This window comes from Daejeonella sp. (assembly GCF_017495225.1).
Lineage (GTDB): Bacteria > Bacteroidota > Bacteroidia > Sphingobacteriales > Sphingobacteriaceae > Daejeonella.
Map to the genome: position 1 here is coordinate 57,672 of NZ_JAFEIG010000005.1, position 98,384 is coordinate 156,055.

91 protein-coding genes and 1 tRNA gene (1 of these 92 only partly in view) are annotated in these 98,384 nt (G+C 36.1%); 67 read left to right on the forward strand and 25 right to left on the reverse strand.

Annotated elements, in window-relative coordinates; all coding sequences use genetic code 11:
• The 6 genes from obgE to QZ136_RS02295 all read left to right on the forward strand — a co-directional run.
• A protein-coding gene (gene obgE / locus QZ136_RS02270) for a GTPase ObgE (protein WP_291399875.1) crosses the window boundary here: on the forward strand, window positions 1-801 show its 3' portion. The gene continues 216 nt to the left of window position 1, outside the view; the window shows 801 of its 1,017 coding nt (coding positions 217-1,017); its start codon lies off the left edge, out of view; its stop codon occupies window positions 799-801.
• Between the two features lie 96 nt (window positions 802-897).
• Window positions 898-1,146 (forward strand): DUF6364 family protein, encoded by a 249-nt coding sequence (locus tag QZ136_RS02275; RefSeq protein WP_291399877.1) that lies wholly within the window; start codon window positions 898-900, stop codon window positions 1,144-1,146.
• 3 nt (window positions 1,147-1,149) lie between these two features.
• Window positions 1,150-1,581 carry a PIN domain-containing protein gene (locus tag QZ136_RS02280; RefSeq protein WP_291399879.1) on the forward strand — a complete coding sequence of 144 codons (432 nt, stop codon included), beginning with the start codon at window positions 1,150-1,152 and terminating at the stop codon, window positions 1,579-1,581.
• 82 nt (window positions 1,582-1,663) lie between these two features.
• Complete coding sequence (gene gap / locus QZ136_RS02285; protein WP_291399881.1) at window positions 1,664-2,662, forward strand: type I glyceraldehyde-3-phosphate dehydrogenase; 999 nt, start codon at window positions 1,664-1,666, stop codon at window positions 2,660-2,662.
• 9 nt (window positions 2,663-2,671) lie between these two features.
• Entirely contained in the window at window positions 2,672-3,103 is a 432-nt protein-coding gene (locus tag QZ136_RS02290) for a GNAT family N-acetyltransferase (protein WP_291399883.1), read from the forward strand.
• 32 nt (window positions 3,104-3,135) lie between these two features.
• A complete protein-coding gene (locus tag QZ136_RS02295; protein WP_291399885.1) occupies window positions 3,136-4,326 on the forward strand; it encodes a phosphoglycerate kinase in 1,191 nt (396 codons plus the stop codon).
• A gap of 71 nt (window positions 4,327-4,397) precedes the next feature.
• Here QZ136_RS02295 and QZ136_RS02300 read toward each other — a convergent pair whose 3' ends face one another.
• Together QZ136_RS02300 and QZ136_RS02305 are read right to left on the reverse strand one after the other, a co-directional pair.
• A complete protein-coding gene (locus QZ136_RS02300) occupies window positions 4,398-5,012 on the reverse strand; it encodes a hypothetical protein (RefSeq protein ID WP_291399887.1) in 615 nt (204 codons plus the stop codon).
• 317 nt (window positions 5,013-5,329) lie between these two features.
• Window positions 5,330-6,472: a glycoside hydrolase family 18 protein gene (locus QZ136_RS02305; protein WP_291399889.1), complete on the reverse strand. Its 1,143-nt coding sequence runs from the start codon at window positions 6,470-6,472 to the stop codon at window positions 5,330-5,332.
• Window positions 6,473-6,593: 121 nt separating this feature from the next.
• Here QZ136_RS02305 and QZ136_RS02310 point away from each other — a divergent pair, with 121 nt between their 5' ends.
• The 3 genes from QZ136_RS02310 (at window position 6,594) to QZ136_RS02320 (ending at window position 8,552) form a co-directional block, all read left to right on the forward strand.
• Complete coding sequence (locus tag QZ136_RS02310; protein ID WP_291399891.1) at window positions 6,594-7,181, forward strand: OmpA family protein; 588 nt, start codon at window positions 6,594-6,596, stop codon at window positions 7,179-7,181.
• Between the two features lie 137 nt (window positions 7,182-7,318).
• Window positions 7,319-7,951: an RNA polymerase sigma factor gene (locus tag QZ136_RS02315; protein ID WP_291399893.1), complete on the forward strand. Its 633-nt coding sequence runs from the start codon at window positions 7,319-7,321 to the stop codon at window positions 7,949-7,951.
• Between the two features lie 79 nt (window positions 7,952-8,030).
• Window positions 8,031-8,552, forward strand: coding sequence for a hypothetical protein (locus QZ136_RS02320; RefSeq protein WP_291399894.1), 522 nt, complete (start codon window positions 8,031-8,033; stop codon window positions 8,550-8,552).
• Here QZ136_RS02320 and QZ136_RS02325 read toward each other — a convergent pair.
• A complete protein-coding gene (locus QZ136_RS02325) occupies window positions 8,549-10,816 on the reverse strand; it encodes a cation:proton antiporter (RefSeq protein WP_291399896.1) in 2,268 nt (755 codons plus the stop codon). The two genes, QZ136_RS02320 and QZ136_RS02325, sit on opposite strands and share 4 nt — an antisense overlap.
• 157 nt (window positions 10,817-10,973) lie before the next feature.
• Between QZ136_RS02325 and QZ136_RS02330 the strand changes: the two genes are divergently transcribed.
• Window positions 10,974-11,231, forward strand: coding sequence for a hypothetical protein (locus QZ136_RS02330; RefSeq protein ID WP_291399899.1), 258 nt, complete (start codon window positions 10,974-10,976; stop codon window positions 11,229-11,231).
• 181 nt (window positions 11,232-11,412) lie between these two features.
• Window positions 11,413-12,369, forward strand: a complete 957-nt coding sequence (locus QZ136_RS02335; RefSeq protein ID WP_291399900.1) for an acetyl-CoA carboxylase carboxyltransferase subunit alpha — start codon at window positions 11,413-11,415, stop codon at window positions 12,367-12,369.
• A 68-nt stretch (window positions 12,370-12,437) separates the two neighbouring features.
• Here the strand turns inward: QZ136_RS02335 and QZ136_RS02340 are convergent, their stop codons facing one another.
• The 3 genes from QZ136_RS02340 to QZ136_RS02350 form a co-directional block, all read right to left on the reverse strand.
• Window positions 12,438-13,457, reverse strand: a complete 1,020-nt coding sequence (locus QZ136_RS02340; RefSeq protein WP_291399902.1) for a ThuA domain-containing protein — start codon at window positions 13,455-13,457, stop codon at window positions 12,438-12,440.
• 53 nt (window positions 13,458-13,510) lie between these two features.
• Window positions 13,511-16,717, reverse strand: a complete 3,207-nt coding sequence (locus tag QZ136_RS02345) for a PVC-type heme-binding CxxCH protein (RefSeq protein WP_291399904.1) — start codon at window positions 16,715-16,717, stop codon at window positions 13,511-13,513.
• 143 nt (window positions 16,718-16,860) lie between these two features.
• Window positions 16,861-20,016, reverse strand: a complete 3,156-nt coding sequence (locus QZ136_RS02350; protein ID WP_291399906.1) for a DUF2723 domain-containing protein — start codon at window positions 20,014-20,016, stop codon at window positions 16,861-16,863.
• Window positions 20,017-20,218: 202 nt separating this feature from the next.
• Between QZ136_RS02350 and QZ136_RS02355 the strand changes: the two genes are divergently transcribed.
• The 7 genes from QZ136_RS02355 (at window position 20,219) to QZ136_RS02385 (ending at window position 25,546) form a co-directional block, all read left to right on the forward strand.
• Window positions 20,219-20,289: transfer RNA gene (locus QZ136_RS02355), tRNA-Gln, on the forward strand.
• Window positions 20,290-20,391: 102 nt separating this feature from the next.
• Window positions 20,392-21,336 carry a ribose-phosphate pyrophosphokinase gene (locus QZ136_RS02360; protein ID WP_291399909.1) on the forward strand — a complete coding sequence of 315 codons (945 nt, stop codon included), beginning with the start codon at window positions 20,392-20,394 and terminating at the stop codon, window positions 21,334-21,336.
• Between the two features lie 63 nt (window positions 21,337-21,399).
• Window positions 21,400-21,975 (forward strand): 50S ribosomal protein L25/general stress protein Ctc, encoded by a 576-nt coding sequence (locus QZ136_RS02365; RefSeq protein WP_291399910.1) that lies wholly within the window; start codon window positions 21,400-21,402, stop codon window positions 21,973-21,975.
• Between the two features lie 103 nt (window positions 21,976-22,078).
• Window positions 22,079-22,639, forward strand: a complete 561-nt coding sequence (gene pth, locus QZ136_RS02370; RefSeq protein WP_291399912.1) for an aminoacyl-tRNA hydrolase — start codon at window positions 22,079-22,081, stop codon at window positions 22,637-22,639.
• A gap of 31 nt (window positions 22,640-22,670) precedes the next feature.
• Window positions 22,671-23,018, forward strand: a complete 348-nt coding sequence (locus tag QZ136_RS02375) for a Spx/MgsR family RNA polymerase-binding regulatory protein (RefSeq protein WP_291399914.1) — start codon at window positions 22,671-22,673, stop codon at window positions 23,016-23,018.
• 45 nt (window positions 23,019-23,063) lie between these two features.
• Window positions 23,064-25,043: a M1 family metallopeptidase gene (locus QZ136_RS02380; protein WP_291399916.1), complete on the forward strand. Its 1,980-nt coding sequence runs from the start codon at window positions 23,064-23,066 to the stop codon at window positions 25,041-25,043.
• A gap of 131 nt (window positions 25,044-25,174) precedes the next feature.
• Window positions 25,175-25,546, forward strand: a complete 372-nt coding sequence (locus QZ136_RS02385) for a hypothetical protein (protein ID WP_291399919.1) — start codon at window positions 25,175-25,177, stop codon at window positions 25,544-25,546.
• 122 nt (window positions 25,547-25,668) lie between these two features.
• Here the strand turns inward: QZ136_RS02385 and QZ136_RS02390 are convergent, their stop codons facing one another.
• Window positions 25,669-28,119, reverse strand: coding sequence for a helix-turn-helix domain-containing protein (locus QZ136_RS02390; protein WP_291399920.1), 2,451 nt, complete (start codon window positions 28,117-28,119; stop codon window positions 25,669-25,671).
• 123 nt (window positions 28,120-28,242) lie between these two features.
• The gene (locus tag QZ136_RS02395; RefSeq protein ID WP_291399923.1) at window positions 28,243-29,025 is read right to left on the reverse strand and encodes a hypothetical protein; all 783 of its coding nucleotides are present in this window, start codon (window positions 29,023-29,025) and stop codon (window positions 28,243-28,245) included.
• Window positions 29,026-29,418: 393 nt separating this feature from the next.
• On the opposite strand from QZ136_RS02395, the gene rpsL reads away from it, so the two are divergent.
• From rpsL to dnaK, 37 genes are all read left to right on the forward strand, one after another.
• On the forward strand, window positions 29,419-29,829 hold the full coding sequence (gene rpsL / locus QZ136_RS02400; protein ID WP_291399924.1) for a 30S ribosomal protein S12: 411 nt from the start codon (window positions 29,419-29,421) through the stop codon (window positions 29,827-29,829).
• A gap of 19 nt (window positions 29,830-29,848) precedes the next feature.
• Complete coding sequence (rpsG, locus tag QZ136_RS02405) at window positions 29,849-30,316, forward strand: 30S ribosomal protein S7 (RefSeq protein ID WP_291399926.1); 468 nt, start codon at window positions 29,849-29,851, stop codon at window positions 30,314-30,316.
• Between the two features lie 15 nt (window positions 30,317-30,331).
• Entirely contained in the window at window positions 30,332-32,437 is a 2,106-nt protein-coding gene (gene fusA, locus QZ136_RS02410; RefSeq protein WP_291399933.1) for an elongation factor G, read from the forward strand.
• Between the two features lie 121 nt (window positions 32,438-32,558).
• Window positions 32,559-32,864, forward strand: coding sequence for a 30S ribosomal protein S10 (gene rpsJ / locus QZ136_RS02415; protein WP_090706153.1), 306 nt, complete (start codon window positions 32,559-32,561; stop codon window positions 32,862-32,864).
• 269 nt (window positions 32,865-33,133) lie between these two features.
• Window positions 33,134-34,429 carry a gliding motility-associated C-terminal domain-containing protein gene (locus QZ136_RS02420; protein WP_291399939.1) on the forward strand — a complete coding sequence of 432 codons (1,296 nt, stop codon included), beginning with the start codon at window positions 33,134-33,136 and terminating at the stop codon, window positions 34,427-34,429.
• A gap of 3 nt (window positions 34,430-34,432) precedes the next feature.
• Window positions 34,433-35,362 carry a type IX secretion system membrane protein PorP/SprF gene (locus tag QZ136_RS02425; protein ID WP_291399940.1) on the forward strand — a complete coding sequence of 310 codons (930 nt, stop codon included), beginning with the start codon at window positions 34,433-34,435 and terminating at the stop codon, window positions 35,360-35,362.
• An 87-nt stretch (window positions 35,363-35,449) separates the two neighbouring features.
• Entirely contained in the window at window positions 35,450-42,466 is a 7,017-nt protein-coding gene (locus tag QZ136_RS02430; protein WP_291399942.1) for a hypothetical protein, read from the forward strand.
• Window positions 42,467-42,725: 259 nt separating this feature from the next.
• Window positions 42,726-43,343 carry a 50S ribosomal protein L3 gene (gene rplC / locus QZ136_RS02435; protein WP_291399944.1) on the forward strand — a complete coding sequence of 206 codons (618 nt, stop codon included), beginning with the start codon at window positions 42,726-42,728 and terminating at the stop codon, window positions 43,341-43,343.
• A gap of 4 nt (window positions 43,344-43,347) precedes the next feature.
• On the forward strand, window positions 43,348-43,977 hold the full coding sequence (gene rplD, locus QZ136_RS02440) for a 50S ribosomal protein L4 (RefSeq protein ID WP_291399946.1): 630 nt from the start codon (window positions 43,348-43,350) through the stop codon (window positions 43,975-43,977).
• 1 nt (window position 43,978) lies between these two features.
• Window positions 43,979-44,269, forward strand: coding sequence for a 50S ribosomal protein L23 (rplW, locus tag QZ136_RS02445; protein WP_090706520.1), 291 nt, complete (start codon window positions 43,979-43,981; stop codon window positions 44,267-44,269).
• Between the two features lie 7 nt (window positions 44,270-44,276).
• The gene (rplB, locus tag QZ136_RS02450; RefSeq protein WP_291399950.1) at window positions 44,277-45,101 is read left to right on the forward strand and encodes a 50S ribosomal protein L2; all 825 of its coding nucleotides are present in this window, start codon (window positions 44,277-44,279) and stop codon (window positions 45,099-45,101) included.
• Complete coding sequence (gene rpsS / locus QZ136_RS02455; RefSeq protein ID WP_291399956.1) at window positions 45,101-45,367, forward strand: 30S ribosomal protein S19; 267 nt, start codon at window positions 45,101-45,103, stop codon at window positions 45,365-45,367. The genes rplB and rpsS overlap by 1 nt, the downstream gene beginning before the upstream one ends.
• A gap of 3 nt (window positions 45,368-45,370) precedes the next feature.
• Window positions 45,371-45,733: a 50S ribosomal protein L22 gene (gene rplV, locus QZ136_RS02460; protein WP_291399958.1), complete on the forward strand. Its 363-nt coding sequence runs from the start codon at window positions 45,371-45,373 to the stop codon at window positions 45,731-45,733.
• A 6-nt stretch (window positions 45,734-45,739) separates the two neighbouring features.
• Window positions 45,740-46,606 (forward strand): 30S ribosomal protein S3, encoded by an 867-nt coding sequence (gene rpsC / locus QZ136_RS02465; protein ID WP_291399960.1) that lies wholly within the window; start codon window positions 45,740-45,742, stop codon window positions 46,604-46,606.
• A gap of 103 nt (window positions 46,607-46,709) precedes the next feature.
• Window positions 46,710-47,132, forward strand: coding sequence for a 50S ribosomal protein L16 (gene rplP / locus QZ136_RS02470; RefSeq protein ID WP_291399962.1), 423 nt, complete (start codon window positions 46,710-46,712; stop codon window positions 47,130-47,132).
• A 105-nt stretch (window positions 47,133-47,237) separates the two neighbouring features.
• Window positions 47,238-47,465 carry a 50S ribosomal protein L29 gene (rpmC, locus tag QZ136_RS02475; protein WP_291399964.1) on the forward strand — a complete coding sequence of 76 codons (228 nt, stop codon included), beginning with the start codon at window positions 47,238-47,240 and terminating at the stop codon, window positions 47,463-47,465.
• A gap of 13 nt (window positions 47,466-47,478) precedes the next feature.
• A complete protein-coding gene (rpsQ, locus tag QZ136_RS02480) occupies window positions 47,479-47,736 on the forward strand; it encodes a 30S ribosomal protein S17 (RefSeq protein ID WP_291399966.1) in 258 nt (85 codons plus the stop codon).
• 1 nt (window position 47,737) lies between these two features.
• Window positions 47,738-48,106 (forward strand): 50S ribosomal protein L14, encoded by a 369-nt coding sequence (gene rplN, locus QZ136_RS02485; protein WP_291399968.1) that lies wholly within the window; start codon window positions 47,738-47,740, stop codon window positions 48,104-48,106.
• A 1-nt stretch (window position 48,107) separates the two neighbouring features.
• The gene (gene rplX, locus QZ136_RS02490; protein ID WP_363244679.1) at window positions 48,108-48,449 is read left to right on the forward strand and encodes a 50S ribosomal protein L24; all 342 of its coding nucleotides are present in this window, start codon (window positions 48,108-48,110) and stop codon (window positions 48,447-48,449) included.
• Window positions 48,449-49,015 (forward strand): 50S ribosomal protein L5, encoded by a 567-nt coding sequence (rplE, locus tag QZ136_RS02495; protein WP_291399970.1) that lies wholly within the window; start codon window positions 48,449-48,451, stop codon window positions 49,013-49,015. The genes rplX and rplE overlap by 1 nt, the downstream gene beginning before the upstream one ends.
• Window positions 49,015-49,284, forward strand: coding sequence for a 30S ribosomal protein S14 (rpsN, locus tag QZ136_RS02500; RefSeq protein ID WP_090706504.1), 270 nt, complete (start codon window positions 49,015-49,017; stop codon window positions 49,282-49,284). Before rplE ends, rpsN begins: the two co-directional genes overlap by 1 nt.
• Window positions 49,285-49,464: 180 nt before the next feature.
• Window positions 49,465-49,866 carry a 30S ribosomal protein S8 gene (rpsH, locus tag QZ136_RS02505; RefSeq protein ID WP_363244696.1) on the forward strand — a complete coding sequence of 134 codons (402 nt, stop codon included), beginning with the start codon at window positions 49,465-49,467 and terminating at the stop codon, window positions 49,864-49,866.
• 17 nt (window positions 49,867-49,883) lie between these two features.
• Window positions 49,884-50,441: a 50S ribosomal protein L6 gene (gene rplF, locus QZ136_RS02510; RefSeq protein ID WP_291399976.1), complete on the forward strand. Its 558-nt coding sequence runs from the start codon at window positions 49,884-49,886 to the stop codon at window positions 50,439-50,441.
• Between the two features lie 5 nt (window positions 50,442-50,446).
• Window positions 50,447-50,800 carry a 50S ribosomal protein L18 gene (rplR, locus tag QZ136_RS02515; protein ID WP_291399978.1) on the forward strand — a complete coding sequence of 118 codons (354 nt, stop codon included), beginning with the start codon at window positions 50,447-50,449 and terminating at the stop codon, window positions 50,798-50,800.
• Window positions 50,801-50,860: 60 nt separating this feature from the next.
• Window positions 50,861-51,379, forward strand: a complete 519-nt coding sequence (gene rpsE, locus QZ136_RS02520) for a 30S ribosomal protein S5 (protein WP_291399980.1) — start codon at window positions 50,861-50,863, stop codon at window positions 51,377-51,379.
• Window positions 51,380-51,384: 5 nt separating this feature from the next.
• A complete protein-coding gene (rpmD, locus tag QZ136_RS02525; protein WP_163402601.1) occupies window positions 51,385-51,564 on the forward strand; it encodes a 50S ribosomal protein L30 in 180 nt (59 codons plus the stop codon).
• 2 nt (window positions 51,565-51,566) lie between these two features.
• Window positions 51,567-52,013: a 50S ribosomal protein L15 gene (gene rplO, locus QZ136_RS02530; protein ID WP_291399983.1), complete on the forward strand. Its 447-nt coding sequence runs from the start codon at window positions 51,567-51,569 to the stop codon at window positions 52,011-52,013.
• A gap of 6 nt (window positions 52,014-52,019) precedes the next feature.
• Window positions 52,020-53,348, forward strand: a complete 1,329-nt coding sequence (gene secY / locus QZ136_RS02535) for a preprotein translocase subunit SecY (RefSeq protein ID WP_291399985.1) — start codon at window positions 52,020-52,022, stop codon at window positions 53,346-53,348.
• Between the two features lie 5 nt (window positions 53,349-53,353).
• A complete protein-coding gene (gene map, locus QZ136_RS02540) occupies window positions 53,354-54,139 on the forward strand; it encodes a type I methionyl aminopeptidase (protein WP_291399987.1) in 786 nt (261 codons plus the stop codon).
• 143 nt (window positions 54,140-54,282) lie between these two features.
• On the forward strand, window positions 54,283-54,501 hold the full coding sequence (gene infA / locus QZ136_RS02545; RefSeq protein WP_026897900.1) for a translation initiation factor IF-1: 219 nt from the start codon (window positions 54,283-54,285) through the stop codon (window positions 54,499-54,501).
• Window positions 54,502-54,508: 7 nt separating this feature from the next.
• Complete coding sequence (rpmJ, locus tag QZ136_RS02550) at window positions 54,509-54,625, forward strand: 50S ribosomal protein L36 (protein WP_079702220.1); 117 nt, start codon at window positions 54,509-54,511, stop codon at window positions 54,623-54,625.
• A gap of 74 nt (window positions 54,626-54,699) precedes the next feature.
• A complete protein-coding gene (gene rpsM, locus QZ136_RS02555; protein ID WP_291399996.1) occupies window positions 54,700-55,077 on the forward strand; it encodes a 30S ribosomal protein S13 in 378 nt (125 codons plus the stop codon).
• Window positions 55,078-55,258: 181 nt separating this feature from the next.
• Window positions 55,259-55,648, forward strand: coding sequence for a 30S ribosomal protein S11 (rpsK, locus tag QZ136_RS02560; RefSeq protein WP_291399998.1), 390 nt, complete (start codon window positions 55,259-55,261; stop codon window positions 55,646-55,648).
• 78 nt (window positions 55,649-55,726) lie between these two features.
• Window positions 55,727-56,335, forward strand: coding sequence for a 30S ribosomal protein S4 (gene rpsD / locus QZ136_RS02565; RefSeq protein WP_291400001.1), 609 nt, complete (start codon window positions 55,727-55,729; stop codon window positions 56,333-56,335).
• A 159-nt stretch (window positions 56,336-56,494) separates the two neighbouring features.
• On the forward strand, window positions 56,495-57,487 hold the full coding sequence (locus QZ136_RS02570) for a DNA-directed RNA polymerase subunit alpha (protein ID WP_291400003.1): 993 nt from the start codon (window positions 56,495-56,497) through the stop codon (window positions 57,485-57,487).
• Between the two features lie 71 nt (window positions 57,488-57,558).
• Complete coding sequence (rplQ, locus tag QZ136_RS02575; protein WP_291400005.1) at window positions 57,559-58,170, forward strand: 50S ribosomal protein L17; 612 nt, start codon at window positions 57,559-57,561, stop codon at window positions 58,168-58,170.
• A 307-nt stretch (window positions 58,171-58,477) separates the two neighbouring features.
• Window positions 58,478-60,388 (forward strand): molecular chaperone DnaK, encoded by a 1,911-nt coding sequence (gene dnaK / locus QZ136_RS02580; RefSeq protein ID WP_291400007.1) that lies wholly within the window; start codon window positions 58,478-58,480, stop codon window positions 60,386-60,388.
• Between the two features lie 156 nt (window positions 60,389-60,544).
• Here dnaK and QZ136_RS02585 read toward each other — a convergent pair whose 3' ends face one another.
• The 5 genes from QZ136_RS02585 to QZ136_RS02605 all read right to left on the reverse strand — a co-directional run bounded on the left by QZ136_RS02585 (window position 60,545) and on the right by QZ136_RS02605 (window position 67,369).
• The gene (locus tag QZ136_RS02585; protein WP_291400009.1) at window positions 60,545-61,456 is read right to left on the reverse strand and encodes a sugar phosphate nucleotidyltransferase; all 912 of its coding nucleotides are present in this window, start codon (window positions 61,454-61,456) and stop codon (window positions 60,545-60,547) included.
• A gap of 263 nt (window positions 61,457-61,719) precedes the next feature.
• Window positions 61,720-64,152: a prolyl oligopeptidase family serine peptidase gene (locus tag QZ136_RS02590; RefSeq protein ID WP_291400011.1), complete on the reverse strand. Its 2,433-nt coding sequence runs from the start codon at window positions 64,150-64,152 to the stop codon at window positions 61,720-61,722.
• 139 nt (window positions 64,153-64,291) lie between these two features.
• Window positions 64,292-65,398, reverse strand: a complete 1,107-nt coding sequence (locus QZ136_RS02595; protein WP_291400013.1) for a M42 family metallopeptidase — start codon at window positions 65,396-65,398, stop codon at window positions 64,292-64,294.
• Between the two features lie 4 nt (window positions 65,399-65,402).
• Window positions 65,403-65,819, reverse strand: coding sequence for a GNAT family N-acetyltransferase (locus tag QZ136_RS02600; RefSeq protein ID WP_291400014.1), 417 nt, complete (start codon window positions 65,817-65,819; stop codon window positions 65,403-65,405).
• Window positions 65,820-65,827: 8 nt separating this feature from the next.
• The gene (locus QZ136_RS02605) at window positions 65,828-67,369 is read right to left on the reverse strand and encodes an acyl-CoA carboxylase subunit beta (protein ID WP_291400016.1); all 1,542 of its coding nucleotides are present in this window, start codon (window positions 67,367-67,369) and stop codon (window positions 65,828-65,830) included.
• Between the two features lie 196 nt (window positions 67,370-67,565).
• Between QZ136_RS02605 and QZ136_RS02610 the strand changes: the two genes are divergently transcribed.
• The 4 genes from QZ136_RS02610 to can all read left to right on the forward strand — a co-directional run bounded on the left by QZ136_RS02610 (window position 67,566) and on the right by can (window position 71,702).
• Window positions 67,566-68,759, forward strand: coding sequence for a porin (locus QZ136_RS02610; protein WP_291400018.1), 1,194 nt, complete (start codon window positions 67,566-67,568; stop codon window positions 68,757-68,759).
• A 126-nt stretch (window positions 68,760-68,885) separates the two neighbouring features.
• Entirely contained in the window at window positions 68,886-69,221 is a 336-nt protein-coding gene (locus QZ136_RS02615; protein WP_291400020.1) for a hypothetical protein, read from the forward strand.
• Between the two features lie 161 nt (window positions 69,222-69,382).
• The gene (locus QZ136_RS02620; RefSeq protein WP_291400022.1) at window positions 69,383-70,990 is read left to right on the forward strand and encodes a SulP family inorganic anion transporter; all 1,608 of its coding nucleotides are present in this window, start codon (window positions 69,383-69,385) and stop codon (window positions 70,988-70,990) included.
• A 40-nt stretch (window positions 70,991-71,030) separates the two neighbouring features.
• Window positions 71,031-71,702 carry a carbonate dehydratase gene (can, locus tag QZ136_RS02625; RefSeq protein WP_291400069.1) on the forward strand — a complete coding sequence of 224 codons (672 nt, stop codon included), beginning with the start codon at window positions 71,031-71,033 and terminating at the stop codon, window positions 71,700-71,702.
• Window positions 71,703-72,258: 556 nt separating this feature from the next.
• On the opposite strand, the gene pruA is transcribed toward can, so the two are convergent.
• Together pruA and QZ136_RS02635 are read right to left on the reverse strand one after the other, a co-directional pair.
• A complete protein-coding gene (pruA, locus tag QZ136_RS02630; protein WP_291400024.1) occupies window positions 72,259-73,893 on the reverse strand; it encodes an L-glutamate gamma-semialdehyde dehydrogenase in 1,635 nt (544 codons plus the stop codon).
• A gap of 164 nt (window positions 73,894-74,057) precedes the next feature.
• Complete coding sequence (locus QZ136_RS02635; RefSeq protein WP_291400025.1) at window positions 74,058-74,975, reverse strand: serine hydrolase; 918 nt, start codon at window positions 74,973-74,975, stop codon at window positions 74,058-74,060.
• A gap of 78 nt (window positions 74,976-75,053) precedes the next feature.
• On the opposite strand from QZ136_RS02635, the gene lpxK reads away from it, so the two are divergent.
• The 3 genes from lpxK to QZ136_RS02650 are packed head-to-tail and all read left to right on the forward strand — an operon-like array spanning window position 75,054 to window position 78,908.
• Window positions 75,054-76,127 carry a tetraacyldisaccharide 4'-kinase gene (lpxK, locus tag QZ136_RS02640; protein WP_291400028.1) on the forward strand — a complete coding sequence of 358 codons (1,074 nt, stop codon included), beginning with the start codon at window positions 75,054-75,056 and terminating at the stop codon, window positions 76,125-76,127.
• On the forward strand, window positions 76,090-76,908 hold the full coding sequence (locus tag QZ136_RS02645) for a purine-nucleoside phosphorylase (protein ID WP_291400029.1): 819 nt from the start codon (window positions 76,090-76,092) through the stop codon (window positions 76,906-76,908). Before lpxK ends, QZ136_RS02645 begins: the two co-directional genes overlap by 38 nt.
• The gene (locus QZ136_RS02650; RefSeq protein ID WP_291400032.1) at window positions 76,905-78,908 is read left to right on the forward strand and encodes a putative porin; all 2,004 of its coding nucleotides are present in this window, start codon (window positions 76,905-76,907) and stop codon (window positions 78,906-78,908) included. The genes QZ136_RS02645 and QZ136_RS02650 overlap by 4 nt, the downstream gene beginning before the upstream one ends.
• Before the next feature lie 199 nt (window positions 78,909-79,107).
• Here the strand turns inward: QZ136_RS02650 and QZ136_RS02655 are convergent, their stop codons facing one another.
• Window positions 79,108-80,295 (reverse strand): asparagine synthetase B, encoded by a 1,188-nt coding sequence (locus QZ136_RS02655; RefSeq protein WP_291400071.1) that lies wholly within the window; start codon window positions 80,293-80,295, stop codon window positions 79,108-79,110.
• A gap of 187 nt (window positions 80,296-80,482) precedes the next feature.
• Between QZ136_RS02655 and QZ136_RS02660 the strand changes: the two genes are divergently transcribed.
• Window positions 80,483-80,920, forward strand: a complete 438-nt coding sequence (locus QZ136_RS02660) for a peptidylprolyl isomerase (RefSeq protein ID WP_291400034.1) — start codon at window positions 80,483-80,485, stop codon at window positions 80,918-80,920.
• An 87-nt stretch (window positions 80,921-81,007) separates the two neighbouring features.
• Window positions 81,008-81,526: a DUF5606 domain-containing protein gene (locus QZ136_RS02665; protein ID WP_291400036.1), complete on the forward strand. Its 519-nt coding sequence runs from the start codon at window positions 81,008-81,010 to the stop codon at window positions 81,524-81,526.
• 190 nt (window positions 81,527-81,716) lie between these two features.
• Here the strand turns inward: QZ136_RS02665 and rlmH are convergent, their stop codons facing one another.
• From rlmH to QZ136_RS02710, 9 genes are all read right to left on the reverse strand, one after another.
• On the reverse strand, window positions 81,717-82,190 hold the full coding sequence (gene rlmH, locus QZ136_RS02670) for a 23S rRNA (pseudouridine(1915)-N(3))-methyltransferase RlmH (protein WP_291400038.1): 474 nt from the start codon (window positions 82,188-82,190) through the stop codon (window positions 81,717-81,719).
• Window positions 82,190-85,771: a PKD domain-containing protein gene (locus QZ136_RS02675; protein ID WP_291400039.1), complete on the reverse strand. Its 3,582-nt coding sequence runs from the start codon at window positions 85,769-85,771 to the stop codon at window positions 82,190-82,192. Before QZ136_RS02675 ends, rlmH begins: the two co-directional genes overlap by 1 nt.
• Before the next feature lie 81 nt (window positions 85,772-85,852).
• Complete coding sequence (locus QZ136_RS02680; RefSeq protein ID WP_291400041.1) at window positions 85,853-86,719, reverse strand: SDR family oxidoreductase; 867 nt, start codon at window positions 86,717-86,719, stop codon at window positions 85,853-85,855.
• Between the two features lie 105 nt (window positions 86,720-86,824).
• Window positions 86,825-89,086 carry an aconitate hydratase gene (locus QZ136_RS02685; protein WP_291400043.1) on the reverse strand — a complete coding sequence of 754 codons (2,262 nt, stop codon included), beginning with the start codon at window positions 89,084-89,086 and terminating at the stop codon, window positions 86,825-86,827.
• A gap of 229 nt (window positions 89,087-89,315) precedes the next feature.
• Complete coding sequence (gene queD, locus QZ136_RS02690) at window positions 89,316-89,672, reverse strand: 6-carboxytetrahydropterin synthase QueD (protein ID WP_291400045.1); 357 nt, start codon at window positions 89,670-89,672, stop codon at window positions 89,316-89,318.
• An 81-nt stretch (window positions 89,673-89,753) separates the two neighbouring features.
• A complete protein-coding gene (locus tag QZ136_RS02695; RefSeq protein WP_291400048.1) occupies window positions 89,754-91,778 on the reverse strand; it encodes a TonB-dependent receptor in 2,025 nt (674 codons plus the stop codon).
• 4 nt (window positions 91,779-91,782) lie between these two features.
• Window positions 91,783-92,604, reverse strand: a complete 822-nt coding sequence (locus tag QZ136_RS02700; RefSeq protein ID WP_291400050.1) for a FixH family protein — start codon at window positions 92,602-92,604, stop codon at window positions 91,783-91,785.
• Between the two features lie 139 nt (window positions 92,605-92,743).
• Window positions 92,744-93,115, reverse strand: coding sequence for a hypothetical protein (locus tag QZ136_RS02705; protein ID WP_291400051.1), 372 nt, complete (start codon window positions 93,113-93,115; stop codon window positions 92,744-92,746).
• Window positions 93,116-93,263: 148 nt separating this feature from the next.
• Window positions 93,264-93,884 (reverse strand): polysaccharide deacetylase family protein, encoded by a 621-nt coding sequence (locus tag QZ136_RS02710; protein ID WP_291400053.1) that lies wholly within the window; start codon window positions 93,882-93,884, stop codon window positions 93,264-93,266.
• Between the two features lie 169 nt (window positions 93,885-94,053).
• Here QZ136_RS02710 and QZ136_RS02715 point away from each other — a divergent pair, with 169 nt between their 5' ends.
• From QZ136_RS02715 to QZ136_RS02725, 3 genes are all read left to right on the forward strand, one after another.
• Window positions 94,054-95,331 carry a TolC family protein gene (locus tag QZ136_RS02715; protein ID WP_291400056.1) on the forward strand — a complete coding sequence of 426 codons (1,278 nt, stop codon included), beginning with the start codon at window positions 94,054-94,056 and terminating at the stop codon, window positions 95,329-95,331.
• 30 nt (window positions 95,332-95,361) lie between these two features.
• On the forward strand, window positions 95,362-96,726 hold the full coding sequence (locus tag QZ136_RS02720) for an efflux RND transporter periplasmic adaptor subunit (protein WP_291400058.1): 1,365 nt from the start codon (window positions 95,362-95,364) through the stop codon (window positions 96,724-96,726).
• A 74-nt stretch (window positions 96,727-96,800) separates the two neighbouring features.
• Window positions 96,801-97,808 (forward strand): NAD(P)H-dependent glycerol-3-phosphate dehydrogenase, encoded by a 1,008-nt coding sequence (locus QZ136_RS02725; RefSeq protein WP_291400060.1) that lies wholly within the window; start codon window positions 96,801-96,803, stop codon window positions 97,806-97,808.
• Window positions 97,809-98,384: the final 576 nt, after the last annotated feature.

The following is a 98,384-nucleotide window of genomic DNA, read 5'->3' on the forward strand; positions in this document are numbered from 1 at the left end:
AATGGTTTTCCGGGGTCTAGCGGACAAAAATCTGGCAGGACGGGCATTGATGAGATATTGGAAGTGCCGCTAGGAACTATTGCTAGAAATGCCGAAACAGGTGAAATACTTTTTGAGATTACTGCTAACGGTGAGACTAAAATATTAACTGCTGGAGGGCGCGGCGGACTAGGGAATTGGCATTTTAAGACCTCAACCAAGCAAACTCCTCGTTATTCGCAACCTGGAGAACCAGGAAAAGAGCAGTGGATGGTATTGGAACTTAAAATACTTGCAGACGTGGGTCTTGTAGGATTCCCAAATGCCGGAAAATCAACACTTCTTTCAGTAGTTTCTGCAGCTAAGCCTGAAATTGCTGATTATGCCTTCACAACCTTAGTTCCTAATTTGGGTATCGTTTCATACCGTGATAATCGCTCATTTATCATGGCTGATATTCCTGGAATTATTGAGGGAGCGTCTAAGGGTAAAGGTTTAGGAATACGCTTTTTAAGGCATATTGAACGTAATTCGGTACTATTATTCTTGGTTCCTGCCGATACCAATCGTACAATTTCTCAGGAATATGATATTCTACTCAATGAATTAGAGCAGTATAATCCTGAATTAATGCAAAAGCCTAGAATTCTGGCTGTTAGTAAGTCGGATATGCTCGATGATGAACTCATGAATGAAATGAAACAAGAATTGCCAGCTGTACCTAGCCTATTCATTTCTTCTGTAGCACAAAAAGGTCTTGTAGAGCTTAAAGATATGCTTTGGAAGGTTATTAATGAGCATATTGAAGCTGCTAAAGACTAATCCTAATCAAATTTTATTTAAATGCACGTGTGTATTTTAAATTATTTACACGTGTAAATTCGTATATTTGTATTATCATATTTATAAATAGATATCATGAATACGAAGCTAACATTAACAATAGACCAAGCTATTATTGAGAAAGCAAAAGTATATGCCAAGCAGAAAGAAAGTAGCTTGTCAAACTTGATTGAAAATTATTTGAAGGCACTTACCCAAGAGGGTAATCCTACAGAAATTGAATTAACTCCACTTGTAAAGTCTTTGAAAGGCTCTTTTACGCAACCTAAAGACTTAGATTATAAAAAAGAATTGACGAAATGTTTATCAGATAAATATTTGTAGTTGATGACAAGAATATTAATTGATACCGATGTAATTCTCGATTTCTTTTTTAATAGAGAGCCTTTTGCGGAAAGTGCTGCTAAAGTCTTATCGCTATGCGAATTAAAAGAAATAAAAGCTTTTGTAACTCCAGTGATAATTAGTAATGTTTACTATTTATTGAGGCAGACGGCAAAACACGAAAAGATTATTGAAAAGTTAAAACTGTTAGTTTCAATTACAGATATTTTAATAATTGATAAAAAGGTGGTAATGCAAGCTTTAAATTCTGATTTTAAAGATTTTGAAGATGCATTACAAAATTATTCTGCTGAATTAGATAAAGAAATTGATCTAATTCTGACTAGAAATACGAAGGATTTTAAAAACAGTTCATTAGCGGTAATGAGTCCGGAGGATTATTTAAAAATCAGATATCCTGAATCTTGTATCTGACTAATAAAATTAATGTCGAATAAATTCTTTTTAGGCTCGTTTTTGAATAAATTTAAAAAATTGAACATCATAGAGTTTGTATATGAAAATAGCTATTAATGGTTTCGGACGTATTGGGAGAATTACTCTTAGGGCTCTGCTTAATAAGTCGGGCATTGAGGTAGTTGCCATAAACGACCTTTCAGATACTAAGACTCTTGCTCATTTATTCAAATATGATTCTGTTCATGGTGCTTTTTCTGGTACAGTGGAGTCCACAGAAACACATTTGCTGTTGAATGGGAAGCAAGTTCGGGTTTTTGCTGAAAAAGATCCATCTACTTTGCCTTGGCGTGATTTAGGAATTGATTTGGTGATAGAATCTACAGGTAAATTTACCACGCTTGAAAAGGCTAGTCTGCATTTAAAAGCCGGCGCTAAGCAAGTTCTAATTTCTGCACCTTCGCCAGATAGAGATGTGGCTACAGTAGTTCTTGGAGTGAATGATCACCTTGTTGATTTACTTTCTCCGGTGCTTTCTAATGCATCATGTACTACCAATAATGTTGCACCTATGGTTAAGGTACTTGATGATAATTGGGGTATTGTTGACGGTTATATTACTACAGTTCACTCAATGACTGGGGATCAGAATCTACATGATTCGCCACATAAAGACCTTCGACGAGCTAGGGCTGCCTCTGCGTCAATAATTCCTACAACAACTGGCGCTGCAAAGGCTATTACTACAATTTTTCCTCATTTGGAAGGTAAATTAGGGGGGGCGGGAATACGTGTTCCGGTATTAAACGGATCATTAACGGATTTTACCTGTACCTTAAAAAAGCGTCCAAGTACTGAGGAAATAAATAAGGCATTTAAATTGGCCTCCGAAGATTATTTAAGGGGAATTTTAGAGTTTACAAGTGATCCAATAGTTTCTGTTGATGTTATTGATAATCCACATTCTTGTGTTTTTGATTCACAGCTAAGTTCTGTTGTTGGAGAGTTAGTGAAAGTAGTAGGTTGGTATGATAATGAATCAGGTTATTCTAACCGTCTTGCTGATTTAATAGTAAAAATTGCAGCTCTTAGAAATTGATTTTTAATTATGATTAAATTTATCAGTTCAGAAGATACGCTCGCCCTTAGAAGTCCCATTTTACGTAATGGAGCAGATCCTCAATTATGTGTTTTTGATGGAGATAATGATGAATTTTCTTTTCATTTAGGTTATTTTATGGGGGATGAGTTAGTTTGTGTAGCAAGCTTTCATCAGCAAGAAAGAGATGCTTTTTCTGGGTTGGGATATCAATTAAGGGGAATGGCTACTCAATTATCATATCAAGGAAGGGGAATTGGTAATCAATTGGTGAATTTTGCAATTGTTTATCTTCGTGGGCAGAAAGCTAATTATTTATGGTGCAATGCACGAAAGGCAGCTTTTCGATTTTATTCTGGCTTAGGTTTTGAGTTTATTTCAGAAGAATTTGATATCCCCAATATTGGTCCGCATAAAGCGATGTACCTTAAGATACAATAAAAAAAGCGATTTTTCGCATTAATTTGATAAAAATGAATACAATAGATTTTTTAAATTTTTCAGGCAAGAAAGCCTTGATCAGGGTAGATTTTAATGTGCCTTTGGATGAGCAGTTCAATATTACAGATGATAATCGTATGGTTGGCGCTGTACCATCTATCGAAAAAATATTGAAAGATGGGGGTTCGGTGATATTAATGTCTCATCTTGGCCGACCAAAAGATGGTCCAGATGATAAATATTCTTTACGACATATAGTTAAACACCTTGCCATTTTATTGAATCGCGATGTTCATTTTGCTTCAGATTGCATTGGAGAAGAAGCGCTTGCGAAGTCAAAAGAATTAAAATCAGGTGAAGTTTTGTTGCTTGAGAACCTCCGTTTTTATAAAGAAGAAGAAAAGGGTGATGAGGCTTTCGCTGAGAAACTAGCTCAATTGGGCGATGTTTACGTGAATGATGCATTTGGTACGGCTCATCGTGCTCATGCATCCACTGCAATCATTGCTAAATTTTTCCCAAATGCAAAATACTTCGGGTATTTAATGGCTGGTGAATTGGCCAATGCTGAAAAAATTCTTAATCATGCTGAAAGACCTTTCACTGCGATAATGGGTGGAGCCAAGGTTTCTGATAAAATTTTGTTGATTGAAAAATTATTGGACAAGGTAGATAATCTGATTATTGGTGGAGGCATGGCCTATACTTTTGCTAAAGCACAGGGTGGGCAAATTGGCACTTCTATTTGTGAAGATGATAAAATGACGCTTGCATTGGAGCTTATGGATAAAGCAAAAAAGAAAAATGTAAAGCTCATTTTACCGATTGATACAGTAATTGCTGATGCATTTTCACCAGAGGCAAATACTTCGGAAGTAAAATCTGGTAATATTCCGAATGATTGGATGGGATTAGATATTGGTCCGGAATCAGCCAAGCTTTTCAGCGAGGTAATTAAAAACTCAAAAACCGTGCTTTGGAACGGTCCGATGGGTGTTTTTGAAATGTCTAAATTTGAAATTGGGACAAAAGCTGTAGCTGTAGCTGTGGTTGAAGCGACAAATAATGGAGCATTTTCCTTAATTGGAGGAGGCGATTCGGCAGCAGCGGTTTCAAAATTCGGTTTCGAAGATCAAGTAAGTTATGTTTCTACAGGAGGTGGTGCTTTACTTGAGTATATGGAAGGTAAAGAGTTGCCAGGAGTGAAGGCTATTGCTGGATAAATCCTTATAATTGAATAAAAAAGCTGCACAAATGATTTGTGCAGCTTTTTCGTTTTTAATTTAATAATAAATCAGGACTTTTTCTTTTGTTCCAATAAGTCCTCCACCCGATTTCTTTCTGTTTGCAGTTCTCTGCCTAATTTCTTTTCACGTTCAGTGGCTTTAATGCGTTGTTCTCGAAGTTCTTCAAATAGTTGATCATATAATCCGATGCGGTAATTCGCTTCTTTTACAGCAACACGAGTCCGAATAAGTGCAAAAACCAATGCTAAAGCTAAAATTATTAAACCAAGCCATAGGTAAATAGAGACTGGATTATTGCCACTAACACTTCTAACTTCAGATTTTAGCTCCTCCAAACTATCTATTTTAGCTTGCATAGAAATGATTATATCATCGTTTTGTGCAGGAGAAGATTTACCTTGTTGGATTAAACGTTTTTGATATTGTAAAGTATCGTTTATGTTTTTCCAAAATTCTTCAATTTTTGCTTTCTTGATATTTTTATAAACCTTATATGAACCAGATCGGACAACCACTTGGACGTATTGTTCGGCTAGAGTACCACTAAGAGTGGGAGTCTTATTAATAGTCGTTGTGTCGACTATAGCCTCTTGTGCACTGGCATTAAAACAAAAACAGAAGACAAGAAATAGATTTACTATGGGGATAAATTTCTTATTCATGATAATTTTTTATACAAATAAATGATTTATAATGATTTAAATATAATTTATTTATTCAAAAATTAAATATTTATGTCATTATATGACAATATTGTTTTAAAAAGATCGTTAAAAAATATTTTTTTTCTTTTTTTACTGCTCGTCTGATTGTTTAGAATGATACAATCTTGATTCTAATCAATGGGGCTTTAACGAATAAATAGACTGTAATATTTATTCCAGTTGATTGATTTTAGGTGAAATAATAAATTTTCCAATTCCACAGAAACTCGAATAGGTCTCTAGTTTGAAAGATAGTAATGAATCTTTTTCGAATATTAATTAAGTGACTTATCAATTACATTTAATAAATTTTCATCGGGATCATTAAAATATTCCCAGAAAAATATACCTGCAAGTTTATTCTTTTTAATGTATTTAGTTTTTAGTTTAATGGAGCGTTTATCATCATAGGTAATAAATACTTTTGTTGCAGGGTTAAATAGGTAGGGTGCTTTTGCATGTTTGTCCCAATAGCTTTTGTAACCATTTTTATTGATAAACTCATTTTTAAGTTTTGCAAAACCTCCACCTTGGCCAATAACGGCTTTAGATTGAGGTACTTGTGGTTGATTTAAGCCATTTTTTTTTGTTGTTTCAGCTTCTCTACTCTTTCCATAAAATGCTGCACCTATGCCTATTTTATTAGCAGGAACACCCGCTGCCATGAAGTGTAATACTGATTGATGTACTGAGCTTCCACCTTCTAATCCTTTAGATGGGAAAAGGTTGGTATGATGATTTACGTTTTTGCCGCCATAATCATAAGTCATGATTAGGATATAGTCTAATATTTCTGCTACTTGGGCCATTTCAGTATTATTAACGAAAGATTTTGAACCACCTACTGCTGTAGTCAGTAAGTATTTTCTACCTTTTTCAGCTTCAAGTTTGTTTAATTCTGCACGAATTTCTTTAAACATTAGGGTAAAGTTCTGTTTATCTTCAGGACGATAGACATTACCCTCTTCCCCTTTCATAGCAGGATATTCCCAGTCGATGTCTACGCCATCTAGATTGAACTCTTTTATAATATCAACGCTACTTTTTGCAAATAATTTTCTGGAGCTTGGTGTTAGAACTGCATCCGAAAAATTTTCACTCCAGGACCATCCACCAATTGAAATCAAAATTTTGAGATCAGGATTTATTTTTTTGAGTTCATTTAATTTGCGAAAGTTTGTAGAATCGGTTTTTAGATTCGTTAAAAATGCAGCACTATCTTTTACATTTACAAAAGCATAGTTTATGTGAGTTAGTTTCTTAGCATCTATATCTTCTACATTCACTAATCCGCGGTAGCCACCAACATACCCGTTTACAACAAATTTACTTTTATCTTGGGCTGATAGATTAATTAGAAAGCTAATAGAGATAAGGACCGTTAGGAAGCCACTGATTATTGAAAAGTGCTTTTTCATATTTCGTTTTTTATACTCTACAAGATATTAAAAATTAAATTATTTTTCTTTGTTAAAAACTTGCTATCAAAGCCCTTTAGTAGTAGATTTAGAGAAATTAATTATTAAACCTTCATCCTTAATGAAAAATTTAAAAAGTACATTTTCGACAATTTCATTTGCGTTTTTAATGGCAGTTGTGTTATTTCCTTCTTGTAAACCTAAGAAGATTGTGAGTCAGCCGATTGTTCAAGCACCTGTTCAAGAAGCTCCAAAACCTGTTGTTGAGACAGATTCTGATGGCGATGGAATTCCAGATTCTAAAGATAATTGCCCAAACAAGGCAGGTACATCAGCTAATGGTGGTTGCCCAGAAATCCCAAAAGCAGTTGATCCAACATTTAACTATAAAAATATTTTATTTGAATTTAACTCTTCTGTTTTAAAAACAGCTTCATATTCTGTGCTTGATGAGATTGCGAGAGAGATGAAAAAATACCCTTCTATGAGCTTTTATTTAAATGGCCATTCATCTGCTGAAGGTACAGATAAAAGAAATATGACATTATCTATAGATAGAGCTACTGCAGTAAAAACTTATTTGGTAAGTGCTGGAATTAGTTCTTCTAACTTAGATGCAAGGGGTTTTGGTGAGTCGATGCCAATTGTTTCAAACGATTCAGAATCTGGACGCCAGTTAAACCGTAGAGTAGAAATCAAGAAAAAATAATTTTTTCAATTATTGAAAGGTGCTTAGTTTTTCGCTAAGCACCTTTTTTTATGTAATTTTTTTTGATAATAATTAATTTATTCATCTAAAATTCATCTTGGGTTTTCATTTTAGTATTAAATATTAAATATGATATTATGAAAGCAATAGGAATTCAAGTGAATAATTTAAACGCTATTTCAAAATTAAATGGCAGAAAATTTCGTCCAACTGAGGACCAGTTAGTGTTGGCTTTAAAAAACATGGATCGAGGTGCAATGAATTCTTTGTATCGAATGTATTCAGATTCACTTTACCGTGTAATTTCTACTATTGTGCAAGTTGAGGAAGTGGCACAAGATATTTTACAAGAAACTTTTATTAAAATTTGGAAGTCTTTTGGTCAGTATGATCCAAGTAAAGGAAGATTATATACTTGGATGGCTAGACTAGCAAAAAATCTGGCAATTGACTATTTGAGAAGTGTTAATCACCGGAATTGTTCCTCAAATGAAGATCTTTCTGAGCTTACTCAACAAATTGATCAAAAATTTCAGGTTTCGTACAATCCAGAAACTATAGGTGTTAAAGAAATGATTCGTATTTTGAATGAAGATCAGAAATTGGCATTGGATTTGATTTATTTTAAAGGATATACCCATGTTCAAGCTGCCGAGGAGTTGAAAATTTCTGTAGGAATCCTTCGCTCACGATTACAATCTTCGATTAATGCTTTACGTAAGATATTTACAAATGACCAATCTTTTAATCCTGCATTAATGATTAATTGATTAGGATAAAATAAATGGTACTTTTATATAAGCTATCATTTTTGTATTGAAAATTGTACTAATAATCTTCTTTATCTCTATGTGTTTTGTTCCTGCGCGAGTTTTTGCACAGGAACAAAATATACTTAAGCAAAGTAGGGACATTGATTATGTTGCATTAAATCCATTTTTGGAAAAATTAGAAAAGCAAAATGACTTTGTAATAGCCTTTCGAGTGTTGGTTAGTGCAATTCCTGATTCAGCAGCCAATTATTTTGTTTTAACTAAGAATGCGAATCAGTTCAAAGCTTTTAAAATGAGCATTAAGTTGGAGGAATTGAATTTGCCAAATGCTAAATTGGAGCTAATTTGGGCGAATTTTGTACAAAACGGACTCCTCAGTATGAAGGATGAGAGAGATTTGGTGGATGTTTGTCCTAAAAAATATCATATTTATAATGCTCATTCATACGAGTTTACTATTCTTTCAAAAGGCAAAATAAAAACATTAACGTACTATTATCCAGAGTATTACGACGAGGCTTGCCCTGGTATGGATGGGCGAAAAAAGATTATTAATTCTGTGGCTATAGTTGAGCTTTTAAAATTCAAAAATGATTAAGATTCATTGAGTTTTTGGATTTTCATTCTTTCACCAACAATCCAAATAATATCACCCCATTCAAAAATTGTTAATGAATTAGGATTTAAGATTCGTTCATTTTTACGTTCAATACCAATAATTAATCCGTTGGTTTTTTCTCTAATTCCGGATTCCCGTACTGTTTTGCCCTTTAATTTATTATATTCATCAACCTGAATTTTTTGAACAACAATATCGTCAATATTATAATCGTGTGTTTCAGGGTTTTCAATTGAGTCAAAAATCGGTTTAAAAACTTGCAATTGTTCGTCTGTAGCAATGATTCCTACGTGATCAAATGGCAATAGTTTTTTGATACGAGAGGGGGCATATATTAATTGTTCACCGCGTTTTATATAGGCAATGTTAACACCATATTGTTCTCTCCATGCTAGTTCCTCAAGGGTTTTACCGGTGTAATCGGCATTTGGGTTAACTTCTAGGTCAACAATATGTGCTTCCCATGGTGCTAATTCAGATTCTGGTTTGAAATGATCTCTAAGTAGTTTTTCGGAATGTAATTTCTCTTCTGCGGCAATTTCTCTTGCGTTTAAATTATTTAAAAACCTTTTTTCAAGACGCTGATAAAAGTTTTGAATACGCTGTGAAAATATTTGCAATACAATTGTGATGATTGGTAAAGCAATTAAAATTGCAATTGATGTAGAAAACAAACGACTAATCCAAAATCCTATTAATGAAATACCGATTATGATTCTACTAATTTCGAGAATAAGTAAAGGTCCTTTATTATAATTTTTGTCGAGCCATAATTCTTTATAATCCATTTTGCCTGGTCTTTTCGCCATTAAAGCCCATAAAAATGGTGCCGCAAGTCCGAAGGAAATAACCAATGTAATAATTCCTGAAAGTACAGGATTTGTGATTTTTGTATTTAAAAACGGCAAAAAAACATTTGTGGACAACAGCATTAATGCAAGCAGAATGATACCATTGGTAACTGCAATTTTCAAATAAGATTTAAATACTTTCTTCCAATTTTTTTCAGCTTGAATGTTTTGGGTGCTCGATGAATAGTTTGATAGGGCTATAAGCCAATTTTTAGGTAGTATTTTGGTAATATATTCATATATTTTATCTGAATATTTAATTCTATATGGAGTTGTAAAGGTTGTTATTACTGAAGCGCCAACAGCAACTGGAAACAGAAAAGTACTTGTAACACCTAATGTCAAACCTAATGAGGCCACAATAAATGCAAACTCACCTATCTGGGCCAAACTCATACCAACTTGTATGGATTGTTTAAGTGATTGGCCCGATAATAAAGCACCAAATGTGGAGCTAATAAAGCGACCAAATAATATTAATAATGTAACCCAAAGTATTGCCCAGCGGTGTTCCATCATTGCATTTGGATCTATAAGCATACCTACAGAAACAAAAAATACAGCGCCGAAGAGGTCTTTTACTGGTTTAATTAGGTGCTCAATTTTTTCTGCCTTAGTGGTTTCAGCGAGTATTGATCCCATAATAAATGCACCTAATTCGGCCGAAAAGCCAGATTGTTTTGCTACAATAACCATTCCTAAGCATAGGCCAATAGCAAGTATTAATAAGGTTTCATCATCTAAAAGGGATTTTGCCTTTTTTAATAAAGTTGGCAATAAAAATATTCCTGCGATAAACCATAATAGTAAGAAAAACAATAGTTTTCCAACTGTAAAAAGCATCTCAGTTTCCTCAAATTGATTTGTAATAGCTATTGTTGATAATAAAACCATCAATAGAATAACGACAATATCTTCAACTACCAAAATTCCAAAGACTACTTGGGCATATTGCTTAGTTTTAACACCTAATTCATCAAAAGCTTTTATAATGATTGTTGTAGAGGAACTTGCAAGCATCCCTCCAAGAAATAGGCTATCCATAAAAGACCAGCCCATTAATTTCCCAACAAAATAACCTGAGGCGGTGATAAAGGCAATGCCTATTAAACCCGTGATAGATGCTGGCCCACCAACTCGAACTAATTTTTTAAAGCTAAACTCCAATCCCAAGCTAAACAATAGAAATATTACGCCAATTTCAGCAAGAGTCTTTATGTTTTCGGTGTCTGCTACAGTGGGTGTAATTGATAAAGTGGGTCCAACCAAAAAGCCTGCAATAATATAACCTAGTACAAGCGGCTGCTTTAATTTTCTAAAAACTATTGTGGTTATAGCAGCAACGATTAATATAAGTGCTAGATCTTCAATAAGTTTTGGTAAGTGCCCCATTAATTTTTTATTTTAGTCTACGCTTGCCTACTAATATAGCAATAAATAGAGCTAAAAAAGCTATTTTGGAGGTTAAATGATTCTAATTTTGAGTTTTGACACTTACATTATTAGGCAAATAAATTGATATTCAATTTTGATCAATTGTGGGATTGAAATGCTTAATGTTATCATTACTTTTATATTAAAAAAAATCAATATGATTAATGGCATAAATTACATTACAGATGAAAGTGGCAGTAAAAAGGCTATTTTACTCGATTTAATCCAGTTCAAAAAGGACAGAGTATCAGCAGAAGCAATTTTTGAACAACTTTCTGAACTCCAAACCTTGATTAATGATGCTGGAGTAGAAAAAAAAGCAGCTAACACTTGGGAAATGGCTAAAGAAAAACTGAAGAATTTAAAATCTTAATTGATTTTATAATTACCTCATTTACTTGTATTTAATGCGACAAATTATTTCTTTAAAAGAAATAATTTGTTTTATATTTGATTTTTTAAGCTTGAAATGATTTTATTTTTAGTATTTTGAAAATAGCTTTATTCGCGATAGCTTTAATTTTCCTAATTTAGCGGAATCATTTAAAAAGCCAATGAGTACAACATTTGATTTTGAAAAGCCTATTGCAGACTTAGAGTTGCAGATTGAAAAGGTGAAACAGATTTCTGAAAAGACCAAGGTTGATATGAATGCAACCATTGTCGAATTGGAAACAAAACTTGAGGCTACCCGTCATCAGGTTTATTCTAATCTTACTGGATGGCAAAATGTTCAAATTTCAAGACATCCAGATAGGCCATACACTTTGTCATACATTGAAATGATCTGTGATGATTTTATTGAATTACATGGTGATCGTACGGTTAAAGATGATAAGGCTATTGTGGGTGGTTTTGCTAGCATTGGCGGTCAAACGGTTATGGTTATTGGACATCAGAAAGGTGTAAATACCAAGATGCGTCAGTACCGTAATTTTGGTATGGCTAATCCAGAGGGTTATAGAAAGGCGCTAAGGCTAATGAAACTCGCTGAAAAATTTAATAAGCCGGTTATTACATTTATCGATACTCCAGGTGCATTTCCTGGGCTTGAAGCAGAGGAACGTGGACAAGGAGAGGCTATTGCAAGGAATCTCTTGGAAATGTCTGTTTTAAAAGTGCCAATTATGTGTTTTATAGTTGGTGAAGGTGCCTCAGGTGGTGCTTTAGGTATTGGCATCGGCGACCGTGTTTATATGCTTGAGCATACTTGGTATTCGGTTATCTCACCTGAATCTTGTTCTTCAATTTTGTGGAGAAGCTGGGATTTTAAGGAAAGGGCTGCTGATTGTTTGAAATTGACAGCAGAAGATATGTATAAAAATAAGCTAATTGACGGGATAATTAAAGAGCCATTAGGTGGTGCTCATCATAATCCAGAAGAAATGGCTAAAACGATACAAACTAAGATTATCGAAGATCTTAAGTTATTAGGTTCTCAGAATATTGATAAGGTTATTGAAGATCGTATTGAAAAATTCTGTGCGATGGGGGTTGTTGTAGAAGCCTAATAAAAAAATCACTCGTACTATCCCGAGTCTTGATTAATCAAGATTCGGGATTTTTTTTGAGTATGATTTTATTTTTCCAAGAAGTTCGCTGGACTTAATCCTTTTTCATATTTTCCGAAACCAAACATCGTTGCTTTGTATTCACCAATAATTTGAACATCATTTTGTTCTGGGATTTTATTTTCTAATCCCACCGCCCAATAACTTGCATTTACAACTAGTCTACGTAGATCTTCACTTAATAAATCAACAGAAGCACCCATGGTGCTGGTAAATATTTTCGCTTTCTTTCCATTTTCCAGATTATGCGTTTTAATCCAGGCTATCGGCATTAGCGATTTAGTAAAACTGAGTGCTGAATTTGGGGTCATTCCCAGGCTTGACTGCCCAAAAAGTAAGACTTGTGGGTTTTCACTTAGCGTACGAATTCCATATACATCTGAAGGTCCCCAGATATCATTTACACCTCTCAAAATGGGATGATCTTTCAAAAGTCCGTTAACTAATGCTCTCGTTCCTTCTTTCCCATGGATTCCATGATGATCTATCCAAGTTTCACCCAATACTCTTTTTCCGTAGCCGCCTTCCCAACCTGGAACTTTACTGTTATAACTGTATTTTGCATAAGGGCTATTCTTATTCCGGGAATAATTAAATGCATGTGTGGATGTACGTAGAGCAATTACAGGTTTACCCGAATTTGTGTACTCATCAAAATATTTCATTTGCTGGTCGGGTAGCTCCCTAAAGCGAATCAATAAAACCATTAAATCGGCTGTTCTAAGTTGCTCTAAACCCGGTATATTTGTCTGGTTTTCGGGATTTATCATATTTGTTGCCGAATCGATAGCGAAAAGAACCGTGCATTTAAATCCATGTTTTTGGGATAGGATTTTAGCAAGCATCGGCAATCCCTCTTCTGATCTATATTCTTCATCTCCACTAATAAAAACAATATGCTTGCCTTTTCCTGGCCCCTCATTGCCCTGATAAACAAGCCATTGTGGTTTCTTTTGAGCGTGGGCTATGCTCAAATTGACGAATAGAATCATCAAAAGAGGAATATATTGCTTAATATTTTTTGACATGTGATATTTTTTTAGTATATTATATTTAAGAACAATTAGTCATTAATAGTCATTTATTTCTCCATTGGATGCTGTTTTAACAACTCCTCTGGCGAATAAAAGCCAATTTTATTTTTTGTGGCATTTCGTACAGCTTTTACCTTTTCAGTGTTAATGGCAGAGGCTTTATTCCCAAATGAATTACGTACATAGGTTAAAACAGCAGCAACTTCCTCATCATTTAGCATGCCGGCAAATGGTGTCATGGGTACTTGACCGGGGTACTTTTTACCATTCACCTCCATCGGACCATAAAGACCGTTCAATACTAGTTTAATTAATCTTTCTTCACTGCCATTTACCCAATTGGTAGCATTTAAAGGTGGAAATCCTGAACTTTCGAGTCCTTTACCATCACTTTGGTGACAAGTATTGCAATATCCATCACGTGCATAAATGGCTTTACCTTTGATGAAAAGATCGCGATCACTGCCTTTTAGTTCAGTTAAAAGTGGTTCTTCTTTTTTTACTTTGTGTTCTTGGCCATTTAAATGGGCTAGTGCTGTTTCATGGGCTGCTAGCATCCATTCATCTAAAGGATGTTTTCCAGCTTCTAAAACAATTGGGAGTCCTTTCTCCTTTTCAAGCCAGGAGGCACTAACAATGGCTTCTAAACGGACTCTTCCATGAACATCTTTCGCTGCTTGCATTAAAAGGTTTACCTGATCTTTTACCTGGTGTCCTGTATAACGTAAAACGCGAACCGCTGCAGCACGTGCCTTAAAGTCTTTGGCTTGTAGCATTTGTCGGAGTAATTCTTGGTCGACTTTATTTAGTCCCCAGCTTACCCAGAGTGCTTCCAATAGATGATGTTCATATCGCGGGTCTTGCTTATCCAATTTTACTACCCATTGTTTTATTTCAGCCAGCACTTGAGTAGATTGGCGGCCACGCAATTCGCGACGTGTACGATATCGTGTACGATATTCAGGTAGTTTTAAGTTGTTTAAAAGATCATTGGTGCTAGCACCAGCAATTTTTGCGGGTTTAACTAGGGGTCTAGAAGGGTAGGTGATGCGGTAAATACGGCCATGGGAATGATCACGAAGCGGATCACGCACATTGTGCTGCATATGTCCAATTAAGACATTGTGCCAATCTACCACATAAAGAGAGCCATCTGGGGCAAATTCCATGTCTACAGGTCGGAAATTCCTATCTTCTGAAATTAAGAGATCTTGACGATGTTTACTTTTAAATCCTGTTCCATTTTCTTGCATGGCATGTTGTTTTGTGCCCAAGAAACCGATTGTATTATTGATTAGCAAATCTCCTTGTACTTCATCCGGAAAATGCCGACTTGATATAAATTCTAGTCCGGAAGTAGGCCTTACACGATGTTTTTCTTCAATTAAATTACTCGATTTTGGAGTCATAACTCCATACCTTGGTTTAATACTTGCGGGCATCATCCATAAAACATCCGGACCAGAAGTTTCGGCATAGAAATTCTGACCCCAATCGTCAAATGTAATTCCCCAAGGGTTTGGAACAGAGATTTGTGCAGTTCTTTCTAGGTGTCTTCGAGCGGGATTATATCTATAAAACCCTCCATTTGTGGCTCTGACTGGTCCGTAAGAACTTTCTACATTACTATGCAAGAACACCCCTTCGCCCATATAAATAGCTCCTGAGGGGTCTGTGGTATAAGCATGGTGTGCATGATGTGTATCATGATCATCAAATCCGCTGAGTAAAATTTCTTTAGAATCAGCTTTGCTATCTCCATTGGTATCTTTATAAAGTACCAGATTGGTACCTTGGGATACATAAACACCTTCTGGTGCTAGTTCAAATCCCACAGGAAGGTGCAATCCTTCTACGAAAGTGGTTTGTTTATCGGCTTTACCATCATTATTAGTATCCTCTAAGATGATTATTTTATCATTCGGTTTTTTATCTCCAGGCTGCCAATGTGGGTAGGTTGGCATGGTTGCAACCCAAAGTCGCCCTCGATTATCAAAAGATAATTGAACTGGATTTTCTAGGTCTTTAAACTCAACTTCAGACGCGAAAAGATCAATTTTATATCCCGCAGGAAGTTTGAATTTATCAAGAGCTTCTTGTCCGTAAAGGTATTTTAAGCTCCCATTTTTTTCAGGGTTATAATTGCTTTCTATTTTTGGTAGGGGAGATGTGTTTTTATCGGCAGCTTCAAGATCCATTTTTATACCTTTATTTACCATCCAGATTGCCTGATCACGTATATCGGTTAATTCTCTGATTTTCTTTAGTTCGGCAGGGTAATTATCTTGACCAAAGGGACTGTATCTACGACCGAATACATGTACTCCATTGGGTATTTTGAAGTCATTATGCCACATCCAGTTTTTTTCTTGAACTGCATCATGTATTAATTTTCGTTTGGCCTCCATTTCAGACTTGACACTATTTTTGCCAAATAGTCCGTCGGCTAATAGTGGAGCAAATTTAGCATAGGCAGAATCTGTAAGTTGCGATCCATCAATAGTTTGAGCTTGTTCTTGAGTGTCGTACCAGTCATTTGTAGGATTAAAAACATCTAAGAAATGCACATTATTTTGATCTGCAATTTCTTTCATCGCTTGAGCGTATATTTTTAAGTTTATGTTCTCATTTTTGCCATTTGGAAGGTCAAATTGTTTAGAAAGATCCTCAAAAGCAATAGGAGAGACAATGGCAAGTTGAGGAGCAGATGCTCCATTATATTTCTGTTTAAGCGTGTGTTTAATAAATGCGTCTAACTCAGATTTATAATTTTCAAGTCCTTTTGGCCCTTCAAATGATTCGTTATATCCAAAAAATGCAATGATTATATCTGCTTTATGATTTGTTAGCCAGGCATCGGGACTGTCAAAAAAACCTTCGCTATTGGAGTTTTTAGTCAATTCGCTTTGGAATTTTTCTGCTCCGGGGAAGGCCCAAGGTAAATCACGTCCTGAATGCGCTCTAAATCCTGGGGTATCGCCTCCATCACACATATTTCGAATGTAAAGCATGCTATCCGGGTATCGTAAATGTAATTCCGTTTCAAAATGACCGTAATTCATCATTCTTGATCCAAGATTATTGCCAATTAGGATGATATGTGCACCTTTTTTCAGTTTTAGTGTATTGGATTCAGTTTTAGTGAAATGAAGTGCAAAAAGCGCAAAAACAAAGCAGGATAGGATAAATAATATCTTTTTGACACTCTTAGAAATGCCAATTTTCGTTGTTTTAAGAAATTGAATTGAAATCATGCGAAAAAATACACACAAAAAAATTTAGGATGTACATTTTTTATATATTTTTTTTAGTGGGATTGAATATTCTAGAAATTTAGGTGTATAAAAAAAGCAACAAGATATCTTGCTGCTTTTTTTGTGCGTTTTAAAACGTTTTTTTATCGACTAGCACCAATAAATTTAGATTCTATCGCTTTTAGTCGATCCTGAATCTTTTTATTAAGCTCTTTTTCATTGTTTTGTTCGGTAAGCTTAGCAAGTTCTGTCATTACATAAACCCCTAGCTGTACTTCACGAGTATTTAAATTTTCCTTTGTTTGTGCTATTGCTGAAATGTAGTTGAGCTGATCTTCAATATAATCAGCCGTATTCGCTACAAGCTCATTAGCCTTTTTGTTTTCCTTCAATTTGTATAGTAGGTCGGCCATGTAGAATTTACGAATTGTGAAGTTTAGGGAGTGGTTTTTATCTGGCACAACCTCTAAACATTTCAAAAGCGCTTGTTTTGCTTCATTAAAACGGCCTTCACGGTATAAATTTTCTGCTAAAATATTGAAGTGGTTAATAATGGTTAAACTCATTCTAACAGATTCTGGATCAAGGTAAGAGGCATTTTTCATATTGCCCCATTTGAACTTCGTAATCATGTTATTAAACATTTGATCGGTATTTGTTAGTTCGGCTTTTTCGCCTTCTGGGTCGACTTGAGTCTTTTTTAAAGGTAAAAGACGGTAAGCAAATCCCTCGTTGTAGAGGTAATCTCCAAGGCCCATATAATTATCTTCTGGAACCGTTATTGCAAAATAAATAGGACGTTTCCAATCATTATGAGCAAGAATGTCGATCAGTGCCAGTTCTGTTTTACTTACGTAGTTTTTATTGTATTTCCACTCAATAGAAGATGCAATAAGGTCTTTTTTGCTTGCTGGGACTGTGCCACTGGCAATAATTTGATTGGAATCAATGCTAATTTTAAAGTTTTTTGTGGGTAGGAAATTTTCCTTTGACCCATCTTGATAAGTTGCCTTATCTTCTTCATTATCAGATGTTAAAATATCGAAAATGTCTTTTAGCTCTACATATTGATCATTTATATAATCTTGGTATCCCATTACATCTCTAATTCCTTGAACATATTTTTCATCAGGCATTGTAATTGGGAGAGCATCAGCAAGATTCACTTTTTTCTTCATTTGTCTGATATACCAATCTGTTCCAAGTAAGCTTAAGTTAACTACGCGAACATCAGGGCGGATATTTTCTACTTCTTGAGCATACCAAAGTGGGTAGGTGTCATTATCGCCATAGGTAAATAGAATAGCATTTGGAGCACAAGATTCGAGGTAATTACTCGCCATGTCTCTTGCTGTAAATTTAGTTGAACGATTGTGATCATCCCAGCCTTCCTTAGCCATTAAAATTGGTGCAGCTAATAATCCGATAATTGATGCAAGTACAGCAGCTTTTGATGCACTCATTTTTTTACGGATAAAGTCAGCTATTCCTGCAACCCCGAGTCCGATCCAAATAGCAAATGCATAAAAGGAGCCTGTATAAGCATAATCTCGTTCTCTCGGTTGTAGTGGATTTTGATTAAGATACAGAACGATTGCTAATCCCGTAAAGAAAAATAAAAGAGCAACAATGCCGGCATCTTTTTGATTTCTTTGAAAGTGCCATAATGCTCCTATGATTCCCAAAATGAAGGGAAGGAAGTAAAATTTATTGTAAGCGTTATTTTCTAATTGGCTTTTAGGAAGGTCATACTGACCACCCAATAGCATATTATCTATGAATTTAATACCTGATAGCCAGTTTCCATGGATATAATTTCCATGTCCTTGTTCATCATTTTGTCTGCCAACAAAGTTCCATGCAAAATAGCGAGTGTACATGAAGCTAGTTTGGTAGCTAATAAGAAAGCCGAGATTATTTAGGAATGTTGGCGCTTGGTTTTCATCTAATCCCATCCAATCGCGATAGAAGTTAATGTGCTGAGCATCATCACTATACATCCTTGGTAAGAAAACATTGCGATCATAAACACGCTCGTATTTCTGTCCTGCATTTTCATATTTATCTTTTCCTTTACGATAAATAATATCTCCTTCTTTACTATCGACAGGCTGTGAATCGAACATTTGTCCATAGAGTAATGGGCGATCACCATATTGCTCTCTGTTTAAGTAGCTAAGCAATGAAAAAGCGTTTTCTGGGTCACTATTATTTAGTGTTGTATCAGCTTTAGCTCTAATAACAATCATGGCAAAAGAACCATATCCAAAAAAGATGAAAACGATGGAAATTAATGCAAGGTTTAATACTCTTCTTTTTTCACGTATTTTAAGGATATACTCAAGCACTGCGAGTATAGCAGCTGAAACAATTAATCCTAAAATGCCACCTCCAAGTGTCATTAAGGCTACGAAAGTGAATATTGCTATTAACAGCTGACTTTTAGTTCCATTGATGCTATATAATATTCCAGAAAACAGGCATGTAATTAATAAAAGAGCAAATACAAGCACGCCAGAGCCGAAACCTAGTCCTAATGTATTTACGAAGAATAGATCGGAATAAGCAGCAAATTTAATGGAGTATTGAACGATACCATATTGGATCAATGCTAAAATTACAATTCCGGCAAAAAGAGCTAAAAGTGTTCCAGATGAAGTTCTGGTTTTAGATCTTCTGAAATAATAAACTAAAGCAATTGCTGGAATTGCGAGTAGATTTAGAAGGTGAACACCTATTGATAATCCCATAACATAGGCTATAAACACTAGCCATTTATCAGAATGTGGTTCATCTGCATGTTGATCCCATTTTAGGATAGCCCAGAATACCACTGCCGTACAAAGAGATGATAAGGCATAAACTTCTGCTTCAACTGCCGAAAACCAGAAAGAATCAGACACTGTGTAAGCCAAGGCTCCAACTAATCCGGAACCCATGATGGTTATTAATTGGTCATTCGACATGTTTTCACTTTTCACTGCAATAACTTTTTTTGCGAGTGCGGTTATTGACCAGAATAAGAATAAGATAGTTGCGGCACTTGCTACGGCAGAGCACATATTTATCCAAAATGCTATTTTGCTGGTATCGCCGAAGGCAAGTAGAGAAAAGACTTTTCCGAGCATCAAATAAAGAGGAGCACCTGGTTGATGTACAACTTGAAGCTTATAGGCTGAGGCAATAAATTCTCCCGAATCCCAAAAGCTTGCGCTTGGCTCAAGCGTAAAAGTATAGACAATTAGTGCTGTCAGAAAGCTGAACCAGCCTAGGAAATTGTTGATTTTGTTGTAGTTCATGTATTCAAGATCAAAAATAATGCAAGCGAAATTAATAAATTATTGTCATTAGCCGAAGAAAATGGGCATTCCTTTAACACTAATTAACATGAAAAGGCCTTTTTAATAATAATTGATAAAATTTTCAATTTGATTTGCACTTAATATAATATCCCCGTATATTTGCATTCCATTTGAAAAGGAGCTTCTTTTTGAATTTGATTGCCCGATAGTATAAAGGTAGTACGACTGTTTTTGGTGCAGTTTGTCTAGGTTCGAATCCTGGTCGGGCAACTATAAAAATTTCGTTTTCGGAATTGCTCATATTTTTCGCTTTGCGATATAATTTTTTTATACTTGTGTCCATTTAAGCATTAATCCGACATTCGAAACAAAATGGCTCTCTCCTTCAATCCAATCAAATTATTTGCCGGCTCTGGAACTCTTGAACTTGCTAAAAATATTTCAGAAAGTTATGGTACTCAGCTAGGTGATGTAACTTTATCGAAGTTTAGTGATGGCGAGTTTCAGCCTCATTTCAATGAAAGTGTTCGCGGTTGTGATGTTTTTTTAATCCAATCAACCAACCAGCCAAACGATAATTTAATTGAACTTTTATTGATGATTGACGCGGCAAAGAGAGCTTCTGCACATTATATTACTGCAGTTGTTCCTTATTTTGGTTTTGCTCGTCAGGATAGAAAAGATAAGCCACGTGTAGCAATTGGCGCTAAATTAATGGCTAACCTCATTACTGCTGCTGGTGCACATCGAATTATGACTATGGATCTTCATGCTGCCCAAATTCAGGGCTTTTTTGATATTCCAGTAGACCATCTAGATGCTTCAGTGATTTTCGTTCCTCATATCAAGAATTTAAATCTGCCGAACTTAACCATTGCATCACCTGATATGGGTGGTTCATATAGAGCAAGAACTTTTGCCAAATTTTTTAATGCAGAGGTTGTTATTTGCGATAAGCAGCGTAAGAGAGCAAATGAAATCGAGTCGATGTCAATTATTGGTGATGTAACCGGTAGAGACGTGGTTTTAATGGATGATATTTGTGATACCGCTAGAACATTGGCGAAAGCGGCTAGTTTAATTATGGAAAATGGCGCGAGTAGCGTAAGAGCAGTATGTACGCATCCCGTTCTTTCAGGCGATGCCTACAAAACAGTGGAAGACTCTGCTTTAACTGAATTAATAGTTACAGATACTATTGCGACAGTAAAATCGAGTCCGAAAATTAAAGTGCTTTCAACAGCAGACCTCTTCAGTAGAGCTATTGCTAATGTAAACGAACACGGATCAATTAGTGATCTTTTTAAAATAGAATAAAGAAAATGAGCTCAGTTTATAGGTTTAAGCTCGCCTAATCATAATTATATTTAATTACTTAAAATGAAATCAATTGCTATTAGCGGTTCTCTAAGAGAGAACGTAGGGAAAAGAGACGCAAAGGAGCTGCGTTACAAAGGCTTAGTGCCAGCAGTTCTTTATGGTGGAAAAAACCAAATCCACTTTTCTGTGTCTGCAGCTGATTTGAGATCTCTAGTGTATACACCAGAAGTTTCATTTGTTGCTTTAGAAATCGGTAGTGTGAAAACACAAGCCATTATTCAGGATGTTACTTTTCATGCATTAACTGATTTACCTTTACACATCGACTTCCTAGAATTAGATGAGAAGAAACCAGTATTAATGCAAATTCCTGTTAAATTGACTGGTACTTCACCAGGTGTTAAGATTGGTGGTAAATTAGTTCAGAAATTGCGTAAACTTCGTGTTAAAGCTTTACCAAAAGACATGCCTCAGTATGTTGAAGTAAATATCTCTAAGCTTGAAGTAGGTAAATCTGTTGGTGTTGGAGAATTGCAATTCGATAATTTCAAAATCACTAATAATGCAGATGATACCATCGTTTCAGTAACAATGTCGCGTGCATTGAAGCAAGCTGAAAACGACGCTAAAAAATAATTTTTTTTTATTTTTTTTTATGGCAGCGTAGGTTTTTCCTACGCTGCTTTTTTTTGTTAAATTTTAAGCTTTTTTTGAAAGCTTTCTGCCATATTTGTTCTACATGAAATACTTGATTATTGGCTTAGGAAATATCGGACCAGAATATGTGGATACCAGACATAATATTGGTTTTATGGTTGCAGATGCTTTTGCTAAGCAATCGCACTCCTCATTTTTTAATATGCGTCTGGCTTATTATACCGAGTTTAAATACAAAAGCAGGAATATTTATGTGATAAAGCCTACCACTTTCATGAATTTAAGTGGAAAGGCAGTAAACTACTGGATGCAAGAATTAGGTATCCCAAAAGAAAATATTTTAGTGATTGTGGATGATCTTGCACTGCCTTTTGGTACCATTAGATTGAAGCCGAAGGGGAGTCCGGCAGGGCACAACGGACTAAAAAACATTGAAGCGGTGCTTGGAAGTGCTGATTATCCAAGATTACGTTTCGGAATTGGAGATAATTTCCCTAAAGGCAGGCAGGTGGATTATGTGTTAAGTGGCTTTGATCCCGAAGAACAAAAAGATTTGCCAGCACTAATAGATCGATCAATTGAATTTATTGAAAGCTTTGTTACGGCGGGAGCCGAGCTTACCATGACGCGCCTAAACAAATAAAATAAACATTTTATCAAATTTGATCTTAAATATGAAAGTTTACGGAATCCCGAATTGTAATACAGTTAAAAAGGCATTAGATTGGTTTAAAAATCATCAAATTGAGATTGATTTTCATAATTTTAAGAAATCTGGTATCGAACTGAGCAAGCTCGAAGAGTGGAATCAAAAAATAGGATGGGAAGCATTGCTCAATAAAAGAGGTACCACTTGGAAAATGCTTGATGCTGATTATCAAAAAACAATCGTTTCTAAAGATGCGGCATTTAAATTGATGCAAGATAAACCTAGTGTGATTAAACGACCTGTGGTTGAGACTGAAACTGGCTCAATAATTTTAGGTTTTGATGAAGCACAGTTCGCGAATATTTTCAAATAAATTAAAATTTTATATAATCAATCATCTCATTATCAATATAATATTATGAATAAAACTAAATTTTTGAACCTGCTGCTAATTGCTTGCACTGTGGTATCATTGGCCTTTACTCAGTCCTTTGCACAAGAAAATAAATATGACTATTCGGAAGCATTCCATACTAATTTTTACACAAAAAATGGAAATGAGTATCGATCGGCAAGTGGGCAACCGGGACCAAAATATTGGCAGAATAGAGCAGATTATAAATTAACTGTGTCTTTAAATGAAGAGGCAAATGAAATATCTGGATCTTCAACTATTAGCTATACCAATAATAGTCCCGATAAGTTAGCATTCCTATGGTTACAGCTTGATCAGAATTTATTTAGTAAAGATTCTAGAGGAAATGCTATCATCCCGATTAATGGGAGTCGTAATGGGGCACGCGGACAAGAATTTGATGGTGGATATAGAATTAAATCTGTAAAACTTATTTCACTAGTTAATGGAAAAAACATCGAGTCGGATGTGAAATACTCTGTAAATGATACCAGAATGCAGGTTTTCTTGCCATCTGACTTAGCCGCGATGGGTGGGAAATTGAAATTGAAAATTGATTATTCATTTATTTCGCCTGAATATGGTTCCGACCGTATGGGGATTTTAAATACTAAAAACGGTAAAATATTTACAGTAGCACAATGGTTTCCAAGAATGTGTGTTTATGATGATGTTTTAGGTTGGAATATGACACCTTATGTTGGTCCTGGTGAGTTTTATCTTGAGTATGGTGATTACGATATTAGTATCACTGCACCTTCAAATCACATTGTAGTTAGTTCTGGCGAATTGATGAATCCTCAAGAAGTTTATACTCTTGAACAGCAAAATCGCTGGAAAATGGCTGAAAAGAGTGATAAAACAGTCCTGATTCGTTCAGCAGCTGAAGTTTTAGACCCAAAATCACGCCCTACAGCAAAGTCAACGCTTACATGGAGATTTCAGTTGAAGAACGCTCGCGATGCAGCCTGGGCTTCCTCAGCGGCATTTATCATTGATGCTGCACGTATGAATCTCCCAAGCGGGAAGAAATCTTTAGCAATTTCAGCTTACCCTGTTGAAAGTGATGGTAATGATGCTTGGGCACGATCTACTGAATATACGAAGGCATCTAATGAATTTAATTCTAAAAAGTGGTTTGAATATCCTTACCCAGCTGCGACAAATGTGGCATCAATTGCTGGTGGGATGGAATATCCTGGAATTGTATTTTGTGGTTCTGATGCAAAAAAGGGTGATTTATGGGGAGTAACAGATCATGAATTTGGCCATACTTGGTTTCCAATGATTGTGGGTTCAAATGAACGTTTACATGCTTGGATGGATGAAGGTTTTAATACTTTTATTAATTCTTTAGCCTCCAACGACTTTAATAATGGTGAGTACAAATCGGAAGTGTTTGACATGCATGAAGCAGGTAAAGTTGTTACAAGTGATATGTTCGAACCCATTATGTCTAGTCCCGATAACATGCAAGAAAGAAATATTGGTTTGCTAGCATACTATAAGCCAGCAATGGGCTTGAGTCTTTTGCGTGAGCAAATCCTTGATCCTGAACGTTTTGATCGTGCATTTAAGACTTATGTGGAGCGCTGGGCCTACAAGCATCCTACTCCAGATGATTTCTTTAGAACGATGGAAAATGTTGCTGGCGAGAATTTGAGCTGGTTTTGGAGAGGCTGGTTCCTTAATAATTGGAAATTAGATCAGGCCATAAATAAAGTAGAATATGTTGATAAAGACCCTAAAAATGGAGCATTAATCACCATTGAGAATCTTGAAAAAATGCCTATGCCAGTTATTTTAGAGATTAAAACTAAAAGTGGTCAGGTAAATAGAATAAAACTTCCAGTTGAGGTTTGGGTAAGAAATAAAGTATGGACATTTGTTTATCCTTCAACAGAGGCTTTGGAGTCGGTTGTTATTGATCCTGATAAGGTGATGCCAGATTCAAACTCTGCGAATAATACCTGGAAACAGTAAAAAAATATTGATTATTCAAGTGCCTGCTTTTTTTAAGCAGGCACTTTTATTTTAAACAATGAAGAAATATTTTTAATTATAAATATATATACTTATATTTACTATAATTGTTTAATCCTTAAAATTAAATTATGAAAAAGATTTTTATTCTAGCGGTATTCACATTGATTTCAAGTATTGCCTTAGCAAACATCAAAAATCATGTTATTATAAATGATGATAAAGTCACAAATGAGTCGATGAGTATAAAAATCGATTTGCGTGACATTAACAATATTTCTGAAGCAGATTTGAATAAAGCTTTGAAAGTTATAACCTTATTTCCAGATAATTCAAATACGAAAGCTAAATTAAGTGTTTCTGGATTTATGTTAGATAAAAAGAACCCATTCGAGTTTAGTGTTTCTGGAACAGCTAGTGAACTAAAAAGAGATGCTGCTGGTATAATTAGGGGTTTCTTGGAGGATATGAAAAGCAATTCAACTACTGAAGAAAAGAAATAATTAGCCTTTACATACACTTTTTAAACATGCCAAGTCGAAAAGCAAGTTTTTGTTTTTAGACTTGGCATTCATTTGAGTATTTATTCTAAGGATCTCCAGTTTTAAAATAACTCTTTTCCTAATTAAGCAATCCCCTCTTCCGCTTTTATATAGGTCAGGTGACTTAAAACAGCTTTTAATTCGCCATAGGAAACATCATCACCCAAAGCCATTTTAATTTCACTTGTGCCAATTCCAGGGTTCTGAACAATATAGGCCATGATTTTAGCTACTTTAATTCTCGATACAATATCAAAAACTGAAATTTCACCTGTATTAATAAAATGTGCCAAATGCCCCTCAATAGTTCCTATTGTAAAACCACGCTCTACAGCAATATCAGAAATTGATTTACCCGATTTAAATAGATCAAATGAAACCTTTTTTGTGTCAATTTTTTCTTTGGCTTCTTTAAATGGAATGGCAATGGTTTTTCGATCTACTTCATGATTATCACAATAATCATTGATAATTTCTAATATTTGATCGCCATACTGCCTAACCTTTGTCTTACCTAATCCTTTAATAGTTTCGAGTTCTTGAAGGTTTGATGGTAGGGTTTGGACTAATTCTAAAATCGACTTTTGAGCTAGAATCATATAAAGTGGTACGCCCCATTCAGCCGCCAATGCATCTCTCCACTCTTTCAAAGAATTATACAATTCTGGATGCGGAATACTAGAATCTACTTTAGTAGGCTGTTTTGTGATTGGTTTTGTCTGTACGTAATCAATTTCAGCATTGGCCTTAGTTTTTAGATAGTTTGAAGTCGAAAATCCCTTCAAGCACACTTTCATCAATGCTTTTTTAATGCTTATCTCTTTCTGTAAATTATCTATTGATTCAATTAGACTAGTCCTAACCGCCTTATTATCACAATCTGTATTTAAATTTTTTATTACCTCATGAATTACTGAATCAATCTTTTCCAAGAAATAAGTACATCCTTTCTGAACCCTTGCCTGTAATTCTTCATTATCTTCAGGAAGTAATTCATGACCTAGATAGCTATTTAGCTGCTTCTTGAAGTTTTCGGAAACATCATAAATATCTTTCTCGGAATTCTCACGGATTGATTTTAAATCATCAATAACAGAGCTCGCGAGAATATTATTGTGGTCTTCAGCAATTTTTCGGACATGAAAAAACAAGCCTTTAATAGGGTTAAAATCAAATAAATCAAATAATAAGGTTTGTTGAAATGACTTCCTAGATTCATTTAACTGTTCAATGCCGGGCTCATTATTCTGGGCTTTTTCAGTAAATTCAGATACCGTTCCATCAGTTTTTACGCTATTGAAGGAAATAGGACTTCTCAAAACCATTCCTTCAAAGCTTTTACAGCGACTTAAAGCAACATATACTTGTCCGTGAGCAAATGCCAAATTCGCATCAATTACTGCTTTTTCGAATGTTAAACCCTGACTTTTATGAATAGTTATCGCCCAAGCAAGTTTCAATGGAAATTGAGTGAATACACCAATAATTTTCTCTTTTACCTCTTTAGTTTCAGGATCAAGCTCATATTTTATATTCCCCCAATCTAGTTTATTGACGCTGATTTCTATATCATCACCAGGACATTGTACAACAATATTATCTTTAGAAATTTGGGTGATTATTCCTATTTTCCCATTAAAAAATAGTCGTTCTTTAGATGGGTCATTTTTAACAAACATGACCTGCGCACCTTTTTTTAGTTCCAATTCGGCTACGGTAGGATAGGAGTACTCGGGGAAATCACCTTGTATCACAGCTTCATACCTAAAAACTGGGTTAACAAGCTCCCTTAATTTAACATCATTAATTTCTTGCGCTGTTTTATTGTGGGTGGTAAGCGTAATATAACCTTCCTCATCTGCTGGTTTGAAATTAGGTATGTATCGCTGATTTAATGTTTTTAAGATATTTTCATCGATCTCATTTTTTCGAACGCTGTTTAGTAGGTCGATAAACATGGTATCTACTTGTCGGTAAATATGTTTTAGTTCGATGCTTACAGGGCTTGTTTGTTGGAGGGCCTTGCTACTGAAGAAAAATAAGTTTGAATAATAATTTTTAAGAATCAGCCAATCTTCATCCTTTACAACGGGCGAAAGCTGGTGAAGATCGCCAATCATTAAAACTTGAACACCGCCAAATGGTTTATGATGATTTTTAAACTTGCGCAGCACCTCATCGATATGATCGAGAGTATCGGCTCGAACCATGCTAATTTCATCAATTACTAATAGGTCGAGACTTTTTATCAGATTGATTTTCTCTTTATTAAAACGTTTAACCTGAACATTTCCGTTATTGTTGGGAATGTAAGGACCAAAAGGTAATTGGAAAAATGAATTTATGGTTACACCCCCAGCATTAATTGCAGCTACACCAGTAGGTGCTACTACTGCCATTCGTTTATGCGATTGCTTTTTTAACTGATGTAAAAAAGTTGTTTTTCCTGTGCCAGCTTTTCCGGTGAGGAAAATATTTTTATCAGTGTATTGAACAAAATTAAAAGCGAGCTCCAGTTGTGAATTCTGCTCCATGGACATTATTTAGACATATTTGGGAATGGTGGCAAGATAAAGATTAAAATTCTATATCCTTCAATTAATAATAATACAAGGCTTATTCTGCTATGTATTTCAATTTATATTTAAAAAATCGACCTAATTGAAGCCGGGAAATACAAAGTAAACAATTGTCCAGCAACCGTAATCTAAACTATAATAAATTTTATAAGGACCTTCGATTTGAACTTCTTCATTATCGTATAAAACAGCTGTATATTTTATAAAGCCTTCTGCAAAACCCATTCTAGTATCAGGGGATAAATCAAAATTTATCTCTTCAATGGAGTATTTACAGTTTTTGAATTCCTTAAAGCTTTTAAAAAAGTTTATAATTTTTATCGTGATTTCATCTTTGTGCATAATCTTACCATTCGGAAAAATAAAGGATTCTGCAAGATCAGGATGTTTATTGTCTAGTTTATGCTCCATCCAATCATCAATAAAAGAGATGGTTTTATCTTCAATATCTAGGGCATGATTTGGGTGAAACTCCTCATAATTAAAACAGCATCTCATTACATTTAACATATCATCGCAAGGTATTTCCTCGGCAAAGAGCTCTTCAGTGATAAATTTATATTTTGTTCTTAAACTATATTCACCATGATAGAAAATATCTATGTTCCTATTATCTAAGATTTTTATTAAACTCTTGTATGCAATTTCTAAGGCATGGTCGTTTAATTCAGATTCAGCTGGGTAAACAGGTTTATTTAAAATTTCAAACACGCTTTTAAAGGGTGTTTTTGAAAAACTATCTTCAAAGGCAATGATGTTTTTCAGAAATACATTTTGCAATTCGGGCGAAATGTTTCCCATGAAATGAGTTTGTGCTCCTTTTTCTGCTCTCAGTTTTAATTCAAGGAGTTCATTTTCCATTTGTATATTTTGCTTGGGATTGTTGTTATGGTTCAAATTGTGATTTCCTAGACTTTTCATAATTTTTATTTTAAGGTTTTAATATTTCTTTGTTAAATCTGAGGAAATGCAGAAAGCTTTTAAAAAGAGATATGTAAGCGGTATGAATTTTTTATTAAAGGGTAAAATGAGATGATTTTGAGGGTTTATGGAGCATGTTTCAGGAATTTTGTATCTTTGTAGAGAAATATTGATCCAGAGATTTTATCATATTCCCAGCATTATTTTGCCTTAGCTAAATATTTCTCACACAAGGCCTTGAAAATCAAAATTATTCCATACCTTTGCAATCCCTAAATGAAAGCTATAGTCTTTTTTATAGGGATTATAAATATTTAAACCAAAAAGGAAAAAATGCCTACTATCCAACAATTAGTTAGAAAAGGTAGAGTAGCTCTGGTTGACAAGAGTAAGTCGCCAGCGTTGGACAGCTGTCCACAGCGAAGAGGAGTGTGCACACGTGTGTATACCACTACCCCTAAAAAACCAAACTCAGCAATGCGTAAAGTTGCACGTGTGCGCTTAACAAACGGAAAAGAAGTGAATGCTTACATTCCGGGAGAAGGTCACAACTTGCAGGAACACTCCATCGTATTAATACGTGGTGGTCGTGTGAAAGATTTACCAGGTGTGCGTTATCACATCATTCGTGGTGCTCTTGATACTTCTGGTGTAGCTGGTCGTAATCAACGTCGTTCTAAATACGGAACTAAGAAGCCAAAACCAGGTCAGGTTGCAGAGGCTGCAAAGGGTAAAAAGAAATAATTAAACGGAGGAAAGCAAAATGAGAAAGTCAAAACCAAAAAAGAGAATCTTACTGCCTGATCCAAAGTTTAACGACGTAATGGTTACCAGGTTTGTAAATAATATGATGTATGACGGTAAGAAATCTATCGCATACTCAATTTTCTACGATGCAGTAGAGTTAGTAGAGAAGAAAACTAGTGAAAATGGATTAGAGTCTTGGAAAAAGGCTTTAAACAATGTAATGCCAGCGGTAGAGGTTAAATCTCGTCGTGTAGGTGGTGCAAACTTCCAGGTTCCAACTGAAGTTCGTCCTGAGCGTAAAATTGCTTTAGGCATGAAGTGGTTAATCAATTACTCACGTAAGCGTGGTGAAAAAACTATGACCGAGAAATTGGCAGGTGAAATCATTGCAGCTTCAAAGGGTGAGGGTGCCGCAGTAAAGAAGAAGGAAGATACCCACAAAATGGCAGAAGCGAACAAAGCATTCTCTCACTTTAGATTCTAATAAGGAAATAAAACAATGTCAAGAGACTTAAAATATACAAGAAATATAGGTATCGCTGCCCACATTGATGCGGGTAAAACTACAACAACAGAGCGTATCCTTTATTATTCAGGAGTAAGCCACAAAATTGGTGAGGTGCACGATGGTGCGGCAACCATGGACTGGATGGCACAGGAGCAGGAGCGTGGTATTACCATTACTTCGGCTGCAACAACTGTAAACTGGAAATACAGAGGTGATACTTATCACATCAACGTAATTGATACCCCAGGACACGTGGATTTTACCGTAGAGGTAAACCGTTCATTACGTGTATTGGATGGATTAGTATTCCTTTTTTCTGCGGTTGATGGTGTTGAGCCACAATCTGAGACTAACTGGCGTTTAGCAAACAACTATAGCGTACCTCGTATTGGTTTCGTTAATAAAATGGACCGTTCAGGTGCAGATTTCTTAAAAGTTGTGAAGCAAGTAAAGGATATGTTAGGTAGTAATGCCGTTCCTTTGCAATTGCCAATTGGTTCTGAAGACACTTTTAAAGGTGTAGTAGATCTAATTAACTTCCGTGGAATTATTTGGAATGAGCATGATAAAGGTATGACCTTTACTGAAGTGCCAATTCCTGATGATATGGTGGCTGAAGCTACTGAGTGGAGAGAAAAATTACTTGAATCTGTTGCTGAGTATGATGAAAGTTTAATGGAGAAATTCTTTGAAGCTCCAGAAACTATCACTGAGCGTGAAGTGCTTGATGCTTTACGTAAAGCAGTACTTGATGCTAAAATTGTACCAATGGTATGTGGTTCTTCATTCAAAAACAAGGGTGTTCAAACCATGCTTGATTATGTGATGGAATTATTGCCATCTCCAATGGATGTTGAAGGTATCGTAGGTACTAACCCAGAAACTGGTGAAGAAGTAATGCGTAAGCCAAGTGAAAAAGAGCCATTTGCAGCTTTAGCATTTAAAATTGCAACTGACCCTTTTGTTGGTCGTTTATGTTTTATTCGCGTTTACTCTGGTAACCTAGAAGCAGGTTCATACGTTCATAACATGCGTTCGGATAGTAAAGAGCGTATTTCACGTATCTTCCAAATGCACGCTAACAAGCAAAATCCTATTCCAAATGTTGGAGCTGGTGATATTGCTGCGGTAGTTGGATTTAAGGATATCAAAACTGGAGATACTCTTTGTGATGAGAAACATCCAATTGTATTAGAATCAATGAATTTCCCTGAGCCGGTAATCGGTTTGGCAATTGAGCCTAAAACACAGGCAGATGTTGACAAATTAGGTATGGCTTTAGGTAAATTATCTGAAGAAGATCCTACTTTCCGTGTTCAAACTGACGAAGAAACTGGCCAAACTGTAATTTCAGGTATGGGCGAGCTTCACCTTGATATTATCATGGATCGTTTGAAGCGTGAATTTAAGGTTGAAGTTAACCAAGGAGCACCTCAAGTAGCTTATAAGGAAGCAATCACTGGTACTACACAGCACCGTGAGACTTACAAAAAGCAAACTGGTGGTCGTGGTAAATTTGCTGATATTCAAGTTGTTATATCTCCAAGTGAGGAAGGTAAGAGCGGCTTAGAATTTGTTAACGAGATTTCAGGTGGTGCCGTTCCTCGTGAATTCATTCCTTCTGTACAGAAAGGTTTTGAAGCTGCGATGGCAAATGGTGTACTTGCTGGTTACCAACTACAAGGTATGAAGGTTCGTTTAATTGACGGATCATTCCACGCGGTCGATTCAGATGCTTTATCTTTCGAGATTTGTGCTAAATCTGCATTCCGTGAGGCATTACCAAAATGTAAGCCAGTATTGATGGAGCCTATCATGAAGATTGAAATCCTAACTCCAGAAGAGAACATGGGTGATGTAATCGGTGATATGAACCGTCGTCGTGGACAACTTTTAGGTATGGATACTCGTGCTGGTGCACAAGTAATCAAGGCTACAGTGCCACTTTCTGAAATGTTTGGTTATGTAACTCAATTACGTACTATTACTTCTGGTCGTGCAACTTCTACAATGGAGTTTGATCACTATGCTGAAGCTCCAAGAAATGTTCAGGAAGAAGTTGTAGCTAAGGTAAAAGGAAAGAAAGCAAACGGATAATAATTGAATAAAGAACAAGGAGTAAAGAATAAGGACCACGTGTCATTGTGCTTTGCTCCTTAATCAAAATAAACCGGTTGGCGTTACTAATAGCTCTAACGTTAACCATAAACAAATAACAATGAGCCAAAGAATCAGAATTAAATTAAAGTCTTACGATTATAACTTGGTAGATAAATCTGCTGAGAAAATCGTAAAAACTGTAAAGCCTACGGGTGCAGTGGTAAGTGGACCAATTCCATTGCCAACTGAAAAGAGAATTTTTACAGTATTACGTTCACCACACGTAAACAAAAAGGGGAGAGAGCAGTTTCAATTATGTGCTTACAAGCGTTTACTTGATATCTACAGCTCAAACTCTAAAACTGTAGACGCTTTAATGAAGCTTGAATTGCCAAGTGGAGTTGAAGTTGAAATCAAAGTTTAAGTTCTTAAACGATATAGTTAAGCCATCCGAAAGGGTGGCTTTTTTTTGTTTATTGATTTTGTATTCGGGCAATTTGTCTTAAAATAAGGCTAATAAATCTTTTATTTTATTTTGATTTTTTTCTAAAAATTTGCCCCATTTTGAATTTATTTTTTTGAATTAATTTTTCTCATTTATAGCTTAACTTTTTTCTTTTAGGCACGTATAAAGGTATAATGCAAAATCTACCTTTCGTGAATTCAAAAATAGGATTAGGAAAATTAAAGCTAATGGCACAATTTATTGTGCTATTATTTGCCTTATTGCCTTCAATTGTAATGGCTCAGGGACTTAGTCAGGTATTTATATTTCCGTCTGCTAATGTATATGCGCATCCAAATTCCAATCTTAATATTTTTTCGGATATTTCTCATTCTGGCACTTTAGTTTCTTATGATAGTGCGCTCATTAATTTTTATGCCAGTGTTTGGCAAAACAATGCTGAAAGTCGCTTGCCAGATGAAAGCTCTAGAGGTATCGATGGCATAGGTGGAATTTTTAGATTTTCAAGTCTCTCAAATCTTCCTCAACGTATTAGATCAATTAATTCATTGCCCTTTAATGGTTTCCCAAATATTCAAATTGACAATGCATCAAATGTTACAGCTGATATTGGGAATCTTCACATCAACAAAAATCTTCACTTTGCTAATGGTAATCTCATTCTTAATAATGTAGATGTAAATGTTGGTCTAGCAGGTACAGGTTCAATTACTGGATATAGTCATAAAAACTTTATTGTTACAGGTTCTTCAATGACGGGTGGCGGATTAATTCGAAATACTGCAGGAAGTCCGGTGGAGCTTGTTTATCCAATTGGGACTAATTTAACCAGTTATACTCCATTAACCATTAATTATACCGGTATAGCTCAGTCGATTAAATTTAGGGTTGCAGATAATCTGTATAATAAATTGAATTTCCCAGAATATGTGAATAAAACATGGATAATGAAGACTTATGTTGTAGATCCAAATTCAAAAATGGATATAAACTTGCAACATAATTCTGCAGATGAAGGAATTGAATACTATAAAAATAGAGGGGATGCTTATGTTACTAGATACGATCAGAAATTAACTGGTTTGTGGGATCTTGTTACGCCAGTACAATCTCTTTCTCCTGGATCCATAACCACTCGTGCAGCAGTCTTTGGCGCTTACATGAACACTCGTTTAAATTTGGCCAATCTTAAAGATACGGAATATTTTTCGAAATCCGTAATAAAAAAGGATATCGATGAAAATACCCCTGTCAACATTCCAGATGCCATTTCTCCGAATGGTGATGGCTTAAATGATGTTTATGAGGTTGTAAAAAGACTTCCAACAGATATCATACGCTTTGAAGTGTATAGCCGTAATCAAGTTATGGTTTATCAAAATCTCAATTATGATAATACATTTAATGGGGTAGGAAATATTGGAGGTTTTATGGGAAACCAATTACCTGATGGTATTTATTATTATCTAGTAAGTGCTAATGGAGCAAAGGGTATTCCGGGATATTTAATCATAAATAGATAAGTCATGGATAAAAAAATATACATTCTAGCACTTATTGCGTTGATTAACATTCTTCCCAATAATATTTTAGCTCAACAGCTTCCCTTGTACTCGCAATACATGTTTAATACGCTTGAGATTAACCCTGCATACGCCGGTGTGAAGCAGTCGATGAATTTTACTAGTACCTTCCGAAAACAGTTCAATGGTATTAAAGATGCGCCTCAAACTACTTCAATTGCAGGTGATATGCCAATTGGTGAGACACAATTGGGTATCGGACTAAAACTAGTGAGTGATAAGGTTTCGGTTACACAAAATATTGGTGCTCAGTTGTCTATGTCATATAAAATTGAAGGCGACTATTCCAATTTCTCTTTCGGACTCCAGATGGGGGCATTGAATTATCGTACTGATTTTAGTAAGTTGAATGTTACTAATGCAGGAGATCCGGTATTTGCTCAAAATTTGAATGCAATGGCTGCTAATTTTGGTACAGGGATGTTCTTTAATACAAGCGATTTTTATATCGGCTTATCGTCACCCAATTTGGTTAGGACTCATTTAAGACAAGTTGATGTGGCCTTAGCAGAATATACGGTAAAACAGAATTTACACATTTACCTGAATTCAGGCTTTTTAGTTACGCTTAATGATAATTTCATTTTAAAACCATCTTTCTTAGTTAGAGCAATTGAAGGTATTCCTTTAGATTATGATATTAATGCTAACCTATACTTCCGTGAAATTCTATCTGGTGGAATTTCCTATAGAAGTAGAAGTGCCTTAGTAGGAATAATGGATTTTAAATTAACACCAACAGTACGTTTGGGATATGCTTATGATTATAATTTGGGCCGACTAAACAACTTTACCAAATCTACACATGAAATAATTTTAAGGTTTAATCTTCCTTTTGAGAGAGATGAACTGATGCCTAGCTATTTATTTTAATAATTAATAGGCTTTAAAAAAGATATAAATGGAATCAAGCTAATAAGCGCGTTTCAGTTTTAAAAATATTGTATAAAAACAACTACTATGAGATTTAATTATTATTCAATTTTGGGTTTTATTGTCGCTACTTTTCTATTTGTAGGAATTGGTAATATAGCCTCTGCTCAGATAAAAATAGGTACAAATGGTTCTACTATTGAGCCATCATCTATTTTGGAGCTTGAAAGTAATAATCAAGGATTATTATTGCCCCGTTTAACGGATACCATTGCGATTAATACGCTTAGTCCCCCAAACGGTATGCTCATTTATCTAACAAAATGGCCAGCAGTAGGTTTATACGTAAGAAAAACTACGGGTTGGGAATTCTTAGCTGGATCATTAGGGGGCAATGGTACCTTTAATAATTTGACTGTAGGTGGGACCTTAACCGCTCAAAATTTTACAGGTAATTTAATTGGAAATGCATCTACAGCTACTCTGTCAAGTACCGCTACCAATGCTCTCAATGTAAATATCACCAATGATTTATCAACCTCTACAGTTGCATATCCAACATTTGTTACAAACACGCCAGGCAGTCAATCAATTCGTACAGGTAGTACAAATTTAAGCTATGTTCCAAATACTGGAATACTAACAGCTAAGGGCTTTAGAGGAAATCTAGTGGGTGATGTTACAGGTGTTGCTACGTCCTCGGTTGATGCACTAAATGCTACAAATATTCAAATTCTTGAGGATGATATTAACAACAATCCAGTTTATCCAACATTTGTTACTGGAAAAGTTGGTCCACTTACCGCCACGATAAATAGTGCAAAATTACAATATCTACCTGCTACGGGTGAGTTTACAGCTCCTATTTTTAAAGGCGACTTACAAGGAAATGCAACAACCACCACAACAGCAACCAATGCAGCAAATGTGGCTGTTAGTGATGATTCGGCAAACTCATTGCCTACTTATCCAGTTTTTGTGAATGCTATTACTGGAAATCAAGCTTTAAAATCAACTAGTACATTTCTGAGCTATGTTCCTTCAACAGGGATTTTAACAGCCAAGGGATTTGTGGGTAATCTGGTTGGGGATGTGAATGGTCAGGCAAATACCGCTTTAACTGCAAATAATGCAAATAATGCTGTAATTTCAACAAACACACTCAATAGTGCCATTACAGATGATAATTCAAGTACTTCCGTATTTTATCCAACTTTTGTTGGAGCAGCATCGGGTAATCAGGGAATTAAATCAGGCAGTAGTAACCTGAAGTATGTTCCTTCAACAGGAATATTAACTGCCAAAGGCTTTGTGGGGAATTTAGTTGGTGATGTTACAGGAAAAGTCTCTAATGCACAGCAAGCAGATAATGCATCCAATCTTGAGGTTGGTGAAGTTGTTCCGGGTGTTGCAACTTATTATCCAACCTTGGTAAATGCAACTACGGGTCAAACTTCTATTAAAGTCAATAATAGTCAACTTCAGTACCTCCCAGTTGCTGGCGAGTTAATCTCACCTAAATTTAGAGGGGAACTTATAGGAAATGCGAGTAGTACAACTACAGCGACTAATGCGTCTAATGTTGCAATTACAGATGATATAACCAATAATCTACCAACTTATCCAGTATTTGTCAATTCACCAACTGGCAATCAGTCCGTAAAATCAAGTAGCACTAATTTAAGCTATGTTCCATCTACCGGCATTTTAACTGCTAAAGGTTTTGTAGGTAATTTGGTAGGAGATGTAACTGGAGAAGTTAGTAATGCTAAAAACGCTGAAAATTCGTCTAAAATAAATGTTACTACAAATGACATAAGCGCGGGAACAGTTTATCCTGTTTTTGTATCTGCCCTTACGGGATCTTTACAGCCAAATGTAAGTACCAATCGTTTAGGATTTAAACCTTTAACAGGCGAATTAACCGCATTAACTTTCAATGGAGATTTATTCGGAAATGCTAAGACTGCTACTTCAGCTACTACAGCTACTAACGCAGTAAATAGTGCTATTACTGATGATAATTCCACTAATGGTACATTTTTTCCAGTTTTTGTGGGAACAGCTTCAGGAAATCAAGCCATTAAGGCAAGTAGTAATAATCTAAAATATAATCCTTCAAATGGGATTTTAACTTCTACAGGATTTGCTGGTCCGCTGGTTGGTAATGTAACGGGGCAAGCAACATCAGCCTTATCGGCTGTATCTGCTACAAATGCAACAACTGCAGATAATGCCTTGAAATCTGAAATTATTGATGATGCATCACACTCTGCAGAAACATACCCATTATTCGTAAATAATGCTGCTGGAAATCAGCCACTCCGATCAAATGGAGTTAATTTAAAATATATTCCAGCAAGCGGGACTTTAATAGCAAAAAATTTCGAAGGTGATTTGAAAGGAAATTTAGATGGTATTGCTACCAATGCTATTGATGCTACTAATACGGCTAATGTTTCCATTACCGATGATTTAGCTAGTAATTCTTTTAAACCACTAACTTTTGTGGATGGAAATTCAGGTAATTTACCTGTTAAAGTAAGTAGCTCTAATTTGAAATATAACCCTTCAACGGGTGTATTAATTGCTCCCACTTTCTCAGGTATATTCGATGGGAATGCAAAAACTGCAACTACTATTAGTCCAACAGGCTTAGTTTTACCAGTAAATGGCGGTACAGGGTTTGCATCATATGCAGTTGGAGATATTTTATTTGCAGAAAGTTCAAACACTCTTAAAAAATTGTCAATTGGTCCTATTGGTTCAGTTCTGCGTGTTCAACAAGTGGGTACATCTCTAATCCCTTCATGGGCTACAACTGGTCCAGGTACAGTAACGGAAGTTCAATATGGCGGAACAGGTTTAAGTAGTTTAACTTCAGGTGGCATACTTATTGGAAATGGAACTAATAATGTTTCGACTGTTATTGGAGCAGTTGGTCAGGTTTTAAGGTCTAATGGCCCAGGCTTGCCACCTTCATTTCAAAACCTTGCTGGTGGTGATATGATTTTAGCTGGTGATCAGGTAGTTACTGGACCAAAAACATTTGGTACGCCAGGCGTTGGAGGCGTTGGTGGAGTAAATGGTATGCTCAGACTGGCAGGTGTGCAATCTGGTTTTACTGTTTTAAATGGACCTAATATTGGGGGAGGGGTGGTTACATTGCCACCATCAGGCACACTAGCTACTTTAATTGAACCAGAAACTCTGGAACAAAAGACATTGATTGCTCCCAAATTAGTATCACCACTAATCGGTGATGCAGAAGGTACTAGTTTAATACTAGGTGGAGGTACTCCACTTATTACCACTAATCAAACTGGAACAGGTAGTATCGTAATGTCAAGTGGTGCACAACTTGTTTCTCCAAAAATTGGTGATGCAACGGGATCCAGTCTTAATGTTGGAGGTGGAACAATTACTGCTGGAACTTTCGTTGGAACATTAAATGGAAATGTCTCTGGTAACGCAAACAATGTGTCAGGCGTAGTTCAAATAGCAAACGGAGGAACAGGCGCAAATACCAAACAGGCTGGATTTGATAATTTATCACCTATGACTAGTCCCGGTGATATGATCTACGGTGAAACTCTTGGCTCAGCTAAAAGACTTCCACTTGGTGGGGCTAATCAAGTGCTAAAAGGTGGTTTGACAGCTCCTGCATGGGGATCTGTAGTTTTAACTTCTGATGTTTCAGGAATATTGCCTGCGCAAAGTGGGGGTACAGGAAATGCATTTACGGAGTTTACTGGCCCATTTATCACTAAGAAAGTATATACTTTACCTAATTTTGATGCAACATTAGCTGTAACAAGTGGTCCGCAGACTTTTACAGGTTTACAGAAATTTACCACCACTATTGATGGTAATATTGCTACAGCTAATACAGCAACTAAACTCGCAGCAACTAAAAACATCAATGGTACTCCTTTTGATGGTAGTGCCGATATCACGGTTACTGCCAATGCTTCAACATTAACTGGAACGACCCTTAATTCTACAGTTTTAAATTCTAGTTTAACAAGTGTTGGAACTTTAACAAACTTGAAAGTAACTAATCCAATAGATGGAAGTATCACTGGAAATGCCTCTACGGCAACATTAGCTACCAATGTTACCACCAATGCTAATTTAACTGGTGAAGTTACAAGTGTTGGAAACTCGACTACAGTTAAAAATGATGCAGTTATTAATAAAGTTTTGACAGGTTTTTCGAGTGCACCAGGTGTTGTTGCAGCAACTGATAATATTGTAAACGCAATTAGTAAGTTGAGTGGAAATATTTCTGCAAATGCAAATGCAACTCATACAGGAGATGTAACTGGTGCTACAGCCTTAACAATTTCAAACAATGCAGTTACCACCTCCAAAATTGCCAATTCGGCCGTTACTTTAGACAAAATAGAAGATGTTGCTACTAATACTGTTTTAGGTCGTGAAACGGCCGGGACAGGTGTAGTTGAGGAAATATCGACTGTCGGTACAGGTAATGTAGTTAGAGCTAATTCGCCAACTTTGGTTACTCCTATCTTAGGAGCAGCATCGGCAACATCTTTAACTGTTAATGGTGTAATAACATCAAATATTGCTGATGGAAATGCTCCTTTTGTTGTTACTTCAACCACTCCGGTAACCAATTTAAGTGTCGGCGGTAATGCAGGATCTGCAACAAAGCTTGCAACCCCAAGAGCAATAAATGGAGTTGATTTTGATGGTACTGGTCCAATTAATATTAATGCACCTGCTTTAACTTTAACAGGAAATACTTTAAATCCTTTAATTACAACATCAAGCTTAACTAGTGTAGGAACATTAGGAGCTTTAACTGTAACTAACCCAATTGTAGGTAGTGTAACTGGTAATGCATCTAATGTAACTGGAACTGTAGCTATTGCAAATGGAGGTACAGGAGCAACAAATCAGCAGACAGCATTAAATAACCTTGCCGGGACTCAAGCTGCTGGCAGATATTTACGTAGTGATGGCATTAATACTTTATTGTCAACTATTTTAGCGGGTGATGTTCCTACATTAAATCAAAATACTACCGGTACAGCTGCTGGGTTAAACGATGCCTATGTCGATTGGAATGCGATAAGTGGGGGTAAAGCAATTCTTAATAAACCTACATTGAATAGTGGTACAGTAACTTCTGTCGCTGCCCTAACGCTAGGCACCTCTGGTACTGATTTAAGCTCTACAGTTGCAACCAATACTTCTACACCTATAATTACTCTAAACGTCCCTACAGCATCTGCAACAAATCGTGGAGCTTTAAGTTCTGCAGATTGGACAAGCTTTAACGCAAAACAATCTGCTTTAACTTTTTCAACAGGTTTGACTAATTCTAGCGGGACTGTTACTGTGAACTCTACTCAAAATATCACAAACCTGAGTAATTTGTCGAGTAATGGTATAGTTACTACCTCTGGTAATAATGGAGCATTGGCTGTTACGCCTGTAAATGGTACAGGTAATGTGGTCTTGACGAGTGGCGCAAATTTGGTAAATCCCAATATTGGCACTGCAAATGGTTCAAGTCTTACTTTAACAGGTTCATTAACATCTACTGCTACTACTGGAACTGCTCCATTTGTAGTGAGTTCATTAACCCCTGTTGCAAATTTGAACATTGGTGGAAATGCGGCAACCGCAACAAAATTGGCTACAGCTAGAACTATTAATGGGATTCTTTTTGACGGAAGCGCCGATATCTCAGTTCCTGCAAACGGTCTAACTGCACAATATATTGATTGGGATGCAAGCTCAGGTGCGACGTCCATTAAGAATAAGCCTACCATTACTAATGGTACAGTTACGTCAGTAGCTGCAACGGTACCTTCATTTTTAACCATAACTGGTAGCCCAATTACTGCAAATGGGACGCTAGCTATTAATTATAACACCGGTACGGGTTTACCAGTAGCTAATGGTGGTACAGGTTTAACTACATTAACATCGGGAGGTGCATTATTTGCATCAAGTGCTAATTCTATAGCATCAGGTACGTTACCTACAACAGCTGGAGGTACTGGTAATAGCAATTATTTGGTTGGTGATATGTTATATGCTTCTACAACTTCAGCTTTATCTAGATTACCGAGTGCAGCTGTTGGTAATGCATTAATTAGTAATGGGGTAGGTGTTGCTCCATCTTGGGGTAAAATTGATTTATCCACACATATACAAGGAACCATCCCAATTTCTCTTGGAGGTACTGGTAGCTCAACTCAAAACTTTGTTGACATAACAAGCAATCAAACTATACAAGGAGTAAAAACTTTTGTTGAACAAATTTCTGGAAGTATTTCTGGAAATGCAGGGGGTAATGCAGCAACTGCGACTAAATTAGCTGCTACAAAAACAATTTATGGAAATGCCTTTGATGGTTCTGCAAATTTAGATCAGGTTATAGCTCCCGCATTTGGGGGGACAGGAAGCGCCTTTACAAGATTTGTAGGTCCTTCGGTAGATGTAAAAACCTATACTCTTCCTACAACTAATGCAACTTTGGCTAGGGCGGATGCAGCTCAATCATTCAGTGGAATACAAACATTCAATGAGCCAATTGTAGGAAGTGTTACTGGGAATGCTGCGACTGCTACAACTGCGTCAGCATTAATTGCATCTGCAACTATTAACTCACCTACATTAATAACACCAATTTTAGGTACAGCAACTGCTAACTCAATAAATAAAGTAACTATAACTCAACCTAGTAGCTCAGCTACTTTAACATTGGATAATGGTAGCACATTAGCTACTTCAGGCTCAAATTCAATTACATTAACTTCAACTGGGCCAACAAATGTAACCTTGCCTACTTCTGGAATATTGGTAAGTGCCATATCTTTTGAGAAAACAATTGATTTTCCAGAAGTCGCTGCTGGAACAAGCCAAACTATAAGTGTGGGATTTGCTGGTAGTGTAAACTTAGGAGATGTTGTGAGTATTGGATTGCCTGACGAACTTGCTAGCGCTGAAGGCGTATTTACTGTATGGGTTAGTGGAAGCAATGCGGTAAAAATTAAATTTACTAATACAAGTACAGCTCCAATTGATCTTCCTGATAGAACTATAAAATTTAAAATTTTTAATTAAAATAAATTATAATAAAACAATAATATTCAACGAGTTAATCCATCAATTACTAAAGGTGGATTAATTCGTTTTTTCATTTTGAGTTATAATTATTTAGCTTTTCAAATATTTTAAGGACGAAATGCAAATTATTTAAAAATAATCGCTCAACTATTTGATTATTAAGAAGAGTTTCCTATCTTTGCCCTCCCTTTACAGGGGTTTACTATGTCTTGAACGAAGCCCTACTGCTTCGATGGACACAAATTGATTAAAGAAAATGTCAGGAATTATTGGAAAAAAAGTAGGAATGACCAGCATATTCGATGCTGAAGGGAAAAACATCCCTTGTACAGTAATCGAAGCTGGGCCATGTGTAGTTACCCAACTACGCACCGTCGATACAGACGGCTACGCAGCAGTTCAGTTAGCTTTCGACGACAAGAAAGAGAAAAACACCACAGGATCTTTAAAGGGTCATTTTGCAAAGGCTAAAACCACTCCTAAGCGTAAGCTTGTTGAGTTTAAAGGTTTTGAAGATGCAAAAGCGCTTGGAGATATTGTAAGTGTTGAGATTTTTGCCGAAGGTGATTATGTTGATGTGGTTGGTACTTCAAAAGGTAAGGGATTCCAGGGTGTAGTTAAGCGTCACGGATTTGGTGGTGTTGGTGGTCAAACTCACGGACAACACAACCGTTTAAGAGCTCCAGGTTCATTGGGTGCATCTTCATGGCCTTCACGTGTATTCAAAGGAATGCGCATGGCAGGACGTACCGGTGGCGATCGTGTTAAAATTCAAAATCTTCAGGTTTTGAAAGTGTACACAGAGCAAAACTTATTAGTAGTTAGCGGTTCAATTCCGGGAGCTAAGGGTTCTTACGTAATCGTTGATAAATAAGAAGATGGAAGTTAAGGTTATAAATATATCAGGCAAAGAAACAGGTGCCAAGGTGCAACTTCCTGATGCGATCTTCGCAGTAGAACCAAACGATCATGCGATTTATTTAGATGTTAAGCAATATTTGGCTAATCAACGCCAAGGAACGCACAAGTCTAAGCAACGTAATGAGATCGCCGGATCTACCAAAAAATTATATAAGCAAAAAGGTACAGGTGGTGCCCGTGCAGGATCAATCAAATCTCCATTGTTCAATGGTGGTGGTCGTGTTTTCGGTCCGCAACCCCGCGACTATAGTTTCAAGCTTAACAAAAAGCTTAAATCTTTAGCTCGTAAATCTGCACTTTCATACAAAGCAAAAGATAATAATATCGTTGTTCTCGAAGCTTTCACTTTTGATTCAATCAAAACTGCAAACTACGCGAAAATTATGGCTGATTTAAAGCTTAGTGATGCTAAAACATTACTAGTTTTACCTGCAGCAAATAATAATGTTTATTTATCAAGCAGAAATTTAAAGAAAGCAAAAGTGGTTACTGCAGCAGAATTAAATACATATGATGTATTAAACTCAGGAACTTTATTGCTTACTACTGAAACTGTTAAAACATTGGAGGAGGCGTTCGCTAAGTAAGATGGAAATTTTAAAGAAACCAATTCTAACCGAGAAGGCATCAGCGTTAACTGAAAAGTTAAACCGCTTCTCATTCAAGGTTGATCACAGAGCCAACAAATTGGAGATCAAAGGTGCGATCGAAAAAATGTATGGAGTGAATATCCAAGCTATCAATACGATAGTTGTTTATGGAAAAACAAAATCGCGTAACACTAAAGCTGGTGTTGTAACAGGAAATGCTCCTAAGTACAAAAAAGCAATAGTAACGCTTAAAGATGGTGAAACCATTGACTTTTACAGCAATATTTAATTAAGACATGGCAGTAAGAAGATTTAAACCGGTTACCCCGGGTACTCGTTTCAGAGTAGGAGGAGTTTTCTCTGATGTGACTACTAACGTTCCAGAAAAATCGTTAGTAACTAGCATCAAGAAGTCCGGCGGTAGAAATAATTCCGGTAAAATGACTATGCGTTATCTCGGTGGGGGACATAAAAAGTCATACCGATTGATTGATTTTAAACGCGATAAAAACGATATCCCCGCAACTGTTGCCACAATTGAGTACGATCCGAATCGTAGTGCACGTATCGCCTTGGTAAATTATGCCGATGGTGAAAAACGTTACATTATTGCTCCGGAAGGCTTGAAAGTTGGAATGAAGGTTGTTTCAGGTGAAGCTTCGGCTCCTGAAATTGGAAATGCGCTTCCTTTGAAGAATATTCCACTAGGATCTATCATCCACAACATTGAACTTAACCCTGGTCAGGGAGCAATTATTGCTCGTAGTGCAGGTGCTTATGCTCAGCTTTCAGCACGTGATGGTAAATATGCGATTATTAAAATGCCTTCTGGCGAAACTCGTATGATCTTAGCTACTTGTATTGCAACTATCGGAACTGTTTCAAATTCCGAAAAAGCAAATGAGGTTTTAGGAAAAGCAGGAAGAAAGCGTTGGTTAGGACGTCGTCCAAGAGTTCGTGGTGTAGCAATGAACCCAGTCGATCACCCTATGGGTGGTGGTGAAGGTAGATCATCAGGTGGTCACCCTCGCTCAAGAAAAGGTTTATTATCTAAAGGCTTCAAAACCCGCGATAAAAAGAAAGCGTCTGATCGTTACATCATAGAGAGAAGGAAGAAATAATGGCACGTTCAATAAAAAAAGGACCCTATATAGATCATAATGTAGCGAAGAAAGTAGCTACTCAAAATGAGGGTAATAAGAAAACTGTGATCAAGACATGGTCACGTAGATCTATGATTTCTCCGGATTTCGTAGGACATACATTTGCAGTTCACAATGGAAATAAATTCATTCCTGTATATGTAACTGAGAACATGGTTGGGCATAAGCTTGGTGAATTTTCTCCAACCAGAACATTTAGAGGTCACTCTGATAAGAAAAAATAAGCAATGGAAGCAATAGCAAAATTAAATAATTGCCCTACCTCACCACGTAAGATGAGATTGGTTGTTGATCTGATCAGAGGTGAACGGGTTGAGAAAGCCTTATATATTTTAAAGTTTACCAATAAGGAAGCTGCAATAAGAGTTGAAAAACTTTTATTATCAGCTATCAAAAATTGGGAATTGAAAAATGAAGGTCAACGTCCTGAAGACAATGAATTGTTTGTGAAAACTATCATGGTCGATGGAGGTCGCCAGTTAAAGAGATTAAGACCAGCTCCTCAAGGTCGCGGACACAGAATTCGTAAGCGTTCTAACCACGTAACTTTGATAGTTGATAGTAAAAAAAGTGAACCAATAACTAAGTAAGGAGAAATGGGACAAAAAGCACATCCAATAGGTAACAGATTAGGAATCATCAAAGGTTGGGATTCTAATTGGTTCGGTGGTAACAATTACTCTGATAAATTAGTTGAGGACGAAAAGATCAGAAAATACCTGGCAGCTCGTATTTCAAAGGGCGGTATATCCAAAGTGGTTATCGAACGTACTTTGAAGCGTATCACTATCACTATTCACACTGCTCGTCCGGGTATTGTGATCGGTAAAGGTGGTCAGGAAGTTGATAAGATCAAAGAAGAGCTTAAGAAACTAACAAAGAAAGACGTACAAATCAATATATTTGAAATCAAACGTCCTGAATTAGACGCACAATTAGTAGGTGAAGGAGTTGCAAAGCAATTAGAAGCTAGAATTTCTTTCCGTCGTGCCATGAAAACTTCAATCGCATCAACTATGCGTATGGGAGCTGAAGGTATCAAAATTATGTGTTCTGGTCGTTTAGGTGGTGCTGAAATGGCACGTACTGAGCAATATAAAGATGGACGTGTTCCTTTGCATACTTTCCGTGCTGATATCGATTATGCTTTATCTGAAGCACTTACCACTTATGGTAAAATCGGTGTTAAGGTTTGGATTATGAAAGGCGAAGTTTACGGAAAGCGTGATCTTTCACCTAACATTGGTCAAACAACTGGAGTAAAAGGTAGAGGACCAGAAGGCGGATCGGCACCATTTGCTGGTGGCGGTGAAAGACGTGGCGGAGGTGACAGACGTTCTGATAATCGTGGTGGTGGCGACAGACGCGGTGGTGATAACCGTGGTGGTCAAAATCGTGGCGGTGGAGCAGGTGGTCAAAACCGTGGTGGTAATGCCGGTGGTGGTTTCAGAGGTAAAAAATAATTTAAAATTAGTGATTAGTTTTAGTAATTAATAGTTAGATGCAGTGTTCTAACAAAACCAGCTTCTAACCAACTAACAACTAACAACCAAAAAAAATAAGAACATGTTACAGCCAAAGAGAACGAAGTTCAGAAAGATGCAGAAGGGCAAAATGAAAGGTCTGGCCGGTCGCGGTGCAGAATTAGCCTTTGGTTCTTTCGGAATCAAATCATTAGAGCCAGCCTGGATTACCAGTCGTCAGATTGAATCAGCTCGTATCGCCGTTACCCGTTTTATGAAAAGGGAAGGTCAGGTTTGGATCCGTATTTTCCCGGACAAGCCAGTTACTAAGAAGCCAGCTGAAGTACGTATGGGTAAAGGTAAAGGTGCTCCAGAATATTGGGTAGCAGTTGTAAGACCAGGAAGAATGCTTTTTGAAGCTGAAGGCGTGCCTTTGGAAGTTGCAAAAGAAGCTATGCGTTTAGCTGCTCAAAAGTTACCAGTTCAAACAAAATTTGTAACTAGAAGAGATTTCGTAGAAGCATAAATTAGTACTTAGTACTTAGTAGTTAGTAGTTAGAAATTTTTAATAATAACTAAAAACTAACCATCTAACTAACTAACCAACTAACCAACTAAGAAATAAAGAAATATGAAAAGTTCAGAAATACAAGCGCTAACAACTGAAGAAGTTATAGCACGCATTAATGAAGAGAAGGCTAATCTCACAAAAATGAAATTTGCTCATACTGTTTCTGCTATTGAAAATCCTACTAGGATTACAAAAGTTAGAAAGGATGTAGCACGTTTAAACACAGAATTGACTAAGCGCAAGGCGGAAGCAAAAGCATCTGCTGCGACAGAGTCCGCTTCTGAATAAATAAAAGTCCAAAATGGAAGAAAGAAAATTAAGAAAAACAAGAACCGGGTTGGTTGTAAGCAACAAAATGGAGAAATCTATTGTTGTTTCTGTAGAGCGTAAAGTGAAACACCCGATTTATGGTAAGTTCGTTAAGAAAACTACCAAATTTATGGCTCATGACGAGACTAACACTTGCGGTATCGGTGATACAGTGTTAATCATGGAAACTCGTCCGCTGAGTAAAACCAAGAATTGGAGATTAGTGGAAATTTTAGAAAGAGCTAAGTAACATGGTACAACAGGAATCAAGACTGAATGTTGCTGACAACAGTGGAGCTAAACAAGTTTTAGTTATCCGTGTTTTAGGTGGTACCGGAAAGCGTTATGCATCCATAGGTGATAAAATTGTTGTCACTGTAAAGAGCGCTATTCCATCAGGGAACATCAAAAAAGGATCTGTCTCTAAGGCAGTTGTTGTGAGAACAAAAAAAGAGATCAGAAGAAAAGACGGTTCATATATCCGTTTTGACGATAATGCAGCTGTATTGCTGAACGCTCAGGACGAGCCACGTGGAACACGTATTTTCGGCCCTGTAGCTAGAGAGCTACGTGAAAAACAATTCATGAAGATTGTATCATTAGCACCGGAGGTTTTGTAAAATGGAAAAGAAAATAAAATCACAACCTAAGTTGAAGATCCGTAAAGGAGATCTAGTGCAGATTGTTGCAGGCGACTCTAAAGGAAAACAAGGTAAGGTATTAGAAGTTCAGCTAGCTACTAGCAGAATTATAGTTGAAGGTGCCAACATGGTATCTAAACATACAAAACCAAATGCTGCTACTCCAAATGGAGGTATCATTAAGAAAGAGGCTAGTCTTCATATTTCAAATATCATGCTTGTTGATGCCAAATCTGGTAAACCAACTCGCGTAGGTAAGAAGAAAAATGCAGATGGTAAATCAGTTCGCATCTCTAAAAAGTCTGGGGAGGAAATTAAGTAATGACTTACGTACCAAGATTAAAATCAAAATATAACGAAGAAATCGTTACTGCTTTAAAGGATAAATTCCAGTATAAAAGCGTAATGCAGGTTCCACGTTTACAAAAAATCGCTATCAACCAAGGTGTTGGTGGAGCGTCAACAGATAAAAAATTAATTGATAATGCAATTAATGAAATGACCACTATTACTGGTCAGAAAGCCATTCCTGCAAAGTCAAAGAAAGATATATCTAACTTTAAGTTACGTAAGGGTATGCCAATTGGTGTGCGTGTAACTCTACGTGATAACCACATGTACGAATTTCTTGATCGTTTGATCGCTGTAGCTTTACCACGTATTCGTGATTTCAAAGGCATCAATGATAAGGGTTTTGACGGACGTGGAAACTATACTTTAGGTGTAACTGAGCAAATCATTTTCCCTGAAATCAATATTGATCAAATCAATAAGATCATGGGTATGGACATCACTTTTGTTACTACTGCTAAGACTGATGTTGAAGCTTTAGAATTATTAAAGCAATTCGGTTTACCATTTAAGAATCAAACTACAAACAATCAATAATGGCTAAAGAAGGTGTAAAAGCACGTGAAGTAAAACGTGCCAGATTAGTTGCCAAGTTCGCAGATAAAAGAGCAGCATTAAAAGCTGCTGGAGATTTTGAAGGTCTTGATAAATTACCTAAAAACTCTTCACCAGTACGTTTACACAATCGTTGTAAATTAACTGGCCGTCCTCGTGGATATATGCGTCAATTCGGTATTTCAAGGGTAACATTCCGTGAAATGGCATTGGCAGGTAAAATCCCAGGAGTACGTAAGGCATCTTGGTAAAATTTTTATTTTTAGGTTTTTAATCATAATTTTGGATATTATCTAATATTGCAAATATTATATTAAGCGTACGTGCTTTATGTATGTAGCTAATTGCCTACCAATATTAAACTAAATAAATTAACCGATAGCAGGTCGTTCCGAATAGGTTGGAAAGGAAACCACTATCACAACAAATAAATAATGAATACAGATCCAATAGCAGATTATCTTACGAGAGTAAGGAATGCCATTAAGGCTAACCACCGCGTTGTAGAGATTCCTGCATCAAACCTTAAAAAAGAAATGACAAAAGTTCTTTTTGACAAAGGTTACATCACCAATTACAAGTTTGAGGATACAAATACTCAAGGAACGATTAAAATCGCTTTGAAATATAATCCTATAACAAAAGTTCCAGCTATTCGCAATATTTCACGTGTGAGTACTCCTGGTTTAAGAAGATATGCTGGCGTTGAAAATATGCCACGTGTATTAAACGGTTTAGGTATCGCTATTCTTTCTACTTCTAAAGGTATTATGACCGATAAAGAAGCTAAGAACTTGAATATTGGCGGTGAGGTTTTATGTTACGTTTATTAATAGGAGGATAAGAGAAGATGTCAAGAATAGGAAAAGCCCCGATTAATATCCCTGCAGGTGTAACCGTAACAGTTTCTGATACGAACCTTGTAACAGTTAAAGGTCCAAAAGGTCAATTAACTCAGGATGTAGATGCAGATATTAAAATTGTTCAGGAAGATGGTGTTTTAACAGTACAACGTCCTTCAGAGCAAAAACGTCATAAAGCACTTCATGGTTTATATCGTTCACTAATCAATAACATGGTTGTTGGTGTTACTGAAGGATACAAATCAGAGCAAGAGCTTGTGGGTGTTGGTTACCGTGCTACGAACGTAGGTAATACTTTGGATTTAGTGTTAGGATATTCTCACCACTTTGTGTTTGAATTACCTAAAGAAATTAATGTTACTACTACTTCAGAAAAAGGTAAAAACCCAGTAGTTATATTGGAGAGTATCGACAAGCAATTATTAGGACAAGTAGCAGCGAAAATTCGTTCTCTACGTGCTCCAGAGCCTTACAAAGGTAAAGGTATTAAGTTTGTTGGTGAAGTGTTAAGAAGAAAAGCTGGTAAATCAGCCGCTAAAAAATAATCATCATGGCAGGAATTAAATTATCTCGCAGAGAGCGAATCAAAAGAGGAATCAGAAAGAGATTAACAGGTTCTGCAGAGCGCCCGCGTTTGTCAGTGTACAGAAGCAATAAAGGGATTTACGCTCAGATTATCGATGATAATAGCGGAAAAACTATTGTTTCAGCATCATCTTTATCTAAAGATTTTGTTGCCAATGGAAATAAATCTGATCAATCAAAAGCTGTTGGTAAAGCAGTAGCAGAAAAAGCATTAGCAGCAGGTGTAAACCAAGTTGTTTTTGACAGAAATGGCTACCTGTACCACGGTCGTGTAAAGTCATTGGCTGAAGGTGCACGTGAAGCTGGTTTAGTATTTTAATTAGCATCGGTTACAGCGATCATATATCAATAATATCGGTGTTATCATAAAATAAAGAGAATGTCAACTATCAATATAAAAAGAGTAAAATCAAGCGAAATCGAATTAAAAGATCGCTTAGTTAGCATCCAACGTGTTGCTAAAGTTACCAAAGGTGGACGTACCTTCAGTTTTTCTGCTATCGTAGTGGTAGGAGATGAAAACGGAATCGTAGGTTTCGGTTTAGGTAAAGCAAAAGAGGTTACTGAAGCTATTGCTAAAGGAATTGATGATGCAAAGAAGAATCTTGTAAAAGTTCCTATTATTAACGGAACTGTTCCTCACGAGCAGTTAGGTAAATATTCAGGAGGCTTCGTATTCATTAAACCTGCTGCTCCGGGTACCGGTGTTATCGCAGGTGGTGCAATGCGTGCGGTACTTGAAAGTGCCGGTGTACATAATGTACTTGCAAAATCTAAAGGTTCGTCAAACCCGCACAACGTGGTAAAAGCAACAGTATTAGCACTTTCACAATTACGTGATGCTTATACAGTAGCTCAACAACGTGGCGTTAATTTAAATAAAGTATTTAACGGATAATCATCATGGCTAAAATTAAAATAACCCAGATTAAAAGCGTTATCGATAGAAGCGAGCGTCAAAAAAGAACTATGCAGGCATTAGGTTTAAGAAAAATAAACCATTCTGTAGAGGTTGAAGCTAATCCGGCGATTATCGGAATGGTGAGAAAAGTTAATCATTTAGTAGCAGTAGAAAGTATCTAATCATGAACTTAAGTAACTTACAACCTGCAGAAGGTTCAACAAAAAATAGAAAACGTATCGGTCGTGGAACCGGATCTGGTCGCGGTGGAACTTCCACTCGTGGTCATAAAGGTGCTGGATCACGTTCTGGATACAAGAGTAAAGTCGGTTTTGAAGGTGGTCAAATGCCTTTACAACGTCGTTTACCTAAGGTGGGCTTTAATCCTATTAACCGTACAGAATATGTTAGTGTTAATTTAGATGCATTGCAAGCTCTTGCAGAAAAGTATAATTTAACCGCTATCGATTTTGATACATTCAGAGAGCATGGTTTAGCCTCAAAGAATGATTTAGTTAAGATCTTAGGTAGAGGTGAAGTTAAATCCAAATTGGATGTTAAAGCACATGCATTCTCAGCTTCTGCGCAAAAAGCAATTGAAGCAGTTGGTGGTGCTATAGCTAAATTATAATTATTCATGAAAAAGTTTTTTTCAACGCTTTCCAACATCTGGAAAATTGAAGACTTAAGAGCTCGAATTTTATTCACGCTCTTATGTCTTTTAATTTATAGAATAGGTTCATTCATTGTTCTTCCGGGTGTTGATTCTGCATCTCTTGATGATGCTCAAGCAAAAGAAGGTTTACTAGGGTTGTTGAATATGTTTGCTGGAGGGTCTTTCTCTAGAGCATCTATATTTGCACTTGGCGTTATGCCTTATATTTCTGCATCTATCGTGGTGCAGTTATTAGGTATCGCTGTTCCTTATTTCCAAAAACTTCAAAAGGAAGGTGAAAGCGGACGTAAAAAGATTAATCAGGTGACTCGTTACCTGACAATCATTATCACTGCTCTACAAGCAATTGGTTATGTTCGTTCTCAAATTAGTCCTGATGCTCGTTTGCTTTCAGAACCAATGTTTAGCATAACTTCAATGTTTATCCTTACCGCAGGAACTATGTTCGTAATGTGGTTAGGTGAAAAAATTACTGATAAAGGTATTGGAAATGGTATTTCCATGATTATCATGGTGGGTATTATCGCTCAGTTACCTTTTGGTATTCTATCTGAATTCAATTCTAGAATGGGTGCTCAAGGTGGTTTAATTTCTTTCATTGTAGAGATTGTAGCTTTGTTTTTAGTGGTCATGTTTACCATTTTGATTGTTCAAGGTGTTCGTAAGATTCCTGTTCAGTACGCTAAAAAGATTGTTGGTGCTAAGCAGTATGGTGGTGTTCGTCAGTATATTCCTTTAAAGGTGAATGCAGCGGGTGTTATGCCAATCATTTTTGCTCAAGCGATTATGTTTATACCAACAACCATTAGTTCATTTTTCCCATCTGCGCAATCTTCATTCCTTACTGCATTTAGTGATTATACTTCATTGACGTATAATCTTACTTTTGCATTTATGATCATTGCCTTTACTTTCTTCTATACAGCCATTACCGTTAATCCGGTTCAAATGTCTGATGATATGAAGAAAAATGGTGGATTTGTACCTGGCGTAAAACCTGGTAAAACTACTGGTGACTATATCGATGCTGTAATTTCAAAAATTACTTTGCCAGGATCTATATTTTTAGCTATTATTGCTATCATGCCTTCAATTGCAATTATTTTAGGTATCAATAGTCAGTTCGCTAATTTTTATGGCGGTACATCTTTGCTAATTCTTGTAGGTGTTGTATTAGATACTTTACAACAAGTAGAAAGTCATTTATTAATGCGTCATTATGATGGCTTAATGAAGACTGGTAGGGTTAAAGGTCGTACTCCGGTTTCAGCTGGAGCGTCTGGAATATAAAATAGATGTCTAAGGTTTTTTACAAGTCTTTAGAGGATATAGAAAAAATTAGAGAAAGTTCTCTGCTAGTTTCTAAAACTCTTGCCGAAGTTGCAAAAAACATCGGAGAAGGTGTAAAGACTATTCATCTAAATAAGATCGCTGAAGAATTTATTCGTGATCATGGTGGAGTGCCAGCATTCTTAAATTATCATGGTTTTCCATATTCACTTTGTATCTCTCTTAATGATCAAGTGGTTCATGGTTTTCCAAGTGAATACCAAATAAAAGATGGAGATATTGTCTCTGTTGATTGTGGAGTTATTCTAAATGATTTTTTTGGAGATTCAGCTTATACTTTTCCAATTGGAAATGTTAATGCTGATACCTTAAAACTTTTAGAAGTTACTAAGGAATGTCTGAAACTTGGTATTGAAAAGGCAGTTGTTGGTATGAGAGTGGGTGATGTGGGATATGCCGTTCAAGAGCATGCTGAAAAGAATGGCTTCGGTGTAGTGAAAGAACTTGTTGGTCACGGTGTTGGTGTTAAACTCCATGAAAAACCTGAGGTTCCTAATTATGGTAAACGTGGTTCAGGAATAAAATTGGAAGAGGGGATGGTGATTGCCATAGAACCAATGATTAATGCTGGTAAAGCTGGTGTTAAATTTTGGGAAGATGGATGGACTGTTAGTACAATAGACCAAAAATTATCTGCTCATTATGAGCATACAGTGGCAATTAAGAAGGGTAAAGCCGATGTTCTTTCAACATTTGAATACATAGAACAAGTTTTACAACAAAAAGATTAAATATTAAATTTTTTTATTTAATTTTGCATCCCTGATAGGATGGGCTTGAGAATGAAAAATACAGCTTTATCTCATAATTTATTCGGAGAGAGCGATATTTTCGACACTTGTTTATGTTAAATCAGGAGAAATTTAAATAATATATGGCCAAACAGGCTTCAATAGAACAAGACGGAATTATTAGAGAGGCATTGTCTAATGCAATGTTTCGTGTTGAATTAGAAAATGGACACGAAATTATCGCGCACATTTCTGGAAAAATGAGGATGCACTACATCAAAATTCTTCCAGGAGATAAAGTGAAATTGGAAATGTCGCCTTATGATTTGAGTAAAGGCAGAATAACATACAGATATAAATAGGATAAAGATGAAAGTAAGAGCATCCATCAAAAAACGTAGTGCTGACTGTAAAGTAATCCGTCGTAAGGGAGTACTTTATGTGATCAACAAAAAGAACCCAAAGTATAAACAACGTCAGGGATAATAAATTGACAAGAAGGATTGATGTCTGATCTAATTTCACGCATTTAATCATTCATTCAATCATTAAATATAAATATGGCAAGGATAGCAGGTATTGATTTACCAAAAAACAAAAGAGGAGAGATCGGACTTACTTACATTTTCGGTATCGGAAAGGCAACCGCACAAAGGATCCTTAATGATGCTGGTATTGATGTGAATATTAAAGTTCAAGATTGGACTGATGATCAGTTAGCAGCAATTCGTGGTTTCATTAATGATGAAATCAAAGTTGAAGGTGCTTTACGTTCTGAAGTACAATTGAACATCAAACGTTTAATGGACATCGGTTGCTACCGTGGTCTGCGTCACCGTAAGGGACTTCCAGTTCGTGGTCAACGTACTAAGAATAACTCTCGTACTCGTAAAGGTAAGCGTAAGACTGTTGCTAATAAGAAAAAGGCAACTAAATAAGATATGAGATAATAGACTTGAGATATGAGAGTATGTCAAGTCTATTTCTTTATTAATTAACAGATTAAGCGGATATGATTTTAAGATTCTATGGAATCTAAATCATGACTAAAACAAGAAATTGATATGAGTAGAGGGCATGTGTTTCACATCTCAAGTCTCATATCTAAAATCTCTAAAAATGGCTAAAACTAAAAAAGTTACCAAAAAGCGTATTGTAATTGTTGAACCAATTGGTGAAGCACACATTAATGCTACATTTAACAACATCATTATTACTTTAACTAATCTTCAAGGTCAGACTATCTCATGGTCTTCTGCAGGTAAGATGGGTTTCAAAGGTTCTAAGAAAAACACTCCATATGCTGCTGGTCAGGCTGCTGGTGATTGTGCAAAAGTTGCTCATGATCTTGGTCTTCGTAAAGTTCAAGTTTACGTTAAAGGTCCAGGTTCTGGTCGTGAGTCTGCTATCCGTACTTTGCAAACTGCTGGTATTGAGGTAACTACAATTCAGGATATTACCCCGCTACCACATAATGGTTGCCGTCCTCCAAAGAGAAGAAGAGTTTAATACATATAATTAATAATCATTTTTAAAGCTAAGATTCTCCCGACATGGTTGGGATGATACTTTAAAAAACACACAACAATGGCTAGATACACAGGACCCAAGTCCAAAATCGCCCGTAGATTCAGAGAACCAATTTTTGGTCCTGATAAGGCATTAGAAAGAAAAAATTATCCTCCAGGGATGCACGGTACCTCAAGAAAAAGAGGTAAGCAATCAGAATTTGCTGTGCAGTTAATGGAGAAGCAAAAAGTTAAATATACCTATGGTGTATTAGAACGTTATTTCGAGAACCTTTTCCACAAAGCTTCTGCAAAAGAAGGTATTACTGGAGAGAACTTATTAAAGTTTCTTGAAGCTCGTTTAGATAATACTGTTTACCGTTTAGGTATTGCTCCAACCCGTTCAGCTGCTCGTCAGCTTGTAGGTCACAAGCATATTACTGTGAATGGTGAAATTGTAAACATCGCTTCTTATTCTTTACGTGCTGGTGATGTTATCGCTGTGCGTGAACGTTCAAAAAGCCTTGAAGCTGTAGCTCATTCAGTTGCTGCTAGAACAATCAATAAATTTAGTTGGTTAGAGTGGGATGCAAATACCTTAACTGGTAAATTCCTTAACCTACCAAGTCGCGAAGAAATTCCTGAAAACATCAAGGAAAATCTAATCGTCGAGTTGTACTCTAAATAAGATATGAGATTTGAGATATGAGATTTCTATACCGGAATCTCATATCTAGTTTCATAAATATTAGCCTGAAAAGGTTAGAGATAGGGCGGGGAGATATGGGTTTAGCTCATTTCTCATTTCTCAAATCTCATATCCATAAACAATAAACAAATTTGATAAATGGCAATTTTAGCATTTCAGAAACCTGATAAAGTTATCATGCAGAAATCTACGGATTTCGACGGTACATTTGAATTCAGACCATTAGAGCCTGGTTTTGGTGTAACTATTGGTAATGCTTTACGCAGAATACTTTTATCTTCCTTGGAAGGTTTTGCAATAACTTCTGTACGTTTTTCAGGAGTTTCTCACGAATTCTCAACAATTAAAGGTGTTGTTGAAGACGTAACTGAAATCATTCTTAGCTTGAAGCAAGTGCGTTTCAAAAAGACTGGTGATTCTGGTGATAGCGAAAAGATTTTCGTAATTATCACTGGTCAAGATCAGTTTAAAGCTGGTGATATTTCCAAGTTCTCAAATAACTTTGAAGTTCTTAATTCGGATCTTGTGATCTGTAATATGGAGTCTTCAGTTACTTTAGAGATCGAATTAACTGTTAACAAGGGTAGAGGTTATGTTGCCGCTGAAGAAAATAAAAGCGTTGACTCACCACTAGGTGTTATTGCAATCGATTCTATCTACACTCCAATCAAGAATGTTAAGTATTCTATTGAGAACTTCCGTGTAGAGCAAAAGACCGATTATGAGAAGCTTGTTCTTGATATTTCAACTGATGGATCGATTCATCCTGAAGATGCTTTGAAAGAAGCAGCTAAGATTTTGATTCACCACTTCATGTTATTCTCTGATGAGAACATCATGCTTGAGTCTCAGGCTAAAGAAGAAACTAAAGAAGTTGATGAGGAAATCTTACACATGCGTAAAATCCTTAAAATGGAATTAGTTGATCTTGATCTTTCTGTGCGTGCATTAAACTGCTTAAAAGCAGCAGATATCCGTTCATTAGCTGATCTTGTTTCTTATGATGTAGCTGATATGTTGAAATTCAGAAACTTTGGTAAGAAATCTTTAACAGAAATCCAAGACTTAGTAAAATCTAAAGGTTTATCTTTCGGTATGAACCTTTCAAAATTTAAATTAGACGAAGAATAAATAAGCGAAATGCATAATTCCCGATCCCGAAAGGTTGATCGACGGTATGCACGTGCACAATCAAACAAACAATGAGACACGGTAAAAAAGTAAACCATTTAAGTCGTACAGATAGCCATCGCCGAGCGATGCTTGCTAACATGGCTTCTTCGCTTATCCTACACAAGCGCATCACTACTACACTTGCTAAAGCAAAAGCTTTACGTGTGTATGTAGAACCAATCATTACAAAATCTAAAGACGATACTACTCACTCTCGTCGTACAGTATTCAGTTACTTACAAAATAAAGAAGTAGTAACTATTTTGTTCCGCGAGGTTGCTGCTAAAGTTGCTAATCGTCCAGGTGGTTATACCCGTATTATTAAAATGGGAAATCGTTTAGGTGATAACGCTTCTATGGCTTTAATTGAACTTGTAGATTATAACGAAATTTACACTTCTGGAGATGCAGTTGCTGAAAAGAAATCAACTCGTCGTCGTGGTTCAAAAGCTAAAAAAGCTGATGATACTCCTGCTGTAGCTGCTAAAGCTGCTCCAAAAGCAGAAAAAGAAGAAGTAGTTGAAGTAGTTGAAGAAGTTCAAGCTGAGGAAACTCCAGCTGAGGAAACTGCTACTGCAGAAGCTCCAGCTGAAGAAACTCAAGCTGAAGACTCTACTGAAGAAGAGAAAAAAGGAGAATAATTTCTCTAAATTTTATTCAAAAGACCTGCTCATTGAGCAGGTCTTTTTTGTTTTAATATTATTTATAAAATCTTGCCTTAGGCTTATTTGAAATTCAATAGGTAAATCGTTATCTGCCTTTTTGTTTTATGTTCTTTGCTGGACATAAGAGCCCAATCAAATACATTACTGCCATCCTGTCATTTTGCTAAAGAGCTTTATAGCTATAATAATAGGCAAAATACTGTCATTTATGGTCAAGACTTAATTGGCACAAGGCTTGATAATTAGATTTTAGTAATAATATTAAATTAAGAAGGATTAAAATATGGCAAAGATAATTGGTATCGACTTAGGAACTACAAATTCATGCGTATCAGTAATGGAGGGTAATGAGCCTGTAGTTATTCCAAACAGCGAAGGTAAAAGAACTACCCCTTCAATTGTTGCTTTTGTTGATAATGGAGAGCGTAAGGTAGGAGATCCGGCAAAACGTCAGGCAATCACCAACCCAACAAAAACCATTTCTTCAATCAAGCGCTTCATGGGAAATAGCTTTGGTGAGGTTACAAACGAAATGGCTCGTGTTCCATACACAGTGGTTAAGGGTGATAATAATACTCCGCGTGTTAAAATAGATGATCGTTTATATACTCCTCAGGAGATTTCTGCCATGGTTTTGCAGAAAATGAAGAAAACTGCAGAAGATTTCTTAGGTCATGAAGTTAATGAAGCAGTAATTACTGTTCCTGCCTATTTTAATGATGCTCAGCGTCAAGCAACAAAAGAGGCTGGTGAAATTGCTGGACTAAAAGTTTCTCGTATTATCAATGAGCCTACAGCCGCAGCGCTTGCTTACGGTTTAGATAAAGCTCACAAGGATATGAAAATTGTAGTGTTCGACTGTGGTGGTGGTACGCATGATGTTTCTGTTCTTGAGTTAGGTGATGGCGTTTTTGAAGTAAAATCTACTGATGGTGATACACACCTTGGTGGTGATGACTTTGATGCTGTAATTATCGACTGGATGGCAGATGAGTTTAAGAGCGATGAAGGCATAGATCTTCGTAAAGATCCAATGGCACTTCAGCGTTTAAAAGAAGCTGCTGAAAAGGCTAAGATTGAGTTGTCTAGTACTGCTCAAACAGAAATTAACCTTCCTTATATCTCTGCTGGCGATGGGATGCCAAAGCACTTAGTAAAGACTTTAACCCGTGCTAAATTTGAACAATTAGCTGATAGTTTAATCAAACGAACTATTGAGCCTTGTAAAAAAGCATTGAAAAATGCTGGTTTAAGCACTTCTGATATCGATGAAATCATTTTAGTTGGTGGTTCAACTCGTATTCCTGCTATCCAAGATGCTGTAAAGGCTTTCTTTGGTAAAGAGCCTTCAAAAGGTGTAAACCCTGATGAAGTTGTGGCAATTGGTGCTGCAATTCAAGGTGGTGTTTTAACCGGTGAGGTTAAAGATGTATTATTACTTGACGTTACTCCACTTTCTTTAGGTATTGAAACTATGGGTGGTGTAATGACTAAACTAATTGAAGCCAATACAACTATTCCATCTAAGAAATCTGAAGTGTTCTCAACAGCCTCTGATAATCAGCCATCTGTAGAGATTCATATTTTGCAAGGTGAGCGCCCAATGGCAAATCAAAACAGAACAATCGGTCGTTTCCACTTAGATGGTATTCCACCTTCACCACGTGGTATTCCGCAGATTGAAGTAACTTTTGATATTGATGCAAACGGTATCCTACACGTAGCAGCAAAAGATAAAGCAACTAATAAAGAGCAAAAGATTCGTATTGAGGCCTCTTCTGGACTTACAGATGAAGAAATCAAGAAGATGAAAGATGAAGCTGAAGCGAATGCTGAAGCAGATAAAGCAGCACGCGAAGAGGTTGAAAAACTAAACGCAGCAGATGCTCTGATTTTCTCTACTGAAAAGCAATTAAAAGAGTATGGCGATAAATTAGCCGACGATAAGAAAGCTCCAATTGAAGAAGGTTTGAAAAAACTGAAAGATGCACATGCTGCAAAAGATTTCGCTGCAATAGAGACTGCTCAGGAAGCACTTCAAGCTGCATGGAACGTTGCTTCAGAAGATATGTACAAAGCGTCTCAGGAAGCCGGACAGGCTACAGGAGCTGCTGATGCAGGTCAACAAGCTGCAGCTGATGATACAGTTACTGATGTTGATTTTGAAGAAGTAAAAGAAGACGATAAGAAATAAGTCTTAAATTGATAAATAAAAACCCCATTCTTTTCGGAGAATGGGGTTTTTTATTGGGTTAATTAGAAAATAAACCCTTCTTTTAATTATTGATCAACAAAAAAGCCTCAGATTATCATTCAATAATCTGAGGCTTTCTTTTATTATTATAAAAATCTACCAGAGTTTAGAAGGGTAAACGCCTTCTGAAACCAGTTTATCGATATTTTCTTGCACAAATGGCTTATCCTCAGAATAGGTCACGCCAAACCACTGGTTTTGAGTGGGAATTACTTTGAAAGATGCCTGTTTGTTTTTTATGAGTTTTTCAGCAACCAGCGGAATGAAAAATTCTGATTTAGGATTTTCCTTATTCGCCAATGCAAACTCTTTGAATAAGTCGGCCGAATAATCAAATATTTTTGGCGTAAAACCCCAGAAATTCATAGAAACACGTGTATTCTCATTCAATGGGAATTCTTTTTCATTTTCCTCAAATACAATAGTCTTTTCCCCATCTGTACCAGCCTTGAAAAATACTTTCGTACGCTCCTGAATTTCAGTTAAATTACCATCGCCATCTACTTCACAAACTCCTCTAGACACTGAACCATGCTCAGAAAGTGTTTTATCTATTTGATAACCTATCATAGAGAACTCTTGATCATTCACCTCATTAGTAAGGAAGTCGGCCATTTTTTGATAAGACTCACGGCCATAAAAATCATCCGCATTAATTACGCAAAAAGGCTCCTTTACCGCATCGCGTGCAGCTAATACCGCATGTGCTGTGCCCCAAGGTTTTGCTCTTTCAATCTCAATATCTATCCCGAAAGGTTTTAAATCAAATGTTTGAAATACATAATCGGTTTCAATTTTCCCATTTAGCTTTGGCTCAAAAATACCCTTGAAGTTTTCAGCAAATTCTTCTTTAATCACAAAGATAACTTTACCAAAACCTGCTTTTATAGCATCATAAATTGAATATTCGATGATTGTTTCACCATTAGGACCAAATCCATCGGTTTGTTTCATACTGCCATATCGGCTGGCCATTCCTGCTGCCAGGATTACTAAAGTTGGTTTCATTATATCTTATTTTGAATTAAATATTTTTGTTCTATCTGGATTTCTAATGGTTTAATATTTATTTTAAATATTTTCTTGATTTTATCTTTAAAATCAAGCTCTATTCCGCAATTCTTGTTCCAATTTCTATTCAAATTCCACAAATTAATACAATTTGAATCTGATTTTGTTTTTATTTATTTTAAAAATATTAAATATCTAATAAATTAATTTATTTAATATTAAAAATAAAAATATTCTATTTATTTAAATTTAGCCTATCGTTATTTATTTTTTACAAATTTCTCAAGCCAATTGTCCATCTCCCACATGCTGTGTAAAATTGATTCTTTTGCTCGGTATGAATGTGCTTCAAATGGAAGTAATACCAATCGGCTAATTGCTCCATGTCCTTTTAAAGCGGCATAAAGTCGCTCACTTTGGATTGGGAATGTTCCTGAATTATTATCTGCTTGTCCGTGAATCAGCAATAAAGGGGTCTTAATTTTATTAGCATAGTTGAAAGGCGACATTTTATTATAAACTGATTGTGCCTGCCAAAATGTGCGCTCCTCCGATTGAAATCCGAAAGGGGTTAGACTACGATTATAGGCTCCACTTCTGGCGATGCCTGCCGCAAAAAGATCAGTATGCGCTAATAAATTTGCTGTCATGAATGCTCCATAAGAATGGCCTCCAATGGCAATACGTTTTCTATCTGCTACACCCATTTCTACTAAATGATTAATGGCGGCTTCTGCATTATACCTTATTTGTTCGATAAAAGTATCATTAGGCTCTGATAAACTTTCCCCAATAACAGGCATATCGGCATTGTCTAAAATGGCATAACCACGGCTTACCCAATAAACGGGTGAACCGGGACTTAAACTCATAAACTTAAATGGAGAGCCTTTTACTTGTCCGGCCGCTTCCATTGTTTTAAATTCACGGGGGTAGGCCCACATTAAAACTGGTAGGGCTTGGTCGCCGACCTTAAAGTTTGCCGGTAAATAAAGTGTTGCCCCCAAGTTGATACCATCTAAACGTGTGTATGAAATTTGCTTCTTCTGAACTCCTTTAAGCTCAGGGTATGGATTGGAGAAATTTGTAATTTGGGTATAACTAGAATCTTTTAAGTTTAACCTGTAATAGTTTTTTACGGTATCTGCAGCTTCCCGACTATTGATACTGAATTTACTATTATTAAAATAAATTGGACGTTCGTAATATGGAGCTGCTGATCTGAAAATGGTATCTCTGACTTTCGTTTTGATATTGAATTTCAAAATAAATGGCCGCTCACCTTCTGGAGATGCACCATCACTTATGCTGAAAATTGCCAAATTATCGGGGTCACTAATTCGTTTTAGCGGATTAAATTCAGTCAATAATACATTTCTATTGTACTCGTTTTTCGTGCTTAATAATTGTCCGGGATCCTTATAGCCATCTTCAAAATAACGGTCGAATAGATTTACCCTGAAATTCTCATCGCTAGGTTTAATAAAAACTCTTCTTTCTGCTCTTGTTTTCCACCATCGCTCGGTAAGGATTGCCAATTTGTCGTCACCCCAATTAATGGAATAAAAACGGAAATAACATTCCGCTAATTTTAATGGATTTTGGTTAAATGGTGCATTCTGGGTATAAATTATATCTCGAACGCTTGCCTGTTGCGCTGGGTTGCCATTATCCATGGCCTCTACCCAAAATAATGTTGCTGCCTTGTCTGTGCGCCATCCAAACTCCCTCGGCCCTTTTGGTACTGCATCAAATCCGGCAGGGATATTTTCCGATGAGGGCGCATCAAATAGTTTCTTTATTAGCTTCCCCTTTTTATCGTAAATAGATGTGCTATAAGCGAACAGACTAATTGGAACTGTATAGGAATAAGGTGACTTAATATCTGCTAGGAGCAGGTATTCTCCATCAGGGGAATAATCCATTGAACGGATGATTTGAGACTCTAAGAAATTAAGACTCTCACCTTCTAAATTGATTATTTTCAGTTGTGATGTTAGAAAATGCTCAAACATTTTTTCATCACCAGCATTTTTTAAGAGATCTTGATAGGTTCTAGATGGGCTTGATTTTCCAGTGTTTTCCTGAATAATTGGTCCCGAAGCAATTTTTTCTGTTTCTATCAGTTTTTTTGAATTTTTAATTACACATTGCGCTAAAATAGCCTTCCCATCTGGTCGCCATATAAAACTTTTCGCATAAATGCCGTTGATATAATCTTCTCCCAATCGTTTCGCTTCTTGTGTTTTTAAATCTGCAATCCATAATTCAATTCCTTTGGAAGAAGTATGAGCAAAGGCAATTTTAGTCTCATCTGGCGACCATGTTAAATTGGAAAGCTTGAGTTCATCGGGCAAACCGCTAAAATTAAATTCAGTAGCATCACTTGTTGATTTTAGTGTAATTGCTGAGTAAAACGCTGCTCTACTTGGCCCATTAGTGATGGGATTAATTCGTAATCCCGCAAGTCCGTACTCCATTTGAGAAAGTTCATCAATACTCGGGAGTCCGGAAGGTTTTAATAATAGCATCCATTCTCCATCAGAGCTTATTTTAACATCCTGACTAGCAGGTGCTTCCAATAAATTTATCAATGATTGTGGTGGCTTTTGATACGAATTATTTTCTTGAGCTAGGACTGACGTAGTGCAGATTAAACTTGAGATTAAGAATGGAATAGAGCGTTTAAACATGCTATTTTGTGGTAAATTAAACAGAATTTAAAATTTATCTGACAAAAATTAGGGCGCTACCTTACAAGGTAACACCCATTTGTATAATTTATAATATCTTGTTAATACGTGTAAAATTTTAAAAATTTACACGTATTAATTATTTCACTGATCTAAAATCTTGATCAACTTTAATTGTTAATAACGATTCATAAATCAATCTGATAACATTATCAACATCTTCTTTATGAATCATTTCAACGGTTGTGTGCATGTAACGCAATGGTAATGAAATCAATGCAGAAACAACCCCGTCATTTGAATAGGCAAAAGCATCTGTATCGGTACCAGTTGATCTAGAAGAAGCCTGACGCTGAAAAGGAATATTGTTAGCCTCTGCAGCTTTTATGAGCAGTCTGTTCAAATTTGTTTGCACTGCTGGGGCATAAGAAACTACGGGACCTTTACCGCAAGCTAAATCACCTTGAGTGATTTTGCTAATCATTGGTGTTTGAGTATCATGCGTCACATCTGTTACAATGGCAATATTTGGTTTAATTCGGTGGGCAATCATTTCAGCGCCTCTCAAACCAATTTCTTCTTGCACTGAATTAACGATGTATAGTCCGAAAGGTAGTTTTTTCTTGTTTTCTGATAAAAGACGTGCTACTTCAGCAATCATAAATCCGCCAGCACGATTATCTAATGCTCTTCCCACATAGTATCGATCATTTAGTACCATAAATTCATCCTCATAGGTAATTACACAACCTACATGAATTCCTAGTTTTTCAACTTCTTCGCTGCTTGTACAACCGCAATCAAGGAAAATATTCTTCATTGATGGCGCTTCTTCTTTCTCACCACTACGTGTATGAATTGCAGGCCATCCAAAAACAGCTTTAACAATACCTTTATCGGTGTGGATATTTACACGCTTTGAAGGAGCAATTTGGTGATCAGAGCCACCATTTCTTATCACATAAATGAGTCCGTCTTTGGTGATATAATTCACAAACCAAGAAATTTCATCGGCATGAGCTTCAATTACTACTTTAAATTTAGCTTTCGGATTAATTACAGCCACTGCAGTGCCATAATTATCTACCATATGTTCATCGGTATAAGGTTTGATATAATCGAGCCATAAACGCTGACCTTCCCATTCAAATCCTGTAGGTGAGGCGTTGTTGATGTATTTTTCAAAAAATGCCAATGATTTTTTAGTAACCACCGGAACATGCTTTTTCTCTTTATTTTTAGCCATTTTCTTATTTATTTTTTAATATTTTCTCCATAATCACGAAATCGATACCATCTTTTTGGAAATCATGTTCAGTTTCACGAAAGCCAAATTTACTATAAAAAGCTGATGCATTTTTTCGTGCATTGCACCAAATACGCTCAAAACCTTCATTGGCGCATATTTCAAGTAAATAATTTAATAATTCGCTGCCAAAGCCTTTACCTTGGAATGCTTCGACAGTAGCAAATTTTCGAAATTGTATTGAATTCTCACTTTTAAAATAGGACAATACACTTATTAGTTTATTATCATCAAATAAACCCAAATGCGTGCCATCATCATCCTCAGCGAGTCTGATTTTTTCTAGTGGCTGTCCGGGGTATAAAACATCGCGGCGTATGCGCCAGGTTAATTCTTGACTTATTTGTTCGATATGCGCCATGTCAAAAATTAAAGAGGAATATTACCATGCTTTTTTCTAGGATTGTTTACCACCTTATTTTCTAGCATTTTAAAGGCTTTAATTAGCTTTTTTCTAGTTTGGGATGGCTCAATAACCTCATCTATAAATCCTCTTTCGGCAGCTCTGTATGGATTGGCAAAAATATCGGAGTATTCCTTTTCTTTCTCAATCCAGCGTGCATTTGGATCATCCGCTGCAGCGATATCTTTCTTGAAAATAATCTCTGCAGCACCTTTAGCACCCATCACCGCAATTTCAGCTGTTGGCCAAGCATAGTTCATGTCGGCACCAATATGCTTTGAATTCATCACATCGTAAGCGCCACCATAGGCCTTTCTGGTAATTACAGTAATGCGTGGTACAGTAGCCTCGCAAAAGGCATACAATAATTTTGCACCATTGGTTATGATGGCATTCCATTCTTGATCTGTGCCAGGTAAAAATCCAGGAACATCTTCTAAAACGAGTAGAGGAATGTTGAAGCTATCGCAAAAGCGGACAAAGCGTGCTCCTTTTATGGAAGAGTTTATATCCAACACGCCTGCTAAAAATGCAGGTTGATTAGCTACAACGCCGATGCTCCTTCCTGCAAGTCGGGCGAAGCCTACCACAATATTTTCAGCGAAATCTTTGTGGACTTCTAAAAAAGAGTCGTCATCCACAATTTCTGAAATTACTTCACGAATATCATAAGGTTGTGAATTGTTCTCAGGAATGATATCGTTCAATTTTAGTCTTTCCTCATTAGAAGACTCGTAAGCTAATGCTGGTGTGCTTTCCTCACAATTTTGAGGCATGTAGCTGAGTAATTTTTTAATGTGATTTATGGCATCAATCTCATTGCTACAAGCAAAATGAGTAACTCCCGATTTTGTGGAGTGTGTAGATGCACCACCAAGTTCTTCGGAGCTTACAATTTCGTGGGTTACTGTTTTCACCACATTGGGGCCTGTGACAAACATGTAGGAGGTATTTTCGACCATGAGCACAAAATCTGTGATGGCTGGAGAATAAACCGCTCCACCAGCACAGGGTCCCATAATTGCGGAAAGTTGTGGCACTACCCCCGAAGCCATGGTGTTTTTGTAAAATATATCGGCATAGCCACCCAAAGAAACTACACCCTCTTGAATTCGTGCACCACCAGAATCATTTAATCCGATCACAGGAGCTCCATTTTTTAAGGCAAGATCCATGATTTTGCAGATTTTTTCGGCATGTGTTTCAGAAAGTGAACCTCCAAAAACAGTAAAATCTTGCGAAAAAACATAGACTAATCGTCCATTAATAGTGCCATAGCCAGTTACCACCCCATCTCCAGGATAGCGCTCTTTCTCCATGCCAAAATCGGTTGAACGATGCATAACCAACATGCCAATTTCTTCAAATGAGCCCTCATCCAACAAAAAGTGAAGGCGCTCTCTTGCTGTTAGTTTCCCTTTTTGATGCTGATTATCAATTCTGGATTTCCCACCACCTTGAAGGGCTTCTTCTTGCTTCTGTCTTAAAACATCTATTTTATTGTCCAAAATATGTCGTTTTTATTGCCTTGTTTGAGATGTGAAATTACTAAAAAATGATTAAAGACCGACTAATTACAACTGCTTTTACATTGTTTACATTGGCGTGAAAATTGAAAGAATAGCAGGGTAATTGGATGAACAATCTCTAGATTTCTATAAGGCTTCTTGATTAATATTCTTAATTTGCTCAAAAAACAATAAAATGAGTTTTAGGTTCATAATTTTTGTGGGATTTTTGCTCGGTTCATTACAAGTTTTTGGTCAGAGAGAGCGTGATGAGCGAGCAATGATTACAAACTTCAAGGGACTTCAGTTTAAGGCAGCTGATTCATCCTTTTATATAAATTTTCGTTTCAGGATGCAAAACCGCTTGGGAGCAAGTACAATTTCTGGAACCAATTTAAATTTCAATGAATACGATGCACGTGTACGTCGATTGAGAATGCGTGTAGATGGATTTATCATGAATCCAAAATTAACATATAGCGTACAACTAGCGTTTACACGTGGTGATCAGGATGTAGATAATACTGGGATTGCAAATATTGTACGTGATGCGGTTATCTTTTATCATTTTACTCCTAAGTTTTATATTGGTTTCGGTCAGAATAAGCTACCTGGGAATAGGCAACGTGTAAATTCATCGGGGCAATTGCAATTTGCTGATCGTTCTATTGTGAATGGAGCTATGACAATTGATCGTGATTTCGGATTAAAAGCATATTATCATGATAAAATTGGCGCAATGGACTATCACTTAAAAGGTGCCATTTCAACTGGAGAGGGTAGAAGTGTTAATTCAACAGATGATGGATTAGCCTATACCGGGAGGGTAGAGTTATTGCCTTTGGGTACATTTACTGGTGATGGAGATTATTCGGAAGGCGATTTAGAACGTGAACCTAAACCAAAAATCTCAATAGCGGCAGGTTATAGCATGAATAAAAAAACAAATCGCTCAGGTGGTCAGTTGGGTAAAGAGCTTTATGGTTCAGTAGATATGGCTACATGGATGTTTGATGCGATTGGAAAATACAAAGGCTGGGCATATTCAGTCGAGTACTTAAAGAGGCATGTTGGTAATCCATTAACTTACAATGATTTAGGTAGTTTAAGATATGCTTTTACTGGTGATGGCATAAATCATCAGTTTTCTTATGTTTTCCCTAGTAATTTGGAACTTGCCATGCGTTATTCCCGATTGAGTCCTTCAGCTAAATTGGCTGCTTATGAATCTCAGAAGAATATTTTTGAGCTTGGATCAACTAAATATTTCAATAAACATCGGGTTAAATTGCAGTTAAATGTGAATTACATGGCTGTTGATAGAAATTATGCTTTATCGCATACGGGAAATCACTGGGGTGTATTGACTCAGTTTGAATTGGGTATTTAATTTTTGGAATTTAACCTTAAAAAGGAACTTCAGCTTCCGATTTTTCCGATTTTTGGCATTAAATAGCTAAAAAAAACGTATTTTTGCAAATATTATCAATTTGAGGTCTTCAAATTGAATCTATAAATGAAGAAGGAATTAGCGAGAGTACTGTTCAGTTTTATTTTTTTATTCATCTTCTCTGTGAAGATGCTAATCTCAATCGCACCCCTAATTGCAGTACACCTAGATAGTAAAATCATGAATTCAGTGATTATGCAGCTGGAGATTGAAACAAATACTTCAAAGGGGGCTGATCAAGCCAAAGATTCATTAAACAAGGGCGAATTCTTAAGTGGTATTTATAAATTTAATTTTGATGAGCCACTTCAAATAATGTTTCCAACAAAATATATTACTTTACAGGACCTTAACATTGAAGTATTCTATCCTAGAATTCCTAGTCCGCCACCAAACTGCTAATTCTTAGCCTTTCAAATCACCACATTTTCATAAGTTAAAAAGACGAGCTTGTTTGAACAAGCTTCACTGTTTTTTTATGCTTTGATTATGATTTAATGGCTTGCCTTCATAAGCATGCCATTCTATTTTTTTAAAATAAACAAATCAAACAAAATTTTAATATGTCTAATAACTCAAGTGAAAACACCTTTTTTGATATTTCTAAGTATTTTAACAGCGCTAATTTAAAAAAGGATCTTCCTTCAAGTATCGTTGTATTTCTAGTTGCTTTGCCTTTATGTTTGGGCATTGCCTTGGCATCAGGTGCTCCACTTTTTGCTGGTGTTTTAACTGGCATTATTGGTGGTATTGTTGTTTCAGCTATTAGTGGTTCGCAATTAAGTGTTAGCGGACCAGCAGCGGGTTTAACGGTAATTGTGTTTGGTGCTATTACTTCTTTAGGATCTTACGAAACGTTTTTATTGGCAGTTGTTCTTGCAGGGGTTTTGCAAATTATCTTCGGGTTTTTAAAAGCCGGAATTATTGCAAATTATTTTCCTTCATCGGTTATTGAAGGTATGCTTGCAGCAATAGGTATTATATTGATTTTGAAGCAGTTGCCTCATGCTGTAGGTTTTGATTCAGACTTCGAAGGCGATGAGAGTTTTTTCCAAGCAGATCATGAAAATACCTTTACTGCTCTTGCAGCCGCCTCAAATATGATTAGTTATGGTGCGGTAATTATTAGTGTTTTATCACTTTTTATCATGATTTATTGGCCGAAGATTAAAAAAATGAGTGCAATACCTGCGCCAGTTCTTGTTGTTGCTTTAGGGATTATTCTAACCATTTTGTTTCAAAATTCGAGTCTTGCATTAAGTCAGGCTCAATTAGTAAATATTCCAGTAGTAAATTCATTTTCTGAGTTTACCCGACTTTTCTCATTTCCTGATTTTTCACAAATAAGTAATCAGGCGGTGTGGACTGTTGCCTTTACCATTGCTATTGTGGCGAGTATTGAAACTCTTTTGAGTATAGAGGCAGTAGATAAAATAGACACACTAAAACGTGTTTCGCCAACAAATAGAGAGTTATTGGCTCAGGGTGTTGGGAATATGACTAGCGGCATGCTAGGTGGTTTACCAATGACCTCCGTGATTGTTAGATCATCAGTGAACGTAAATTCGGGCGGTCGTACCAAAATGAGTGCTATTTATCATGGTTTTTGGTTGCTTTTATCCTTGCTTTTTATTCCTTTTTTATTGAATAAAATACCTTTGGCATGTTTGGCAGCTATTCTTTTGGTAACTGGATATAAACTCGCAAATATTTCTTTGTTTAAGAAAATGTGGCGAAATGGAAAGGATCAATTTATTCCTTTTGTAGTTACGGTAATTGCCATTGTTTTTACTGATTTGCTCAAAGGTGTAGCTATTGGTATGCTTGTAGGGGTGTTTTATATTTTAAGGACTAATTTACGCAATCCTTATTTTTTCAAGTTTGAAGAGAATGATGGTAAAAAAGTGATTCGTATTAAGCTTGCTCAGGAAGTATCCTTTCTAAATAAAGCGGCAATTCAATACACCTTAACAAATTTACCTTCAGAGTCGGATATTATTATTGATGGAACAGATTCGATGTACATTGATCGTGATGTTTTAGAAATTATTCATAATTTTAAACACAATGCCTTTTCTAAAGGTACTATTGTGCAAATTGTTAATATTCGTGATAATTATGAAGTCCCAAGGTTAAAAGAATTGGTTTATAAATCGGGAAAAAATAATTAAAATGACAGCTAAAAAAACAAATAATTCAAGCATTTCTAATATGTCGGAAGAGAATAGTGAAAAACAAAAGCGTGCTTATGAGGAATTACTTCAAGGCAATCGTGATTGGGTAAAAAAGGAAACAGAAAAGGATCCTGATTATTTTAATAAATTGGCTGCAGGGCAGGAACCTGATGTACTTTGGATAGGATGTTCAGACAGTAGGGTGCCGGCAAATGAGGTAACCAATACTAAACCTGGTCAGGTGTTTGTACACCGTAATATTGCCAATGTTTGTGTTCACTCAGATATGAATATGCTGAGTGTATTAGATTATGCAGTTAATGTGTTGAAGGTGAAGCATGTAATTGTTTCGGGGCATTATGGCTGTGGAGGTATTGCAGCAGCTCTAAGTAATAAACAATTTGGCTTGATCGATAATTGGCTTCGTCATATAAAAGATGTTTATCGCTTGCATAGCAATGAACTCGACCGAATTATGGATGATACTTTGAAGGTTAATCGCTTAGTTGAATTGAATGTAATTGAACAGGTTTATAATTTATGTAAAACTACAATTGTTCAAAACGCTTGGCGCGAACGTGAAGATTTAGAGATCCATGGTTGGGTGATTGATTTGAAATCCGGACTAGTAAAGGATTTACAAGTAACGGCAAAATCAAGTCAAAATCTTGGGGAAATATTTAAGCTCGACGAATCGAAAGTGAGCTAAAGAAAAAAGAGCTAAATCGTGAGATTTAGCTCTTTTTTTTGTCAGTTATCAGTTTTCGGTTATCAGTTATCAGTTGACAGTTATCAGGCTGGCGACATTAGTTATCGGTGGCTGAGGTTCTCGAAGCCAGGGGTATAGTTGGTTAGGTGGTTAGTTTTAGATGGTTATACATGCGACATCAGCTACCCGGTGGCTGAGGTACTCGAAGCCAGGTACTCGAAGCCAGGTACTCGAAGCCTTTAATTTTGTTTGCAACAAGCCTCTCTGCAATCACATCAATCAAAAAAAATCACAGTTCAGACAATATTAGTTGACAGTTATCTGTTATCAGTTGTCTGTTATCAGTTATCAGGCTGGCGTGAACAAAGTTTTTTATTCCCATTGGTTAAACTAACAATAGCGTTCTCAGATGTCGCTTGTCTGACAACTGACAACGGTTAACTGTCAACTAATCTTCCAGATGTCGCTTGTCTGACAACTGACAACGGTTAACTGTCAACCAATCTTCCAGATGTCGCTTGTCTGACAACTGACAACGGTTAACTGACGCCCTCCCTTACTCTTTCTCCAAAAACGGATATCTATAATCTTTCGGTGGGTCAAAAGTTTCCTTAATTGTTCTAGGTGAAACCCATCTTAACAGATTAATCATGGAGCCCGCCTTGTCATTGGTTCCTGAACCTCTAGCTCCTCCAAATGGCTGCTGACCAACAACTGCACCAGTACATTTATCATTGATGTAAAAGTTTCCAGCCGAATTTCTCAAGGCTTGTGTAGCAGTTGCTAGAGCGTAACGATCTTGTGCTAAAACCGCCCCAGTTAAGGCGTAAATAGAGGTATTGTCTATAATTTCGAGTGTTTTTTCGAAATCTTTATCCTCGTAAACAAAAATTGTTAGTACCGGACCGAACAATTCTTCACACATGGTTACATAATTTGGATCTTTTGTGAGTATGATTGTTGGTTCAATAAAGTATCCTTTTGATTTATCATAATTACCACCAGAAAGAATTTCAACGTTTTTATCGCTTTTTGCACGATCTATAAATCCGCTAAGCTTATCAAAGGATTTTTCATCAATTACTGCATTTACAAAATTACCGAAATCTTCAGTAGGCCCCATTTTAAGGGTAGCAAGATCACGAAGTAATAATTGTTTGATTGCAGGCCAAACGGATGCTGCAATGTACACTCTCGATGCGGCAGAACATTTTTGTCCCTGATATTCGAATGCACCACGTAAAATGGCAGTGCTTGAAGCTTCAACATCAGCTGAGCCGTGGACTAAAATAAAGTCTTTACCTCCAGTTTCTCCAACAATGCGTGGATATGTTTTGTACTTATGAATATTATTACCAATGGTCTTCCAAATATCTTGGAAAACTGATGTAGAACCTGTAAAATGAATTCCAGCAAAGTCGGGGTGATTGAAAATAACCTCACCTGCATCAGGACCTGAAACATAAACTAGGTTGATAACGCCATCTGGTAAACCTGCTTCACGGAAAATTTCCATTAAAACATTTGCCGAATAAATTTGAGTATTTGACGGTTTCCAAACCACAACATTACCCATCATAGCCGCTGAAGTAGGTAAATTACCTGCAATTGCAGTAAAGTTAAATGGGGTTAAAGCAAATACAAAGCCTTCAAGTGCTCTTTGTTCCAATCTGTTCCAGCTTCCTCGTGGTGATACCGGAGGTTGTTGCTGGTATATTTCAGTCATGTATTTCACATTGAAACGCAAGAAATCAATCAGCTCACATGCTGCATCAATTTCTGCTTGAAAAGCATTTTTCGACTGCCCCAACATGGTAGCTGCATTCAGTTTATAACGATAAGGACCTGCGATTAAATCAGCAGCTTTTAAGAAAATAGCAGCACGCTGCTCCCAAGCTAAATTTTCCCAAGCACTCTTCGCCTTTAAAGCTGCATTTATAGCTTCAGAAACGTGTTCTTTGGTCCCCTGACTATAAGTACCCAACAAATGCTGGTGATCGTGGGGTGGGTAAATATTGACTTTTTTATCAGTTCTAATCTCTTTACCATCGATATACATGGGTATGTCGATTGTCTTAGAACGGGCATCAGCAAGTGCTTCTTTTAATAAAGCTCTTTCTTTACTTCCTGGTCCATAATTTAAAATTGTCTCATTAACAGGCTGAGGTACGTTGAAAAATCCTTTTAGCATAATTGGTATTCTTAGTTAGTGCAAAGATAAGGCTTTGATCGAAATGTTAGGCTGAAATAAGCCAAAATATAACGAAAACAAGCTGATTTTATAAAAGCATCAATTTATTTTGTTTTCTAAAAATGAATATTATTTAATATTTTAGATATTATTTTTATTTTAAATTAATTATCGTAAATTTCTAAGCCTTTTGCAGGTTCCCAATCTGATTGTGGTTCATAATAATTCCACAATAATTTTGAGAGCTTACGAATGAGTTGATAACCTTCATTGTCTGTAGTCCAGCTTTCATCTTTCTGATTCTTAGTAGCAATACAGAACACATAATCGCCATGAGAGGCATTCACAAGTACTACTTCTGAGCGAGAACGATTTACTGCACCTTGCTTAGATGCGGCCTGAACATAAGGTGGAATTTGTGAAAGTGCCTCTCCATCCCAATAAATGCGAATCAAATTTCTGTACATGCGTTCGCTTGCTGCGGGACTAATTGCCAGCCCATCTCGGATTTTTTTTATGAGAAGAGCCATTTCTTTCGGACTCGTTTGTCCCCAGCCATAACGTTTTTGAAAAGCTTCTCTTCCTGGAGTTCTTGAGTTGATGCGAATATTTTCAAAGCCATTGTCGGAAAGCCATTTATTGATATTTGCCCCGCCAACCAGTTTTTGTAACCAAAGACTTCCTGTATTGTCGCTTGTGGTGATACTAAGCATTTGAACCTTGCTTAATTGTACCTTTTCACCATCTTTAAAGGAACCAAGAATGTCTTCACCGGCGTAAAGTAGGCTATCCCGATAGATTAGATTTTGATGATAGCTCAATTCTTTTTTCTCGATTTTATCGAAAACTCCAATCATGATTGGGACTTTAATCATGCTGGCAGTGGGGAAAATTGTATCGGCATTTATTTCTGCAAATTTACCTGTTTTTAAGTTTTGGACGTATATTCCTACATCGCCATTAAAACCTTCGACGAGTTTTTGCAGTTTTAATGTTAGTTTTTTGTCGTTTTTAGTTTGTGCAAAAGCACTAAAAACAAGTAGAAAAATAATGCTCAGGAGGCTAAGTGACTTTCTTATCATGATGATTAATTTAATTATTCAAACATCAATAAATATAAGCTTGAAATCAAATATGTATTTTTGTAAAAATTTTAATAAATGAAACTAGTCCGATTGCTCTTATTTCCATTCTCAATTCTTTATGGTTTTGGGGTCATGCTTCGGAATTTGGCTTATGATTTCGGATTATTTAAGTCGATTAAATTTAAAATACCCGTAATTTCTGTTGGAAACCTTGCCGTAGGGGGATCTGGTAAAAGTCCCATGACTGAGTACCTCATTAATCTTCTAAAGTGGGATTTCACCTTAGCAATGGTAAGTAGGGGATATGGCAGGAAAACAAGTGGTTTTCGTTTTGTTGATGAGTGCGATGATGTTAGTTTGGTTGGCGATGAACCACTACAAATCAAGAAAAAATTTGAAGGTATTAGTGTTGTAGTATGTGAAAAACGGGTGGACGCTATTGAACAAATAGAATGGGAAAATGACGTTGTAATTCTAGATGATGCATTCCAGCATCGCGCAGTAAAGCCAGGATTAAGTATTTTATTGTTTGAATTTTCATCTTTCCAATCCAGTCAGTTTTTGTTGCCAGCAGGTAATTTGAGGGAGCCAATGTCGCAAAAGAAAAGAGCCGATATTGTGGTGATCACTAAAAGTCCTAAAACTATTGATGAATCGCAAAAGCAGCTGATAGCAGGTAAATTAGATCTTAATCCTAATCAAGCTTTATTTTTTTCATTTTTAAAATATGGTAATTTGAAATCTGTTTATGAAGAGCACCTTTCAAGGCCATTGAGCTCTTTAAATAGTTCATTTAACATTATTTTATTATCAGGCATAGCCAATCCGAAACCTCTGCTAGAAATGTTAGAGGGCTATGAATCTAAGCTAATTCATCACGAGTATTCTGATCATCATAATTTTACTGATAAAAATATTGCTAAACTTGTACGCGAATATGTTCAGCTTGAAACCGGTAATAACATAATTATTACCACTGAAAAGGATGCACAACGTTTAAACTCTAAACAGTTTAATGAACAGCTTAAAGGTATTCCTATCTTTTATCTACCTATTGAGGCGGATTTTGAAGAGCCTGAAAAAACTTCGTTCAATAATTTAATTATAAACTATGCAACAGAATCTGCAGTCGACAGTAGACTATATTAAGCGTAAAATTGATGGTTTTGAGCCGGAAATTGGAATAATTTTAGGGACCGGTTTAGGAGGACTTGTAGAAGATATTGAAATACACCATCAATTAATGTATTCTAATATCCCAAACTTCCCTATTTCTACCCTTGAGTTTCATTCGGGGAAATTAATATTTGGAATTCTTGGCGGCAAGAAAGTTGTTGCTATGCAAGGGCGTTTACATTATTATGAAGGCTATGACATGAAGCAAATAACCTTTCCGGTTCGGGTAATGAAGCTGCTAGGAATTATAAAATTGTTTGTCTCAAATGCGAGTGGTGCATTAAATCCAGCATTTAAAAAGGGTGATTTAATGATCATCGAAGATCATATTAATATGCAGACAGACAATCCTTTACGTGGTCGAAATGATGATGATCTTGGTCCCCGTTTTCCGGATATGAGTGAGCCATACAATAAAGAGCTAATTGTACGTGCTTTAGATATCGCCAAGAAAAATAATATTACTTGCCATACTGGTGTTTATGTTTCAGTAAATGGTCCAAATCTCGAAACTAGAGCAGAATATCGCTTTTTACGAAATATTGGTGCTGATGCCGTGGGAATGAGTACAGTACCTGAGGTAATTGTTGCAAATCATATGTCATTGCCTGTTTTTGCTATTTCTGTGCTTACTGATGAAGGCTTTCCAGAAACATTAACAGTAGTGTCATTGGATGAAATAATTAAAACAGCACAAGAGGCAGAACCGAAAATGACCAAGATTTTAAAAGATCTTATTCTCGAAATGGAATGATTAAACGCTTAATTTTTATATTTTTTTTACTGAATTATCTCATTGTTAATGAGGGTTTTGCGCAAAGGACAATCCGTGCTGGGGGTGAAGGTATAGGTTCTGTAATGAACAGAGGTGGTGGAAGTGGTGCTCAAAACAGTGAGGAAATGCAACAAGACTCAATTATTTATACTTCTAAATATATTAGGTACACCAATCTTAAGATTTTAAAAGAAGGTACTCAAACCCGCCCAATAGATACTACGGTAAATAACTTTCAAAATTATAGTCCCATTTACAAGTTTGATAAGCCCACTATTGGTTTGGGAAGTGCTGGTATTGCCTACCGAGAAATGCTTTTTAATCCGAGCAAAGTAATTGGTTTTGATGCCGGATTCCATTCTCTTGATGCCTATAAACTTACTCAGGATTCTATTAAATTTTTTAGAGCAAAAACACCGTTCACAGAACTTTATTATGTAAATGGCAGAATTCAAGAACAAACATTTAAAGTTATTCATACACAAAATGTGAAGCCTAATTTAAATGTAGGTGCTATGTATAATCGTTTAACTGCTGAGGGGTTTTATGTCAATCAAAAGGCCGACCATCTCAATGCGGCTTTATTTGCTTGGTATGAATCGCCAAATAAAAGGTATAATATTGTAAGTGATGTTATTTTTAATACCATCAAAGCTGGCGAAAATGGCTCAACTACGAATGATTCTTTATTTAGGGATGATCCAATTGATAAAATAGCGGTTCCTGTTCGTTTAAAGGCACTTGGGGCGAATCGGCCGATGCAAACATGGCGTCAAACCCAATTTTTCTTTAAACAATTTTATTATATCGGTAGGATGGATAGCATTCCTGATACAGAAGCTTCTGCTAAAATATTGCCTACGCAGCGCTTTTCTCATGCTCTGACCTATTCCAAAGATCGCTACAAATTTTACCGAAATGAGGAAGATGTTTATGGAGCATTCCCAACCTTGCCTTCCCAATCATTTACTGAAACCAATGATTCTACCAAAGTCTCGAACCTTAGAAATGAGTTTAACTATAGTTTTTACCTTAGGGGAAGGGCATTGAGCTTTATTAAAAATGAGTTGAAATTGGACCTAGGACTTCAAAACGATATTTATCGTTATGAGCAGCTTGCTTACAAAGAAAATTTCACGAATACCAGTCTGAAGGCTGCTCTCGCTTACCGTTTTAGTGATAAGGTGATTTTAGAAGCAGATTTAAATCAGGTAGCGCAAGGTAAACATGCTGGAGATTTTTTATATGAAGCTAATTCTAGTTTCTTGTTAAGTAAATCTGTTGGAAGGATAATTTTAGGGGCCTACCTGCAAAATAAGTCGCCCGAACAAATGTTTGAACGTGTTAATTATCAGTATCATAGTTGGGATAGAAACTTTGATCGTTCAAAAATCACTAACCTTTCTTTCCTGTACGAAAATCCTAAATATAAATTTATTGCCAAAGCTGAATATTTCTTTGTAAATAACTATTTATACTTTAAAGAAACATCTAGTGCTAAGCAAATATCACCAGAGCAAAGTGGAACTAATATTAATTTGATTAAGATCACTCTTGCCAAAGACTTTAAAATGGGAAGGTTTAATCTTAATAATTATCTAGTGTATCAAAAGACTGATTTTCAGGATATTTTACGAACTCCAGAGATTTATTCTTACAATAGCTTTTTTTACGCAACTAAATTTTTTAAGGTATTAACCACAAATATTGGCTTTGATCTACGCTTTAACACACCATTTAAGGCACCTGCTTATGCAATTAATGTGGGACAGTTTTATAATGACAATGCAGCCTTAGAATATTCAACCTATCCCGTAGTAGATCTTTTTATTCGTGCTACTCTTAAGCGTGCAAATTTGTTTTTGAAGTACGACTATGTGAATCAAGGTATGTTATCTAGGGGATATTATACCGTTAGGGGATATCCTATGCAAGATAAATTATTGAAATTTGGCGTTAGTTGGAAATTTTATAATTAAGGGGATAAGGAGCAAGGAACAAAGAGCAAGGACTAAGGACAAAATTTAGCAACAAAATAATTTAATCTTTTTTAATTTTATTGGCTTCGAGAACCTTGCTTCGAGAACCTCAGCCACCGGTAATCTTACAAAGTTTACTGTTAACAATATCCAGTTGACGTATGTCTGATAACTGCCAACTGATAACTGTCAACTAATATCACGTTTTCTGCTTCTTCTTCTTTGCTGCTGGAAATAACACATTGTTGAGTATGAGTCGGTAGCCTGGCGAATTAGGATGCAGGTTTAAATCTGTTGGTGGATCGCCAACGATATGCTGATAATCTTCTGGATCATGACCACCGTAGAAAGTCCATTGGCCTTGGCCCAATTCACCATGAATATATCTCCCTTCGCCACTTGTTTTAGTTTCACCCATCACTAATACATTAGGTTTGATCACATTTCGTCTAAATGCCGTTGTCTGACCCATAAATCCTTTAATCACCTTGTCGTGGTTTTGCGTGAGCATAGCTGGTACAATATCCCATTTTGCAGAAAAATCGAAAAGTGTGAAAAAGTCGTTTGTTCTATTTAGAGATTGAGATCTAGTGGGGGTAGCATCAATTGTAGAAAACTCATTACTTCCCGGATTTAGGTCGAGATTGAAATTTTGGAAGGCAAAAGTTTGATTAAAATCAAGTTTAGATTGGGCATTAGCATCGGCAGGATCGCCGTCAAATACCCGATCAATAATATCTACACCATTAGCCGCTAAAGCAATGTCAATGGTTTCTGGTCCCGAACACATAGCAAACATAAAGCCACCACCCGCACAGAAACTTCGGATATTTCGTGCTACTTCAAGTTTCATTTCAGAAACTTTCTTGAAACCATTTCTTTTTGCTGTAGCTTCTTGTAGCTTCACATCTTCCAAATACCAGCTTGCATTTCTAAAGGCAGTCCAAAAGCGATTGTACTGACCTGTAAAATCCTCATGATGGAGGTGTAGCCAATCATATTTAGGCAATGTGCCTTTTAGAACCTCATCGTCATAAATAATGTCGTAGGGTATTTCGGCATAACTGAGGACCATGGTTACGGCATCATCCCAAGGCAATTTGTTTTTTGGAGAATAAACGGCAATTTTTGGTGCCTTTTCGAGTTTTACGATATCCATGTTAACTGATGAGTCAGTAATCTCATTTAAAATAAGATTTACTTTGCCATCGCTTAACACTTCATAAGAAATACCACGAATTTTACATTCACTTTCCATTGTTTGTGAATATTTGACCAAAAAACTCCCGCCTCTATAATTTAAGAGCCAATCGGTTTCTGTTCCATTTTTTAATGCCCAGTACGTAATTCCGTAGGCTTTTAAATGATTTTTTTGTTCTTCATCCATCGGAATTAGAATGGAGGCAGCATTACAAATGGAAAGAAAAAGGGAAAAAAGCAGTGTCAAGCAGACTTTTTGCATGATTTTATATTTGTTTAGGCCTTATTAAAGGTATAAAAAGAAGAAGATATTTATAGAATTTTAGCAATTGATCTAAATAATTAACTTTGTTGTTTATTATAAGAATTGAATTATGAGTAAAGCAATTATAAAAACTGAAAAAGGTGACATGACCGTGCAATTTTATGATAAAGATGCGCCTAATACAGTGGCAAATTTTTTGAAATTAGCAAAGCAAGGATATTATGATGGTGTGACCTTCCATCGAGTGATTAGTGATTTTGTTATTCAGGGAGGAGATCCTACGGGTACAGGCGCTGGCGGACCGGGTTATAGTATTGACTGTGAGCTTAGTGGCGAAAATCAATTCCATGATAGAGGCGTTCTTTCTATGGCACACGCAGGAAGAAATACTGGCGGTTCGCAGTTTTTTATCTGCCATAGCCGTACAAATACTGCTCACCTTGATCGTAATCATACTTGTTTCGGTAAGGTAATTGAAAATGTTGATGTGGTAGATGATATCCGTCAGGGTGATAAAATATTGGGAATAGAAATAATTGAAGAATAGAGGTTAGATTTGAGATGTGAGATATGAGTATTATTACTTTCTAAAAATCTCACATCTCACATCTCATTTCTCAAATCTAAAAAAAATATGAATTTAAGAGGACTAGTTTCCGTTTCGGGTAAACCGGGTTTATTCAAATTGATTGGCCAAAACAAATCTGGCTTTATCTTAGAAACACTAGATGAACTAAAGAATAAAATTGTGGTCAACATGAGTACTGCAAAGATGGCCTCTTTAGAAGATATTACTGTTTTTGGTGATACTAATGATCTAAAGTTGAGCGATATTTTTTCTAAAATGAAGGACGTTAAGAGCATTCCTGATCCAAAATCTGCGGATGGTAAGGCTTTGCGTTCTTTCTTCTTAGAAGTTGCTCCAGATCATGATCAAGAGCGTGTTTACGCATCAGATATGAAAAAGATTATTAGCTGGTTTAATACGATAAAGGACATGCCTTTATTTGAAGAGGCAGCACCTGAGCCTATTTCTGAAGGTGCAGTAGCTAGTGGGAATGTAACAAAGAAGCCTGAGCCAGTGGCTAAAGAAAAGCCTAGAGCTACAAAAGCTGCAGGTAAAAGTGCTACAAGACTTGCACCAAAAGTCTAAATAATATCAATAATATTGATAGGGCAGAAACTTATTTATTTTCTGCCCTATTTTTTTGTGTTAAAAAAAGTAGATAATTGCAGCACCTAATGCAAGGCCTATTAATACAAAAATCCAAAAATTCTTCTTTTCATTACTTGGATTTATGTACTTGAAAAGATATTTTCTCTTATAATCCGACATATAGTTTTTAATCGTGGTGATAAGGCTCTCCCTTCAAAATGGTGTAAGCACGATATAATTGTTCGGCGAAGAACAAGCGAATCATTTGATGTGAGAAAGTCATTTGTGATAGGGATATTTTATCATTGCCTCTCGCATACACTTCATCACTAAATCCGTAAGGACCCCCAATAATGAAAACTAAGTGCTGTTGACCGCCAACCATTTTCTTATTTAAATATACTGAAAATTTTTTTGATGTGAATTCTGCCCCGTTTTCGTCAAGTAAAATAACGTAGTCGGTACTTTGGATGTTTTTAAAAAGCAATTCAGCTTCTTTGTTTTTTTGCTGATCCCTTGATAAACTTTTTGTGTTTTTCAATTCCGGAATTTCCAAAATCCGAAATGGGATATAATGTTTAAGGCGTTTTAGATAAATATCAATACCCTCTAATAAGTACTTATCTTCTGTTTTGCCAATAGTTAGAAGGGTAATCTTCATTATTTCAATATCGTTACTGAACCTGCTTTTTGAATATTATTGCCATTTAAATCAATTGCATTAATTAAATAGTAATAGGTACCAACTGGCAGAGGTTTACCATTAAAAGTTCCATCCCAATGATTATTAATATCATCTGAGAAAAATAAAGGTACACCATAACGATTAAATATTTGAATTTTATAGCTAAAAACAGTTAATAGACTTACCGAAAATACATCGTTAATACCATCATTATTTGGGGTAAAGGTATTTGGGATAAGCATTGGATAGCCATCAGAAATCCTATTAATTCCTTTGCTAATAGAACTGGTACAAGTAGAGTTTTTAAATGCAGTAAGTGTTACTATGAAATTTTCATTTGTAAGATACTTATGTATTGGGTTCATCTCTGTTGAGGTACTCCCGTCTCCAAAATCCCATAAAAATGAGTCTGCATCTTTGCATTCATTAAAGAATTGAACTTCGAATGGAGCAATTAAATTGAATGGCATTTGAGGATCTGTCCTGAATTCAGCAATTGGTTTCGTATATATTGCTTCAACATTAACGTTTACCGTAGGACTTACGCAGGTTCCTCTACTAATGCTTAGGCTATATGTCCCGGCTACCAGGGGATTATTTGCTGGGATTTCTGGTTCCCTTAAATTTGAAGTAAAACCATTAGGGCCAGTCCATTGATAAATTGCATCATCTTGGTGAGGAGTGCTGAGTTTTATAAATGCTATTTCACATAATTCTGGTTTAATAATGGTAATTACCGGAATTGTAGGGCTGATAGTAACTTTAATATCTTGACTAAAGATGTTGCTGCAACCTGAACTACCAATCGCTTCTAGCTTAATGGTTTTCGGACCTGGAGTGGAATAGGTGACTGTATTAATAAGATTATTACTGCCTGGTGCAATACTTGCGCCATCTCCAAAATCCCAACGTAAACTTGTGAAGTTGCTTGAACTATTTGTAAATGTAAAACTTTGAGTTGCGCTGCATAAATTATTGCTAGTTGTGATAAAAGATGCCTTTGGATTTTGACCGATAGGGGCAACAGTTACTGAACTTACATCTGAAGTACATCCGTTTTTAATTATTTTAAGATTATAAACGCCAGCTTTATTTGGATTGTCAATTAGGATATTTATTTCGTTTAAGGTGGATGTAAATCCATTTGGACCAGTCCATGAGTATGTAACATCAGTTTGCAAAGGCGTACTCAGGATGATGTTGTCTCCAGTACAATACTCTGATTTTAAACCATTTATTATTGGTAATTCTGGTTTTAAGTTTACGCTAATTGATTTATTTATACTTACAAAACAATCATTATTGTTAAATACTTGCAGACTAACCGTTTTGATTCCGGGACTTGAATAACTAACTGCTGGCGGATTTGTATCTGTTGATGTTGCTATACTTGCATCAGCACCAAAATTCCACAGTACTTTAGTATAAGACGTTGAATTATTGGTGAAAGTATAGCTTTGCGTGGATTCACATTGGTTTGAAATGCTATGGATAAAGTCGGCAATTGCTAATACTTCTATTGGGGGGACTGTTACCGATTTAATATCTGAAGTACAACCGTTTTTGCTTATTTTAAGACTATAAACCCCAACTTTATCTGGATTATCAATGAGAACACTTATTTCATTTAAAGTGGATGTAAATCCGTTTGGACCAGTCCATGAGTAAGTTACATCAGTTTGTAAAGGCGTACTTAGGACGATGTTATCTCCAATACAATAACCTGATTTTAAGCCATTTATTATTGGTGATTCTGGTTTTGTGTTTACCATCAATGATTTACTAATACTCACAAAACAATCATTAGTATTGAATACTTGCAGACTTACTGTTTTAATTCCGGGACTAGAATAACTAACGGCTGGTGGATTTGTATCTGTTGATGTTGCGATACTTGCATCAGGGCCGAAATTCCAAAGTAATTTGCTGTAACCCGTCGAATTATTAGTGAATGTATAGCTTTGTGTAGATTCACATAAGTTGTTTATAGTATTGCTAAAATCTGCAATTGGCAAGGCATCAATTGGGGGTATAGTTACTGATTTTATATCAGATACACAGCCATTTTTGCTTATACTTAATGAATAGGTGCCCACTTTATTTGGATCATCAATTAGAATATTGATTTCATTTAAATTTGATGTAAAACCATTCGGACCAGTCCAGGAATAAGTAGCATCTGTTTGAGAAGGCGTACTAAGAATAATATTTTCGCCGATGCAATAACTTGATTTTAAGCCATTTATTACAGGTATTTCTGGTTTTGGGTACACATAAAATGATTGCGTGATATTTGATGAACAATCTTTATCGTTAAATGCTCGGAGCAACACGGTTTTGTATCCGGGACTTGAGTAAGTGATTGGTGGAGGGTTGGGGTCTGTTGATGACGAGATACTTGCTCCCTCACCGAAATACCATTCTAATTTTTCATATTTTTCTGAACCGGTACTTGTGAAAATAAAATTTGGATTGTTTAAACATAGCTCTGTTGTTATTAAATTAATCTTTGCTACTGGTCCCTCAAATTCGCTAGTCCCTCCAAATTCAATTTTAAAGCCATTATTCCCAGTCGAGTAATTATCAACTAATAAGGCATAGGTATGGCCAGCTTTTAGGTCAACATATTTTAAATATCCATCTTGCCCGCCCAAGCCACATCCCGAAGTTTCAACGGTATCGGTTGAAGTTAAATTCATGCCTGTTTTATAATAAAGAGGTTCAGTTGGGCAGCCACTATTGCTTACACCATGTCCTGTTGCACATCTTAATAGGGTTTTATTACTGAAATCACCAGAGGGCCCCAAATCATACAATACCCAATCGATATCATCTGAATTGAAAATAGGGGTAATGTCCATTGTTAATGTCCCATCATTCGCCGCAACCCATTTATACCAAGCTGTATTTGATTCCCAACCTAAACATGAACCAAAAGATTCCATATTATCTAGTCCCGAACCTAAAACATTATGTTCAGTAAATGATCCTTTATCGCATAAAAATGATGCAGTTTCAAAGTCTTGACCTGCTAAAATTGGTGCAAAATAATTGTTGATACACAACTTGAATGTTCCAACATTTTTATCTGCCGCACTAACTCTAATGTAATATTCTTTGCCTATAACAAGTCCTCCTTTTTTGAAGGTTGATACAGAAGATCCTGGTAAGTATCCTCCAATTATTGTGCTGTATGCAAAGCTCGTACCTGTAACATCAATGGTATAAAGTGCAATATGTGGTTTCTTAAGTGTTCCTCCAGTGGTTCCGCCACCTGTATTATCTCCAGTTACGGTAATGTTTAAGTCCTTTGCTATAGCTGTAAATTTGAACCATACATCATTCCCAGACTCTGTTGTTGACCAATTGGCCGGTTTTTCGAATTTCTTTTCGTCTGTTGCCCCAATGTTTGAATAAGTACCCTCAGATGAGCATTTTGTTGGGTCTGTTAAAGTTATAGCCTTGTCAAAACTGTCGTTAACCGCTTGAGCCAACCCCGTCTTAAACCAGAAAAATGCAAGAAAAATAATTAACCTAAAACTTATTTTTTTAATCATCTTAATTGCAAATTTATAAAAATCTCCCGAAATAAATATCGGAAGACTTTAATTTATAGATGATTAGGAGATTGTAGGATTCTACTTATTAAGTACCCCTTTTCTTACTTGTGTTTTTAAGATTTCGCCATCAGGGTCGAGACTAGTTTTAACTTTAGTGAATGCAGCTACACCTTCAGAGCTCATATATCTGACTTTAGGATGCGGATCATTCATGCATTTAATAATTAGTTCAGCAATTTGTGCCGGCTTTTGGAATGCTTTTTCCTTTACTTCATCTGTAAAAGTTGCTCTATAACTCATATAGTTTTCAATTAGAGGTTTGTAATCATCATCTAATATTCCACCTGTACTATTGAAGTAATTGGTTAAGCTATTGCCAAATTCAGTAATTACCCCTCCTGGCTCAATTAAGGAAATGTGTATTCCGAAGTAGGGCTCTAAATAGGTGGCGAGACTTTCAGTAAGTCCCTCAAGCGCAAATTTAGCTGCACAATAGATCTCATTAACCGGCTGTCCAACCAAACCTCCCACAGAGGAGATATTAATGATATGGCCACTTTTCTGCTTCCTCATAAATGGTAAAACAGCCTTACTACATCTTATCGGACCATAAAAATTAACATCCATCACATGCTTAATCTCATCCATACTGGCTTGTTCCATTGTTCTAATAAATCCTGCGCCAGCATTGTTGATAAGAACATCAATTCTTCCATCACTTTCAATAATTTCTGAAATGCAATTTGCAATGCTTTGATCATCAAGCACATCAAGTTGTAAAATACTAAGATTGACCTTTCTTTTTTCAGCACTTTCTTTGAGTAGTGTGCTTTTTTCAAGCCTTCTCATTGTGGCATAAACCTTATGCCCTTGCTCGGCAAGCTGTATTGCAGTTTCTAGTCCGATACCCGTTGATGCCCCAGTAATAAGAATGATTTTTGACATGATGGAAATTTTAAATTAAATGTATAAAAGCCTTTAAATTAAAAAAGCTTAAAGCTAAATTATAAAAATCTCGCTTTAAGCTTTTAAAAAGATGTTATTTTAAATCTATTGATTCATTCGGATGATATTCAATGCACCACCAGCCTTGAACCACTCAATTTGTTGTTCATTATAAGTGTGGTTAACAGGGAATGTATCCAATGTTCCATCGATGTGATTTAGAACGATATTTAATGGCTTTCCTGGAGTGAAGTCATTTAAGCCTACGATATCGATAACATCATCTTCACGAATTTTGTCATAATCATTTGCATCTGCAAAAGTTAAGGCAAGCATACCTTGTTTTTTAAGGTTTGTTTCGTGAATACGAGCAAATGATTTCACAAGAATTGCACGCACACCAAGATGTCTTGGCTCCATTGCAGCATGCTCACGTGATGAACCTTCACCATAATTCTCATCTCCAACAACAATACTTCCTATACCTGCCGCTTTGTATGCACGAGCAGTAGCTGGAACTGCACCATATTCTCCAGTAAGCTGATTTTTAACAGTATCTGCTTTATCATTGAAGAAATTAGTAGCACCAATTAGCATATTATTAGAAATATTATCTAGGTGTCCTCTAAATTTCAACCACGGACCAGCCATAGAAATATGGTCAGTAGTACATTTTCCTTTTGCTTTGATTAAAAGTTTTAGGCCTTTAACATCAGTTCCTTCCCAAGCTTTGAAAGGATCAAGTAACTGAAGGCGTGATGATTTTTCATCAACTAGCACAGTAACTTTACTTCCATCTTCCGCTGGTGCCTGATATCCAGCATCTTCCACCGCAAATCCTTTTACAGGCATTTCTAGTCCCTGTGGTTCATCAAGCTTTACTTGTTCACCTGCAGAATTTGTAAGTGAATCAGTAAGTGGATTGAATGCTAAATCACCTGCAATGGTCATTGCTGTCACAATTTCTGGTGAAGCTACGAATGCATGTGTATTTGGGTTACCATCATTTCTCGATTTGAAGTTTCTATTGAATGAAGTGATGATTGAGTTTTTACGAGTAGGATCATCGCTATGACGAGCCCATTGCCCGATACATGGTCCGCAGGCATTTGCCAAAACCACTCCACCCATGCTTTCAAAAGTATTTAAGAAACCATCGCGTTCAACAGTATATCTAACTAATTCTGAACCAGGAGTAATGGTAAACTCAGCTTTAGAGACTAGTTTTTTATTTACTGCTTGTTCTGCAACAGATGCAGCTCTTGAAATATCTTCGTATGAAGAGTTTGTACATGAACCTATTAAACCTACTTCTAGTGTTTGTGGCCAACCATTTTCTTTAACAGCGGCAGCAAATTTTGAAATTGGCCATGCCATATCTGGAGTAAAAGGACCATTGATATGTGGTTCTAATGTAGAAAGGTCTATTTCAATAACTTGATCAAAGTAGTTATGCGGATTTGCATACACTTCATCATCACCTGTAAGATGTTCTTTAATTTGATCAGCTAGGCTTGCAATTTCTGCACGCTCAGTACCTTTTAAGTAGGTAGCAATTTTATCATCATACCCGAAAACTGAAGTAGTAGCTCCAATTTCAGCGCCCATATTACAAATTGTACCTTTTCCAGTTGCAGAAAGTGATCTAGCACCTTCTCCAAAATATTCAACAATTGCGCCAGTACCACCTTTTACAGTAAGTATGCCTGCAACTTTTAGGATAACATCTTTTGCCGATGCCCAACCAGATAATTTTCCAGTAAGTTTAACTCCGATAAGTTTAGGGAATTTAAGCTCCCAAGCTAAACCTGCCATCACGTCGCATGCATCTGCACCACCAACACCAATGGCAATCATTCCTAATCCACCTGCATTTGGAGTGTGAGAGTCAGTACCAATCATCATTCCACCTGGGAATGCATAATTTTCTAAAACTACCTGGTGAATAATACCTGCTCCTGGCTTCCAAAAACCAATACCATATTTATTTGATACGGAAGCAAGGAAATCATATACTTCTTTATTTTGAGTGTTGGCCGTTTCAAGATCTGAATCAGCTCCAACTTTCGCTTGTATTAAATGATCGCAATGTACAGTAGAAGGAACAGCAACTGTTGGTCTTCCTGCTTGCATGAATTGCAATAAAGCCATTTGGGCTGTTGCATCTTGCATTGCTACTCTGTCTGGTGCGAAATCTACATAAGTAACACCACGCTCATGAGCCTGAGTGGCATTACCTTCCCAAAGATGGGCGTATAAAATCTTCTCTGTTAATGTAAGTGGTTTACCAACTACCTTACGTGCAGCCTCAATACGAGGGCCGTAGTTGTTGTAAACTTTTTTGATCATGTCTAAATCAAATGCCATGTTATTTGCTTGATTTTAATTAATTCTAATTTAACTGCCAGCGAAGTTACGTAAAACGACCTGAAAAATGAAGAGGAATGCCTATTGAATCTGTAATAAATATGCTATTTGCCAAAAAAAGATTCGATTTTGTTAAAATATTTACCTAAACTGAGTGAAAAATATTTTATGTAATACGAAAATAGCCTTTCATGAATTTAAATTGGGCTTGATTTTATATTTTATGGAATCAAAATCCCTCATAAATTACTCCAGAACTTGGAGTTTCTTTCAGCTCAATCTTTTTTAACCCTAGTACTAATGGTTTGATTTTGTTCCAGAGCCAGATGGAAAGATTTTCGCTTGTTGGGTTTTCAAGTCCCGGGATTTCATTCAATAAATGATGATCTAATTGATCAATAATAGGTTTAATAGCCTTTTTTAGATCTCCATAATCAATAATCCATCCACTATGTTCCTCAGGTTGGCCTTCGATGTATACAGTTAGTAAATAGGTGTGCCCATGCATGTTGCCGCATTTATGTCCTTCAGGTACCTGGGGTAAAAAATGAGCTGAATCAAAAGAAAATTGTTTGTAAATAATCATGACGCAAAAATAATCTAAATGGAAAAGATAAAAATGATAGAGATCAGTTTTCTAAATTTTCTCATCCATAATTCATCTTATTTAAAATTTCATACTAAGCATCCCATAAATATTTCTGCCTGGTCTAGGTATACTAGCCCAGTCTAAATGCTCAAAATATGAAACATCAAATATGTTTTCAGCACCTGCCGAAAATTGAAGTTTATATTTTTGGATATTAAAGTTGTAAGTAGCTCTAAGATTTTGAATAGTATAGGCCTTTGATGCTCTTTCACCAAATTCTTCATTAATTCTGGTTTGTGCTAAGGCAAATTCGTTTTCAGCTTGAATAAAAAACATATTTCGGACAAATCGGAGACTAGTAATCGATTTTAGTGGAGGTATTAGTGGCAAAGGCTTTTTGTTATTATCATGAGCATAAATCCATTTTAGGGTATTATTAATTACTATATTCTTATCATTAAAAAAGTAGTTCAGATTGCTTTCTATACCGCTAATACTAGCAGATTTTATATTTTCATATCCTCTAACCCCATCAGCACCTATTGTCATCACACTTAATCCATCCATATTTTTTCCCATAATATAGTTTCGTAGATAAGTATTAAATCCACTCAATTTGAATGAAAAATTTCTCTCTGAAAAAAGCAGATTTAATTCGGTATTGAAAGCTTGCTCGTTACTTAAATTAGGCTTACCAATATAGTCGTGGTTATCCATTCTATTGAAAAGATAAAATCCATAACGTTCAGAACTTGTTGGTAATCTTTCGCTATATCCAATATTTCCGTATAAAGTAAATTGACTATTTAGGTATTTGGTATAGCCTACACTTATATTCTTCAACATACGCGTAGATGCTTTAGAAACATCGTAACCCAAAATAGCAAATTGATTAATTCCCATTTCTCCAGTTATTTTAGACTGAGCTACATCTAGTCTGACTTTAAGATCAATCCAATTGTTTTTGTTAATACTAAATCTATCATTTGCATATATTCCTGTTACGGTTTGATGATTCTCTGGCCATGTTAACATGTACATTGCAGCACTATTTTCTGGATACATTGTCATGTCTGCTTTAACTCTGTTGTGATAACTATCAATTTTTATGTTTAACTGATGCTTGTTTAGATTCTTAAGTTTTGCATCAATAAATACTCCCTGAGTATTACTTTCTCCTGGCATATCCATATGAATTGGTACAAGCGGACGATTAGTATCATCCATAGCGTGTTTAATACTATTTAGGTATGCTTTTGCCTCCAAACTCTGAATTAGTTTTTCGGGTGTGTTAATTTGGTATGTAAGTGCTGCAATTCTAGCTCTTGCATAGCCAACATCCATCGGGAGTGCTGGATAACCAATGTTCCAACCATCATCAACTAGCAAGTCGGCCTTGAGAGTACTTTTTGCATTAATTTTATATTTCCCTGAAATATTAGCATTAGTCTTTTCATACTGCGAAAAGGCTACTACCTGACCCAATCCATTTCTGTAATTGTCGGCTTTTCTGTATACCCCACTTCCCCTAATTCCCCATTTTTCAGAACTATATTCTAAAGTCATGGTATTTAATAATGACTTTGCGGCCGAATAGTATCCGCTTGAAACTGTTCCATTAAGGATTCTGTTAGAATTTAGTTCAGCTTCCGCAAGTTTTAGGTTAAGGGTTCCTCCAACAGAGGAACCCATAGCCATGCCATCTCCAGCATATTTAATGTCAATACTTTTCAGATTTACAGGTTCTGTATAAATCGTAACCGGATCCATCTTGTCTGTACATGCACCAAAAATTTTCATCCCATCAATCACCATATTTACCTGGCCACCACTAAATGCTCTTAAAGCGGGTTCCATTCCAATAGGCCCCCTTCTAATTAGGCTGATTCCTTCTATTTTGGAAAGTATATCCTCGGTATTAGCCAAACCAGATGATTGATAAAAGCCTGATGTTGGATGCTTGCTTTGTACTTGACTTTGTATATAAACTTCTTTTAAAATTAGCCGTTTATATATACTATCTTTTATCTCTTGTGCTACTAAAGAAGTGCTTAAAAGTATAAGAATATTGACTCCTAAAAATGCTTTAAATGAGCTTTTCATAAAATTAGAATAAGAGATCAAAAAATGTACTTACCGTCTTATTGTCTTTTTTAAGATCAAGGTGTATTCTCCAATCTCCAGTCATAGTGAAATTCACTTTTCCCTTATAACGGCCATTTTTGATGTGCACAGGGTTTACATTATTCGGTGAACCATGTCCCATGCTTGGCATTTCTGGCGTCATGGTAATTGTATAGCTATCGTCGCCAGGAAATGTCATCATATCTTGTCTACGGTTAACGCTTATCTCAAAATCATTTATGCCAACTTTAGGATTAGTAGGTAAAATATAGGCTATCGTTATTTTGCTGCCATCTGCTGCTGTGATAGTCTTTACTCGTTCTGGATTGGATTGCTTAACTGTTAATGGTAATTCTGCTAATCCATTTTTACTACTACCTTCTTTTTTTACCAATACTTTCATTTTCCATACTCCATTTGCTCCATTGCTAGGCATAGTGAACACTGCAGCACATGGAAATAAAGAATTAGTAGCATTGATACTTGCTGGATTCTCGAAAGGTGAAGAATGACTCATCTTCATCCCATTCATGTTCATGTCCATCATTGGCATAATTTGAACCTCTGCCGTGCTTATGGATTTATTGGATATAGAATCATAAAGAGCAATAAATAAATTCTGGTAACCTGTGCTAAGTTCTGTTTTGGACCATAATTCAACCTTTGCAGATGAACCTATAGCATATGATTCAGAAATTTTAATCAGTGAACTTTTCGGATCTTCAATCTCTAAATTATTGTCTTTTTTACAAGATGAAGTGATAATAAGTGCAATAGTGATAAAATAAAAATATATTTTTTTCATGATGTGTTTCTAATTGATAATTGTGGCCCAAAAGATCCGCAGTGCAAAATATATAGCAATAGCAGTCCCTAGCTTTTAGGCCTGGAAATTTTATAAAATTGTAATTGAGAAAAATCAGCAAAAATTGCTGAATAAGGAATTATGCCTTTACACAAGGGGGATGGAAAATGAATTCACTTAATGAAAGAGAATATAGGTCTTTCAAGTAATTAGGTAAAATCGTGATATCAGAGTATTGAATGATTTTAAAATCGAATGAATTACAAATAAAGACTGGAAGCTCTAAACGCTTTAACGAACCCGCAGCCTGTTCTTCACTTTTGTTTGCTTCATTCAGTTTCTTTTTGAGATAACATTTCCCCTTACAATTAAGTTGCGGTTTATCTTTATTCTCACAAAGTTCTTGGATAATATACTCGATGTTAATATTGTAATAAGCAATTAAACTTAGTTTGCTAAGACATTGAAAACCAAGGGCCAAAATCAAAAATAAACTAACCGTTCTGCTCATCTCTTAGAGGAAATCTCTATTATCTGGATGCAAAATTACGAAACTTAAAATTCAAAAAAATGATTTTAATCATTAAAATGCGCTATATATTCATTAAAGTCATTCTTTGAATGTATCAAATTTGTTGATTGTTTGTATGAAGAAATTGCTAAAGGAGTGTTTTGAAACTATATCCCTGCTTAGTTAATATTTCGAGAATGATAGGTAAACTTTTCTCAAGGCGCTCAAAAGCTTTTAAACTGTCATGAAAAACAATAATCGACCCATTTTTAACATTTTTCAAAACATTTTCTATGCATTTTTCGGCTGTTATTGATTGGTCAAAATCGCCACTCAAAACATCCCACATTACAATCTCTATTTCAGGATTTTGGATTTTTAATGCCTTAATTTGAGATTTTGTAATTCTACCATAAGGGGGTCTAAAAAGCCTTATACCTGTATGTAGTGTGCATTTTTGGATATTATCTAAATAATCATTATCTTTAGTATTCCATCCTTTAAGGTGGTTGTAGGTATGATTTCCCACGGCATGACCTGACTCAATAACATCCGAAAAAACCTCTGGATATTTATCGATGTTTTCTCCAATACAAAAAAAAGTAGCCTTTGCTTGAAACTTTTTAAGTGTATTTAATACAAATGGTGTAACAACTGGTATAGGTCCGTCGTCAAAAGTGAGAAAAATGATATTTTCTTCCCTGCTTTTATGCCAGGTTAATGTAGGATAAAACCACTGCAACCATAAAGGGGAATAGGATAAATACAAATGCTTAATAATTTATTACGAAGATAAATATGTTAGCTAATTAAATGGTAGTATTTTTACACGGATTTATAAATGAGTCAATTCTGTTAATTAATATATGAAACACATAAAACATCAGTGCTTTTTTAAATATGTTCTCCTTAGCTTTTTGGGAATATTTTTTTCTGCTATGTCATTATCAGCCCAGGAGCTTTTAACCTTAAAACGTGCCACTGAGCTTGTGATTGAGAATAATCTTCAAATTAAACAAGCTCAATTTACAGAGGCCATTTCTGAAGAAAATCTGCAGCAATCAAAATTAGCTCTACTTCCAACCTTAAATGCGAATACGGGTTTAAATTTCAATTTTGGTAGAAGTATTGACCCATTAACCAATCAGTTTGTTAATCAGGCAATCACCTCAACTAGTGGGAATTTATCATCCGGAACAGCTCTTTTTCAAGGATTTCAGAAAATTAACCAGATTTCTCAGAACAAATTGCAGCTAGATGCTGATAAGAGTAATACTCAAAAAATAAAGAATGATTTAGTTTTGAACGTTGTAACAAGCTATCTTTCTGTGCTTAATTCACAAGATATTTTAATCGCTGCACAGCAACAACTTGCTATTTCGAAACAACAATTAGATATTGAACAAAAGTTTTTTGATGTTGGGTCAAAAACTCTTGCCGATTTATCCCAAGCTAAATCTCAACTTGCTACTGCAGAGCTTAATGTTACCAATGCTCAAAATCAGGTTGATCTTGCTTTTTTAAATCTTGCGCAGCTATTGGAACTTGATCCATCTTCAGTTTTTGTTGTTGAAAAGCCGAAAATGGAAGATATGTCGAAGCTTAATTCTGCATATTCCGCATCAGATGTTTTTAAATCTGCTGCTTCTAGCTTCCCTGATATTCGTTTAGCTGAATTGAGAAGACAGGCTTCTGAAAAGGGAATTGATATCGCCAAAGGCAATTACTATCCTTCATTAAATCTGCAATCAGGTTTCGGAACTCGATATTCAAATGGTTCTTTTGGAAATAATGGGTTTAGTACTCAGATTAAAGATAACTTTAATCAATTTATCGGATTTGGCTTAAGTATTCCCATTTTTAATGGTATGGCAGCACGTTCATCCGTGAGAAGAGCAAAAATTAATTTCCAAAACTCTTTGGTAAATGAACAATTAGCAAAAAATAACCTTAATAAAGTTATCAATCAGGCTGTATATGATCTAAGAGCAGCCGAAAAACGCTATTATTCAACATTAACAGCCTTTGAATCATCGAAAGAAGCATTTAACGTGATTGAACAACGTTATTCGGTTGGTTTGGTAAACTCTTTGGATTATAATCAGGCTCAAACAAACTTAAATAAAGCACAATTCGACCAGATACAGGCACAATATGATTTTATTTTTAGAAGTAAAGTCATTGATTTTTATCTGGGTAACCCCTTAACATTTTAATTAAAACTCCTTTTTCCTTATAATCAAAACATGGCAAAGAAAAACAATACATTAAAATATGTGCTCATTGGAGCAGGAATACTTCTAGTAGTGGCAGTAGCCGGAAATAAACTCGGCTGGTTTGGTAAGAGTGAGGTAACTCAGGTTGCCGTTGAGAAAGCAGAGAAGCGCACAATTGTAGAAACGGTTTCAGCAAGCGGTAAAGTTCAACCAGAAATTGAAGTGAAGTTAAGTGCGGAAGTTTCAGGTGAAGTAGTTGAACTTCATGTTAAAGAGGGCGACGTAGTAAAAAAAGGTCAATTATTATGTAGGGTTCGTCCAGATGTTCTTCAGTCTGGCTTTGACCGTGCTGTAGCCTCTTTAAATAGTCAGAAGGCATCTTTAGCAAGCACTCAACAGCAACTAAAACAGGCGGAGGCTAATTTTGCCAATGTTTCAGCTAAATACAAGAGAAATCAAGAGCTTTTTGCTAAAAAAGTTTTATCGGCAGCAGAATTTGATGCGGTAAAGGCAGAATTTGAAAGTTCCAAAGCTAATTTGGAGTCGGTACGTCAAAATGTAGTGGCTTCTAAATTCGGAGTAGATCAATCTAATGCAGTAGTAAAAGAAGCTGGTGCTAATTTAGCCAAGACTTCAATTTTTGCGCCTGTTGATGGTGTCATTTCAAAACTTTCAATTGAATTGGGAGATCGTATTTTGGGAACTTCTCAAATGGCTGGGACTGAAATAATGAGAATTTCAAATCTTAGTTCAATGGAAGTTAGTGTGGATGTTAATGAGAGTGATATCAATCGCGTTTCTATCGGTGATTTAGCTGATATTGAGGTAGATGCATTTCAAAATCAAAAATTTAAAGGTGAAGTTACTGAAATTGCTAGCTCTTCAAGCATTGTGGGTACATCAACTGATCAGGTTACTAACTTTACCGTTAAGGTGCGTATTTTACCTGAATCATATGCTAAATTAGTACGTTCTGATTCAGCTAATCCATCTCCATTCCGTCCGGGATTGTCAGCAACAGTAGATATTCAAACAGAACAATATACTGGTATCGCTGTCCCTATTCAATCGGTAACCACCCGTGAGAAGAAAAAGGAAATTAATGAATCTGAAGGTGAAGTTAAGCCAGCTTCAGCCAAAGATGAAAAAGATAAATTAAAAGATGCTGAACCTGTTAAAGAATATGTTTTTGTTTATAATGCAGGTAAAGTTAAACAGGTTTTAGTAACTACAGGAATCCAAGATGATACTTATATTTTGATTAAATCTGGATTAAAGGGTGGTGAAGAGGTGGTTTCTCTTCCTTTTACTGCCATTTCCAAAACCTTGAAAGATAGTGTGGTAGTTGAAAAAGTTGATAAGGAAAAGCTTTTTACAGGCGAAAAGAAAGACTAATTTCTAAGATTTTCTTAACTTGTCCCGGTCGATTAATTGTATTTACATCAATTAATCTATCGGGATTTTTTATTATGACGCATATTCACAAAAAGATAGCTGTAGTAGGGGGAGGTAGTTGGGCGACCGCCATCATAAAGATTTTGTCGGATAATCTTATCGAAAAGGAGATTTTCTGGTGGATGCGTAATGAGGAAGCTATTGAGCATATTCGCCAATACAATCATAATCCTCATTACCTCAGCTCTGTTGAGATAAAAGTCCCAGATAGCAATCTCAGCTCAAACCTCAAGGATATTATCGCCGCATGCGATTTCATTTTATTAAATGTGCCGGCAGCATTCTTGAAAGATACCCTAAAGGATATTAGTCCCGAAGACCTCAAAGGCAAAAAAATCATTTCTGCCATTAAAGGGATTGTTCCCGATGAGAATATGATTATTGGTGAATTTATGAACCAACATTATCATATTCCATTTAGTGATATTATAGTGATTAGCGGTCCTTGTCACGCAGAGGAAGTAGCGCTTGAAAAATTATCTTATCTTACCATTGCATCTCAAGATACGGAGTTGGCCTCTCATTTCTCATCCATGTTAAATACACGCTATATTAAAACAAATGTATCGGATGATATTTTCGGGACTGAATATGCCGCAGTATTGAAGAATATTTATGCTGTAGCTAGTGGCATTTGTCGCGGAATAGGCTATGGTGATAATTTCCAGGCCGTTTTGATTTCAAACGCCGTACGTGAAATTGAAAGTTTCGTAAATGCGATACACCCCATTGATCGAGATATTAAAGAATCGGCTTACCTTGGCGATTTACTCGTAACGGCCTATTCTCAGTTCAGTCGTAATCGTACCTTCGGAAACATGATAGGGAAGGGCTATACCGTGACTTCTGCTCAACTGGAGATGAACATGATTGCGGAAGGTTATTATGCAGTGTATTGCCTGCATCAGATAAATAAGACATACAAGGTAAACATGCCTATCTGTAGAGCAGTTTATGCAATCCTCTATGAAAGACATTCTCCGCAGATTGAAATGAAGTTGCTTTCTGAGCAGTTGACGTAAATCAGTTGGCAGTTATCAGTTGTCTTTATCAGGCCTGCGACATTTTTTATCCGGTGGCTGAGGTTCTCGAAGCCCGATACTTTTAGTTTGCAACAATCCTCTCCGTAATCACATCAATCAAATAAATCACAGTTCAGACAATTTAGTTGTCAGTTATCAGGCTGGCGACATCTGTTATCGGTGGCTGAGGTACTCGAAGCCAAGCCCTCCAAGCCATTTATTAACCTCAAAAATAGAGTTATCAGCTTTTTGTCCTTATTCCTTGCTCCTTATTCCTTGCTCTAACTAGTTGGTTAGTTGGTTAGTAATTAGTTGGTTAGACATGCGACATCTGTTACCCGGTGGCTGAGGTACCCGAAGCCAGGCTAACAACATCTGAAATACTCATGTGATTTCTTTTGTCTTTACTCTTTGTTCCTTGCTCCTTAATCCTTTTTCTAATCTCCGTAATCACACAAATCAAATAAATCACAGTTCAGACAATTTAGTTGGTTAGTTGGTTAGTAGTTAGATGGGTAGTAGTTAGTTGGTTAGTAATTAGTTGGTTAGACATGCGACATCTGTTACCCGGTGGCT

Bases quoted from the DNA above. Each gene is read 5' to 3' on its own strand.
- QZ136_RS02680 (WP_291400041.1), bottom strand. From the start codon at position 86,719: ATGTCAAAAATCATTCTTATTACTGGGGCATCAACGGGTATCGGACTA.
- QZ136_RS02655 (WP_291400071.1), bottom strand. From the start codon at position 80,295: ATGGATGAAGAACAAAAAAATCATTTAAAAGCCTACGGAATTACGTAC.
- QZ136_RS02345 (WP_291399904.1), bottom strand. From the start codon at position 16,717: ATGATTTCAATTCAATTTCTTAAAACAACGAAAATTGGCATTTCTAAG.
- QZ136_RS02335 (WP_291399900.1), top strand. From the start codon at position 11,413: ATGAGTACAACATTTGATTTTGAAAAGCCTATTGCAGACTTAGAGTTG.
- rpsE (WP_291399980.1), top strand. From the start codon at position 50,861: ATGTCAACTATCAATATAAAAAGAGTAAAATCAAGCGAAATCGAATTA.
- QZ136_RS02585 (WP_291400009.1), bottom strand. From the start codon at position 61,456: ATGAAACCAACTTTAGTAATCCTGGCAGCAGGAATGGCCAGCCGATAT.
- rplX (WP_363244679.1), top strand. From the start codon at position 48,108: ATGGAAAAGAAAATAAAATCACAACCTAAGTTGAAGATCCGTAAAGGA.
- QZ136_RS02305 (WP_291399889.1), bottom strand. From the start codon at position 6,472: ATGAAAAAGCACTTTTCAATAATCAGTGGCTTCCTAACGGTCCTTATC.
- QZ136_RS02315 (WP_291399893.1), top strand. From the start codon at position 7,319: ATGAAAGCAATAGGAATTCAAGTGAATAATTTAAACGCTATTTCAAAA.
- infA (WP_026897900.1), top strand. From the start codon at position 54,283: ATGGCCAAACAGGCTTCAATAGAACAAGACGGAATTATTAGAGAGGCA.
- QZ136_RS02620 (WP_291400022.1), top strand. From the start codon at position 69,383: ATGTCTAATAACTCAAGTGAAAACACCTTTTTTGATATTTCTAAGTAT.
- QZ136_RS02725 (WP_291400060.1), top strand. From the start codon at position 96,801: ATGACGCATATTCACAAAAAGATAGCTGTAGTAGGGGGAGGTAGTTGG.
- QZ136_RS02375 (WP_291399914.1), top strand. From the start codon at position 22,671: ATGAAAGTTTACGGAATCCCGAATTGTAATACAGTTAAAAAGGCATTA.
- rpmJ (WP_079702220.1), top strand. From the start codon at position 54,509: ATGAAAGTAAGAGCATCCATCAAAAAACGTAGTGCTGACTGTAAAGTA.
- fusA (WP_291399933.1), top strand. From the start codon at position 30,332: ATGTCAAGAGACTTAAAATATACAAGAAATATAGGTATCGCTGCCCAC.
- rpsN (WP_090706504.1), top strand. From the start codon at position 49,015: ATGGCTAAAGAAGGTGTAAAAGCACGTGAAGTAAAACGTGCCAGATTA.
- rplF (WP_291399976.1), top strand. From the start codon at position 49,884: ATGTCAAGAATAGGAAAAGCCCCGATTAATATCCCTGCAGGTGTAACC.
- rpmC (WP_291399964.1), top strand. From the start codon at position 47,238: ATGAAAAGTTCAGAAATACAAGCGCTAACAACTGAAGAAGTTATAGCA.
- rplQ (WP_291400005.1), top strand. From the start codon at position 57,559: ATGAGACACGGTAAAAAAGTAAACCATTTAAGTCGTACAGATAGCCAT.
- QZ136_RS02590 (WP_291400011.1), bottom strand. From the start codon at position 64,152: ATGTTTAAACGCTCTATTCCATTCTTAATCTCAAGTTTAATCTGCACT.
- QZ136_RS02330 (WP_291399899.1), top strand. From the start codon at position 10,974: ATGCTTAATGTTATCATTACTTTTATATTAAAAAAAATCAATATGATT.
- QZ136_RS02685 (WP_291400043.1), bottom strand. From the start codon at position 89,086: ATGGCATTTGATTTAGACATGATCAAAAAAGTTTACAACAACTACGGC.
- pruA (WP_291400024.1), bottom strand. From the start codon at position 73,893: ATGCTAAAAGGATTTTTCAACGTACCTCAGCCTGTTAATGAGACAATT.
- pth (WP_291399912.1), top strand. From the start codon at position 22,079: ATGAAATACTTGATTATTGGCTTAGGAAATATCGGACCAGAATATGTG.
- QZ136_RS02695 (WP_291400048.1), bottom strand. From the start codon at position 91,778: ATGAAAAGCTCATTTAAAGCATTTTTAGGAGTCAATATTCTTATACTT.
- rplO (WP_291399983.1), top strand. From the start codon at position 51,567: ATGAACTTAAGTAACTTACAACCTGCAGAAGGTTCAACAAAAAATAGA.
- QZ136_RS02275 (WP_291399877.1), top strand. From the start codon at position 898: ATGAATACGAAGCTAACATTAACAATAGACCAAGCTATTATTGAGAAA.
- rpsD (WP_291400001.1), top strand. From the start codon at position 55,727: ATGGCTAGATACACAGGACCCAAGTCCAAAATCGCCCGTAGATTCAGA.
- QZ136_RS02665 (WP_291400036.1), top strand. From the start codon at position 81,008: ATGAATTTAAGAGGACTAGTTTCCGTTTCGGGTAAACCGGGTTTATTC.
- QZ136_RS02715 (WP_291400056.1), top strand. From the start codon at position 94,054: ATGTCATTATCAGCCCAGGAGCTTTTAACCTTAAAACGTGCCACTGAG.
- dnaK (WP_291400007.1), top strand. From the start codon at position 58,478: ATGGCAAAGATAATTGGTATCGACTTAGGAACTACAAATTCATGCGTA.
- QZ136_RS02720 (WP_291400058.1), top strand. From the start codon at position 95,362: ATGGCAAAGAAAAACAATACATTAAAATATGTGCTCATTGGAGCAGGA.
- QZ136_RS02610 (WP_291400018.1), top strand. From the start codon at position 67,566: ATGAGTTTTAGGTTCATAATTTTTGTGGGATTTTTGCTCGGTTCATTA.
- QZ136_RS02365 (WP_291399910.1), top strand. From the start codon at position 21,400: ATGAAATCAATTGCTATTAGCGGTTCTCTAAGAGAGAACGTAGGGAAA.
- QZ136_RS02350 (WP_291399906.1), bottom strand. From the start codon at position 20,016: ATGAACTACAACAAAATCAACAATTTCCTAGGCTGGTTCAGCTTTCTG.
- QZ136_RS02700 (WP_291400050.1), bottom strand. From the start codon at position 92,604: ATGAAAAAAATATATTTTTATTTTATCACTATTGCACTTATTATCACT.
- QZ136_RS02290 (WP_291399883.1), top strand. From the start codon at position 2,672: ATGATTAAATTTATCAGTTCAGAAGATACGCTCGCCCTTAGAAGTCCC.
- QZ136_RS02325 (WP_291399896.1), bottom strand. From the start codon at position 10,816: ATGGGGCACTTACCAAAACTTATTGAAGATCTAGCACTTATATTAATC.
- rplP (WP_291399962.1), top strand. From the start codon at position 46,710: ATGTTACAGCCAAAGAGAACGAAGTTCAGAAAGATGCAGAAGGGCAAA.
- QZ136_RS02360 (WP_291399909.1), top strand. From the start codon at position 20,392: ATGGCTCTCTCCTTCAATCCAATCAAATTATTTGCCGGCTCTGGAACT.
- QZ136_RS02395 (WP_291399923.1), bottom strand. From the start codon at position 29,025: ATGGAAAATGAACTCCTTGAATTAAAACTGAGAGCAGAAAAAGGAGCA.
- rpsJ (WP_090706153.1), top strand. From the start codon at position 32,559: ATGAGCCAAAGAATCAGAATTAAATTAAAGTCTTACGATTATAACTTG.
- QZ136_RS02380 (WP_291399916.1), top strand. From the start codon at position 23,064: ATGAATAAAACTAAATTTTTGAACCTGCTGCTAATTGCTTGCACTGTG.
- QZ136_RS02675 (WP_291400039.1), bottom strand. From the start codon at position 85,771: ATGATTAAAAAAATAAGTTTTAGGTTAATTATTTTTCTTGCATTTTTC.
- rplC (WP_291399944.1), top strand. From the start codon at position 42,726: ATGTCAGGAATTATTGGAAAAAAAGTAGGAATGACCAGCATATTCGAT.
- lpxK (WP_291400028.1), top strand. From the start codon at position 75,054: ATGAAACTAGTCCGATTGCTCTTATTTCCATTCTCAATTCTTTATGGT.
- can (WP_291400069.1), top strand. From the start codon at position 71,031: ATGTCGGAAGAGAATAGTGAAAAACAAAAGCGTGCTTATGAGGAATTA.
- rplV (WP_291399958.1), top strand. From the start codon at position 45,371: ATGGAAGCAATAGCAAAATTAAATAATTGCCCTACCTCACCACGTAAG.
- QZ136_RS02645 (WP_291400029.1), top strand. From the start codon at position 76,090: ATGCAACAGAATCTGCAGTCGACAGTAGACTATATTAAGCGTAAAATT.
- QZ136_RS02280 (WP_291399879.1), top strand. From the start codon at position 1,150: ATGACAAGAATATTAATTGATACCGATGTAATTCTCGATTTCTTTTTT.
- secY (WP_291399985.1), top strand. From the start codon at position 52,020: ATGAAAAAGTTTTTTTCAACGCTTTCCAACATCTGGAAAATTGAAGAC.
- queD (WP_291400045.1), bottom strand. From the start codon at position 89,672: ATGATTATTTACAAACAATTTTCTTTTGATTCAGCTCATTTTTTACCC.
- QZ136_RS02595 (WP_291400013.1), bottom strand. From the start codon at position 65,398: ATGGCTAAAAATAAAGAGAAAAAGCATGTTCCGGTGGTTACTAAAAAA.
- rplE (WP_291399970.1), top strand. From the start codon at position 48,449: ATGACTTACGTACCAAGATTAAAATCAAAATATAACGAAGAAATCGTT.
- QZ136_RS02390 (WP_291399920.1), bottom strand. From the start codon at position 28,119: ATGGAGCAGAATTCACAACTGGAGCTCGCTTTTAATTTTGTTCAATAC.
- rpsQ (WP_291399966.1), top strand. From the start codon at position 47,479: ATGGAAGAAAGAAAATTAAGAAAAACAAGAACCGGGTTGGTTGTAAGC.
- rpsS (WP_291399956.1), top strand. From the start codon at position 45,101: ATGGCACGTTCAATAAAAAAAGGACCCTATATAGATCATAATGTAGCG.
- QZ136_RS02420 (WP_291399939.1), top strand. From the start codon at position 33,134: ATGGCACAATTTATTGTGCTATTATTTGCCTTATTGCCTTCAATTGTA.
- rplD (WP_291399946.1), top strand. From the start codon at position 43,348: ATGGAAGTTAAGGTTATAAATATATCAGGCAAAGAAACAGGTGCCAAG.
- QZ136_RS02295 (WP_291399885.1), top strand. From the start codon at position 3,136: ATGAATACAATAGATTTTTTAAATTTTTCAGGCAAGAAAGCCTTGATC.
- QZ136_RS02705 (WP_291400051.1), bottom strand. From the start codon at position 93,115: ATGAGCAGAACGGTTAGTTTATTTTTGATTTTGGCCCTTGGTTTTCAA.
- rplR (WP_291399978.1), top strand. From the start codon at position 50,447: ATGGCAGGAATTAAATTATCTCGCAGAGAGCGAATCAAAAGAGGAATC.
- rplN (WP_291399968.1), top strand. From the start codon at position 47,738: ATGGTACAACAGGAATCAAGACTGAATGTTGCTGACAACAGTGGAGCT.
- QZ136_RS02615 (WP_291400020.1), top strand. From the start codon at position 68,886: ATGAAGAAGGAATTAGCGAGAGTACTGTTCAGTTTTATTTTTTTATTC.
- QZ136_RS02570 (WP_291400003.1), top strand. From the start codon at position 56,495: ATGGCAATTTTAGCATTTCAGAAACCTGATAAAGTTATCATGCAGAAA.
- QZ136_RS02340 (WP_291399902.1), bottom strand. From the start codon at position 13,457: ATGTCAAAAAATATTAAGCAATATATTCCTCTTTTGATGATTCTATTC.
- QZ136_RS02300 (WP_291399887.1), bottom strand. From the start codon at position 5,012: ATGAATAAGAAATTTATCCCCATAGTAAATCTATTTCTTGTCTTCTGT.
- QZ136_RS02660 (WP_291400034.1), top strand. From the start codon at position 80,483: ATGAGTAAAGCAATTATAAAAACTGAAAAAGGTGACATGACCGTGCAA.
- rplW (WP_090706520.1), top strand. From the start codon at position 43,979: ATGGAAATTTTAAAGAAACCAATTCTAACCGAGAAGGCATCAGCGTTA.
- map (WP_291399987.1), top strand. From the start codon at position 53,354: ATGTCTAAGGTTTTTTACAAGTCTTTAGAGGATATAGAAAAAATTAGA.
- rpmD (WP_163402601.1), top strand. From the start codon at position 51,385: ATGGCTAAAATTAAAATAACCCAGATTAAAAGCGTTATCGATAGAAGC.
- QZ136_RS02635 (WP_291400025.1), bottom strand. From the start codon at position 74,975: ATGATAAGAAAGTCACTTAGCCTCCTGAGCATTATTTTTCTACTTGTT.
- QZ136_RS02650 (WP_291400032.1), top strand. From the start codon at position 76,905: ATGATTAAACGCTTAATTTTTATATTTTTTTTACTGAATTATCTCATT.
- gap (WP_291399881.1), top strand. From the start codon at position 1,664: ATGAAAATAGCTATTAATGGTTTCGGACGTATTGGGAGAATTACTCTT.
- rplB (WP_291399950.1), top strand. From the start codon at position 44,277: ATGGCAGTAAGAAGATTTAAACCGGTTACCCCGGGTACTCGTTTCAGA.
- QZ136_RS02430 (WP_291399942.1), top strand. From the start codon at position 35,450: ATGAGATTTAATTATTATTCAATTTTGGGTTTTATTGTCGCTACTTTT.
- rpsM (WP_291399996.1), top strand. From the start codon at position 54,700: ATGGCAAGGATAGCAGGTATTGATTTACCAAAAAACAAAAGAGGAGAG.
- QZ136_RS02385 (WP_291399919.1), top strand. From the start codon at position 25,175: ATGAAAAAGATTTTTATTCTAGCGGTATTCACATTGATTTCAAGTATT.
- rlmH (WP_291400038.1), bottom strand. From the start codon at position 82,190: ATGAAGATTACCCTTCTAACTATTGGCAAAACAGAAGATAAGTACTTA.
- QZ136_RS02425 (WP_291399940.1), top strand. From the start codon at position 34,433: ATGGATAAAAAAATATACATTCTAGCACTTATTGCGTTGATTAACATT.
- rpsK (WP_291399998.1), top strand. From the start codon at position 55,259: ATGGCTAAAACTAAAAAAGTTACCAAAAAGCGTATTGTAATTGTTGAA.
- rpsL (WP_291399924.1), top strand. From the start codon at position 29,419: ATGCCTACTATCCAACAATTAGTTAGAAAAGGTAGAGTAGCTCTGGTT.
- QZ136_RS02320 (WP_291399894.1), top strand. From the start codon at position 8,031: ATGTGTTTTGTTCCTGCGCGAGTTTTTGCACAGGAACAAAATATACTT.
- QZ136_RS02310 (WP_291399891.1), top strand. From the start codon at position 6,594: ATGAAAAATTTAAAAAGTACATTTTCGACAATTTCATTTGCGTTTTTA.
- rpsG (WP_291399926.1), top strand. From the start codon at position 29,849: ATGAGAAAGTCAAAACCAAAAAAGAGAATCTTACTGCCTGATCCAAAG.
- QZ136_RS02600 (WP_291400014.1), bottom strand. From the start codon at position 65,819: ATGGCGCATATCGAACAAATAAGTCAAGAATTAACCTGGCGCATACGC.
- rpsC (WP_291399960.1), top strand. From the start codon at position 45,740: ATGGGACAAAAAGCACATCCAATAGGTAACAGATTAGGAATCATCAAA.